Below are 114,279 nucleotides of genomic sequence, written 5' to 3'. Positions count from 1 at the left end.
TCCATCGTACCTCTGCTGAATGGCGGTGGCTTGTACGAGACCGGCGCCGGCGGTTCCGCACCCAAGCACGTTCAGCAGTTGGTTCAGGAAAACCACCTGCGCTGGGATTCGCTGGGTGAATTCCTGGCCACGGCCGTGTCTCTGGACGAGCTGGGCGAGAAGCACGACAACGCCCGTGCCCGCTTGCTGGGTCAGACCATGGACAAAGCGACCGAGCGCTTGCTGGAGAACAACCAGTCCCCATCCCGCGTAACCGGCGAGTTGGACAACCGTGGTTCTCACTTCCATTTGGCCCGTTACTGGGCAGAAGAGCTGTCCAAGCAGGACAGCGATAAAGAACTGAAGGAATTCTTCACTAAGTTGTCTAAGCAGTTGGAAGACAACAAGGACAAGATTCTGGAAGAGATGACTTTGGTTCAAGGTCACCCGGCCGATATCGGCGGGTACTACTATGCACCTGCGGAAAAGGTCTCAGAAGTGATGCGCCCGAGCGCTACCTTCAACAAGATCCTTGAGGATGCTGCTGCATCCGTTAAGTAAGGTTCGGTTCAGGCCGGGGCTAAAACCCCGGCCTGATTTCTTAGTCTTGCTGCAAAGGTGCGAAACGCGCGCCGGTCAGTTGTGCAAGATCAGCCGGTGCCAGCTCGATTTCCAGTCCTCGCTTACCCGCACTGACAAAAACAGTGTCGTACTGCTCCGCAGTCGCATCAATAAACGTCTTCAGACGCTTTTTCTGGCCCAAAGGGCTAACCCCACCTAGTACGTAGCCCGTGCTGCGCTGCACATCCTGTTTGTCTGCCATACCCGCTTTCTTAGTACCGGCCGCTTTTGCGATCAGTTTAAGACTCAGCATGCGGGTTACCGGCACCAATCCCACTACCAGTTCCTTGCCGTCTGTGGCGACCACCAAGGTTTTAAACACCCGGTTTGGGTCCACGCCCATCTTGTCAGCTGCTTCATTGCCGTAGCTTTCCGCAGACGGGTCGTGTTCGTATTCGTGCACGGTGTAGCTGATCTTTGCTTTTTTAGCGGCGAGAATTCCGGGAGTCATGGGCGGTCCTGTTGCCTGAACGGTTTGCCGGAATTAAAGCACGGACCGTTGTGGAGTTCACCCCCGGTCAAACACCGGCCAGCGTTCGCTAATCTCGCCCTTGTCGCCGTCAAAAATCGTAAGATCCCCGAATTCCAGTAATACCGCCTCGCTTTGATGGGGCCGCAGGAACACGTGATCATCCACCTTGAGCGGAACGCCTTCAGCGAGATTGAGCATTTCCTGATTGGTGGAACGGCCGTAAATGCTGTTGTTTATCAAACCAGGTGGTGAAACCGGGCTGGCCTTCCAGTAGCCGCCGTAGATAAAGGCCGTGCGGGCGTGATTGGGGTTCCACAATGACTGCAGTCTACCCAACCCGGGTGCGCCGGGGATGCGAGTGTTATCCAGCAGTTTCAGTACGGGCGTGGCAATGAACGCCGCGCGTTGGTGGTCGGCCAGTGTTGGCACGTCAAAGTCAGTGGGTAGCACTAATCCCGATCCCGCCGCCAGCTCATTGGCCGGGATGCGCCCGCCCATGCCTCGATACAGCTGATACGTGGTGGAGCCCCCGGTGTTCAGGGTCAGGTCTGAAATGCTGCGACCAAGCGTGTGCTCTGCGGTGTCCACGAACTGTTGATAACGCGCCATGGCTTTGTCGCGCAGCCAGTCGGTGGGGCCCGGCGCTTGGATAATGTGCGGCTCGTAGCCCATGAAGCCTCCGAAGGTTAACCAAGGGGACTGTTCGATGGTGGTCAGCGCACGAGCCAGTATTTCCTGACTGGTAAAGCCGCCCCTGTGCAGGCCGATATCGATTTCCAGGTTCACCCGCATGGGCTGTTTGCGCTGTGCCGCGAGCTGTTGGTATTCCGCCAGACGCGCTTCTGAATCCACCAGCCATTGAAGCTGGTGTTCGGGTTTGAACCCGCTTGGAGAGGCTTCAAACTGCTCATAGAAGCGCGCTGCGCAGGCCACCGGGAGCGGTTTGCCAAGCAGTAGGTCGGATTCAGGCAGAGCGTAGGCCACCTGATTGAGGCTCGGCTGATGGAATAGCATGAGTTTCTGGGTGCCGGTTCCTGCCATCACGTATTTGAGCAGGGGTAAGGATGGCAGAGACTTGGCGACGATCCGGTAGTGGAATTCGTCCACAATGTGGCGTTTAAGCACCGAGATATTGTGGTCCAGACGCTGGCGATCAATCACCAACGTCGGCGTCGCCAGCCCCTTTTCTTGCAGAGCTTTTTGCAGCGATAGAAAGTAACGGGAATGCCCGGCGTTTTGGGCTTCAGGTTTTAGCAAACCTGCCGCGCCCAAGCCGCTAACGGCTACGCCAGCAAGCAGCAACTTGCGTCGTTGTTTCCGGAACGCTTCGCTGTGAGCCATTTTTATCTATCCCGCCATCGTTTTCTTGGTGAATAGCCGGGCAAGGTACGGGTTCAGGAAACGCCCGGTCGGGTCCAAAGATTCCCGCACCTCACGGAACGCTTGCCACTTAGGGTAGAGTGACTGGACGTCGGTATCGGTGAGTGTATTGAGCTTACCCCAATGTGGCCGGCCACCGTATCGCCTCAGAATTGGCTCTACCGCTTCAAACAACGGTGTGTGGTCTTCCTCGAAGAACCGGTGCACGGCGATGGAGACCGAATCCCTCTGGTAGAAAGGGCTAAGCCAAGCATCATCTGCCTTTACGAACCTCACCTCAACGGGAAAGAACACCTCGGGAAATTGGCTTTCGATGGTGTTGATCACTTCTCGAAGCGCCGCCTGCCAGTTTTCTCTCGGTAGGTGGTACTCCATTTCATTGAAGCGCACGTTTCGGGCGCTGGTGTAATTCTGCCAGGACGAAGCCACCTTTACTTCGGTGCTGAGGGTGCGCATGTAACCACCGAGAATCAGCCGGCGCAGGCGCGGTGACCATGACAGGTAATCGCGGGCCTGCTGAAGGTCTCTGGCACCGTCGTTTTGGTCGATTGCCTCGGTTTCAGAGACAGGCTCATCGCTGATGTCGTGGGTGCTGGTGAAGCCCATGCCCGAGAAAGGTATATAGAAGAACTCGTAGTTCCGGTGCTCTTTCGCCTGAGTGTCGGCGTTATCGAGTATGTCATCGATCGGCAGCCATTCGGTGGTTTTCTTCAGCCTGTAAGGGCGCCGGTTCTGCAGCGTCACGTCGGTCACGAAGCCCAGGCTGCCCAACCCAACTCGCGCTGCCTGAAAAATATCTGGGTTTTGGTCTCGACTGCATTCCAGCACGTCCCCCTGCGCGGTCACCAGAGTCAATCCTTCGATATAGCCGGACAAACTCATGAGCTCTGCACCGGTGCCGTGAGTGGCTGTTGCTAGTAAGCCGCCCAGAGACTGCTGGTCAATATCCGGCATGTTGAACAGTGCTTGGTTGATGGCTTCCAGCGGCTGGCCAAGTTGGCCGAGTAAAGTGCCGGTGGCGATTCGGGCACGACACCGTTCATCATCGTGTTCGAGAATGCCGTTTAATCGGGCCAAGGAAACCAAAACGTCGTTCGTCGGCACTAAAGCCGAGAAGGAGTGCCCTGAGCCAACCGGCCGAATGCTGGCGTTTTGATGGGCCGGATCGTTCAGGATATCCAGCAGTTCGTTCAGTGAACGAGGTGCTAGCCGGTGGCTGGGTTGGGCGCTTTGGGAGCCAGACCAGTTGCGCCAGGCCATAGGGCCTGTGGTGGTCTTCTTCGGTGCGGAAGAGGTTTGAGCATGACCGACTTCAGGCCAACCTACCTGGCTGGCAATGGCGCTGCCTACCAGCAGGTTTAAAAAATGCCGTCGTTGCATCAGAAACTCCTAAGGTTTGGCCGGGGTTGCCATGAAGGTGATCAGAGCCTGAAATTCGGCAGCGTTGCAATCCATGCACAGGCCATAGGGAGGCATGCCGCCCATGCCAGAAACAACGTTGTTCAGAAGGGTATCCATGCCTTTGTCCATGCGGGGTTGCCAGGCGGTGTGGTTGCCGGTCAGCGGAGCATCCGAGGCGCCGTTGCCGTGGCAAGCCATGCAGGAGCGTTGATAGATCTCAGCCGTTTCAGGGTCATTGGGGGTGGCCGATCGGGCATACTCGACGATGTCTTCCGAAGGTCCAGCGGTGCCAGTGCAGGCGGTAGACAGGGCTGTGACCACCAATGCGAAAACGGCGGACAGGGCAGATCTTAGGGAAAAGTTTGGTAGTATCATGCTGCTAAACGTAATTGTATGTCACGTTTATTTTTGACTAAGTCGACATTAAAAGCAAGCCAGACTCGACTCTACCCCGGACACTGACTACTTTTGTAAGAAAGATAAGAGTGTTAGACAAGGCATTGTCATGAAGCGGCATCCACCAGAGCAAGGCGGTTCAAAGCCATTGCAGGCAGACCACGGCCCGATGCGTCGTGCGCTATGGGCCACCTGTGTGTATTTAGTGGTGGGCTTGGCTTGGATCGAATTCTCGGATCAGCTGGCGGAGGCTTGGTTTCAGGATGCCCGTGCATTGTCCGACGTTCAAACCTGGAAGGGATTTTTGTTCGTTGCCGTAACCGGCCTCACCTTGTTCATCGTGATGCTCCGTCAACTGAGCAAAGACCGGCTGCTTTTATTGCTGCAGGCTCGCCAGCGAAAGGTCATGCGCCAGCATGAGAGGCAGTTGACGGTGTTGTTGAATAACCTCCCGGGGATGGCGTTTCGTTTCAAAAATGATGCCCTAGGCACTTTTTTGTTCATATCCGATGGGTGTGAAGAGCTCACGGGTTATAGCGCAGAGGAGCTGATGAAGGCCGGCTCGCTCAGTCAGTCCGGGTTGATTGATAAGGCTAGTCGCCTCGAGGTGGCGAAAGCTGCTGCGCAGTCGATTCAGCAGGGCGAGCTGTTCTCAGTCGAGTTCCCCATTGCTTGCAAAGATGGTCGCGAGATTTGGGTTTGGGCCAGAGGCTGTGGCCTGACGGATGACGATGGTTCCCGTTTGCTCGAAGGCATTGTTTTGGATGTTTCGGATAGAAAGGCACTGGAGCGGGAGCTTGAGGAGCTGGCCACGAAAGATTCGCTCACCGGATTGCTAAATCGTCGGGAGCTGAGTCGTGTATTAAAAGAAGAGTTAGAGCGTGCGCAGCGTTATCACCGCTCGTTAGCCGTGTTGTGGATCGATTTTGATCATTTCAAAAAGGTGAATGACAACTATGGGCACGCGGCCGGTGATCTTGTGTTGTCTACAGCCAGTCGAGTTCTGGGTAACAGCGTTCGTGGGGTGGATTCCGTAGGGCGGTTCGGAGGCGAGGAGTTTGTGGTTGTGTTGCCAGAAATGGGGCAAACCGAAGCCCTGGAAACCGCAGAAAGGCTTCGGCAAGCAGTGCGCCATAACCCGGTTGTCCTGGAGTCCGGTGACTGTGTCTCCGTCACGATAAGTACTGGTGTTGCGGTGTACCCTGCGCACGGTACCAATGTCGAAGAGTTGTCTGCAGAGGCCGATAAGGCGATGTATCGGGCCAAAATGCAAGGCCGCGACTGTGTGGCCATAGCGCAGCCAGCACAGTCGATACATAATGAAGCGATATAAGATCGTACTTCAGGGGTAATTAGCTCCCGGAGGAAGCGAATAACCCGACAATCTGATAATAAAGGCGCTTGTTATGCATTCACTCGCCCGCCGTGCCCTGCACACCTGCAAGGTTCCCCGTGACCTTTCCTCGATTACTTTTCGCGACAGTGCGGGTGAGCACCCTGAACGTGTGAATTTATCCCAAGGTGCGGTGGAGTCGATTTGGCAGAGTGTGGAGTCTCTGTATCGTACCGGTGTTCATCCGGGCATACAGCTTTCGTTAAGATATCGTGGCGAACAGGTGTTGCATCGGTCGATTGGCCACGTTCATGGCAATGGTCCGGATGATGATGCGAGCACGCTGAAAATTCCGATGAGCACTGAAACCCCGATCTGCTATTTCTCGGCTTCAAAAGCGGTGACGGCTCTGCTTATGCACATGCTGGCCGAGCAAGGGCTGGTCAATCTCATGGATCCGGTGTCTTACTACTGCCCTGAGTTTGCTAAAAACGGAAAACGCACGATCACCGTTCACCAGATTTTGTCTCATAGGGGCGGCATTCCGGCTATCCCCAAAGATACCCCCATTGATGTGCTCTGGGACCGGGATGAAATATGGCGCCTGCTCTGCGAGGCGAAGCCAGTAGAAGTAGATGGCGCCAAGGTGGCCTATCATGCGATTACGGGTGGATTTGTGCTGCAGAGAGTGTTGGAGAAGGTCACCGGCGACACCATCGAAAACTATCTGGATAAGTATTTGCGCAAGCCCATGGGGATGAAATGGTTCACCTATGGTGTGACACAGGAGCACCTGCATGAGCTTGCGTCGAACTACGCAACCGGCCCTAGACCCCGTTTCCCGGTGTCTTGGGTGGTGAATCGGGCCTTGGGCGGTGATATTAAAACTGTTGAACGGGTGAGCAATGACCCGCGCTTCCAAGAGGCCGTCATCCCGGCGGGTAATTTGTGTGGTACCGCCGAAGAAATGAATCGCTTTTTCCAGATGATGCTGGATGGTGGTATATGGCAAGGCAAGCGTATTTGTAGCGAGCTGACTATTCGCCGAGCCATTCAGCAGTTTGGATCGATGCAATTGGACCGTACGATGTTGGTGCCCATGCGCTTCAGCGCAGGTATGATGTTGGGTGGCAATCCGGTTGGCCTTTGGGGGCCGCAAAGCCGGCATGCATTTGGTCATATCGGGCTGATTAACAAGATGTGCTGGGCGGATTCAGCAAGGAATATTTCGGTCAGCCTTCTCAACACCGGCTTCCCGATAGTGGGTCATCACATCCCGTCCCTCGCCCGATTTGTCTATACGGTAAGCAAACAGTTCCCGATATTGCCGGAGCACGAAAGAAGGCTGACATTGGCATAAAATGAAAGCTTTTTCATTTTATTGTTCTTTGTCTGACAGTTTGGCAAAATGACAGTCTGGATGAGGATGGTCAACAATCTCAATGGATGAGGTGCCGCTGTATGAACCGAACAAAAATGCCGATTCCCGATGCTTCCCGCGTTGAACTGGGTCAGTACGACAGTGTCCGCACTCACGTGCGGCAGCAAGTGAGCGATGAAGTCCAGAAGCTGGAGCGCCGAATAGAAACCCTGAGGCTGACTCAGGCCCCGCATGTCGAGATCATTATTTCTGCGTATGAGCGGATGATTGAGCGCAAGCGAGTTTTCTTGCAGAGCTGGGACATGTAATACCTACTGGCGGTGAGCCGTAGGCACCGTGTTCCAACTGATTTTTGCCTGGTCTTCGCTCTGGTTGACGCAATATTCCGGATTGGGAACAGTCGGCACATCTTCTGAATTTTCGTAATCGTCCGGATTGGCTTCCGGATCCTGTATTCTGGATGGCTCTTTATTCGAGGTGTAGATCTGCACCTTGCTCATGGCGTAGTTCAGCTCTACCCGTTGGCAGTCGGGGCTGTTGTCGTCAAGCATGACTCCGTGTTGGCGGTAATCGATGACGGGCTGTTCGCTGTTTTTAATGAACAGCGTGTCTTTCTCTTCTGCGCCGATGAATTCCTGGCGCAACTCAATGCCACCGTAATTGCGACTGACGAAGTCAGCTGTGGCCAGTTCCGGCTGGTTGTAACCCGCCGGTCTGAATTGCGGTGCGCTGAACCGTGCCCCGGCGAGCAGGCTCATCAATTCCGGTTGCTGATCTTGTTGGGCGGCATCCACACTGCGAGCCACGTATTGGATGGTTCGGTAGACCTTTTCATCCGAGCTGCTTTCATCCGCCGTTTGGGGAACGTAGCGCCAGTCGAGTGTCTGGTAGCGCCATTCCCGGTGGTTGAGTGCTTGCTGAGCATTGGTCGCTGCCTGATCTGTGAAGCGAATGCTCGCACCGGCACTGCGCGTGTTGTAGGTGCCCGCGACGCTCTGGTCGATGCGGTCGCTGATGTACTGGCGTCCGTCATCGAAGTTGCGCACACCGCCCACACTGATGATCTGATTCATCAAATCCAAAGGGTTTCGTACGCGGGTGTAGCTTTTGCCATCCTCCGCAGGCGTGGCTCCGATGAATATATCGATATGGCGACGGATTGTTTCGGCCGTTTCCCGGTTTTCGGCAGTGTCATCTTCGCCGCTGGGCTGTATGCCCGGGTAGTAGTCGCTGAATAGAGTGTATTTGAGTGTTTCCGGTGCCTGAGGCGTGTTCGCCAGATCAAAGGTTGAGAATGTGAGATCGACATTGCTGGCGGGGTTCAGTGCCGACGAGCCTGAGCTCTCTGACCCGCAGCCTGTGAGCGTAACAACGGCCATGGAAAGCGTGGCATAGAGAAAAACAGATCTCATTTCGAGTGACCTCAGGGTGCGAAAACCATTGCGAACAGCTAAAGTGATGACTGCTGACAATAAACGATAAAGTAGACAGCTGCCCGCTCGGAGATCACATTTTGCAGCAACGGTTAAGCGATACTTGGGTCCGGGTGTTCCTGATAGGTCTGTTTTTGGCCGCTTTTGCCTTACCTTCTCTGACCCTCGCACAGCCGGGCTGTCGTGATGGCGTGTTGTCGTTGGGGGATGGCAGCGAAGGTATCCGCGATCTGAACGGTTGCTTGGCATACCTGGAGGACCCTGATCAGAGCCTGACCTTTGAGGAAGTACTCAACCTGCCCCTTGGTAAATTCAATCGTCACCATGAAGGCGTTCTCAATTTTGGGTACACGGATTCGGCCTATTGGACACGGCTGGAGGTAAGCGCGCGCGATCTGCAAGGCCCTGCGGATTGGATGCTCGAGCTGGCTTTGCCGTTGGTGGACGAAGTCCGATTGTATGTTGTCCGTGATGGTCGTCTGGTGGAGCAGCGCCGCGCCGGTTATTACGATAATTGGAACGATCGGGATTTAGCGGTGCCTAACCCGACCTTTCAGCTTACCTTCGCTCCGGATGCCTCAACGACCGTTTTTTTACGGGTCACCAATATCAACACCTTTAGACTGCCCATTACCCTCTGGCCTCGTGATCGTTACATAGCCAAGGTGTCGTTTGATGAAGCGGTCCGTGGAATCTTGCTCGGCGCCATTCTCGCCATTCTTGCATACAACCTGTTTGTTGCTGTCTCGGTTCGCGAACGAAGCAATATCTACTACTTGCTCTATTTAGTGTCGGCGGTGGTATTTACTGCAGCGGAGCAAGTCCACGGGATTCAGTTGTTCGATGAGCGGCCGGCACTGCTGAACAAGGAATATCTCCACTTCCACATTATTTTTACGCTGTTTTTCGGGCTGTTGATGGCCCGTTCGCTATTGGAAACCCGCCACCGATCGCCAGACCTCGATAAAGTTCTGGTGGTGTGCCTGCATGCTGTGGTGGCAACGTTTGTCTTGGCGTTGTTTATGCCTTATTCGGTGACCATGGAATGGATTGTAGTGGCGTCCATTCTGGTGAGCAGCATTCTGATTGTCGTGAGTTACCTGTCCTGGCGTTATTACAACCCGGCGGCGCGAGCATACTTTTTTGCATGGGCGGCCGCCTTAATCGGTTTTGGGGTGTATGGGCTGATGGTGATTGGTTACCTTCCGCTCAATACTTTTACAACGTACGCGCCTCAGTTTGGCCTTACGGCCCAGGTCATTCTGTTTTCGTTTGCGTTGGCTGACCGTATCAAGCAGGTGCAGGGTGAAGCACTGGCCTGGAACAGGCGAGCCTTGGCTAACCTTCAGCGGTATCAATCCTTGTTCGATAACGTGATTGAAGGCGTGTTTCAGATGTCTCCGGAGCGGCGCTTTGTGACCGCGAACCCCGCGATGGCCGATTTGTTAGGCTTCAGAAGCCGGCACGACTTGCTACAGGCCAACCCCGATGTACTGGAAACCTGTATCGCGGATGATCAGTTGAGGCGGTTGGTTGTCGATCAGCTGGAAAGAACTGGCACGGTGAAAGGGGTGGAAGCGAAATACCTGACCCGCGGCGGTGCGGAGCGATGGGCTACGATTTCGTTGCATACCGTCTACGATGCTGAGGGTATGCCGCTGCATTTGGAAGGTACCTGTATTGATGCCACTGAAAGCCATCAGCGCCTTCAGATTGAGCGCGAGAGAGAGCAAGAGCGGTTGGAAAAAGAGCTGGCCCGGAGTTCGGCTCAGGCGAAAAGCCAGTTTTTAGCGAACATGAGTCACGAGATCCGGACACCTTTGGCGGCCATTATTGGTTACGGCGAGACTCTGCTTGATACCGACCTGAGTGAAAGCGAAAAACGCAGCAGCGCTGAAACGGTGGTGCGCAGTGGCCGGCATTTGCTTGAGTTGGTGAACGACATATTGGACCACTCTAAAATTGACGCCAACAAGCTTGATGTCGATAGAGTGCCGGTTAACCTGCCGGAGATGTTGGACGAGATACAGGCATTTTTCGAGCCGAAAGCCAATGAGAAAGGGCTCGACTTCAGCGTCATTTGTGACTACCCGCTGCCTGAAAAAATTAAAACGGACCCTACCCGCTTTCGACAAATAATCATCAACTTGTGTGGGAATTCCCTTAAATTCACAGAAACAGGCTCAATCTCCCTGATTGTGCGCTGTGATCGCGAGCGGGAAATTCTTCATGCCCGAGTGGTTGATACCGGTATCGGCATGAAGCCCGAGCAAATCGATCGGTTGTTCGACCCGTTTGCTCAGGGCAGTAGTGCGATATCGCGGCAATATGGTGGTAGTGGGTTAGGTTTAAGTATCTCCCGCCGTTTGGCGGAGTTGTTGGGTGGCAGTATTCGGGTAGCCAGTACGTATGGCGAAGGCAGTGAATTTGAGGCAACGATCAGCACCGGGCCGCTGGATGGGGCCCATTTTTTGCGGGACGCCTCAGAGTTTATCGAGCGGCGCCGGGCCATACCTTTGGTGGCGGCGCCTAAGCTGAGCGGTCGCATCTTGTGTGCCGAAGATAATGAGTTGAACCAACGACTGGTATCGTTGTTGGTGAATCGGACAGGGGCTGAACTGGTGCACGTATCCAATGGCGCCGAGGCGCTTGAGCGAGCGACAAAAGAATCGTTTGATTTGATACTGATGGATATTCAAATGCCGGTCATGAACGGGCGCGACGCCACAGTCGCCCTGCGTGAGGCAGGTGTGAACACGCCCATCATCGCCCTTACAGCCAATGTGATGACGGAAGACATCGCTGAATATCGAAAGGCAGGGTGTAACGGTTATTTGGCCAAGCCCATTGATAAGCAGCAGTTTTACCAAACCTTGGTTGAATACTTGGGTCGGAATGCTGAGCCGGTTCCTGTGCAGTTCACGGGGCGGGTACTGGTGGTGGAAGACCATGACGATAATCGACGTTTGGTTGAACGAATGCTCAAGCGTATCGGGGCCGATCCGGTCCTGGTGGCCACGGGTGACGAGGCAGTGCGCACCGCTCTGTCAGATACGGTGCATCTTGTGCTGATGGACCGGTTTTTACCCGGGATGGATGGTGTGGAGGCCACTCGGCTGTTGCGTCAGACCGGGTTCAGGCGCCCGATCATTGCCTTCACCGGAGGCGACCAATCGGAGACAGATGCTTTGTTGGCAGCCGGTTGCGATGGCGTTCTGCGCAAACCGATTGATCACACCCACCTGCAGGCATTGCTGGATCGATACTTGCGCAGAGGTTCTAACGATGCCGGTGACGAAGATATCGGTCGTTTATCGTCGCGATTTCTGGCCGGGCTGGCCGAGCGACAAAAGCGAATGAATGAGGCTTTGGCCAATAGAGATTTGACCAGTTTGCAGCTCGAAAACCATCAAATAAAAGGCACAGCCGGTGCGATGGGCTACCCGTTGCTGACGGAGCAAGCTGCGGTTATGGAGCAGCATATCAGGAGTGACGCCCCGGATTGGCAGCGTATTCACGCCGGACTGGATAAGCTCAACGACATGATCAACCGGGCCCTGACCGAGACTGGTCAGGAGCTTGGAGACGACACAGGACCCGATGTATGACCGAAAATCGCCACCGCCAGGAACAGCATTCACTGAGCATGATGTACGGCACCTATGCTGACATCCTGTTTGTACTCTTTCCATTTTTGATCATTGCCATGCAGCGGCTTTGGGACGGCAACCTCTATTCCACGCTAATGCAGCCAGACCTCAGCATCGCCGCCGCTATTCTTGCTGGGCTGGCGATGGGGAAGTTTGTTTTGGGGCTTGTAACCAATCAGGACCTGGGGCGCTATAAAGAGCGTATAGTGTTCTTTATAGCTTTGACCCTGTTTCTGGTGCTGGGGCCGGCAATCATATTGCTGTTGAGTATGACGAGTGATGCAGAAATACCGCGTTTTGTTGCCTTCGTGCAGCCGGTTCTGCTGATTATTGCTATCTCGCTCTACACCACTGCAGTGAGCATTGCCAACATTCTAACGCGCACGAGTGGCGACAGGCAGGTAGAACGGGACTTGGTGCAGCCTTATCAGGACAGCACCACGCAGCGTGGGCGGGAGGATCGACCGCCCTTGGACTTGCCGCGCCGAAAGGACCATGACGCGTTTTGAGTGAGCAGAATAATGAACGAGGTGTTGTTTAATGAGTGATCTTAGAGTGTTGGTCGTTGAGGACGAGCCGCTGATGCGAGAGCGTCTGGTTGGGATGTTGCACAAGGCGGGTGCCACAGAGGTCGAGGAGTGTGAGGATGCGGCATCAGCGCGTGCCGCGTTCGATGCCAGCGAATTTCATATCGTGTTGCTGGATCTGGGTTTGCCGGATGGCAATGGCCATGAGTTGATGACGGCGTTTAAAGCGCAGCGCAAAGAGCAGCATATTGTCCTGGTGACGGCAGACGATTCGATTGAAAGTATTCAGCGGGCCATCAGCGCAGGTGCCAACGGTTATGTTGTAAAGCCTTATTCGCAGGAGAAAATCCACGATGTGGTCAACAACTTCGCCATGGTGCATGGAGGCGATATGGCGGTTATTGAAGGACTGAACCGGCACCATTGACCGGTCCAGTCGCTCGCACAGCTATGGATTACGCGACTTGGCGGGCAATCCATGAGTTGTACCGGGTTGCCAATGCTCTGACGTAACGAGCCTCGGCGCCGTCGAGGTTGCTCAACACGCCGTTAAAAATCCAGCCTCGCTCGTATAGACCCAACACCCGCTGCTCATCGTCGAGATTGACGCGCTGATTCAGCTTCTTGCAAATGGCATCGAGTAGCGGCAGCTTCTCTGGTCGTCTGACCGGGGCATTGCGGTTGCTGATTGGCTGGTTAGCGGCCCGCTTCACTGGTTGTCTTTTCATTGTCTTCTCCTTGCCTTTTGCTGCTGCAACAACAGAAAACCCCGGAGCCTGAAGCAACCGGGGTTTGGCAGAGAAGCTGCCCCGGTCGCTGCAATGGCTCCCGGGACTTGACCGAAAGCCGTTAGATGTCTTTCACCATGGCACGCTGGGCCTGCCCTACCGGGCAACCTGCGATTGTGGAAACAATGTGTTGGAAATGCATGATGGTCATATCAGCTCTTTGAATTCGGTTCGGCTATCAGTGTATAGCCAATTACAGGGTTTGCAATAGCCTCGTCGATTCGGCAAACGCGTACAGACAGTTTTCGGTCGCAGCCCCATAATACGCAGCGTCACGTGTTTTTACGTTGTGTAATCCGCGACACCTGCCCAGGTGTCGATTGGATCTCTCCTTTCAGGCGCAGTCTTTATGACTGCGCTTTTTTTTGCGTTGAAAATGCCATCTCGGTTAGTTCGTAGCCACTAGTTCGTACAGCTTTAAGTTTTGGAATTGGCGATAATTTGCACACTGAAACATCGTCTATCTGTTACGAACGAAGAGGTTGAAACCTAAGAAAATGCCCGAAGACCCCGCACCTGCCGTTAAGAAATTTGTGTCTGACTTTATCGTGGAAATTGCACTGGTTGTTGCCGTTGCTGTTTATTTAGTTATGGCACAGGGACAATCCGTTGGTGAGAACCTGTCTTTTACCGTGGTTGGCGCAGGGCTGATGGCTCTAGCGACTTACTGGACTTTGCACACAGCGCGCAAAGGCTTGGAAGTTATCGCGCTTCGGCTTCACTTCGGCAAATAATTCGTTGCCAGGTGTGGTGCAGGATGAGGGCATCGTTGGCGGCCCGGTGTATCGGTACGCCTAGCTCTTCGATCACTTTCTTGCGAGTGCCTGCCCACTGGCGCACCTGTTCCGGATTGAGCAGCATGGAAACGGATTCCAGCTGAAAGGCGGGCGTAACGCCCGCTGCACGAAATAGGCGGTGGAGCCAAAAACTGTCGAAGGTCCACGCGTCGCAGAACACTTGTTCTGGCAGTATCTCATTAAGCTTCGCAGCGACTTGAGAGACATGAAGACCGTTGCCCTCAAGCTCCTGTCGGGTAATTCCGTGAATAGCCTCAGCGCCGGATGACCAGTCATGCCAAGTCTTGTGAGGGTCAATCAACCAGCTGTGTTGAACGCCATCCGCTAAGCACACGCCCACCTCGATCGGATAGCTTGCGATCAAGTCCAGACTGGATGCTTCGAAATCGATGAATGCCGGTCTCGCGTTAACGGTCATGAATAGGCGCTGATTGTTGTCGGTTTTCATCCGAGTTTACTCCTGATCTTTCTCCCGTGCGAACCCATGAGGTCCCGGCGCTGTTACAATGTACCTGCGCTATGTATAACCTCGATGACAATTCCTCATTTATCCCGGTGACCGCTCCATGACTGACACAGTTGTTGTTATTTATTCCGGAGGCATGGACTCCTTTACTCTGCTTCATCTTGCCCGCGCTCAAGGGCACCATGTGCATGCCCTATCCTTCAATTATGGCCAGCGCCATGTGCGTGAGCTGGACGCTGCACGGGCTGTGTGTGAAGCCGAGGGCATTCCCCATAAGGTGATCGACATTCGGGCTATGAGCGAGGTGATGTCTGGGTCTGCATTGACTTCAGATGTTGAAATACCGGAAGGCCATTACGAAGAAGCCAGCATGAAAGCGACGGTTGTCCCCAATCGCAATATGATTCTGTTGTCGCTGGCTACCGGTTATGCGGTTACGGTGAATGCGCAAGCCGTTTGGTACGGCGCCCATGGTGGCGATCACGCAATCTACCCCGATTGCCGCCCGGAGTTTGTCGAGAAAATGGATGCGGTGTGCCGGGTTGCCAACTACGAGCCGGTTGCTGTGAAAGCACCGTTCATGACCCTGGATAAGGGTGAAATTCTGGCGGAAGGCTTAAAGCTGGGGATCGACTACGGTCAAACCTGGACCTGTTACAACGGACGCGAGAAGGCTTGTGGCCAGTGTGGCTCCTGCGTTGAGCGATTGGAGGCTTTTGCAGTCCACGGCATTGAAGATCCTCTGGCTTATGAGAGTGGCGTCTGATGTACCGGGTTAAAGAAGCGTTCTACACGTTACAAGGTGAAGGTGCTCAGGCGGGCCGAGCAGCGGTGTTTTGCAGGTTCAGCAAATGCAATTTATGGAATGGCCGAGAGCGCGACCGAGCCAATGCGGTGTGCAATTTTTGCGATACCGATTTTGTCGGTACCGACGGCCAGAATGGTGGCGCCTTCGAAAGCGCAGAAGCGCTGGCGGCCCATATTCGTGCACTCTGGCCAGAGGAGTTGGGTAAGCCTTATGTGGTTTGCACCGGCGGCGAGCCGTTATTGCAATTGGACGCCCCGTTGATCGCCGCCTTCCATGACGCAGGTTTTGAGGTGGGTGTCGAAACCAATGGCACCTTGCCTGCGCCTGAGGGGATTGACTGGTTGTGTGTCAGCCCCAAGGCCGATGCGGAGGTGGTCATTACCGAGTGCGATGAGCTGAAGCTGGTGTATCCGCAGCCCTTGGCCATGCCGGAGCGGTTTATCGGGAAGATTCGAGCGGATCATTACTTCTTGTCGCCGATGGCTTCGCCCTCAACACCCGAACAGGCTGTCGATCCGGTCAAACAGAGCAATACCCGTAAAGCGACGAATTATTGCCTGGCCCATCCCCAATGGCGTTTGACCTTGCAGATGCACAAGATCATTGGCATAGACTGATGGGTGCCGGGTCAGGCCTGCTTCGCCAGATTCGAGTTCTCGATTCTGTGCTGACTGGGGCTGATGCCGGTCCAGCGTTTGAAGGCGCGAGTAAAATTCGCCGCATCGGCATAGCCCAGAGCATCTGCAATCTGTGTCAGGTTCATGGCGGTATTCTCTAGCAAGTCCTGAGCGCGTTCCAGGCGCACCTCATCGACAAGACTCTGAAAGCTCGCCCCTTCCTCTTGCAGGCGACGTTTCAGTGTTCGCTCTGACACGAACAGCGTGCTGGCCGCACGCGCAAGTTTGGGCGGAAACGGGTGGCTGGACTCAATAACCCTGCGCACTTTGCAGGCAACCCCCGCGACCTCTTCTAATTCCTGTAGTGCTTGCTCGCACTGCTCTCGTGAACGTTCAGCCAGTTGTTGATTGCTGAAACGGGTCGGTTGGTTGAGATGGCTGGTCGGAACGACCAGAGCGTCCTCGGTAGCGCCGAATTCAACGGGTACGCCAATCATGCGTCGGAAACGATGGAAGTGACTTGGTTCCGGCCCGCGCCTCATGATTCGCAGGCCTGGCACAGCGGTGCCAAGGAGCTGCGCGCCCATTGAGACGAAGCCGAACAGAACGGCATCCAGAATAAAGCTGAGAATGGAGCCGAGCTGTGTTTCGCAGTTCACCGCATACCAGACGCTTGAGCCGGACAAGTGCTTTTGAACTTTGAGGTGGGGTACCCGAAGCGTCAGATATCGTGTCATCAGCTCAAGGGCTTCTTCAAGCGTGCGACTGCTCATGACCGCCGTACCCAGTGCCCCATGCAACGGCAGCTTGAGCTTTCGTGCCAACAATATACCCAATCCCGGCTCGCCGCTTTCGACGATGGCTCTGGTCACAAATTCCGCAGCCTGGGACTCGCTGACTCTGAGGTCGGTGGATTTCAGTCGCGTTGGGTCCAGCCCTACGCGCAGAATCAAGTCCTTTTCATCCACTCCAATAGTGTGGAGCAGCTCGGCCAGTGTGTGTAGGTAGATGGCCGGCATGCCCAGATCCTGTGTCCTAGAAACTGAGGCGCCCATGAATTTCCTCGATATTAACAGTTATTGTTATGTGAGAGGTTTAGATTATGGCCCCTTCGTTGGTCCAGTCACATGACTTGGATGACGGGTCAATTAGCTGAAGAGGCCAATTCAGGGCAATGCCGGATGTAATCGTCCTAGTTTGTGTGACGTTCTACGAAGCCGGCCAGCACGGCGGCAGAGCGACCCGGGCTCTCGAGCATGGGTAGATGCCCGACTCCTCGAAACACATGCACTTCGGCCGTCGGAGTCGCTGTCTTGAACCAGTCAACACAGCGAGTTGGGGTAATCGTATCTTTATCGCCCCACTGAATTTGTAGCGGAGGAGTCTGGTTTCCAAGATAACGGGTGGGCGCTATCGGATCGGTAACCATGTCGTGAAAAATATGTTGCAGTGATTGCCGTCGCTTCATCAGATCGGGGCCTAACAGGCCGGTCATGGCAACACCGGGAAGGCTGGGTTTGCCGGTACCGACGCTGTTGAACATACGATAAACGCCTGCCCAGTCTTTCGGAATGAGCACGGAGTCAATAGTCGGGCGAACCGGCGGGTTGTTCGCAATATCGGGGGATTCCGGGATACCGGCGCTGTTAAGCAGCGTAACCGTGCGGGGAGGTATTTTCAGCTCATGGGCCAGCACGGCGGCAATCGCACCGCCCATGGAACTTCCCGCGATGTGCAGGTTATTGCTGGCGTGCTCAGCCAACCAATGATTAAGCCGCTCTGCTTGCTTCACGTAACCGTAGTCAGCATCGGGGCGGTATTGGCTTTCGCCGAGCCCCGGTAAATCGGGCACCAGCAAATGCCAGTCCGAAGGTAACTTCTGCATCCAGAAGGCCCAGTTTTCCTTCATTGAGGCAAAACCATGTAGCAGCACCAGCGTAGGGTTGTCAGGCCCGGGCTTGCCACGTTCCAGATAAACCAGGCGGTGTCCATCTACCGAGGTTTCTCGCCGCTTAGTGCGTAACAACCAGCGTTGTCCGGCACGTGCTAATGGCCAAACGTTAGGGGTTGGAATTTTCATCGAAGACTAGCCTCATCATGGTGTATTGAGCTTCAGTGTAGCGGGAGGATCCGGTGGGACTATTGCAGTGATGCCTGATTGTGCGGGCAGCAAGGCCACCTTGGGCGCAGAGTATTAGAGCTGAAGATCGGTGATCACCGGGTTGTGGTCAGAAGCACGCCAGGGCCCGCTGCGGTCCGGGGCGCTTTGGTAGTTCAGGGCCCGGGGCTCATCGGCGTTGATGTTCCAAATGCTGGTAGATGCTGCGTGGGGAATGAGGGTTCGAGTGGCGAGCGCGTAGTCCAACGAACCTTTCTCGCCCCGATAACGGTAGCTGTGATATCGGCAGTCGCCGGGCGTGCAGGGATGAGTACGGTGCACCAGGCTGGTGAAGCCCGCTTTGCGAAAGGTGTCTACCGGCGTTTCCCGTGCATAGCTGTTGAGGTCCCCGGTGATGAGGGTGCCGGCCAGATTTTTCGGTGTGGATAAATTTGAAAGCCAGCGAGTGATCGCCTGAGCTTCTCGAGTGCGGTAGGCGCTGAAACAGCCTTGACCATCTTGTTGATCGGAGTTGGCCTCGTGTGCGTTGCGGCAGGATTTGGACTTCAAATGGGGCACCACCACCCGCAAGGACTTACCGCCGGTCACGGGGCCAAATGTCTGTGCCAGCGGGGGACGGCCACGATCTGTGTAGATACCTTCATTGAGGCGCAGGGCTTTGCCTTCGGGTTTCACACGATCGTTGCGAAACAGCAAGGCAGTGCGAATGGCATCGGAGCCGTCTTGGTTCGGGGTCTTTATAAAACGCCACGAGCTTCCAAGCGCTCTTGTAAGTTGGGCCAATGAACTGCGCGGATCATAGCCATCGTTCTCAAGTTCGGTTACCGCCACTATGTCAGGGTCGGCCAACTTGATCGCGGTCACGAGGCGACGGGTTTGATGCTGGTGAGCTTTCGCATTCTTGGCACCTCGGGGTGTCGGATAACCGCCACGGCCGCCATCACCGTTGAAGTAGTTCTGAAGGTTCAGCGCCATAACCCGGATGACATCGTCGGAAGACTTGGGCAGAGGCTCTGGCCTGGGTTGGGGCCGAGAAAACTTGGGCGGTTGTTCGGGTTGAACCCGCCACTGGCCGAACCGGTAGTCCAACACCCCGCTTACGCCGGTCACTGTATCGCCAGCACGCACCGTGTGATCGTCGCCCAGTTGCAGCCAGGGTATCGGGCGAGGGTTGCGGGCACTTTTACCGTCATCCAGCAGCACCCGGTTTTCGAGATTGCTCCGCGCCTGCCGAGCGGCGTGAGCGCCGGGTTTTAGGTGCTCCGTTGGAATGATCTGATCTTCTCTTGCCAGTGTGAGCTCGCCGAACACGGCCAGATTGTGATGTTCAATCACCGTAAGCGGAGCGTCGAACGATACCCGCATGTTCTCGAGGCTTTCGGGAGATTGCGGCCAAGGCAATGAAAGTTTTATCGGCTCGGGCAGCGGTTCCCGGCCGCATACGGTCAGTTGGCTGACCTTGACCAGTTCTGTGAGGTCGTGGAACTCTTTGACCCGTCCGGTCAGTCGCAACCGCTGACCGGGGTTGGCCTTGTGGCGGGTATAAACGAACAGGGCTTCCGAGGTAGCAGCGTCGTTATCCGCTTCTGCATCCGCTTGTTGAATGTAGAAACCGTTAAAACCGTCTTTGTGGCCCGAAGCGTAGGTGACAATGCCTTCGATCGAGACGGTTTGGCCGGCCAATGGTGAATGTGAGCCTGAGCCCTGAATCTGGTGAATGGCCGTGGCAGGCGTACCGCAATTTTGTGGCGCGGGCGCTGCCGGGCGTGCTGTCGAAAAAAGCAGCCCGGCGACGGCGATGAGGAAAGTGAGGAAAGGTTTGATCACGAAGCCCGTCTGTTAGAGACCGGCCACCGCTTTAAGTGCCTGTTCACGTTTGCTTCCAAAGCCTAGCTGGTCAGGGTTGATCAGTTCGAGCTGCTGCACCAGAGGGTCGGGGTGGTTACGGTCGAAGGTAATGCCAAGCTGAGACAGTACGTAGGGGGCAAGCGCGGCTCGGGTTTCTACCTGAAGGCTGCCGTTTTTCATGCCGTAGTCTCGCGCTACGATTTGTTGCTGAGCGGCGGTCAAGCGTTGGTCTGGCGCGATATCGAGTGTCACTCGGCGCTGCCAGTCTTGATCTTGCTGGGCGGTATAGCGAGATTTCTGGCGCAGTGCTTCAGGAGTGTCCTGGAAGCGACTGAGCGCGAAGTCCCGGAACTCGCGATTGGAACCGCACCAGGCACGAACATGCCAGTTGTTTCCCGCGCACACCAATGAGTGGGGCTCGAGTACGCTTTCGGCGGCCTCGGGGCGGCTCAGAGAGACGTAGCTCGCTTTTAGCAGGCGTTTGTAACGGGTGGCGGAGACCACAGCGCGCATGGTTTCCGGCGCAACATACCGGCCTGGTCCGGTAATCACCGTGTTACCTGGCATTCCCAGTTCAAGCTCGGCTAGAGAGTCATTGAGGTTTTGCTGCTGGGCGAGCAGGTCTTGGTATTCAGAGGCTTCACCGTGGGTGACCACGGGTTTGAAGCTGCTGGATGGCACATAACCTTTGAGATGTCGGTCGTACACCAGATTGCCCGGTGCCACCTCTCTCAGGTAAGTGTTGATATCCTTGGAGGCCTGCTGACGACCAATGCCGAAACTGTGGCAGATATGGTTGGTCGTCAGGCGTCCTTCCCATAATGCAATGGTTTCGATGAGTCGATAGCGAAGCAAGAGATCCCAACGAATGGGCCAATCCGTTTTCTTCATAACCAAGCGCTCACAATCCAGTAAATAGCTTCTTACTTATCTTACCCGTTAGGGGTTTAGGGGTCTGTTACGGCCCATTAATGTAAAACAATGTCAAATCGGGCCCAGTGTAATACAAGTCTCGGCATCTCCCTAGTTTCGGCCGTCCCATAGCCTGATTAAATGCCGGTCAGTCGCCCAAGGATAATACTGCTATCCTTCTCTTGAGCATGCCCACCTTATCGATAATGCGGAGTCAGTCATGACCCGAATGGTAGCTTCCCTGTCTGCATTGCTTCTGAGCATTGTGTTTCTGGTCAGTGGTAATGCGTTTTTAATGACGCTTCTGGGTATTCGCCTGAGTATCGAAGAGGTTTCGCCAGATGTCATCGGCTGGGTACTGGTGTGTTATTCCATCGGTTTTGTGGTCGGCACCCTCTACGTTCACCACATTATCGGACGTGTTGGTCATATTCGCGCCTTCGCAGTCTTTGCTGCGATGGCCGCCGTCGCCGCCCTGTTGTACCCGATGGCCGTGTCTACCCTATTCTGGGCAGTGCTGCGAGTGTTGTCGGGCTTCAGTGTCGCCGGCGTGTTGGTGGTCATCGAAAGCTGGTTTTCCAGTCGAGCAACCAATGCCAACCGCGGCTCAATGTTCGCGGTTTATCAGATCGTGTTTTACCTATCGGCAGCGGGTGGCCAGCTTGTGGTCAATGTGGGTAACCCTTCGGATTTCCTGCCGTTTTCGTTGGCCGCCATTCTGCTGACTTTGGCGGTAATTCCGTTGTCGCTTACCCGAATGGAAGCTCCGGTCATTGAGCACACCAGTCGAATGTCTGTGTTCAAGTTGGCGCGTGAGTCGTTTTCGGGTGTTGCCGGTGCCTTGGTGAGTGGCGTGCTGATCGGTGGGTTTTACGCTTTGGGGCCGGTGTACGCCACGTTGGTGGGGTTGGATGTCGGGAAGACCTCGACATTTATGGCCACTGCGATTGTTGCTGCCATGCTGCTGGCTTGGCCATTGGGGCGTGTATGCGACCGCTTTGATCGTCGGCGCGTCATGTTCTGGGTCTCGCTGATAGCTTCATCCGCTGCCATCGGCGTAGCTGTTTTTGGGGCAGAGAGACTGTTGTTGCTGACCGTGCTGGTCGGATTGTTTACCGGTTTGTCCGCCACCTTGTACCCCATCGCCGTTGCTATTACTAACGACCGTATGGACAGCAATCGCATTGTCGCTGCCAGCGCGACACTGCTACTCAGCTACGGTATCGGAAGCGTGATAGGCCCGATCACCATGGCTAAGCTGATCAGTTTGTTCGGGCCTTCGGGACTGTTTTTTGGCAACGCTGGTTTCCTGATTTTGCTGGCCATCATCACGAGCTATCGGATTAGCCAGACCGACGATGTTCCGGTGGATGAGCAGGAGCACTTTGTGCCTGCCATGCCGGAAGCGTCCTCTGTGCTTTCCGAGCTTGATCCGCGAAACGAAGAATTTCACGAGTCACCGGAAGTCGAAGAAATGCAGGCAGAGATGCGCCAAGCCCATTGAGGGTTTTGGCGTTTTTTTGAGCTTTATTCCGCATTTCAATCTTTCCTCATTTCAACTAGTAGCTTACTATTGGTAAAATTTTAATACTGTTAGTGTCTTGCCCTTTGTTGGGGTCTAAGCGCCAAGCCTTAATAGGAGTGAATATCGTGAGAGATCAGTTTCCGTTTGCGGTTGCCCGAGTGACTCGCCGCTGGCGCAAAATGTTGGATGAACGCTTGAAAGATCTTGGGGTTACCCAGGCTCGCTGGAGCACTATGGTGTATCTGCAACAAGGCGGTGAAGGCCTGACTCAGCGGGAATTGGCCAGTTTGATGGCCATCGAGAACCCGACTCTGGTCCGGCTGCTGGACAGCCTGGAGCAGCAGGGGTTAATCGAACGTCGGGCCTGCCCGAAGGACCGTCGTGCCCGTAGGCTGCATCTGACGGAAGAGGGTGTGAACTTCATGGATGAGCTGACCGGGCGCGCAACAGAGCTCCGTGAAGAAATGCTCGATGGGATTTCCGATAAGGAAATCGAGAGCGCACTCGCGGTTTTCCATAAAATTATGGAAAACGCTGAAAAGCAGAAATAAGCCTTGGCTGATAATACTGTCGCGGGACTTGAATCCCGTTACGGTGAGCGCTGGCGGTGGTTGGCTGTTGCTACCGTTGTGCTTGGCACGATGGCGACCGTGCTCAGTGCAACCGTTGTCAACGTTGCACTCCACGACATCATGCTGGAGTTTGGCCTGCGCCAGGGAACGGTTCACTGGCTAGCGACCGGATTCATTGCCGCAATGACCACCACCATGCTGGCTTCAGCTTGGTTACTTGACCGCTTCGGTGTACGTAAAACCCTTGCGACCGCCATGGCGCTGTTTGCCGTGATCTCCGTTGCTGGTGGTTTTGCCGAAACGCCGGCCCAGTTGATCTCCGCGCGGGTGGGTCAGGGAGCCATGGCTGGCTTAATGCAGCCGATGGGTATGTACCTCGTGTTCAGGATCTTCCCTGCCGATCGGCGCGGCCAGGCAATGGGTGTGTATGGCATGGGCGTGATTCTGGCACCCGCTTTGGGGCCGGTGCTCGGCGGTTTTCTTGTTGATCAGTTCAATTGGCGTTACGTCATGTACGCCCCTGCTCCGGTTACCGTAGTTGGCGTTTTGATGGCATGGCGATTTCTGCCTGTTCCGGTATCCCGACCTGCACGCTACGCCTTTGATTGGCCGGGACTGGTGATGCTGGGCGCGATGGTTGGCTTGACACTGGATACCCTGACTCGGTTGCAGGCGATCGACGGGCATGAAATGCGGCTGGTTCTCCAGGCCGTTGTTGTATTGCTGTTGCTCACAACGTTCCTTAGACGAGAGCGGACGATCAAGCACCCGTTGGTGAATCTTGCTCTGTTACGACAACCGGTTTTCCTTAATGCCACCATCGGCGCTATGGCATTGGGGCTGGCTCTCTTTGGGTCAACCTATCTGATTCCTCTTTTTGTGCAGACCACGCTGGGGTTTTCGGCTACCGAAGCGGGCTTGCTGATGCTACCGGCCGGTGTTGTACTCGGGCTTATTTTTCCGCTCTCTGGCCGGTTGGCCGATAAGCAGAGTGCGCGCAGTCTGGTGCTGTTTGGCATTGGGATGTTTGCGCTTTCGGCGATTCTGTTTGCCTTAACGGGGCAGTATGCAGGTTTTGGTTGGCTGGCGATTTGGGCGGTTCTTGGCCGTGTCGGTATCGGCTTCATGCTGCCGGCCCTCTCCATGGGTGCCTTAAATCCGCTACCTCCGGAACTAATGGGTGCGGGTTCCAGCAGTATCAACTTTGCTCGGCAGCTTGGTGGAGCTTTGGGTGTGAATGTAGTGGCTCTGACCATTGAATTTGGTGAGCATCAGAACGGTATACCCACACTGCAGGCGTTCGAGTCCGCTTGGTGGTTGGTTGCCATTTTTGTTTCTTTGGCTGCCATTCCGATTTGGAAAATGCGCGTTTAATACGCGTTGAAGCGTTACGAAAGTGCAAGATACCCTCGGTTGTCCTCGGCCTCGTAGTGTTGGCTGCTGGCTATGCAGATATAATGGGTTGCTCTTGGTACATGAGCAAGCGGCCTGGCGATTCAAAATGAACTCTGAAGCCGAGTGCCGGTCAGTCTTACGAACCGGCCTTTAATAGACGTGGAGTGTTATGCAGTTTAAATACTTTCTAGCTTTGGTGCTGAGCTTGGCGCTGTTGGCGCCAACGCTGTATGCGGCTGACACTGGCCCTGCATCACCCGCCGGCTCCGACAAAGGCGCGAGCGATGCAAAGCCTGATCGCTCACCCCGAGTGCCCACCTTTTCCTTGAATGGTGACCTGGCAGGTGATCTTCAGGTGTTCACCACGGCCTACGAAGATACATTTGCGGGTATCGGCAACGAGCAGGCGTTGGGGTATCTGGAGCTGGTGAAGGCGAACCCTGGCATCGATCCATGGTTGCCGGGCGAAGGCACTCAGATTACTTTGCCGAGAATGTACGTTCTGCCGGATTCGGCTCGTGAAGGCATAGTGATCAATTTGGCGGAATACCGTCTCTATTACTTCACGAAGGACGGAGTGCAGGTGTACCCGGTCGGTGTCGGCACCGAGGACAACCCTTCTCCACTGACTAATGCAAAGGTCACCATGCCTCTGGAATCTCCAGCTTGGTACCCGCCGGCAAGTATTAGGGCTGAGTATGAAGCGTCAGGCGATTATCTGCCGCGCATGATTCCCCCTGGGCCGGACAACCCTCTGGGTACCCACGCCTTGATGCTGAGTGAGAAAGGCTACTTGATTCACGGCACCAACAAGAAGTTTGGTGTTGGTATGGCGGTTAGCCACGGCTGTTTCCGCATGTACAACGAAGATATTTCCCGTTTCGCCTATCAGGTTTCAAAGGGGACACCCGTTCAGGTTATTCGCGAGCCGGTGAAGGTCGGGCTATCTGGTGGTGAAATCTGGCTGGAAGTACATCGCCCTCGTGAAGATTACACGCCAGAAGATCGGGAAAAGCTATGGCGTCAGACCATGGCCAAAGTAGAGGCATTCCAGAAACAGCATCCGGAAGTTCAGGTCAAACGAATGGCTATTGAGGTTGCCGTTGATCAGGCTGATGGCATACCCAGAATGATCGGTGAAAAGCTGACGCAAGTCGCGGCGGATGAAAGCTCGGATAAATCCAAGCCCAAAGCGAAATCGGAATCCGGGCAAACCCTGTATTTCTGACATAAAAAAAGGCCGGTTATACCGGCCTTTTTCATGCTAAGCGTCAGCCTTACTTCTGGCTGGCACGCTCCAGCATGCGCTTGGCGCGCTCGTTCGCTTCGTTAGCGGACTTCTGAGCAGCGCGGGCAGCAGCCAGAGCTTCTTCAGCAGTCTGCTGAGCAGTGCGAGCAGACTTAGAAGCGCTGTTCGCAGTGTTCAGAGCGTTGTTAGCAGTTTGCTCGGCGGAGCTTGCAGTTGCATTGGCTTCGTCGATAGCAGCTTGATCAGTTGTGGCACAACCTGCAGTCAGAGCAGTGGCCAGTGCAAACCCAGCGATCGTCAGTTTACGCATTATAAATCCCCTTATTGGTCGTTTTATTTCCTATGACCCGGAAGCCAGTCGGACGACTTCCTGTCAGTCATGCCATTAGGCAATGACTACCGGAGTCATTAACCAGTGTAAAACACTCTGCTGGAAAATGTTAACTGACTATAGGGGAATTTCCATAGCTCATGACAACAACGTAATGCGTTGTTCAGCAAGCAATAGTGGCTAGAAGGAGTGTCTAAGGCAGAATCCGGATCGGTGTGCCGTCATCAACCAGTTCCCATATTTCATCAATCTCTTCGTTGGTGACTGCAATGCAGCCGTTGGTCCAGTCCAGACCGGTAAAGGCAAAAGCAAGATCGCCTGCGTCATTGGGCAGCCCGTGAATCATGATGCTGCCGCCGGGCTTTAAGCCCCAAGCTTCAGCCGCTTCTCTATCTTCCGGACTGGGATAAGAGATGTGAATAGATTTGTAGAAATCGCTGTTAGAGTTGCGCCAGTCAAGGAGGTAGCTGCCTTCGGGGGTTCGTTCATCGCCCTCATAGAGCTTGTGACCAACCGGGTTGTCGCCCAGAGAGATTCGGTAACTTTTGACTTTTTCTTTGCCGTTGAGCAGGTAAAGGCGCCGCTCACTCTTCTTGACCAGCACCTCGGTAATATCGAACGAATGGCTGGCTAGTGGCTCGGGCATGATCATCCGCTCATCTGCCCGGGCCAGCAGTTCGGTTGCTGTTACCAAGCTTGGTAGAAAGAGGAGCAGAGCTGTCAGAATTCGTCGAAAAATCATAAAGCCGCACTGTCGCTGGGAACGTTAAATTTTGTACATGGTGTTTATAACATAGCGTAGAGCGGTGGTGATAAGGGGTTTTGTTACATTTGTTGGCTTTAAGTACCCCTGCACCGTTTTCCGTCAGGATTCCATCTTCAGGCCGACTTTGGTGACACGATCGGCTTCGATCGCTCGGGCGACCAAGGATACGGGACCGATGGTCACGATATCGCCGACCACAGGGTGCCCTTTAGTGCGAAGATCAAAGCACTTGGCCAGCGTAAGCTCTGATGGCATTTCCTTGAGTTCAATGCCATACACTTGTTCGACGTCGCCGAGCAAGGCGTCTCCGTTAAGCACGAAGTCCCCGAAGAAGGTTCGTTCTGCCAAGTGTTTCGGTGCTTCCCGGGTGCTCAAGACCTTGCTGAGCTCTGTCACGCCGACCGGTGTGGCAAACAAGGCGAGTACGTCACCGGTGCTGACCTCCAGATCCGGGTGAGGCTGCAGGCACTCCCGATCTCTGAAAATGCCCGCAACGGCGGTGTGCTCCGGAAGGCGCAGGAGGCTGATCTTCTTAGGCTTGTTCCAACTTTTCCCTCGCAGCGGAAACAGCATCAATTCATGATCGCCGGTGGCGGGCACATCCAGAGGAAATCGCCGGAAAGGCGCTTCACTTGCCGGTACTTCGAGTTTCAGTTTTCTGGCCAGAGGTGCCATGGTGGTGCCCTGAACAAGCAGTGAGACCAGCACAATAAAGAAGGCCGCGTGGAACACCAGTTTGGCATCTGGTAAATCCGCCAATACCGGAAACAGTGCCAGTACGATAGGTACCGCTCCGCGCAAACCGACCCAACTGATAAATCCAATTTCTCTTCGGTTGAAACCAAATGGCCAAAGGGTGGCCATTACGGTAACCGGCCGAATGACAAAAATCAGAGCGAAAGCCAGAATCAAGCCACTTCCCAGCAGCGGCACCAATTCCGAGGGCGTGACCAGCAGGCCGAGAATCAGGAACAGACAAAGCTGCGCCAGCCAAGCCAATCCGTCATGGACCTGGAGGATCAGCGGCATCATCTTCACCTGCCGGTTACCGATGACCACACCGCTGAGGTAGATCGCCAAGAACCCACTGCCGCCGACGGCATTGGTGGCCGCGAACACAGCGAGACCAGCGGCGGCTACCAGTAGTGGATAGAGCGCGGGGGTCAGATGAATCCGATTAACCAAAGCAACAATCAGATAGCCTCCCAGCAAGCCGGCGGGAGCACCAATGCCAAATTGCTGAAGCAGCATCAGAAGCCCGGAAGCAATGGCACCGTCTTGATGTTCGCTGATGAGGGTGACCAGCATCAGTGTCAGGAAAATGGCCATCGGGTCGTTGCTGCCGGACTCGATTTCCAGGGTTGCGCTCACCCGTTCGTTCAGATGCAGGCCTCGGCCCTGGAGCAACGAAAATACGGCGGCTGCGTCGGTGGATGAGATGATGGCACCGATCAGTAATGCCATTAGCCAGTGAAGGTCGAAGACCCACCAGGCAACGATGGCCGCGCCCACGGCCGTCATGGCCACACCCACCGTGGCGAGTAGCAATGCCGGTTTCAGGCCGACCCGAAAGGTCTCGGCCCGGGTACGCATCCCGCCATCCAGCAGGATGACGGCCAAGGCCAAACTGGCGATGATGACCGCAAGCTCGACATCATCGAATTCAATGCCGCCGGGACCGTCCTCTCCCATCAGCATGCCCACGCCCAGAAACACCAGCAGCACTGGCATACCCACCCGGCTGGAGAGAGGGCTGAGAACGATGCTGAAAACCAGCATCAGGGCGCCGATGAGCGTGAACGTGGGATCCATGAGACTCCAGATCAGAAGGTATGCTCGAGCTTTGGCCCAAACAAAGTGTTGCTTGAACTGACATTATGCAGGGGGACCTACCGCATTGGTAGCGTCCCCATGTTGCTTAGTGGAGCTTAAGTCGTGGGTGCATCGCGCGGCTGATTTTGTCCATCAGCCAGATCACCCCGGTGCGCACAAAACCGTGCAAAGCGACTTGATGCATCCGGTACAGCGAGACGTAGAACAGCCGTGCCACCTTGCCCTCGATATACATGCTGCGACCGGACAGGTTGCCCATCAGGTTGCCTACGGTGGTGTAGTGGCTGAAGTTGATCAGCGAGCCGTGATCTTTGTAGACAAAAGGCATTGGGTCTTTGCCTTCGAGGCGGTTGCACAAGGTTTTGAACAGGGCATCGGCTTGCTGGTGCGCAGCCTGAGCCCGTGGGGGTACCGGTCGTTCCGAGTTGGGCTGTGGGCAGGCAGCACAGTCGCCAAAGGCGTAGATGTTGTCATCGTTGGTGGTTTTTAGCGTTTGCTCGACCACCAGCTGGTTGCCCCGGTTGGTTTCCAGCCCCTCCAACTCACTAAGAAAGGCTGGAGCTTTGATGCCGGCGGCCCAAATCGTCATGTCCGAACGGATTTCGGAGCCATCTTTCATCACCAGGCTGTCGTTTCGTACTTCGCTAACCGGTTGGCCGGTCAGAACCTTTACTTCCTGACGCTCGAGTTCCTGAGTCGCGGCTGCTGACAGGCGGCTGGGCAAGGCAGGCAAAATCCGGTCAGCGGCTTCTATCACGCTAACAGACACATCCGAGGATTTAAGATGGTTCATGCCGTAAACCGGAAGTTCACGAGAGGCCAAGCGAAGTTCTGCTGCCAGCTCTACGCCGGTGGCACCTGCACCGATAATACTGATGTTCAGGGCGTGTGGATTCCCCAGCAGCGCTTCGTGGTTTTTACGGAGGAACGCGTTCAGCAACAAATTGTGGAAACGTTGAGCCTGATGGAGGCTGTCCAGAAACAAACAATGCTCTTGAGCGCCGGGCGTACCGAAATCATTGGCGGTGCTGCCGACAGCGATAACCAGCGTGTCGTACTTGAGGCGCCGTTCGGGAACGACTTCGTTGCCTTCGCCGTCGTGAAAAGCAGCAATAACGATTTCCTTATTGCTGCGGTCGAGACCGTTCATGCGGCCGAGCTGGAACTCGTAATGGTGTTTGCGAGCGTGAGCTCGGTAATTGACTTCGTTGGTGCTGGCATCCAGCGAGCCAGAGGCTACTTCGTGCAGCAGAGGTTTCCAAACGTGTGTCAGGCCGTCGTCGACCAGGGAAATGCGGGCTCTTTTCTTTTTGCCGAGTTTGTTGCCCAGGCTGGTGACTAGCTCCAAGCCTCCGGCACCGCCGCCAACAACGACAATGTGGTGCAGACTTTCCATAACAGTGAACCTTAAAGAAGTGAAAGCCAAACACTCTTGAGCGGGTAAAAAACGCTTGGCTATCGCCTCTGGTCCCAGCTGGGCGGGGTGTGTGAGGGCATCAATACTAGCGGCAAAGTTTGCGCAAGGCAATTGGCTGCCTGTTCGTATTAAGTCTAAAGTATATATTTATCAGTGGGTTGTGGTTGTCTTGCTGGGCTTGAAACTTTTGTTAACCTGAGTGGGTATACTTGGTGGACAGCGCACGACTGTGCACCGGCACAGCTTGGGTATAAGCTAGTCTGAGACGATGAAAGGAACGATCAACAGGAGACAAGACCGTGAAATTAGAGGTTGGTGGTGTTACCGAAGGGCATCCCGTACCGGAGAAGTTCGCGTTTGGCGTGTTCAATCCCGATCATCACATGAGTTTTGGGCCTAACCGCAACCCTGAAATGAGTTGGGAAGGTGCACCGGAAGGCACCAAGAGTTTCGTGGTGATGATGTTCGACCCGGACGTACCGAGCGTTGCTGATGACGTGAACCAGGAAGGAAAAACCATATCCGCGGACTTGCCCCGGGTGGACTTTTTCCATTGGCTGCTGGTGGATGTGCCGGCGACGACCCGCCTGATTCCAGAAGGCGAAGACAGCGATGGCGTCAGCCCGAAAGGTAAGCCGTTCGGGCCGGGGCCGGTGGGTGTGCGCGGGATCAACAACTACACCCAGTTTCTGGCAGGCAACCCGGACATGGCCGGCACCTATGCCGGATACGATGGCCCATGCCCGCCCTGGAACGATGAAATTATCCACCACTACCACTTTGAAGTGCATGCGCTGGATGTCGAAAGCCTGAAATTGGACGGCGAATTTGACGGTAATGCGGTACGTGAAGCGATGGCCGGCCACGTGTTGGCCAGTGCCCGGGTAACCGGCACCTACACGCTGAACCCTGCGTTGCGTTAAGCCTTTTACCCTCTGCCTGACGGATTGTTGGGCAGAGGGGCGTAACAATTCGCCCCCGGGCGTGTCTGGTATTGGTAAACACTGCCCGGAGATGTCTTATGCCGCTAAAAGCCCTTTTTTCCTCTTGGTTAGCCCTCCTCTTGCTGATGGTGGTGATGCCGGTTCGGGCCGATGTGACTGAAGTCCTGTATGCCCCCTTTCAGAAGCTGTTGAGCCAATACGTTATCGAACAAGCGTTGCCGGGCAACGGGATGGTGTCGGCTTTCGATTATGCCGGTGCGCTTGCGGATGACAGAACAGATCGCTTGCTGCGGAGCCAGCGCCAGGCTTTGGCCAGCTTTAGCCCGGACGGCCTGAAAGGCCGGGAGGCGTCCGTCGCCTTCTGGATTAATGCCTATAACTTTTTCATGATCGATCAGATCCTGTCCGACAGACCCGATGGTCGTTTGGTGTCATCTGTGTGGGACTACGGAGGGCGAATCAATCCGTTTGTGGACTCGGTGTTTGAGCGTGAGACCTTTAACGTCGGTGGTCGAGCTCTGAGTCTGGATGGCATTCAGAAAAACATATTGCTGGGCAAAGATTATCAAGCCAAAGGCTGGAAGGACGCCCGGGTGCACTTTGCCGTGAATTGCGCGTCAACCGGCTGCCCACCGCTTCGAAGCCAGCTATACACCGAGAGTAATCTGGAAACACTGCTGACGGACAATACCCGGCGTGCATTGAATACCCAGCGGCATCTGAGAATGACGTCCGGGCAGCTGACGGTCACCGAACTGTTCAAATGGTATGAGGAGGACTTTGTTGAAGCGTCCGGCTCGGTGAAGGCCTTTATTCTCAAATGGGCAACGCCGGAACTGGCGAATCAGATTAAAAACGCCCCGAGTTACAGGTTCATCGACTATGAATGGACGCTGAACCGGCCTGAAAATTTCCCGGAATTAAGGTAGTTCCAATCCTGAATCGTCATCACCCCAGTTGAGCGCGCGGTAATCGAAATTCGTTTCAATCGTGGGTTTAACGATTCGGAAATAGGGTGATGCGTCAAAATCTCTCGGGGTGAACAGGGAGTGATGTTTGACCCGGTACAGCTCGCGGATGCAGTCATGACAGTCCGGGTCATCCGCAGGCAGAAGTTCTACTACCGGCAAAATGGGGTACCGCAACCGTTGAAAAGCCTCGGCGATAAACGTTGAGCAGATGGCTCGGGTGGGATCGCCACTTCCAAAGGCCAGCAGCTTGTGCCGGTGTCGTGCTGGCACCGGTGGCGTGGGGAGCAGGTAACGGGCCAAATCAAATACGTTCCTCATATCGTACTGGTGGCCGATGCGGCTGCGAGCGTAATTGGTCAGTGTGCCAACATCATGGTCGGATAACCCCACCGGGCGACAGATTCGGGTGTGCGCATGCCGGTAATGCGACAGCGGCAGTGGCCGAATGCCCTGTTCAAGGTCCGCTTCGATCAGTGCGTGAGTTTCGCCTTCAGCCGAGGTGCCGAGCCCGGCATCCGTCCCCAGGTACAACGCAGCGTGAGACCAGGTCGATTGGGTCAGGTACTTGATGGCCACACTGATCCTTGTCGTTCCTTCCACCAGCAGCACGTCCCCGGGTTGAATGGTGGTTACCAGAGCATCCCAGGTTGAGGTGCGAATGGAGTTGTGGGAAACCTCTTTCGACAAGTACGCAGCCAGTTGCCGCGTCAGCCAGCTCAGCAGCATGGAACCTCCTGATCACAAAGCTTTGTTTATTAGTAGCACAGACACCGGCGCAAAGCCTGTGTTACGGCTGGCGGTTGAGTAACCGGTACATAAAATAAAGTTTGTAACAACACGGTTGTCAGGGTGTCTAAACCTTAACCGCTCTTGTGAGCGGCGGCGGGCTTTGAGGGTCCGCAACGTAACTCCTGAACGGAGAGAGACATCATGACAACCACACATGCTCTAACCCACGCGATTCGTAGCTTTGGCCAACACCGTCATGCCACTTGGTGGTCGGCCGCCCTGATGACCGCCATGTTGGGGGCCGGGGGTGGTCTGGCCATTGCCGGTTGTGGCCCCTGTTCCCCGTGTAAAGGGAAGTGTAAGGCCGGGCAGTACTGCAAGGCCGGGTGCAATCCGTGTGCGGCAAAGAACCCGTGCGCCAGCAAAAATCCCTGCGCAATGAAGCACCCCTGCGCCATGAAAGATGCAATGAAAGACCCCTGTGCAGGCAAAAACCCGTGTGCGACGAAGAATCCCTGTTCGGTGAACAAGACCTGCGCACCAAAGGGCTGCAATCCGTGCGCGGCAACCGGTAAGTGCGGCGCCAAAGCGAACCCTTGTGCCGCCAAGAAGGTGACTCGGCCAGCCGGCTATCAAGCCTACATGGGTAATCCCGATACCTTGGTAGCCATGGGTAAGAAGCTGTTCAATGACCCTTCCCTCAGCAGTAACGGCTTGGCCTGTGCCAGCTGTCACAATGACGGAGCGGGTTATAACGCGACCTTTACCAACGATTATCCGCACCCGGTCGCCATGGCGAAGAACATCTTCGGTATGGATCAGGTGCATCTGGATGAGATGGTGCAGATCTGCATGGTGCAGCCAATGGCCTCTGAACCCTTTCCGTGGGACAGCCAAGAGCTGGCTGCGCTCACTGCCTACATGAGCAAGGTTCAGGCTAATCAGGCTCAATAAAATATCAGAGGGCGAACGCTGTTTTCGCTGTAGCGGGTGACAACAGCGTCCAAGGAGAAACCCGATGACCGACATTATCCGGATTCCTGAACTCACAAGCCTGAGCAATCGCCAGTTGGCGACGTGCCTTACCGCCATAGACGAGATCCGGGAATGCTATCGCGTACTGAAGAAAGGGGGGCTGAACATCGTCGGTGAAGTGCTCAAAGACCAAGGCCCGTTCTATGAAATGGACCACTACCCGAAAGACGATGTGTATGACCGGGAAACGGCCTCCCAGTACTACTACCATGCCCACCGGGAGGATCATGCGGAGCATGGCCATTTCCATTTGTTTGTGCGTGACTCAGCCCTTCCAGAAAGCGCGGAGCCTGTACTTGGGCCTGTGGGTGAGGACCGGGTGGCGCATTTGGTCGCTATTTCCATGGATGCCTGGGGTTACCCGACCGATTTGTTCGCGGTCAACCGCTGGGTTACGGATGAAAGCTGGCTACCGGCAGAATCGGTGATCGCGGCACTGGATCAGTTTGCTATTGATCATGCGCATCCAAGTTGGCCGGTGAACCGGTGGCTGACGGCTATGGTGCGTTGTTTTAGACCGCAAGTTGAAGCGTTGTTGAAGCACCGAGATGCGGTGGTTAACGATGGGCAGGGGCAAGCCTTGGAGCGGGTATTGGAAAATCGTTCCTTGGAGATAACCGGCAGTATGCCAATTAATGTAGAGAGTTGGGCGGCTAAGCTGATGGCAGAGCAGGCTAGAAGGGCGCGAAAGGGTCAGCCTTTTTTGCGGGCTTTGAGCGCTTCGGCGATGCGTTGATCAATTCGGCACATCATTTCTTCATCGGGCTCTGCATACGAATGAGCTTGTATCAGTTCGGTGCTTGCCCGTAGGTTGCCGATAAACGAGCGGCAATGTTTACACATCATCAAGTGCATTCTGACGGCCAGACTTTGAGGCTTGGTCAGCTCTCCATCAATGTAATCGCTGGCGATTTCCGCCAGATCTCTGCACATCAACATTCGCCGGACTCCTGGAAGGTTTCCACCATCAGAAAGATTTTCTGCCTTGCTCGGTGTAACAGTACTCGGAGATTAGATGCACTGACATCCAGAATGTTACAGACATCTTCCGACGTGTGCTGGTGGGCCTCATACAGCATCAACGCAGAACGCTGAGTTTCCGGCAATGCCGACAGGTGTTTGTCCAGACAGTCACTTAAGGCTCCGTTTTCCAACAAGACATCGGCAGATTCATCAAATCGCAGGCGAGGCGGTTGGTCCCACCGGCGTGAGGCATTGAATCGGTCTGCCAGTTCGGGGTCCAGAACCTCGGAGAAGTCCGTGATCACTTCACGCTTGTTGGAGCGGAGTTTATTTTTGCAGCGATTGGCCACAATCCGGTGCAGCCAGGTTTTCAAGCCAGACCGACCTTCGAACTTTTGAATGGCGTCTATCACCGTCACCCAGCAGTCCTGAACAACTTCTTCGGCGCTTGAGGTGTCCAGATAGAAGCGGGCAACGGCAAGCATGCCGGAGGAGTATGCGCGCACGGCTTTTTCGTAGGCGGAAGCGTCCCCTTGTTGGAGAGCTTCGATCAAGGCGTATTCGGAGTCTTTTTGCACCGCTGTGTCCATGAGTCTGCGTCCCGGGCGCGCTCAGCTTGTCTGTTGGTGTATTTAATAGTGTTTCGGAACGCCAAAAAGTTCCTGTAGTGTGGAACCGTTGTGCAAAAAGATTAGGGCAAAACGGGTGTAACATCCAACGGTTGAGCGTGTCAGGGTGTGTACAGCACTCTATCAATGCACCTCTAACAGGCCTACTTATGAGTCGACATAAGCTTTATCTTCTTCTGGTTATCGCAGTCATTGTGGTGGCTTTTATCGGTTTCGATCTGCATCAGTTGCTGACTCTGGAGAACCTTCAGCAGCACCGGGATGCGATTGCTGACTGGATTGACCAGAACCTGTTTGTGGCGGTGATTGGTTACGCCGCTGTTTATGTGCTGGTGACTGCTCTGTCGTTGCCCGGGGCAGCGATCATGACCCTCGCCGGCGGCGCGTTTTTTGGCAATCTGTATGGGCTGGCGGCGGTGTCTGTGGCATCGACGATCGGTGCATCACTGGCGTTTCTGGTGGCCCGCTTCCTGCTTAGGGATACCCTTCGTAATCGCTACCAAGATACCGTTGCCAAAATTGACCGAGGCATCGAAAAAGACGGGGCTTTCTATCTGGCAGCCCTGCGTTTGGTCCCCGTATTCCCGTTCTTCCTGATCAATTTGGCCATGGGTTTAACGGCCATGAAACTGCGTACCTACGCATTGGTCAGCTGGATTGCCATGTTGCCGGGTACCTTTGTGTTTGTGAATGCCGGCACCCAGTTGGGTCAGATCAAATCCACCAGCGATATCCTCTCCGGTGATTTGTTGCTGTCGTTTGCCTTGCTCGCATTGTTTCCGCTGATCGCTAAATTTGTGGTGGGCTTTATCCGTAGCCGCAAAGTGTATGCGGGCTGGGAGAAGCCTAAGCAGTTCGATTACAACCTGGTGGTCATTGGCGGTGGCGCGGCTGGGCTGGTTTCGGCGTACATTGGCGCCGCAGTTAAAGCCAAAGTGGCGCTGATTGAGAAGGATAAGATGGGTGGTGATTGCCTGAACACCGGCTGCGTTCCTTCCAAAGCGCTGATTCGCAGTGCCAAAGCGGCGGACACCCTGCGTCATGCCAACCGTTACGGCCTTGAATCCGTGCCGGTGCAGGCTTCGTTCAAACACATCATGAACAGAGTCAAAGACGTGATCGCGCAAGTAGAGCCGCATGATTCCCCGGAGCGCTACCAACAGCTCGGCGTGGATTGCATTGCCGGTGAAGCGAGCTTTGTGTCGCCCTGGGAACTGGAAGTGCGCCACAACGATGGCCGCACCGAACGCCTGACCGCCCGCAGCATCATTGTGGCCACCGGTGGTAAGCCGGCCTTGCCGCCGATTCCGGGTCTGGATGCCATGGCCCCCCTGACATCAGACAACCTTTGGGACCTGCAAGAGCAACCTGAACGTTTGTTAGTGCTCGGTGGTGGCCCTATTGGTTCGGAGCTGGCCCACGCTTTTGCCCGGCTGGGCAGCAAGGTGGTTCAGGTTGAACGCGGAGACCGCCTGTTGGCGCGAGAAGACGAAGACGTTTCGGCGGTGCTCAAGGCGCAATTCGAAGCCGATGGCATTGACGTGCGACTAGAACACTCTGCCGCCGAGTTCTGTCTGGAAAACGGTGAGAAGGTTGCTTACTGTGAGCATAACGGCGAGCGGGTTCGTATCCCGTTTGATCAAGTGCTGGTGGCTCTAGGCCGAGCGGCCAATACGAACGGACTGAATCTGGAGCGGATTGGTGTGGAAACCCTGCCCAACGGCACCGTACCGGTCGAAGACGACATGAGCCTGCGCTTCCCCAATGTCTTTGCCTGTGGTGATGTGGCCGGCCCCTATCAGTTCACCCATGCGGCAGCCCATCAAGCTTGGTATGCCGCAGTCAACGGCCTGTTCGGGGCGTTCAAACGCTTTCGGGTGGATTACCGAGTGATGCCCTGGGTGACCTTCACTTCACCGGAAGTGGCCCGGGTGGGCCTGAGTGAAGCCGAGGCCAACGCGCAAGGCGTGGCTTATGAAATAACCCGCTACGGCTTGGATGATCTGGACCGGGCCATTGCTGAAAGCGAAGCGCAGGGCTTCATCAAGGTGCTGACGGTGCCGGGTAAGGACAAGATTCTGGGTGCTGTGGTGGTAGGATCTCACGGCGCAGAAATCCTCGCGGAGTTCACGCTCGCCATGAAGTACGGATTGGGCCTGAACAAGATTCTTGGCACCATCCACCCTTACCCGACCTGGAACGAATCCGCGAAATACGCAGCCGGTGAATGGAAGCGAGCCCATGCGCCACAGAGAGTTCTGGCATTTCTGTCTAAACTGCATGCATGGCGGCTGGGAAAGCGTTGATCGTATTTGTAACAAATCACAGCAGGCCGTGTCTGTGTTCAAGATAACTCATAAAAACGAGGAGCAACTATGCCCCTGACGGAACTTCAGACGCCCCAAGGTGAACGCATTCCTGCGGTGGAAGTGCTGGCCCCCAGAGCTCGTGACAGCTGGACCCACACCCGCAGTGGCGACCCCCGTGGCTTCATCGATGCCGACAAGTTAAAAGAGCTGTGGATTCACACCGGCACCGCCTGCAATTTGGCCTGCCCGTTCTGTCTGGAAGGCTCTCACCCGGGTGATGGACGCATTCCCGGCATGAAGCTCAGCGATGTGAAGCCGTTTATCCACGAAGCCATTGGGATGGGGGTGGAGCAGTTTTCGTTTACCGGTGGCGAGCCCTTCGTCATTCGGGATTTTGTGAACATCCTGAACTACGCCAGCCAGCACCGTCCCTGTTTCGTCCTGACCAACGCCACCGAGCCGTTGCTGAAGCGCCGGCATCAGATTATGCCTTTGCTGCATAACCCCTATCCGATCCATTTCCGCGTTAGCCTGGATTTCCCCGATCCTGCCCGGCACGACAAAGACCGCGGCGAAGGCAGTTTTGATCTGGCGCTGGAAGGCATTCGCTGGCTGATCGAGCAGGGTTTCAAGGTGTCTGTTGCCCGCCAAACCGACCCGGGTGAAGTGCCGGCGGATGTCGAAGCGGCCTTCCGAGCCATCTTCCGCGAACACAAGATTCCTGAAAACCTGGCGTTCACCGCATTCCCTGATTTAGGCGCCCCGGGTTCGGAAGATGGCAGCCCTGAAATAACCGAAGGGTGTATGGAGAAGTACCCAACGCCGGAATCACGGGCTCATTTCATGTGCACCTACACTCGTATGTTAGTGAAGAAAGGTGATCAGGTTCGGGTGTATGCCTGCACGCTGGTGGATGATGACCCGCAATACGATCTGGGTGGCACGCTGGCGGAGAGCATGGATGAACGCATCATGTTGCGGCATCACCGGTGTTTTTCCTGTTATCGGTTTGGGGCTAGTTGTTCGGCGCCTGTTTGAGTTTTGTTTGGGAGTGGTCGGCCTTTCGGGCTGGGGTGGCCCTCCAAAACGAAAATCGTGGATTTTCTGATAGTTTTTGAGGGCCACCCCAGCCCGAAAGGCCTATTGGACTATCCAGATAGGTTCCTTGCAGACCGTGCCGAAGTTCGGGGGCATCAGTCGGGAGTAGGGGGTCAAAACCATCAGAAAATCCACGATTTTCGTTTTGACCCCCTACTCCCGACTGATGTCTTGCTCCAAAACCAACAAGCCAAAAAAGGGCGAATCAAACAATGAACGCGACCGAAGGCACCCTGTTCTGGGGATTTCTCATGGTATACGGCGTGGTCATGTATGCGCTGTCGCCGAAGAGCAAAAACGCCAACTCGTTTTACAAAGGCGCAGATGATCAGGGCAACCCCGTTGGTCAGTGGTCACTCACTGCGAGTATTTTTATCAGCTGGATCTTTGCCAAGTCCGTGACCAATGCGGCCAACCTGGGCGCAAGTTACGGAGTGGTAGGAGGCCTGGCCTATGCCAGTTATTGGCTGTCGATCCCGGTGGCCGGTTATGTGATCTACCTGATACGAACGCAAACCGGAGCCCGGAGCCTTCAAGAGTTCCTGACCTCACGGTTTGGCCGGCTTGCGAGTCTTGCCTTTGCAGCCGCGATTCTGATCCGGCTCTATAACGAAGTCTGGAGTAATACCGCGGTAGTGGGCGGCTACTTCGGCTTGCCCGGTGAGTGGGAATACTACGCAGCCGCGATGGTGTTTACGGCGTTTACCCTCGCCTACAGCCTCAAGGGTGGGTTGCGTTCATCGATTTTCACCGATGTGATCCAGGCCTTTGTCTTCGTATTCTTCGTTGGCGCTGTGTTGTTTCTGATCATCCCGGGTAACGAAACCAGCGCCCTTCTGAGCAATGGCGAGTTCCGGCTGGAAAGCGGAGTTGATCTGTTGCTGGTGGCTTTGCTGCAGATGTTCAGTTACCCGTTCCACGACCCCGTGCTAACCGACCGGGGCTTTGTGAACAAAGAGAAAACCATGCTCAAAAGCTTTGTGGTGGCAGGTCTGCTCGGATTTGTGGCGGTGTTTATCTTTAGTCTGGTGGGTGTGCATGCCCGGCTGAATGGTATTGAGGTTATGGGTAACGCACCTGCGGCGGTGGGCCAGTCTCTGGGCTTGGCGGCCCTGTTTTTTATGAGTGTGGTGATGATGACCTCGGCAGGCTCTACCTTGGATTCTACATTTACTTCGCTAGCGAAATCTCTTGCGGTGGATTTACCGAAGCTGGCCAGGCGTGCCGGGGGTAAGTTGCCAAGCATTCGGGCTGGAGCGGCGGTGATGGTGGTGTTCGCGTTCGTGGGGAATATCCCGATGTTTGCCGGCACCGACATTCTAACCGCCACCACCATATCCGGCACCATGGTGATGGGGCTGGCGCCGGTGTTCCTGTTCTATGGCTTCACCCGCTGGTCGCCCTGGAGTTTTCATCTGAGTTTCTGGACTGGCCTTGGGCTCGGGGTGTTGCTGACGGTGGGTTTGGTTCCCGAGAGCTGGGCCATTGGTGAGGGCAAGTACGCCATGCTGTTGGGGGTGAATGCGTGGGGAATCCTGATCTGTACGACCGGATTTTTTGTCCCGCTTCTGGTGCGCCGATTGGCCAACGTTGTCGTACCTGGGCCCAAGGGTGATTCCGGAGCGTGGTAGCGATCAGGAACTGCCGGTCCTAGCCGTAACGGTTTCAATATTTGGAGCCCTAAAGGTTTTGATTGTCGTTATTTTTTATTGGCGCGTTTTTGGAGCTTGGTCTATCTTTAAGGCTAGGAGGGGGTGCTGTGGCTAAACGCCCGTGGCGCAGTGGTTCTGGCGCTGTTTTAGGCTGAGGCAGTCCCTTAAGATCGTGCGATGGGCGCGAATCAAAGCCGGGTTTCAAGTGGGCGTCTTTGGTCGGTTTAGGTGCTCAACTTGAAATATATTTCGTGGTCTATATAATTTAGGCCTGAATTTTGACGCGAATTGACAACGTTATGACCTCAGAAGGATCGAATACCACCGCCATCACCCTGCGGAAACCTACCAAGGATGATGGCTTTAGGCTCCACCAGTTGGTGGCGGAATGCCCGCCTCTGGACCCCAACTCGATTTACTGCAACCTCCTGCAGTGCAGCCACTTTGCCGACACCGGCGTGGCCGCGGAGAAAGAAGGCGATCTAGTCGGCTTTATCTCCGGATACATTCCTCCCCAACAGCCCGAGACAGTGTTTGTCTGGCAGGTGGCCGTACACGAGAAAGGTCGTGGACAGGGTCTGGCCAAGCGAATGCTGAAAGAGATCGTGGGTCGTGACGCCTGCAAGGGTGTTACCCATTTGGAAACCACGATTACGGAAGACAATGAAGCTTCCTGGGCACTGTTCCGCTCGTTCGCCCGTGATCTAGGTGCAGAGCTCACCTACCACGAGCACTTTGAGAAAGGCACCCATTTTGGTGGCAAGCACGATTCTGAGTTCTTGCTACGCATCGGACCTTTTACAAAGCCTGTCTGAGAGCTCTGATTCACAGCTAGTGAATTATTGACTGCGATTTTATACAGCCCGGGCCGCCCGAGGTGGGCCTGTTATGTGGCTGAAATAAACGCCCGGTAGGTTTGTTGCGACCGATACGTTTTACCAGCAAACCGCCGAGCCCAACCTCGAACCTACTATGCTAAGAGGCAAGACAATGGAAATTTTTAAGTCTACAGAATCCGAAGTACGTGTTTATTCCCGCGCCTTTCCGGTGGTTTTTAATCGTGCCAAGAACGCGCACCTGTACACCGAAGATGGCAAGCAGTACCTCGACTTTTTGGCCGGTGCCGGTTCACTGAACTATGGCCACAACAACGACATCCTGAAGAAAGCGCTGCTCGAGTACATCGAAGCCGATGGCGTGAGTCAGGGTCTGGACCTGTTCACCACCGCCAAGCAGGACTTCATGGAGTCCTATAAGAAGAACATCCTTCAGCCTCGTGGCCTGAACTACAAGATGCAGTTCACTGGTCCGACTGGTACCAACTGTGTAGAAGCGGCCATGAAGCTGGCCCGTAAGGTGAAAGGTCGTACCAACATCATTTCGTTCACCAACGGTTTCCACGGTGTGACGGCCGGAGCCGTTGCGGCGACCGGTAACAAGCACCACCGTGGCGGTGTTGGTGTACCCCTGGGCAACGTTGATTTCATGTTCTATGACGGTTACCTGGGTGAGGACGTTGATTCACTGGCCATCATGGACAAGATGCTGTCTGACAGCTCTTCCGGTATTGAGCTGCCTGCCGCCGTCATTGTCGAAGCGGTTCAGGGTGAAGGTGGTCTGAACGCTGCTCGTGCGGAATGGCTGAAAGGTTTGTCTGAGCTGTGCGAGAAGCACGACATTCTGCTGATTCTGGACGATATCCAGGCCGGTAACGGTCGTACTGGCGAGTTCTTCAGCTTTGAATTTGCTGGCATCAAGCCGGACATCGTAACGGTATCCAAGTCTCTGAGTGGCTATGGCCTGCCGATGGCCTTGGTGCTGTTCAAGCCAGAGCTGGATATCTGGGAATCCGGCGAGCACAACGGTACCTTCCGTGGAAACAACATGGCATTCGTGACTGCGCGTGCAGCCATCGATACCTACTGGAAGGACGACGAGTTCGCGAACTCGGTGAAAGCCAAATCCAAGCTGTTAGGTGATGAGCTGCAGGCCATCTGTGACAAGTATCCGGGTGAGTTCAAGGTTAAGGGTCGTGGTCTGATGCGCGGCATCGAAGCGGCGAATCCGGAAGTGACCGGTCCGATCACCAAGCTGGCGTTCGAGAAAGGCTTGATCATCGAAACCAGTGGTCCGAATGATGAAGTTATCAAGTGCCTGATGCCGCTGACCACCAGCGAAGACGATTTGCGTCTTGGTGCCAAGTTGCTGGGCGAGAGTGTCGCTGAAGTCATGCAGAAGAGTGTCAGCGAGGCGTCTTAAGACGCCCGCTCCAACTGGTACCTCTTCTGCAGATGATAAAGGCAAGACTATGACTACGGCACAGCATACCGTCGAGAAAATTGGCGGTACTTCAATGAGCAACTACGAGGCCGTGCGCGACAATATTATTATTGGTCAGCGCGACAAGAACGACCTCTACCAGCGGATTTTCGTTGTGTCTGCCTATGGTGGCGTCACTAACGAATTGCTGGAGCATAAAAAAACCGGTGAGCCGGGTGTCTACGCCCTGTTTGCTGATGCGGAGTCTGATTGGGCTTGGGGTGATGATCTCACTACCCTGATCAAGCTCCTGACAGACATTAACAGTGATCTGTTTACGGACCCGATGCTGAAGCAACAGGCCGACCAGTTCATTACCGACCGCATTGAAGGGGTTCGGGGCTGTCTGATTGATCTTCAGCGCCTATGTTCCTACGGTCAATTCCAATTGGAAGAGCACCTGCTGACGGTGCGGGAAATGCTGGCGGGTATCGGCGAAGCTCACAGTGCGTTTAACACTGCGCTGAAGTTGCAGCAAGAAGGTATCAACGCCCGCTTTGTTGATCTGACTGGCTGGCGTGATAGTGAATTGATGCCTCTCGATGAGAAGCTGAAACAGGCCTTTGACAATGTCGATCTCAGCCGCGAGCTGCCCATCGTGACCGGTTACGCTCAGTGTAAAGAAGGTCTGATGCGTACCTTCGACCGTGGCTACAGTGAGATGACGTTCAGTCGCATTGCGGTCATGACCAACGCCTGCGAAGCGATTATCCACAAGGAGTATCACCTGAGTTCTGCTGACCCGAACATCGTCGGCGAAGAAAAGGTGGTGCCTTTGGGTCGTACCAACTACGACGTGGCAGACCAGCTGGCGAACCTGGGAATGGAAGCGATTCACCCCCGTGCCGGTAAAGGCTTGCGCCAGAACGAGATTCCTCTGCGGGTAATGAACACCTTTGAGCCAGAGCACACGGGAACGTTGATCACCGGCGACTACGTCAGTGAGAAGCCGCAAGTTGAGATCATTGCGGGTGCCAAGGGTGTATTTGCGATCGAAGTATTCGATCAGGACATGCAGGGTGAGCCCGGTTCCGACCGTGCATTGCTGGATATTCTGGCGCGCTACAAAGTGCGCTTTATCTCCAAGGATACCAACGCCAACACCATCACCCACTACGTGGACACAACGCTCAAGCATGTGAAGCGTGTGGTGAAAGCGATGGAAGAAGCCTTCCCGAATGCTGAACTGAGCACTCGCAAGGTGGCGCTGGTGTCTGCCATTGGAAGCGATATGAAAGTGCCGGGTATTCTGGCTCGTTCAGTGAAATCGTTGGCAGACAAAGACATCAGTGTTCTGGCGATTCACCAGTGCATGCGCCAGGTGGATATTCAGTTTGTGATTGACGAAGACCACTACGACTCCGCCATCTCTGCGTTGCACGGTGCGCTGATTGAGCCCCACAACCATGAGTATGCGATCGTCGCGGCGTCTGAGACGCCCTGAAAATTACCCGTAGGCGAACTCGGTCGCTTCGTCTGCGGGTAATGGAGGTTGTCTTGCCTCCCGATCGGCCGCCCCGGTCGGCCGCATTAGAGATGGCCGGGCGTGTCCGATCACCCTTCCCGACGCTCCTTTTCTTTCTCTCGCCGTTAATCCTGCAACGACAGTTCTCGGCATTCCTGATGCGCTTTGCAACTCACCAAGTGGTCGTTGACCATACCGGTCGCCTGCATAAACGCGTACACAATGGTGGGGCCGACAAAGTTGAAGCCAGCTTTCTTCAGGGCCTTGGACATAGCTTCTGATTCCGGTGTGGTCACCGGGACCTCGTCAACGGAGCGCCACTGGTTTTGTATCGGGCGATGTGCCACGAACTGCCACAGGAATTCGGAAAACTTTATGCCCTGCTGTTGCAGTGCCAGATAGGCTCGAGCGTTTCGAATAATTGACTGAACTTTCAGGCGATTCCGGATAATGCCGGGATCATCAAGCAGCCGAGCCTGATCCTGCTCTGTAAAGCGTGCGATTTTGTTCGGATCAAAGTCGGCGTAAGCCGCTCGGTAGGTGTCTTGTTTCCGTAGAATGGTGAGCCAGCTCAGTCCCGCTTGCTGCCCGTCCAGACACAGTTTCTCAAACAGTGCCTGATCGTCATACTCTGGCCGACCCCAGACAGTATCGTGATAATGCACGTAATGTGGATCTGTACCGCACCAGGGGCACCGCGGCTGAGTCTCAGGCATAGTCGTTCCTAACGTTTGGCTCGAATCGTCCGATGGTAAAGCGGCTCCCAGATGGTCTCCAGAGGCTCTGCCGCCGCGAGATTATAATCCTCGGGTGGTGGCTCCAGCAGGGTAACGGCCGGCCAGCTGGCTTCCCGGTCGGGATTGTTGGTTTGATACACCAGCGTCGCGAGAAATCCCTCAACGGAGCAGCAGCAGCTGTGCCACCGACGATCGGGTTGGTCACCATACAGCTCGAAGTCTTTTCGGACTTCCAGTGTCTGCAAATTGCCCGCAATGCCGCGGCGCGTAGCTTTCAGCCAGGCCTCTTTCAGGGTCCAGACCTTCAGGAAATTGTAGGGGTCGTTGGCCCTCAGTAACCATTCCTGCTCAACCGGCGAAAACCAGCGCTTGGCAACGCCCTGCCAATCCGGCTTACGTTGGCTCGGTTCGACATCGATGCCTAAGGGTGTTGGGCCGATAACCACCGCATTGAGCCCCTGAGTGTGGCTCAGTGACAGGTGCCAGCCGGCCGGAAACTGTGAGGCAACGGGCCGGCCATCGACAGGCTGGCATTGCTCCGCCGGTTCGCCACTGATATTGCTCAAACCTTGCCTGATCAGCCAGCGGCTGGACAGGTATTCGCCACGCCGCGGGCCTTCAAGCTTTGCCAGCGTGTCGCGCTCAAAAGAAGTCAGCCAGTCCGGTAAAGAATCCGGTACACGCGTTATTTGATGGCACAGCCAGATTTGAGGTGTTTCAGGGCTGTAGCCGTTCGATTGTCCAAGCATTTGCTTCTCTCACGTATTCAAATCGGTCGTGAAGTCGGCTTGGTCGTCCTTGCCAGAATTCGATCCGCTCCGGAACCACTCGGTATCCACCCCAGAAATCAGGAAGGGGAATTTCGCCGGAGCTGAACTTGCGCTTCATTTCCGCAACTTTTTGCTCGAGTAAACCACGTGATGTAATGGCTTTGCTTTGTTCGGAAACCCAGGCGCCGATTTGGCTGCCTCGGGGTCTGGAGGTGAAGTACCTGAGTGATTCTGATTTACTGACTTTCTCGACCTTGCCTTGAATCCGAACCTGACGGTTCAGGCCGATCCAAGGGAATAGCAGTGCTGCGCGGGGATTCTCATCGAGTTCGCGGGCTTTTCTGCTGCCGTAGTTGGTGTAAAAAACAAAGCCGCGTTCATCGAAGTACTTCAGCAACACCGTTCGGATATCGGGCATCTGGTCTGCGCCGCTGGTGGCCAGAGACATGGCATTAGGTTCTAGAATGCCAGCCTTGCGACTGTCCTCGAACCAATTCTGGAATTGAATTACCGGGTCGTCATTCAAATGTTCCCGGTCCAGACCCTCGCTTTCAAAGTCCCGACGCATATCGCCGATATCCATACTGCTTTCTCCGTTGGCGGTCACAGGAGTCGTAATCTGCTGAGGATATAGGGTTCGGCGGCCGCTGTCAGGTTTGGCTGACAAAGCCGGGGTGTGAACGCTATGCTTGAGAGATATGCATTGCGTGTGACCATACCGAATAAGGGAGTGATTTGTGGGCCAATCAGTGGCGGTAAGTCATTGGGTAAGAAACTTGTTGATCGGGCTGTGTGTCTTGCTGGTGCTGTATGCGCTGGCAGGGTTTCTATTACTGCCGTGGTGGCTTGAAAAAGAGCTTCCGAACCAGTTGGAGCAAAGAATGGGTTGGCAGGCTCAGGTTTCTGATATCCGCTTCAATCCCTTTGTATTCAGCCTGGAGGTCGATGCGTTTTCAGCTCAGGACTCCGATGACCGTCCGGTTGCCGCATTTGATCATTTACGAGTGAATCTGGACGTGTTGCAGCTTGCCAGAGGGGTTGTCGGGTTTGATGAAATACTTCTGATGAAGCCCGACGTGCGTTTGGATCTGCTGGAAGACTATTCCGTTAATTTTGCCCGAGACTGGAATCAAGCAAACCCGGGAGTAGAAGAGGAAGCGCCCGAGGCTGATCAAGAAGACTCCGAGCCGCCTAAACTCTATTTCCGGCATTTGGCCATTGAGGATGGCCGATTGTTGTTCAGAGATTTCACTCAGGATGACACCGTCGAATTGCAGGTTGAACCGCTGGATCTTGCGGTTGACGATCTGGCTACATGGTCGCGGGGTGAAGAGGATAGCCGCTATTCCATCATGGCCGCCATCGGTGAACAGACCCTCGAGTGGGAGGGCGAGCTGAGTATTAACCCGTTGTATTCCGAGGGTCGGGTTCGATTTTCTGAGGTGAGTTATAAAACCTTGGCGAAATATCTTGAGCCGCACCTGTCATGGCGGCTGCAGGATGGACGGGTCACGGTTGAATCGGATTACTGGCTTTCAAACGAACGTGGTTTTCAGTTGGAAACGTCCAACGGCGCGTTACAGGTTAAGAAGCTGGCGTTGGCTCTGGCAGAAGACCTCGAAGAACCTGCGTTGAGCATCGAAGGGCTGTCTGTTGATGGCATTGGTTTTGATCTGGCTGCGAAGGAAGCTCGGGTGGGCATGGTGACGATTGACCAGCCGTTTGTTGCAGCAACCCGGCGAGCGGATGGCAGTATCGACTGGCAAGCCTCGCTGCCGGCTGCCGAAACAGAGCCAGGGGCTGACGGGGAGCAGACCGCAGGGCCGGCGTTTCACTGGGAAGTGCAAGGCGCCGAGTTAAAACAGGGCCGCGTGCGCTGGCGGGATGAGGCAACTGAGCAACCCGCTGAGCTGGAGCTGGTGGATTTGGCGGTAAGCTTGGGTGCCCTGTCCCACCGAATGGATGAACCGGCATCCTATGATCTGTCGACCAAGCTGGCCAGTGGTGGCCAAATCACGGCTAAGGGGCAAATCACACCGAGCCCATTCAATTTCGAAGCGGCATTGGCTGGCTCGGGCATCGTTTTGGCGGCGGTTGAGCCGTACATTCAGCTCGGTGCCAATGTCGCGGTGAGGGACGGCAAGCTCGGCTTCGACGGCAATCTGGATCTTGATGGGCAAGACGCTCCGATGACAGGCACTTTCAGTGGCTCGGCACAGATAACCGATTTTGACCTTCGCCTTCCAAGCCAGGACGGCCAGTTGGTGACCTGGCAATTGCTGCGACTGGCTCCGGTGGAATTCAACGTTAACCCTGCCCGATTGGAGATTGGCACGGTAACGCTTGCACAGCCTTCGCTCAATGTGGTTCGGGTAGAAGGCGGTGCCCACAATGTTGAAAGCATTGTCAAAACTGGCCCGGATACTCCTGTGCCCGATAAAGCATCCGCTGAGCAAGGAGATGGCGAGCCTGAATTTGTTTTCCGGATCGGAGAGTTGCTCATTGATGATGGCTCGGTGGGTTACACCGACCGGACGCTCAAGCCGGCGTTCAGCACCACCTTTGAAGCTTTGTCAGGTTCTGTGAGCGGTATCACCAACGTGCCGCCTCAGCAGGGGCTGGTTAATTTGAAAGGTGAACTGGCGGGTGGTGCCCCGGTGACATTCGAGGGCACGCTGGGTGCTTTAGGCACGGACGAAACCAGCGACTTGAAACTCACCATGGAGGGCTTGTCGTTACCGGTACTTTCGCCCTATCTCGGCCGCTATTTGGGTTACGCGGTGGATGCCGGAAAATTGGATCTTGAGCTGGATTATGAAATTACCGGCTCGAATTTGAAGGCTTCGAATCAGGTGGTTTTGGATCGGATGCGGCTTGGCCAAGCGGTGTCCAGTAAAGACGCGGTCAAGGCGCCGGTGAAGTTGGGGTTGGCCTTACTGACCGACCAGCAGGGCATCATTAAAGTGGATTTGCCCATTGAGGGCGATATCGCAAACCCGGACTTCCGGATTGGTCAGGTGGTGATGCGTACCTTTGTGAACCTTCTGGTGAAAGCGGCGGCTTCGCCATTCAGTATGTTGGGTTCTTTGGCGGATTTTGCAGGCTTCAGCAGTGAGGAGTTGGGGCGGGTGAGCTTTGTGCCCGGTAAAATTGCTTTGGCGGACGGCGAAGCTGAAAAGATAGCTGCGCTGGCGAAGGCGCTGAACGACCGGCCGGACTTGCTGTTAAGTATTCGTGGCGCGGCGGCACCCAATGCCGATGGTCTGGTGTTATTGAAAGAGCGTATGAAGGCAGCCGGTGAAGCCGTCACGGAAGAAGCATGGACTGAAGTGCAGCAGGAATACCGCGTGGGTGAGCGCCAGCTGCCACCGGAGGCTTTGAGTCAACTGGCTGCCAGACGAGGTCAAGCTATCCATCGGCTATTGAAAGATACCCACGGCGTACCCGCTGGCCAGCTTTTCACATTGGATACCCTGCAGCAATCGGAGCTGGATGAGCACGGGAACGTGATCGTGCCTTTCACGCTGGATGTGCGCTGATCGTGAATCGAACAGGAAGCCTTGAATGAGTCTGAGAAAAACGCCCGTTAGCCATTTTTTTGCGTATGTGTCCCGGCTGCGTTGGATCAAACGCTGGGGCCTGATGCGCAATGCCATCGAAGAAAATGTGGCGACCCACTCGTGGGAAGTGGCTACCATTTCCCATGCGTTGGCGCTGATCCGAAACAATCAATTTGGCGGACAGGTAAACGCTGATCGCATTGCGACCGCCGCGCTCTATCACGATGCCACCGAAGTGATTACCGGTGACATGCCGACCCCGGTGAAGTATCACTCGAAAGTCATGCGGGAAGTGTTCGGCGACATCGAACACAAAGCGGAAGCTGAGCTGTTGGCGTTGTTGCCCGATGAGTTGCAGGATGCTTTCGCGCCCTACCTGCGGGAATCGCAATGGACGGAGGAAGAGCAAGAGCTGATCAAATCCGCGGACCGGTTGTCTGCGCTGTTGAAGTGTCGGGCCGAAATTCAGACCGGTAACAAAGAATTCGAGCCGGCAGCGGAGCAGATTCTCCGCCGCCTGCAAGAAGACGCCTCGCCGGAAGTGATGTACTTCCTTGAAGTATTCGCGCCCAGCTATGAGCGCCCGCTGGACCACCTATTGGGTTAGCGAGCGCTTCGGCGCTCTCAGTTGGTGCCGGCGGAGGCGACCATGCCGCTGCGCAAGCCTTGACGAACGACATCTTCGGGGCTGCCGGCCAACTCTCGGAACATGCCCATGGAGCCGAGCAGCGCGGTAGATTCATAGGGCACGAACACGCGCTCGCCGTCTTTGGCCATGGTCGGCAGGGCTTTGATGTAGCTCTGGCCCAGCAGGTAGCCAACAACGGTGCGTTTGTTTTCTTCATTCTCGCCGATGGCATTCAGTACCAGGCGGATGGATTCCTGTTCACCTTGAGCGCGCAGAATAGCGGATTCCTTGTCGCCCTGAGCGTTCAGGATGGCGGATTCTCGCTGGCCCTGAGCCATTGCAATGGCTGCGGCTTTTTCACCCTCAGCTTCCGTTACAGTGGCACGACGCTTACGCTCGGCTGCCATCTGCAGGCGCATGGCCTCTTCCACTTCTTCCGGCATGCTGATGTCTTGCACTTCCACACGGGTCAGTTTGACGCCCCACTTTGATGCGGCTTCTTCCATTTCTGCCTGAATGGCGCTGTTTACTTCACTGCGGGATTCAAACAGCTTGTCCAGCTCCATCTTACCGACCACGGAACGCAGAGTGGTTTTAGCGAGTACTTCCACCGCTTGGCTCATGTTGGCGACTTCGTAAACGGCACGGCGGGGGTCGATGATCTGGTAATAGAGCGCGCCGTTAATTTTCACCGTCACGTTGTCGGTGGTGACAACGGGCTGACCCGGGAAATCCATGACGGTTTCACGGCGGTCGATGCGAATTTCGTCGCTGGTCACCGGGTGGTATTCCTCACCCATGCGCATGTAACGAATCATGCTGATCGGGCGGGGTTTTTCGATAAACGGAATGATGATGTTGATGCCGCTTTCCAGTACGCGGTTAAACGAGCCCAGCCGCTCGATGACCATGACTTCAGATTGGCGAATGATCACCAGGCCCTTGGCAATAATGAAAATGCCAACAGCGACAATAATTAAGCTGATAACCAGCCCTGGAGTAATGAATGCTTCCATGATTAACCTTCCTGTTTGGGTTGCGCGAGGTGCACGATGGCAGTGGTGCCATCAAATTTGTCAAAAATCACTGCTGTGCCTTCCGGTAATTCGGGGCTGCTGCCATCGGCGAGTTTCAGGCGATAGAAGTCGCCGTTGATCTTGATGCCGGTCGCGCCATCGAAGTCACGCAACAGCGTCCGATAGGTTTTGCCGTGTTCGACACCGGTTCCGGTGGTGCCGTAGGCCACGCCTTTGGGCGAAAAACGAGGGCGTATCCAGCGGATCGCGACGGGCACCAGAATGCCGGACATCACGCCCATAGTGACCAGCTGCCATTCAAACGAAGCGCCCAGAAAAGACGCCAGCGCCGTCAGCGCGGCCGCAATCCCAAGCGCCAGCAGCAGAAGCACGCCGGAGGTGAGTTCAGCAAGGCTGAGGACCAAAGCCAGAATCAGCCATAAGTGGGTAAGACTCCATTCCATAATCAGTTCCAAGCGAAGGGCATGAATTCAGAAGAATCTTGATTGTAACCAATGAACTCGATGCCGTCTCTGACTGGCTGCACGGATTGGGCTTAAGTGGTGTGGCCGGAATGACCACGTCAAGAAACGTTTACTGCCATAGCGAGGTTTGAACTAAGCATTACAGTGTGGAGGTACTAAAGTGTGTTGGTATTGACCAACAATAATACGAAAGGTTGTCCGCATGAAAGATTTCAAAAATAAAGTGGCTGTGGTGACAGGAGCCGGTTCAGGCATTGGCCGAGGGCTCGCGAAAGTATTGGCCGCTAAGGGTTGTCGTTTGGCGCTGTCTGACGTTAACGAAGTCGGCTTGGCAGAAACAGTGGCTTCTTGTGACGGAGCAGACGTGAAATCTTACTACCTGGATGTGTCTGATCGTGACGCGATATACGCCCACGCCGAGCAAGTACGCGCAGACTTTGGGGCGGTCAATCTTGTCATCAATAACGCCGGCGTTGCGTTGTCGGCATCCGTTCGCGAGATGACGGATGAAGATTTCAAGTGGATCATGGATATCGATTTCTGGGGTGTTACCCATGGTACCCGTGCTTTTCTGCCCCACCTGATCGCGTCCGGTGATGGTCACGTGGTGAATATTTCCAGTGTGTTTGGCTTTATAGGTGTGCCTAAACAGAGTGCCTACAATGCTGCTAAATTTGCGGTGCGTGGGTTTACGGAATCGCTGCGACAAGAAATGAAACTCGAACGCCAGCCGGTTCAGGTTAGCTGCGTCCACCCAGGTGGCATTCGCACGAATATCGCCAACGCCGCTCGTATGGGTAAAACTGAAAATGCTGAAGCCCAGCGTAAGGGCTTTGATAAATTGGCCATGACCACGCCGGACAAGGCCGCCGAGATTATCGTGAAAGGGATTTTGAAGAATGAATCCCGGATTCTGGTCGGGCCTGATGCTTGGGGTATCGATGCCATAAACCGGTTGTTGGGTGCCGCATACCAACCCTTAGTTGAACGCTTCTCCCGTAAAAATCTCTATAACTGACCGTGTTCGAAACCGTTAGGGAAAAGCGGACTACGTGTTTTATAGTCAGTTAATCCGCGATAATAATTAGAAGCCTGATCTAAGGCAGAATCAGTATGGATAAGTTCAATCACCCGGATTTAGGCAAAGCACTGATGCAAAGCCGTTCCGGGCTTAGGGATAACCACCGTCGATCACTCGCCCGGTTTTTGTTTTGGGTGACAGGGTTGTCGCTCATGGTGTTTGCCGTGCTCCAGCTTTTCAGCGGTCATCCTTGGGTATCAGCCGCTGAAGTCATCGTCGGTAGCTTATCGTTTCTGGGCGTTGCCAGAATCAATCACACACTGCACTTTGAGCGGTGGGTCTATGGCTATCTGCTCACCCTGTTCTCTTTTTTCATTGCCATCATGCTGTTGCCTGACGCCTCGACGGCGGCATTCGTTTGGGTGTTGATGATGCCTGTACTTGCGTATCTATTGCTGGGTAGGCGCGAAGGCATGATGCTGAGCGTGCCATTCATGCTCTTGGGTTGCGTGGTGTACTTCTTCTATCTTGCGGGTCTTGCTGAGCTTAGCAGGGCCGACTTCGTGATTGATTTCTTGAACATGGTGCTATGCAGTAGCTTGATGCAGGTGTTCATTTATATGTACGAAGCTCGGCGAGAAGAAGCCGAACAGCGTTTAATCGAAGTTGCCCAGACGGATACGCTGACGGGGCTGGCTAATCGCGGGAACTTCCAGTCTACGCTGACCCGGACCATTGCGGAAAGTGAGCGCAGTAACACAGCGTTCGCTTTGGTGATGATGGATATTGATCACTTCAAAATCGTCAACGATACGCTTGGACATGAGGCGGGCGACTTCGTGTTGCAGGAGATCGGCAAGTGCCTGCGCGATCGATTACGAACCACCGATTTCGTCGGCCGCTTGGGCGGTGAAGAGTTTGGTTTGATTCTGAGGGATGTGTCACCAACGGCTGCTTATGAATTGATAGAGGAGCTACGACAGCGCATCGCAGTTCGGGAGTTGAGTTATGGTGGTACAGGCATAAAGGTGACGGCTTCGTTTGGCATGGCGCAATGGCCAGAGGATGGCCGACAGGCGGATAGCTTGTTCTCGGTGGCAGATCAGCACCTTTACCGGGTCAAACGGGCTGGCCGTAATCAGGTTGCCTCGTCTTTTGCTGGGTTATCCACCTAGACTGCAGGTGCATTGGCTGGAGGTGAGGGCTGAATACGGTATGCTTACGCTGACCGTCTATTTTGCTCGAGGATTCATCGAACCATGTGTGAACTGCTGGCCATGAGTGCCAACACCCCTACTGACCTATGTTTCAGCTTTACCGGTCTGACTCGCCGGGGTGGCGAAACGGGGCCTCACAAAGATGGTTGGGGCGTAGCTTTTTACGAAGGCAAAGGTATTCGCTGTTTTCACGACTCTGATGCCAGTGCCAGCTCACGCCTTGCCGAAGTGGTACAAACCCACCCGATCAAAAGCGAAGTGGCGGTCTGTCATATCCGGCAGGCAAACGTGGGCGAGATATGCTTGGCCAATACCCATCCGTTTATTCGTGAGCTCTGGGGGCGCTACTGGGTTTTTGCCCATAATGGCCAGCTATCAGACTTCAGTGCACAACAGGGGTATTACGAACCGGTTGGTGGCACTGACAGTGAAGCGTTATTTTGCGACATGCTCAATCATCTGAGAGAGCACTGCCACCGTGATGACAACCTTGAGCAGGTAGTCGAGAGGCTGGTCACCCTTTCTTCGCACTACGCTAGCCAGGGCGTATTCAACCTGCTGCTCAGTAACGGCGATTGGTTGTTTACCTACTGCACCACCAAAATGGCCAGCATCACCCGCCGTGCACCATTCGGCCCGGCCCGTTTGAAAGACACCGATGTCACCATCGACTTCGAAGCCGAAACCACCCCCAACGATATCGTCAGCGTGATTGTCACAGAGCCTCTAACCACCGATGAAACCTGGGATATCTATCAGCCCGGGGAATGGCGCCTGTGGCGCAAAGGCGAAGTAGTGATGACGGGCGGGTTGGAAAGCTAGAGTTTTGTGGAGGCGGCTGGTCTCTATTGATCATTTACCCGAAATCTAAGCCGTAATTGGCTCTCGTGAGGACGTAAACGGATATGTCAGGACTAACGAATACCCACAGCAAAATTATTGGTTACTTACTTTGGATCTTCGGGTTTCTGGGGTCGCATCGTTTTTACTACGGCAAACCCATTACCGGTACCATTTGGTTCTTCACTTTGGGCTTGTTTTTCATTGGCTGGATCATTGACTTGTTCCTGATCCCAGCCATGGATCGCGAGGCCGACAGCCGGTTCCAGCAAGGGGAAGTCGATTACAACATCGGCTGGATACTACTCACCTTCCTGGGCGTTTTTGGTGTGCACCGTATGTACATGGGCAAGTGGATTACCGGCATCATCTACCTGTTTACCGGCGGCTTGTTCTTCATTGGCGTGTTGTACGATTTCTGGACGCTAAACGACCAGATTTCGGAGCGGAACAGCGAAGTCCGCTTCGGTTAATTACAGACCGGCGGCGGCTTCCAGCTCCGCCAAACCGTCCTCCAAGTAATCCAGCATTCGCTGAAGGCTTGGCAACGTACGCCGGCATCCGATCAGACCGAACTCGATCTGATCGTTGTAGCTGGTCAGGGTCATGTTCAACGCCAGGCGATCCATGGCGATGGAGACAGGATACATACCTTCCAGCTTTGCGCCGTTCCAGTAACGGGGGGTGTTCGGCCCCGGGACGTTCGAAATGACCACGTTAAAGGTTTGCCACTTTGGGGCCATGCCGGTTAGAAAATGAAAAGCCGCGGGTGCCAGGGTCAGCGCCGTGTAGTTAATAATCTCTTCGGGCGACATCTGGCGGTAGCGCTGTTTGGCTTCCTGCATGCCGTGGTGAATTTTCGTCAGCCGATCGCTCGGGTCTGCGAGGTCGGTATGCAGGTTGGCGAGAATAACCCCGACTTGATTACCGGAAGAACTGTCATCGTGGCGAAGGGAAACCGGCACCATCGCAATCAGTGGTTTGGCAGGAAGCGCATCTTGATTGATCAGATAGGTGCGCAGAGCCGACGCCGACATGGCGGTGACAACATCGTTGACTGTGGTGTTGTATGCTTCGCAGACAGCTTTAATGCGGTTTAGGCTGTAGGATTGAGCCGCAAAGCGTCGTGACCCAGTGACTTTCTGGTTCAGCACACTTCTTGGCGCGTGGAAGATGGAGTCGTAAGCGGGATCTTTGCGGGCCCGGTTTATGGTCTTCAGCAGCTCTTTTGCTACCGCTGGAATGGTGCTGAGTTGTCGGCCGGAATTTCTCAACAAGTGCGCCACGCTGCTCCACAGGGATGTCGAGCGATCGTTTGCCCCAGACCGAGTCCGCTCTGGCATGGCCCAAATCGGTGCCATGTTGGTTTCTTGCGGGTTGTCACTGAGCATTCGAGTGGCCATTTTCATCGCGGAGACACCATCCACCAATGAGTGGTGCACCTTGGTGTAGAGCGCAAACTGCCGGTCTTGCAGTCCTTCAATCAGATGCACTTCCCACATGGGCCGCTCTCGGTCCATCAGGTGCGAATGCTCGGCCGATACAAACGACAGCAATTCCCGGATACGCCCGGGTGTTGCCAAGGCCTCGAAGCGAAAATGGTGCTCAAGGTCCAGATGCTCGTCCTCTACCCATCCCGGTTGGCCCAGCTTATAGCTTAGGCGCTGGTTGAATGGCGGGGTGATGTGCTCGTGCTTCCGCAGCTGCTCGGCCAATTGGGCAACATAGTCATCCGGGGCTCCCTCCGGAAACGAAAAAATCTGAAGGCCACCCACATGCATTGGCTGCTGGCGTTTTTCCAACCAGAGGAACAGTTGGTCTGTCGGGTTCAAAGGCTTCACGGCAGGTCTCTTATTATTGATCTTGAAACCGATACTAACGCGAGTATCGCCGAACTTGATTGGCCCAACACTCGTCGGGTACAGCTCAGGAAGTGAGTCGCCGGATAAAGCGCGTTAGGGGTGCGGGCCCCTCAACGCTTTGACGTTTTCTTCCAGTGCTTCGGCCGTTGCTGCCTCTGGATTGACAGGGTGATCGGCCAAGAGATGAATCCGTGACCAGAAGCGCTTGGGTAGATGGGTCAGCGCGGGCCCACCGCAATGACTGAAAAAACTTCCCCATAGCCCCCTGAGTGCGAGCGGCACCACCGGCACTGGCCGGCGCTGCAAGATCAGCTCAACGCCGGATTTGAACGCAGCAACTTCACCATCGGAGGTCAGCCGACCTTCGGGGAAAATACACACCACGTTTCCGGCCGCCAGTTCCTCATCGATCCGCTCAAACGCCGCTTCGTAGATCTCCGGTACCTTTGCTTTCGGGCCGATGGGGATGGTTTTGGCCATCCGGAAGAAGGTGCCCAGCACCGGCGTGGAGAAAATGTGGTGGTCCATGACAAAGCGAATCGGCCGTTTGACCGCCCCGGCGATCACCGGCGCGTCCATGTAGGACACGTGATTGCACACCAACAGCACGGGCCCCTCCTCCGGAATTCGGTCCAGGTCATGGTGCTTAACCCGGTAAATCGTGTGCGACATCATCCAGATCACGAAACGTAGCGCGAACTCCGGCACCTGCTGGTAAACAAACGCGGCGACAATCAGATTCATGATCGACAGCACCAGGAAAAACTCGGGAATGCTGAGCCCGATCACGCCGAGCACCAACATGCCCAACAGCGCACTCGCCACCATGAACAGTGCATTAAACACGTTGAGAGCCGCAATCACCCGGGCCCGGGTATCCGGTGGGGTTTCCTGTTGCACAAAGGCATACAGCGGTACGATAAACAGACCGCCCGAGATGCCAATACCGAGCAGATCAATCGCCACTCGGCGGTAGTCGCCCTCGGTGAAAATCATCCACCAGTCGGACGGCACCGGTTGTGCCGGCATGTTCAGGTAAAGGTCGATACCAAACAGACTCAGGCCAAGGGAACCCAGAGGCACGATGCCCAGCTCGACCTTGTGGCCCGACATCCGCTCACAAGCGACCGAACCCAAGGCAATGCCGACCGTGAAAATGGCCAACAAAACCGTGACCACGGTTTCATCGCCCAGCAGCTCATCTTTGGCGAAGCCGGGGAACTGCGTCAGGTACGCTGCACCCAAAAACCAGAACCAGGAAATCGCCAGCACGCTCAGCAGAACGTTGTGGTTCTCCTTGGCAATGGCCATCAACTTCCAGGTTTCTTTCAGCGGGCTGAAATTGATTTTCAGATCCGGAGCAGCAGCTTCGGCTTTGGGGATTTTAAGCGCCGAAAACAGCCCCAGTGCCGCAACCAGCAACACCGCAACGGCAATCATCGGCCCCGGCAAGGGTGCCTTCATCATCACACCGGCCACCAAGGTTCCCAGCAGAATGGCGACAAACGTCCCCATCTCCACCAGGGCGTTACCACCCACCAATTCCGAGTTATCCAGAGTTTGCGGAAGAATGGCGTACTTAACCGGACCAAAAAAAGCGGATTGAACCCCCATTAAAAACAGCAACAGCAGCAACATCTCATGCCAGCCGAACCAAAGCCCGACCGCCGCCACAGCCATGATGGCGACCTCCGCCAACTTGACCCAGCGAATAATGCCGGACTTCTCATAGCGATCCGCAATCTGGCCCGCCACGGCCGAGAACAAGAAGAAAGGAAGAATGAACAGCATGGCGGCCAGATTGACCACCACATCGGAAGACAGACCGAACAAGCCACCGGCGTTATAGGTCACCAGCAACAAAAGAGCGTTCTTGAACAGATTGTCGTTAAACGCACCGGCAAACTGGGTGACAAAAAACGGTGCAAACCGCCGTTCCGACAACAAACGAAACTGGCTGTGATCTTCCATAACCTGGGGCACTCCGAATCCGCGGGGGTTTGCCGCAGACTATACGCGGCTTACCACCCGGTCAAGCACAGCGGAATGCCAGAGTCAGGCCGCCTGAGTGTCCATCTGATCGGCCGAAACAGGCAATTCCAACAGAATTCGGTCGCCATCCAGAAGCACCGGATAGGTCCGGACCTGAATACCTTCATCCTCGAGACAGACCCCGGAACGCAAACTGAAATGCTGTTTGTACAACGGCGAAGCCACCACCGGCTCACCGCCTACATCCCCGGTAATTCCCCGTGCCAGCACGTTCGAGCCACTGAACGGATCGGTATGACTGACCGCAAACAACGCCGGCAACCGATGCGGCAGATAAAACACCGCGACCGGCCCGTCTTTCGTCCAAACCGCAATGCCTGAATCCGGAACCAAGTCTTCAACGGTACAAACCACATCCCAACGAGTACGAGCTTTCATAGATCTTCTCCAAATTTGCTTTCTAGTGTTTCACCAAGGCCTGTGAGCCGGGTGGTGTGGGGATGCTTTTCTGCAGGAAAAAAGATGCCTGAGCGAAGCGAGTTGTTTTTTCCGAAAGAAAAGCATCCCCATGCCTCCTGGCCCTGCCCCCGCTCAAAGCACTACACAGATTCCAAAACAGGCCGACGCTGCCCCCGCTCCGAAGTCCACTGCTGCACCGGATCCTTCTGCTCCGGCGCATTCACAAACTCCCGGAAACGCTTGCGCTTCTCAGGATCCTCAACCGCCGTCTTCCACTCACACTGATACGTGTCCACAATCTCCGCCATGTGCTGCTCCAGCTCCGCACCAATACCCAAACTGTCCTCCAGCACCACCTGCTTCAAGTACTCCAAACCGCCTTCAAGGTTCTCCAGCCAAACACTGGTGCGCTGCAACCGGTCGGCGGTCCGGACATAAAACATCACAATCCGGTCAATCGCCTGAATCAGCGCCTCATCGGACAAATCCGTCGCGAACAAATCCGCGTGCCGGGGCCGCATCCCGCCATTGCCGCACACGTACAAATTCCAACCCTTCTCCGTGGCAATCACCCCGAAATCCTTGCTTTGCGCCTCGGCACACTCTCGAGTGCAGCCAGATACGCCCATCTTCACCTTGTGAGGCGCTCTCAGGCCCTTGTAACGGCTCTCCAGAAGGATCGCCATGCCCACACTGTCCTGCACGCCATAGCGGCACCAGGTGCTGCCGACACAGGACTTCACCGTACGCAGCGACTTGCCATAGGCGTGACCGGTCTCGAAACCGGCCGCAATCAGTTTTTCCCAGATCGCCGGCAACTCGCTCAGGGTGGCGCCGAACAGATCGACTCGCTGGCCGCCGGTGATCTTGGTGTACAGGTTGTACTCCTTGGCCACTTCGCCCAGAACGATCAGCTTGTCCGGTGTGATCTCGCCACCGGGAATGCGCGGCACGATGGAATAGGTGCCGTTCTTCTGCATGTTGGCCATGAAGGTGTCGTTGGTGTCCTGCAGAGGCACATGGTCTGTGGCCAGGATGTGGTCGTTCCAGCAGCTGGCGAGAATGGAGCCGACCGTGGGTTTGCAGATATCGCAGCCTTGACCTTTACCGTACTGGTTGAGCAGCCCACGGAAGGAGCGAATGCCATTCACCTTCACCAGATGGAACAGCTCCTGACGGGTGTAAGGAAAGTGCTCGCACAGATCGGTGCAAACCTCCACGCCGCGCTTTTCCAGTTCGCTGTCCACCACCTTCTTCAGCAGCGCCGTACAGCCACCGCAGCCGGTACTGGCTTTGGTCTCGGCTTTCACGCCGCCAAGGTCGGTGCAACCGGCATCAATGGCGCCACAGATGTCGCCTTTTGTGACGTTGTGGCAGGAACAGATCGATGCGGTGTCGGGCAGCGCATCGGCACCCAGGGAGGGCGCTCCGCCCTCGGTTTCAGGCAGAATCAGCACTTCCGGATTGCCGGGCAAGTCCAGACCATTGAGCGTGTACTGCAGCAAAGTGTCGTAGTGGCTGTTATCGCCCACCAGAATGGCCCCCAAGAGCTTCTGGCCATCCTGGCTGACCACCATGCGCCGGTAATGGCCGGTTTGCTCGTCGTGGAAGCGGATATTGCGCGCGCCCGCTGTCTGACCGTGAGCATCGCCAATGGAGCCGACATCCACGCCCAGCAGTTTCAGCTTGGTGCTCATGTCGGCACCGGTGAACGCGGCACCATCGTCGTTATTGAGCGCCGCCGAGAGCGTCCGGGCCATGGTGTAGCCGGGGGCTACCAGTCCGAAGATCCGGTTGTTCCACAGCGCGCATTCGCCGATCGCGTGAATCCTGGGGTCGGAGGTGGTGCATTGGTTGTTGATCACGATGCCGCCGCGCTCGCCGACTTCCAGGCCGCAGTCTCGGGCAAGAGTGTCTTGCGGCCGTATGCCGGCGGAGAAAACGATCAGGTCGGTCTCGAGGTGGCTGTCATCGGAGAAGTTCATTCTCAGCCGGGCTTCACTACCGGGCACGATGGCCGTGGTGGCTTTCTCGGTGTGCACCTGAACGCCCAGCTCTTCGATCTTGTGCCGCAGCAAAGCGCCGCCTTGGTCATCCAATTGCACCGGCATCAGGCGCGGGGCAAACTCCACCACGCTGGCCTGCAACCCCAGACTCTTCAATGCGTTGGCGGCTTCCAGACCGAGCAGTCCACCGCCCACTACAACACCGGTTTTAGCCTCGTTGGCGCTGGCGCGAATGGCGTCAAGATCGTCCAGAGTCCGGTACACAAAGCAGCCGTTGTGATCGTTGCCGGCAATCGGCGGTACGAACGGGTAAGAGCCGGTGGCCAGCACCAACTGATCGTACTGATACACCCCTTTAGGCGTGCTGACGACCTGATTGTAGCGGTCGATGGCGGTGACCTGTTCATTCAAGTGCAGGTCGATGTCGTTCGTTTCATACCAGTCGGCTGTCCCCATCGCCAGATCCGCGTGGCTGGAACCCGTGAAGTATTCGGACAAGTGCACCCGGTCATAGGCGAGTTGTTTCTCTTCGCCAAAGACGAGGATCTGGAACGATTCTGCCGCCGGGGACTGGACGAACTGCTCGAGAAAGTGATGGCCGACCATGCCATTACCAATCACGATCAAGGTTTGCTTACTCATGGTGTTTTCCTCTCTCAAGGCAGCGCTCAGGCTGCTGCTTCACAATAGGGTTTGCCGAAAGCAATGGCGCTTCGGTAATCGGAAATGTCTTGGGCGCTGCGAATCAGGTCGGTGTACCAAGCGCCGTTGGCGGTGTCGCCCAGCAACATGGCGCCGACCAAGCGGTTGTGTTCAATCAACAGCCGGCCATAGCGGTGCTTGGGGCCATCGCGCCATTGAATGGTTTCGGTATCAGGGCCGGGTTCCACGCGGCCGCAGGAATAAATAGGAATGCCGCTGATCTTCAGGCGGGTGGGTATCTCAACCGTTGCAAAACCTTGGACATCCGCTTGCAGACACAGATGCTCGGCGAGGGCTTGAGCCTGATGAAAGCCGGGTTCAACCAGCCCGAAGGTCTGGCTACCAAATTGGCTGCACTCTCCAAGCGCGTAGATGGAGGGGCTAGAGGTGCGCATCTGGCTATCGACGCAGATGCCGCGGTCACAGCGCAATCCGGCGTTCACAGCCAGCTTTGTATTCGGGGTAATACCGGTGGCGATGACGACCAAATCGGTGGCGAGCACCGTATCATCGTGCAGTTGAACGGCTCTGACCTGTTTTTTGCCCAGCAAGGCTTTCGGTGAATAACCGGTCAAAACATTCAGGCCACGCTGCTCCAGCAGGGCTTTTAGTACATCGCCGGAGGTACGATCCAGTTGCCGGTTTAAAACGTGGTTGCTTCGGTGTAGTACCGTGACCGCCATGCCCCGCGCGCGCAGGCCTTCCGCCGCCTCCAAACCCAGAAAACCCCCGCCGATCACCAAGGCGCGCTGGTGGTGGCCGGCTTTTTCGATCATGGCCCGGGTGTCTGCCAGGCTACGAAACATCCGCACGCCGTCCAGATCTTCGCCCGATATGCCAAGGGCGGACGGACTGGAACCGGTTGCCAACACCAACTTGCTGTAGGGCTGAATCCGGCCATGAGCGGTGACAACCTGGCGGTGCTCGATATCAATACGGGTGACCGGTTCGTGATTACGGACCTCGATCTGATGTTGCGAGAACCATTGGGCGGGCTTGAGTTCAAGATCGGTTTCGGTGACTTCGTTGGCGAGTAGGGATGACAGCTGAATGCGGTTGTAGGCAGACACCGGCTCCCCGTTAAAAACCACAATCTTGCTGAAAGGGTGGCCATTGGCGACAAGGTTTTCGATCAGGCGCTGAGCCACCATACCGTGGCCGCAGATCACTAAGGGAGCGTTCGGGTTTGTCGTCATAATGAGCTCCGTTCCTGATTCAAAAAAAAAGCCGGGGCACCGCCCTCTCCTGAGAGAGCGCGATGAACCGGCGCCAATGCCAACAACAATGATCTTGTGGTTCAGCCATCCGTGGCCGATTAGTCGTCCTTGAATTTAGTAATGCGATCTCCGTGCCAGTTTGCAAAGTGCATATTTTTCAATTGCTTGTTGGATTTTTGTTTGGTTTTGTTCGCATGGGCTGCACATTGATGGGGCGCCATGCCCGATGATGAAGCCCGCGGGTCTGGCCTGTTAATTGCTCGGTTCATTGCTTCGTGATGTTAATAGGTGTTGGTGGTCAGATTCGGTGAGCGTTGCCGATCTCTGCCCGCCGGCGCAGCAACAGGAGCCATAACGTGAGTAATACATCCGGTTCGGCCCGTCCACAGGCTGCCACTGCGGCTGATTTTTTGATCGCTTCGCGACAATGCGAAGTTCGAAGCCTGGAATACTTTTTGTTGATGGGACGATTGGTGCAGAGCACCGGGCACCTGATCCACGAGCTGCAGCGTGAGCGAGGTGTGACGAGCCTTTATCTGGGCTCGGAAGGCCAGCGGTTCGGAGGCGAGCGGGCGGGTATTATCCTGCAGACGAGTGAACGGTTAGAGATGTTTTATCAGGCGTTGAACGATATTCAACATGAGCTGATCAGCCAGCCGGTCAGTAGTCCGTTGCTTGGCCATATTGCTAGCGCGCTTCACGGTTTGGGGCAGCTTGAAGACATCCGCCATCGAATCGAGAAACAGACGATTGAGTCGAACACAGCGGTGGACTGGTTCAGCGATACCATCTATCAGCTAATTACGGTGGTGTGTGAGGCCGCGGATACCGTTGTGGAGCCTTCCATTGCGGGCCTGCTGGTAGCCTTGGTGCAAGTGATGACAGGCAAGGAGCACTGTGGGCAGGAGCGGGCGGCTGGCTCAACCGGGTTTGCCCGAGGGCGCTTTGATCGTGCACTGTCACGACGCATGATGCACCTTGTTGAAGCGCAGGATCGGTGTTTTGAGGTGTTTGTTGCGCACGCTCCGAAGGACAGTCTTGCGCGTTGGCAGCAACTTCGTGGGCACCCTCGGGAGACGGAGATAGAAAGGCTCCGCCAGATTGCGGTGTCTATCGGCCCCTACAAACCGTTGGACCCGAAGCTGGCTGAGCGTTGGTTCACGTTAATGACGGAACGAATGGACGATCTGAAACAGATTGAGGGTTCGGTCGAAAGTGCGTTTCACCACCGTTGTGTGGAACGTTATACCGAGGCCCGGCGTTCGTTGGCGGATCAGTCAACGCTATTGGCTTCGCTGGAGCAAGGCGTGCAGGCAGGTGGGTCGATTCTGGATTTGATTCAGGAACAGAACCAACGATTGCAGCAGATGTCCGAAGAGCTGCAAAGCGCGAAAGAAGCTCTTGAGGAACGACGGGTTCAGGAAAAGGCGGTTCTGCTATTGATGGAACACCGCAATATCAATGATGACGAAGCCCACAGAGTGTTGCGCAAACTCGCGATGGATCAGGGAAAACGCCTGCCCGAGGTTGCTCGCGCGCTCATTTCCATGGCAAATGTGCTGACCTGAAGGCGAGCGCCCGGACTTTGCCTAAGCAGAGCCCGGGCGTGCATCATGCCGTGGCTTTGGCGGGAATGCTGTCGCCAGAAGCTTTCTGCTGGCTGCTTCGGCGGGTATTGATGGTTTCAAACTTCCGCTGCTTTTCGTAGAGGAACGACAGCACTTCTTGGCGGTAATGAACGTACTTGGGATTATCTGCCAGAGCGACCCGATCGCGAGGCCGGGGCAATTCGATCCGTAAGTCCTCACCGACGGTGGCCGAAGGTCCGTTGGTCATCATAATGATGCGGTCCGACAGCAACACGGCTTCGTCGACGTCGTGGGTGATCATGATCACGGTATTGTTCAATTCCTGCTGGATGTCCATCAACGAATCCTGAAGGTGGGCCCGGGTCAGTGCATCCAGTGCCCCGAACGGTTCGTCCATCAGCAGCACACTCGGTTTCATGGCCAGAGCCCTGGCGATGCCCACCCGTTGAGCCATGCCCCCGGAAATTTCACCGGGGCGTTTGCCGGCGGCGTGGGCCATATTGACCAGTTCCAGATTGTGCAAAATCCACTCTTTACGTTCCTGCCGGCTCATCGTTCTTTTGAACACTTGTCGTACCGCCAGTTCGACATTCTCGTAAACGGTCAACCAAGGCATCAGGGCGTGATTCTGAAACACGACGGCTCGCTCCGGCCCCGGTGAATTCACTTCGTGCCCGTCCAGAACGCAGCCTCCTTTGGAGGCTTGTAGTAGCCCGGCCACGATATTGAGCACGGTGGATTTGCCGCAACCGGAGTGCCCGATCAGGGAAACAAATTCGCCCTTCTGTATTTTCAGGTTCACATTATCCAGCGCAATGAACGGACCTTTTGCCGTCTCAAACGCCATTTCAACGCCCGTCAGTTCAAGATGTAATTTAGCCATGGAATTCACCTTATTCGCTTGCGGAGTGCCGAGACCGGCCTCTTCCAAAGTCAGATTCACAGAGTTGTATTCAGCGGCCTTCGTTCCAGGCGACCTTTCGTTGAATCAATTGCATCACTCGATCCAGAACAAACCCGATAAACCCGATGGCGAGCACCGCCACCATAATCCGGCTGAGTGACTGGCTACTGCCATTCTGGAATTCGTCCCAGACAAATTTGCCGAGCCCCGGACTCTGAGCCAGCATTTCGGCTGCGATCAGCACCATCCAGGCAATCCCCAAAGACACTCGCAGCCCGGTAAAGATCATCGGAATCGATGACGGCAACACCACTTTACGAACATGGCTCCAGAACGACAGGTTGAGTACCCGGGACACGTTCATAAGGTCCGGGTTGACCGCCGCTACGCCCACACTGGTGTTGATCAGTGTGGGCCACAAACTGCAGAGGGTGACGGTGATCATCGAGGTCAGGAACGACTTCTCGAACATCGGGTCGTCGCTGACGTATGTGGCGGAAACCACCATGGTGACCAGTGGCAGCCACGCGAGGGGCGATACCGGTTTGAAGATCTGAATCAGTGGATTCACGGCCGCCTGGAAGTGTCGGTTCAGCCCGAACAGGATGCCCAGCGGAACGGCGATCAGTGCCGCCACCAGAAAACCCGCAAGGACCGTGATTAGGCTGGTACCAATTTGGTCAATGAAGGTGGGGGCGCCGGGGTAGTCGCGGATGCGAACTTCGGCGTCCGGATTGTTAGCCAGAATGCGTGCGTTGCGTTCTTCTTGCATGATGATGAAACGGTCGGCTTTCGCGCGCTGATCCGAATGTTCCTGCCACAGCTGGCCGGCTTGTTCCACGACCTGTGCCGGCCCGGGAAAGGTGCCCAGAGAGGTGTTTACCTGAGGCGCAGCGAGATGCCAGAAACCCACGAACACCAAGATGCCAATGAACGGGAGGATCAATTGGCGGCCAGATGACGCCAGATTCGTGGGCGTAAAGTGCTCCAAGAGCTGTCTGAGGCTGAAGCCCATGGATTGGCCGAGCTTTCCGGTTAACGAATTCATCTGCATTCCCCCTTAAGGCGTCTGGTCAGCTTTCAGACCGATTTCGAAACGATCGATGTAAGCGTTGGGTGTTTTGGGAGTGAAGGGCACACCGTCAATTAACGTGCCCTGAAACGGACGCTCGAAGTTCTCGCCGGAGAAATCCGGGAAATCGCTGGCGGCCATCAGGCCGTCGTCAACCAGTGACTTGGCCGCCTGGGCGTAGAGATCGCCCCGGTATACTTTTGCGGCGGTTTCCATGTACCAGCCATCGGACTTAGGTTCAGGAATCTGGCCCCAGCGACGCATCTGCGACAGATACCAGATGGCATCGGATGGGTACGGGTAAGTGGCGTGATAGCGGAAGAATACGTTGAAATCAGGCACCTCCCGGACATCCCCTTTCTCGTACTCAAAGGTTCCCGTCATGGAGTTGGCGATAACCTCCGGGTCTGCGCCGACATAACTCGACTGGGAGAGAATCTTGACCGCCTCGGCCCGGTTTGCGTTGTTGTTCTGGTCTAGCCAATGGGCGGCCCGGATCAAGGCGCGAAGCAGTCGAAGGTGCGTGTTGGGGTACTTTTTAGCCCACTCCTCGGTGACCCCGAAGACTTTTTCCGGGTTGTTGGGCCAGATCTCGAAATCGGTAATCACTGGTACGCCGATGCCCTTGAACACCGCTTGTTGATTCCAGGGCTCACCTACGCAATACCCTTGAATGGTGCCGGCCTCCATGGTCGCAGGCATCTGGGGTGGGGGCGTTACCGAGAGGTGGACCTCGGCTTGCAGGGTGCCGCTGGTGTCGCCGCGCTGGGGCGCGTAGTAACCGGGGTTCAGCCCACCGGCTGCCAGCCAGTAGCGCAGCTCATAGTTGTGGGTGGAGACCGGGAACACCATGCCCATCTTGAAGCGCTCACCACGGTCCCGAAATTCTTCAATGACCGGCTTCAGGGCCGCTGCGCTGATGGGGTGTACCGGTTGACCACCCTCTTCAGATAGTTGTGGTTTCATGGCCTCCCAAACCGCATTGGAGACGGTGATGCCGTTGCCGTTGAGGTCCATGCTGAAGGCGGTAATGATGTTGGCCTGGGTGCCATACCCGATGGATGCGCCGAGGGGCTGGCCAGCCAGCATGTGCGCGCCGTCCAGTTCCGATGTGATGACGCGATCCAGCAAAACCTTCCAGTTGGCCTGAGCCTCGAGCTCAACAAACAGCCCTTCATCGAGGAAGTAGCCCTGTTCCCAGGCAATGGCCAAGGGCGCCATGTCGGTAAGCTTGATGAAGCCCAGCTTGAGATCCGGCTTTTCTGCGGGTCCGATATCGCCGTGCGCCAATGAGGCTAATCCCAGTAGCAGTGCCGTTATGCCTGACCGAAGGTGTTTCAGGGTTATTGCCATGATGTGACTCGCTCTGATCTTCAGCATCCTTCTTTAACGCAAAAGCGCCTACCCTCCGTTGCCGGAAAGCAGGCGCCTTTGCCTAAGAGGAGTGCTGTTATGTTTTGATGGTTCACAGAGACTTCAGCACAAGCTGTGCCAGCTCCTGAAAACTCCAGTGTTACCAGCCTCCGAGCGGGTTGGGAGGGGCTGTATTCATCAATATCCAGCACCGCGGCTTGGCGCTTTCTGGTGCACCAACGAGTGCTTTGCACCAGCGTGAACCTTTTATCCGGCTTGGAACCGTGTGTAACCCCGTGTTTAGGGGCTGGCCCTTAAATTGCTACAAGTAAGCCAGGCCGAACTGGCAAAGAAGCAATAGAAGAGGACACCCCGTGAGCCGTCATCAGAATGCGTCAATACCCATCGCCACCACCTGCCCATACTGCGGCGTAGGCTGCGGTGTGCTTGCCCGAGTGGATGGTGTGGCCGGCGATAGCAGCCATCCTGCGAACCAAGGCCGACTGTGCGTCAAAGGTTCGGCCCTGCATGAAACATTGGTGACCGGCGGCGAATCGTCCTTTGGCCCTAGGGTGGGCGGTAAAGAAGTCGGTTGGGAACACGCCATCGGCCGCGTGGCTTCAGCCATCACCGATGCTGTCCGGGACCATGGCCCGGGATCCGTGGCCTTTTATCTGTCCGGTCAGCTCCTGACGGAGGACTACTATGTTGCCAACAAGCTGGCGAAGGGGTTCGTAGGCACGCCTCATGTGGATACCAATTCCAGGCTCTGTATGTCGTCTGCGGTGGCAGCTCACAAACGGGCGTTCGGTGAAGATTGCGTGCCCGGCTGTTATGAAGACCTGGAGTTGGCGGACCTGCTGGTATTGGCTGGCAGCAACGCCGCGTGGGCTCACCCGGTACTGTATCAGCGCATGAAAGCGGCGCACCGGGCTGGTCGCAAGGTGGTAGTGATTGACCCACGGCAAACCGCAACGAGTGAACTCGCTGACTTGCACCTGAAACTAAGACCCGGCACCGATACCCTGCTCTTCAACGGGCTCCTCGTGTGGATGCACGAACAACAGGCGTTGGATGTGGAATACCTGACACAGCACTGCAGCGGGGTTGAGGAAACGTTAAAGGCCGCAAAGATGTCTGCACCAGACATAGACGCTGTGGCGCAGGAGTGCGATTTAGCCCGGGAAGATGTGAAAGCCTTTTATCAATGGTTTACCGAAACCGAGCGAACGGTGACGGCGTTCTCTCAAGGCATCAATCAGTCGGTCGCCGGCACCGACAAAGGTAACGCCATTATCAATTGTCATCTGGCGACGGGGCGAGTCGGTAAATCCGGTGCCGGCCCTTTCTCGTTAACCGGCCAGCCCAATGCCATGGGCGGGCGCGAGGTGGGCGGTTTGGCAAACACCCTGGCAGCGCACATGGACTATGACACGCCGGGTGCACGGCAGCTGGTGGCGGATTATTGGGAAACGGATCGGCTGGCGGACGGGCCGGGGCTCAAAGCGGTGGATCTGTTTGAAGCGGTGCATCGGGGCGATATTAAAGTGCTTTGGGTGATGGGCACCAACCCTGCTGTCAGCCTGCCAGACAGTGCACGCGTTCGTGAAGCATTGGCTCGTTGTGACACGGTGATTGTGTCGGACTGCGTCAGTACCACCGATACCACCGCGTTCGCCGATATCCTTCTGCCGGCCGCGGGCTGGGGCGAAAAGGATGGCACGATGACCAACTCCGAACGGCGAATCTCGCGGCAACGCCGGTTTCTTCCGCTGCCGGCAGGCGTAAAGCCGGACTGGCAGATTATCAGTGAGGTCGGGCGGGCGCTCGGCCACACGCAGGCGTTTGGTTATCACAAGCCTGTGGAAATCTTCCGGGAACACGCCGCCTTGTCCGGTTATCGCAACGCCGGGGAGCGAATGTTCAACATTGCGGCTCTGGAGCACCTGACGGACGACGACTATGAGCAGATGCAGCCGATCCAGTGGCCGGTTAAAGTCGGCGGGTCTGGTGGTCTGCAGCAGACGCCTCGTCTATTCAGTGATGGCCGCTTCCCGACGCCGGATGGCCGGGCCCGGCTGGTGCCGGTGCAAGCACAGCCTCCCAGCCAACAACCCAGGGAGCATTACCCGTTGGTGGTGAACTCCGGGCGCATCCGTGACCAGTGGCATACCATGACCCGCACCGGACTGGCTTCGAAGCTGTTTGCCCACCGGGATGAGCCGTTCATTGAGGTCCACCCCGATGACATGGCCGGTTCAGAGCTAGTGGAAGGTGGGCTGGCCATCTTGAACGGGCCTTCAGGCCAGTTCATCGGTCGGGTTCGGGGCACTGCGCACCAAAGGCCGGGGGAAGTGTTTGTACCGATCCATTGGAATGGCCAGTTTGCTTCGTCGGCTTTGGCTTCAGATCTGATGGCTCCGACGGTCGACCCGATATCCGGTCAGCCTGAGAGTAAGCACGGTATAGCGGCTATCAAACCACTGCTGGCGAAATGGCAGGCCCGGCTGGTGTTACCGAAGGATCAGACCGTGTTGCCCACGCCGATGGCGGCTGCTTTTGATTACTGGAGCCGCCAAGTGCTGCTCAATAGCACCGGGTGGTGGCTGGCGGGTAGACACCGAGCGGATTGGCTGGCGTTGGGCTGGCAGTGTTTTGGCCGTGAGCCGGAACTTATCATGGAGGACGAATCGAGTGGCCGGTTTCGCGCGGTCTGGTTGATGGAAGAGCGGTTGGAGGCGGTGCTTCTGGTGGAGGCAGAGGCCGGAACAATGCCTGGAGTTGAATGGCTGGATCAGTGTTTTGCGGAAACCGGAGATGGGGTCGAACAACGTTGGTCGTTGCTGGCTGCGGGACGTGCAGACGCCGAGCCGATGGGTGCTTTGGTGTGTAGCTGCTTCCAGGTTGGGGAGAACGCTATTCTGCGCGCCATCTGTGAGGGCTGTAACAGTGTGGAAGCACTGGGCGAGGCACTGAAATGCGGCAGTAACTGCGGCTCTTGCCTCCCAGAGGTACGGGCGCTGCTGGCGTCAGTGCCCGAACAAGGAACAGAGCAGGCAGACCTGTCAGCCTAGTGGGCTTAACAGTGAAAAAGGTACGCGATACAGAAGCTTGCGGGGCCTTTGGTTGACTTCGACGGTGCAGGTTTTGCGATTAACCCGGATGACGTTGCCCTGCTTCTGCTTGTTGCCTGCGCCAAAACAGACTTGATCCCCCGCTTGCCACTGGGTGCTTTGCAGGCGCGGGCTCTGTATCTCAAAGGGAGCGCTAGAAAGCTCTAACTCGGATTCGCCTGCCTGCTCGGCTAGAAAGTGGCGGGTCGCATCGGCCGCGCCGCTGGCGTGCAATTGGTCTAGTACCTCATAAAAATGACGATTATGAACCGAACCATAGTGACGTTGCCCGGCGCTGTATTGCAGCAGGTGGGCAAATTCATGGCAGCAGGTATGGGCCAGCAGGTTTAATTCGCTGACCTCCCCGCCAAAATAGCCCCGCTTGCGAATTTCCCGGGAAGACAACCAGCCTTGGGCCGTCTCCGGCTGACGCTTGGCGGCAATCATACGCGCACCGTAATTGATCAGATGCTGCTTGGTGCGTGGGTCATAGCGGTGGTAGGTGGCCTGCCCTGAACCAACCCGCAATACTAGCCCTGCCCGGCTGTTGCGCTCCTGCACCCATTCCTGTGCCGGCTGCCAGAGTATGGTTTTTGTGGCTTGGCACATGAGGGTGCCAATTTGTTTGCTTGACTGAGGTACGTTGGCCATGAGATCCCCGATAGTTAGGGGCATGTTAGTTATGAAGGCCTGTCGACTCAATCAAAAACGGCCAGCCCGAAGGCTAGCCGTTTTGGCATGACCGAACCTGAAAGATCAGGCTTCGATCGGCGAACGCCAGTCGTCTGCACCGGAGGTGCCTGCAACTGCGTGCTCCCAAGTTACCTTGCGGTAGGACAGAGACACGGTTACCAGCTGAGTGAAGTCAGCGTTGGCAGCGTCCTGGCAGTGAGGCATGTTGCAGTCGATGTCGATGATGGTGGCATCTTCCAGGATGGTAGAGAAGAAATGCTCCTGCTTACCTTCAACGGAAGTGCGGTACCACTTGAGTTCTACCTTCGGCAGCATTTCGCCGGAAGCCAGAGCGTTGTACATCAGCGGAGTGGCTTTGTTCAGAGCGGAGGTGAACTTGAACGGCTTGTGTACGCGCTGACCAGAAGGCTGACCAGACTGAGGATCAGTCGGAACGGTAACAACGTGGCTGAATTCTTGAACCAGCACTTCGTCTTCGTGACCTTCAACGTAGATGTTACCTACGGAATCAGAAGTGAATGCACCAGCGGTGATGTTGCCCTGAGTTTTACCTTCAATACTGATATAACAAGGAGTTGGCATAGTCTGCTCCATGACGTGTGAATGAATAATGGTCCGTTGGGTGATCCCTGGACGCGGTTATGGATAACAAGGACTGTGCCAGTTCTATAAATGCTTTTTAAAACAGTTGGTTGATAGTTTTCAAGACAGTGTTGGTGGCTTGCTGAGCAAACCATTGCTTAGTCGCCGGGCGAGCTATTGCTGGCTAGGCAAAAAATTGCCCGGGCGCTTTGGCGGGCGGTGTGCTTAGCGCAGCTTGAAGCTAACCGGCAGCGCGTAAGTGAAGCTGTTTCCATGCATTCCGGGCGGGACTTCGGGCAAGGGGGCAGCCTGAGACAACATTTCCAACGCGGATTCGTCCAGCAGGGTGTGGCCGGAGCTGTCGCGCAACGAGTGTTCGATGAGCGAGCCGTCCCGGCGGAATTCGAACACGACCACGGAGGTGCCTTGCTGGCCGAGGCGGCGGGCTCTTCGTGGGTAATCGTAGTAGCGGGCCAAATGTCGGCTGAGTTTGTTCAGATAGCTCTGGATTTCGGAAGCACTGCCGGCGGTTTGTAGTGGCACCGCAGCTTGCTCTTCTTGGGCTTGGCCCTCTTCGCCAGCAGATACCGAGGCCTCTGCGGTCGGGGCTTCGGCGGTTTCTGGCTGGGTTTGCTCAACCGGAGTTGGCACAGGCTCCGGTTTGGGGGCAACAATGGGCTCTGGCTCTGGCTCTGGCTTCGGTTTGGTGACCGGCTGTGGAGCAGGAGACGGTTCCGGCTCAGCGGCGGGTTCCGGAGTGTGGCGGCCAGCCAGGCTGATTTTAATAGCCGGGGCGGAATTCACCGCGCTGTCTCCGAGGGTTGCCAGCTCCAGCGGTTTGCTGGGCGCGGCCAGCACCAAGGCGACCGCTGTGGTGCAGACAGCCATCACCAAAAACAGAACCTTAGGGCCTTTGGGTAGCGTGTTCATGCGCCCGGCTCCGTTAACAACAACACTTCGGTGTAGCCGCCGTCTTCCAGTAGTCGCAACAGGTGCTCCAGATCGACCATTGTGAGGCTTTGGTCCGCCGCGAGTTTCAGGGGTTGTGAAGCACTTGGTTCTGGTAGTGCCGACAACAATGAGTCTTCAGTGAGCGTGGTTCCGCTGACCTGCCACTGGCCATCGGCTTTCACAATCAGATCTGCCTCCGGTGCCTGTTGTTGCTCAGATTGAGCGGTGCTGGGTAATTCGGGCAGGGGTTGCTCCGTCAGCTGCCCCGCCACGATAAAGAACATCAGCAGCAGAAACACCAGATTGATCAGCGGCAACAGCGCATCTTCAACCCGATCCAATAGGCCTTTGCCGGACGTGGACGGTGGTGGCACCCATGCGTTCATGGGCTTTCACGCTTCCAGTGGGCCGTAATGCCGGCGTTGTTCAGCGCACTCAGGGTGCGGGTGAAATCGGCCAGAGCGGAATCCGGTGTGGTGCTTAGATTGGCTTCGCCAATGCCTGCAGCCTTTAACGCGGGCAGTAATTCGGCCAGTAAGTACTGGTTTTCCTGCCAGCGCACGATGCCGCCGGCTGATACTTGAAGTTCCGGCAAGGGGTCGCCTGTAACGTTGCGGCGGTCTTGGGTGCTGTTGCTGAGTTCAAGGTGATCCAGCGGCGTGAGCCGGGTGGTCAGCATGAAAAACACCAGCAGAATGAACACCACATCGATCAGTGGCGTAATCCGGATCGGCATTGGCCGGCTTGGCCGGGGTTCAACCAGCTGCATGGGCAAGGCGCGTGTTGCTGCTGAAATCAGCGGATGAGCAGTTCTGCTCTTCTACAGAGGCTTCCGCGTTTCTCGCCTCGGGCTTTGCCGGTTGAGGGGCTGTAGCGAATTCGTCGGCCGGGATAACGTTAAAAACGCTCACCAGCGCACTGTTGATGGTTTTGTGAATTCGGCGCAGGCGAAATTCAATCCACGCCGCGAGCGCTGCAAAGGGGATCGCCACCACCAGACCGGCCGCCGTCGTGGCCAAAGCCTCGTAGATACCGCCGCTGAGCTGACTGGCGTTGGCCCGGCCTTCAGTGGCGGCCATCGCACTGAAAGCTTCCATCATGCCCATCACGGTGCCAAGTAGCCCAAGTAAGGGCGCGAGAGCAGCGATCACTTCAATGATTTTGAGAGGCGCTTCAAACGGTTCGAGCGAGTTTTGCGCATCCCGCACCGCGGTTTCCCGCACGGCCGCGATGTTGGTGCCGGACTGGCAGGCCGACATGGTATTAACCAGCAGATGCATCATCGGATTGGTTCGCCCGAGCAATCCGGCATTCTCCCGAGCGGCCTGCACCGGCGCATCGGCAGAAGATTGCTGCCATTGTGCGACGAGCCGCTGCAGTGGTTTGGTCAATCGGGGGGTGTAAAAAGCGCCAAACAGCATGAGATACAGAAAGGTAGCCACGCCGACAAAGGCAACAGCGATCAGAACGACCATCACTGGGCCGCCCATGCTGATGAGCTCGGCAAGTGGGCCGTGATCAGTGAGGGCGGTGATGGCGGCGTGGGATGAAAACATACTCGATGCTCGATCAATGAATAATTGATCGAAATGGTAATGATTATCAATTGAATTGCAAGTTACGATCCCGCAGAGTTTTACTCGTTATAAATCGTGGCTTGATTACCCCGTTGCTGCTTGCCACAAAAGACGCAGCGCCAGCAGCGTGAGTACCACATTGAATGCGGTGCTGAACCAGCGGTTGCTCATCGTCTTCAGGATATGGAGCCCGATCCAGGTGCCAGCGAAGCCACAAGCAATCATGGCCAGAATGAACATCAGCCAGTCGGAAAAGACAAAGCCGGTAAACCCGAAAATGAGGGCCTTGGGTGCATGTTGCAGGGTCATGGCCGTGGCGAAGGTCGACACGGTTTTGAAGCGGTCTTCATGGATCTGTTTGATAAATGCGGCTACCAAAGGGCCAGTAGCGCCAACAAACAGGCTGATGAAGCTGGTAATACCGGACGCCATGAAAATACCGGCAGGCCCGAATGAGGTTTTCGGCAGTTTCGGCCCCCAACAGAGGTACAGCACAAATACGGCAATGGAGAGTTGCCAAAGTTGGGCGGGCATATCGATCAGAAGCCAGGCGCCAATCGCTGCGCCGACGAGTACACCAGGAGTAAACGCGAGAATGACGCGCCAGTCGATGTGGTGCCAGGTTAGTACCGCTCGGCCGGAGTTGGAGCCGAGCTGAATCATGCCATGAACGGGAATAATGGCGGCTGCCGGCATCCATGACGCCATTAATACCAACAGCAATACCCCACCTCCGGCCCCCAGCATGGCGGTGAGCATTGAGGTCACGACAGAAGCCGCCAATAGGAACAGGGCAACGGCAGGGCTGAGGGCTTCGGGCAGCAGGGCAAGGTCCATGGCACTCACTTTGGTAATGACGTAAGCTCCTGAGTTTCCGGTTTATACGACAAATGTCTATAGGTCTTTGGGTAGATAACAACAACAGGGTTACCGATGAAACAGTCTGAATATCTGAGGTATGACGCCACCGCATTGGCGGATTTGATTTACCGGGGCGAAGTGACATCGCAGGAAGTGGTGGAAGCGGCGATCGAGCGTGCCAACATCGTAAACGGCAAGCTGAACGCGATTTGTCAGCCACAGTTCAATGATGCGGTGACCCAATCCTTCCCTGCTGATAGCCCGTTTACTGGTGTTCCGATGCTGTTGAAAGATCTGGCTCAGGAACAGGCAGGTCACCCGTGTACCTACGGAAGCCGGGCTTATCGCGACCACGTACCTGCCCGGGATTCTGAATTTGTTCGTCGTGCCCGTAAGGGCGGCCTGTTGTTTCTTGGCCGTACCGCCACGCCTGAGTTTGGCCTGAAAGCCGTGACAGAATCGGAGCTCTGGGGCCCCACTCGAAACCCTTGGGATCTTAGCCGAACGCCCGGTGGTTCCAGTGGCGGTTCCGGCGCGGCCGTTGCCGCTGGCATTGTGCCCATGGCGGGCGCCAATGACGGTGGCGGCTCGATTCGCATACCTGCGGCGTACAACGGTTTGTTCGGCCTGAAGCCGTCCCGAGGCCGAATTTCACCGGGGCCCAACGTGGGTGAAGCCTGGACAGGAGCCTCTGCAGATCATGTGGTGACCCGCACAGTACGAGACAGCGCGGCCATGCTGGATGTTCTGGCAGGGCCGGCCAGTGGTGATCCGTTCCGGATTCCTGAGCCGGAGACATCGTGGCTGGAGGCCATGCAACAATCGCCGGGCAAGCTGAAAATTGGCGTGTTTACGTCGTCGCCATACGACACTGAGGTTGCTCCGGAGTGCGTGGCAGCGGTAGAAGAAACGGCCCGCATGCTGGAAAGCATGGGCCACGAGGTGGAATACGCACGCCCCGAGTTTGATGGTCTGGCGTTGGCCCGCTGTTATCTTGCGCTGTACTTTGGCGAAGTGTCGGTTATGGCTCGGCGCGCCAAGGAACAGCTTGGTGCGACCGACAAAGACTTGGAGCTGGATACCCGGTTGCTGGCAATGTTGGGTAACACCATGCCCTTACCCGAGTATGTTGCGCGCCGACAGCAATGGAACGACTTCTCCCGTGCGCTGGGGGCTTACTTTGACCGCTTTGATATGTACCTGTGTCCTACGGCCGGGCAACTTCCCGCCAAGATCGGTGAGCTCGACACCCCCGGCCATCTGAAAGTGGCGGCGAAACTGATGCTGGCACTAAAAGCGGGTAAGTTGGTGCATCGCAGCGGTCAGGTAGACCAGATTGCCATGGAAAGCCTGGCTCGAACGCCTTTCACTCAGTTGGCCAACCTCACTGGCACGCCGGCGATGTCGGTGCCGATGCACTGGACCAAAAGCGGTCTGCCTGTTGGCGTACAGTTTGGCGCAACTCATGGCGATGAAGCCCGTTTACTGCAACTCGCTGCTCAGTTAGAGGAAGCCAATCCGTGGTTTGAAAACTACGAGCGATTAAACAACGCATTCTGAGTTGCCAAGTTGTATGTGGGCGCAGGGTTGAGATCTGCGCCTGAGCCCCCACGTTTATCTTTTCTACAGTGAACACGCTATGCTGTAAGTCAGGGGTCAGGTCCCCTGACCACTCTGATGGCATCGAGGAGGCAAGCATCTTATGAACCAATCGATGGCAATCGAAGATCTGGTATCCGTAGCACAGGCGGAAGCCATGGGGGAGTTAGATGCCCCGATGATGGCGATCGTTCTGTCCAGTGACCAAAGCTATGACCTACCCATCCAATCTCTGGAGACCGATGCCGACAAGGCCCGTTGGGGTTTGATACTGCGGGCTGCCCGAGAACACGTAGAGGCCGACGCGGTGGCCGTTCTTTACCCTGCCTGGACTACGGTTCGGCGTAAACCGACCGAAGATCAGGCTTTGGAAGCGGCCGTTGAAGATGAAGAAAGCCCGGAAGACGATGCCGGCCCTATCGACACCTTGTTTGTGCAACTGCATACCCGCGAGCGAATCTATTGGCGCGGGTTTGAGCAAATCAGGGATCCAAGGCACCAGCGCATCATAGGTTTTCGAAGGATCAAGGCCTTGTCCTCCGACTATGATCGGGACAGTGCGCCCAACGTTGCGGCTTGGCTGAACACCTTGTTTGAGCCGTTGCCCGATGAAGGCGAAGAAACCGATATCGACCGGGAGCTGGCAGAATTACTGGAAGAGCCGGAAGTCAGTGCAGCGCTCTACCCGAGACAGCTGCGCTCCTTGCATTGATCGGGTGGGCGCTCATCCCGCTCTGCCTCATTTCCCATCTTGGTAGCGGCCTGTAAACCGTACGGGCAACTACCCACAAACAGCCCTTGGACAGTGGTTCGGGTTTGGCCGCCGAATACGTTATAATCGGCGGCTTTCACTCTGCCCCACGACGCTTTGACGAAAGCGCTTATCCAAGGCACTGACCATGATTGTATTTGACGAGGTAAGGAAGTCGTACCAAGTAGGTGGGCGGGATATTCCCGCGTTGCGTCCTACCAGTATGACCATCGAAACCGGTGAGGTTTTTGGCATTGTTGGCCATTCCGGCGCAGGCAAGTCCACACTGATTCGACTGATCAATAAGCTCGAGCCGGTTTCCGGCGGCCGTATTCTGATTGAAGGCGAAGACATCACCGGCTATTCCGCAGCGGAACTTCGTGCTTTTCGCCGCAAAGTTGGGATGATCTTCCAGCACTTTAACTTGCTGTCTTCCAAGACGGTTGCGGACAACATTGCGTTTCCGATGAAGTTGGCAGGCATTTACAGCAAAACGGAAATCCGCGAGCGGGTGGAAGAGCTGCTGGCACGGGTGAGCTTGAGCGATCATGCCCATAAATACCCGTCCCAGTTGTCCGGCGGACAAAAACAGCGAGTGGGCATTGCACGCGCACTGGCTTGTCGTCCGACGGTGTTGTTGTGTGACGAAGCCACTAGCGCATTGGACCCTCAAACGACTCAGTCCGTGTTGAAGTTGCTGGCCGACATCAACAAAGAGCTGGGCTTGACCATCGTACTGATTACCCACGAGATGGACGTGGTGCGCCGGGTTTGTGACCGGGTAGCCGTGATGGATGCCGGGCGCGTGGTGGAAATGGGACCGGTCAGCGAAGTGTTCCTGCACCCGCAGCACCCGACTACCCGGGATTTTGTGCTGGAAAGCGAGAGCATCGACGGCGACGAGTTGCAGGAAAACTTACAGAAAGCCGAAGGCCGGATTTTGCGCCTGACTTTCAAAGGCGAGTCTACCTACAAGCCTTTATTGGGCAGTGTTGCCCGACAGTCCGGCGTTGACTTCAGCATTTTGTCCGGCCGAATTGATCACATTAAAGATACGCCCTACGGCCAGCTTACCCTTTCATTGATTGGTGGCGATGTTGATGTGGCGTTGAAAGCCCTCGAAGCCGCTGATGTACACGTGGAGGTGGTGCGTTGATGGAAGCTCTCATGGAAAGCCTTATGGGCAATGTCGACTGGGCCGAAATCGGTATAGCCAGCTGGGACACGCTGGTTATGGTGGGCATGTCGCTGCTGTTCAGTGTGCTGATTGGTTTGCCCATTGGTGTGCTGCTGTTTCTGTTTGGTAAGCGCCAGTTGCTGGAGCAGCCAGTGGCTTATGCGATTCTGTCGTTTGTGGTCAACGTGCTACGGTCCGTGCCGTTTATTATTCTGTTGATTGTAATGATTCCGTTCACGGTGATGCTGATTGGCACCTCCTTGGGTGTGGCCGGTGCGATCCCGCCTCTGGTCGCGGGCGGTGCTCCATTCTTTGCCCGGTTGGTCGAAACGTCACTCAGAGAAGTGGATCGCGGCATCATCGAAGCCACTCAGGCGATGGGCGCGAATATCCGCCAGATCGTGTTTGGTGCCTTGCTGCCTGAAGCACTTCCGGGCATCATCGCTGGTATTACCGTTACGGCGATCACACTGGTTTCTTATGCCGCTATGTCGGGTGTTATTGGCGGTGGTGGCTTGGGTGATTTGGCTATTCGCTTTGGTTACCAGCGCTTCCAAACGGACGTGATGATCATAACCGTTGCTTTGCTGGTGATCTTTGTACAGCTGCTGCAGATGGCGGGTGATCGTCTGGTACTGTATTTCAGCCGTAAGTAACTCTGAATTATTTGTCTTTTGAGCAGGAGTATTTGTTGATGAATCTGAAGAAAACACTGGTGGCTCTGGCCGCCGCAGCGACTTTCTCTTCCGCTGTTACGGCAGAAACTCTGTCTGTAGCCGCGACTCCGGTCCCTCACGCTGAGCTGCTGGAATTCGTAAAGCCGACTCTGGCAGAGCAAGGTGTCGAGCTGGATGTGAAAGTATTCACCGACTACATTCAACCCAATATTCAGGTTGATCAGAAGCGGATGGACGCGAACTTCTTCCAGCACCAGCCATACCTGGACGAATTCAACGCCGGTCGCGGTACCAGCCTGGTCACTGTGACTGGTGTGCACGTTGAGCCGTTCGGTGCCTACTCCACCAAGATCGAGTCTCTGGACGATCTGAAAGAAGGTGCGGTTGTGGCTATCCCGAACGACCCCACCAACGGTGGCCGTGCGCTGCTGCTGCTTCAGAAAGCCGGTTTGATCACCCTTAAGGACGAAAGCAAGATCACTGCGACCCCGCGTGACATTGCCGACAACCCGAAAGACCTGGATTTCAAAGAACTGGAAGCCGCCACTCTGCCGCGCATCCTGAATCAGGTAGACGTTGCCCTGATCAACACCAACTACGCGCTGGAAGCGGGCCTGAATCCTTCTGAAGACGCCCTGATTATTGAGGGGGCCGAGTCTCCGTACGTCAACATACTGGTTGCTCGTCCGGATAACAAAGACAGCGAAGCCATGCAGAAGCTGGCTAATGCGTTGAAATCGGATGCGGTCAAAGACTTCATCATGAAGAAGTACGAGGGTGCAGTTGTTCCGGCATTCTGATGGCCGGCGATTGCTAACTCACTGAAATAAAAAGGGCAGGTATTACCTGCCCTTTTTACGTTTACAACCCGTAGTGATTAATCACCGCTCCAGTTGGTTTTCGGGTCTGGAGTCATCCGCAGGTAAGATTTAACGGCCTTGTAGCCTTTCGGGAAACGTTCTTTGATTTCGTCCTCATCCTGAAGAGATGGCACGATGACGACATCACCGCCCCGCTCCCAGTTACCCGGCGTTGCCACTTTGTGGTCGTCAGTCAGCTGTAGTGAATCAATCACTCGCAGAACTTCATTGAAGTTCCGGCCGGTTGAAGCCGGATAAGTGATGATGAGCCGAACTTTTTTGGCCGGGTCGATCACAAACAGAGAGCGAACCGTCAGGCTGCTGTCTGCGTTCGGGTGAATCATGTCGTACAGCTCAGAAACCTTGCGGTCTTGGTCAGCAATGATGGGGAAGTTGACCGTGCAGCCCTGAGTCTCGTTGATGTCTTTGATCCAATCGTGGTGAGAGTCGACGGGGTCAACACTCAGCGCAATGGCTTTCACGTTGCGCTCGGCGAACTTGTCTTTCAGCTTTGCAGTCAGGCCCAACTCGGTTGTGCACACAGGGGTAAAGTCAGCAGGGTGCGAGAATAAAACGCCCCAGCTATCTCCTAACCATTCGTGGAAGCGGATGGTGCCTTCACTGGATTCCTGTTCGAAATCCGGTGCCGTATCTCCTAGGCGTAAGCTCATGCTTGGTCTCCTTTCACGCATCGTTGCAGATCTGTGGTTTTGGCTGCGCAATTGCGCAGCCAACTGGTTAGCCCAGTGTATACAAGTAAACATGGAGCCGCAGCGGGGGAAAACAAGGGGGCTTGATCTACCTCATCTGCAGCGCCCACTTCCGTGGGGGCGAGTTACTGGCTTGTATCAGTTGATTCCGGGGCTCATCTGTTTATCAAAGTAGTCCTTGGTCAGACGGAATACCACCGGGCTAAGCAACAGCAGTGCGATCAGGTTAGGCAAGGCCATCATGGCGTTCAGAGTATCGGCCAGCAGCCAGATGAAGCCCAGATTGACCGTCGCACCCACCGGAATCGCAAGGATCCATACGATCCGGTAAGGCACGATGGCTTTTACGCCAAACAAGAACTCGATGCTCCGTTCACCGTAGAAGGACCAGCCCAGAATGGTGGTGAAGGCGAAAATCGCCAGCGCAATCGCCACCAAATAGTTGCCCAAGCCCGGCAGGCCGGTTTCGAAGGCCAGGGAGGTCAGTGCTGCGCCGGTTTCACCGGAGGTCCAAACACCGGAAGTGATAATCACCAAGCCGGTAATGCTGCACACGATGATGGTATCGATAAAGGTGCCGAGCATAGCAACCATGCCTTGGCGAACCGGGTCTTTGGTTTGTGCGGCTGCGTGAGCAATAGGTGCGGAGCCGAGGCCTGCTTCGTTGGAGAAGATACCGCGCGCGACACCAAAACGAATCGCTGCCCAAACGGCCGCGCCGGCGAAGCCACCTTCGGCTGCCGCAGGGCTGAAGGCATAGCTGAATATTAGGCTGAAGGCATCGGGAATTTCATGGGCGTTAATGGCCAGAACCACCAGACCGATCAGCACATAAGAAACCGCCATGAATGGAACCAGGGCGCTGGCCACCTGACCGATGCGTTTGATACCGCCGATTAGAACCATGCCCACCAGCACCATCAGTACCAGGCCGGTTGCCCAATGCGGGATGCTGAAGTTGGCTTCGAGCACATCGGCGACTGAGTTGGCCTGCACGGTATTACCGATACCGAAAGCCGCGACCGACGCAAAAATCGCAAACAGCACGCCCAGCCAAGCCCACTTTTTACCCAAACCGTTGCGAATGTAATACATTGGGCCGCCCACGTGGGCGCCGCGCTCATCCACTTCGCGGAAGCGAACGGCAAGTACCGCCTCGGAATATTTGGTGGCCATGCCCACCAGTGCTGTCAACCACATCCAGAACAGCGCACCGGGACCACCCAAAAACACCGCGGTGGCCACACCGGCGATATTACCCGTGCCTACGGTTGCCGACAGTGCTGTCATCAGTGCCTGAAACGGCGGAATATCACCTTCGTCGTCACCACCGCGGGCCCGACCGTTCCACATCAGGCGGAAACCTGCGCCGAGTTTCATGATGGGCATGAGTTTGAGGCCGAGACTCAGGAATAAGCCGACACCCAAAATCATGACCAACATGGGTGGTCCCCAAACCAAGCCGTTGATTTCACTTACAAAGTTTGAAATTGCTTCCATGAGGACTCCCAGTGTTTGCAATGGATAGTGCGTTGGTTTTGGTGCGCGCAGACATAACTCTTTGAGTTTAGTTGATAATTTACACCTATGAAATGCTTGCCTCTCACGGTTTCCTATTTCGGCAAGGATTGCCTATGTTTAAAGAGAGGCCTATCTGCTCGACGAGAGATCATTAACCACGGATAAGGGGGTTGCCGATGCATTCACTGAAGGTTTCTGAGGTTATGTGGAACCACATTGAGCCTATTCGGTGTGGGACACCGCTGACCAGCGTGGTGAAAGCCCTGCTGAATAATCACGTGACCGGTTTGCCCGTGGTTGATGAACAGCGCCGGGTCATTGGGTTTGTGTCCGAACAAGATTGCATTCATGCACTGCTGGTGAGCAACTATCACAGTGAAGGCGAACCCAATGTGGATGACGTGATGTTCCGCAACCCGGTGACAGTATTGCCGGATATGTCGGTGGTCGATCTGGCACAGAATCTGGGCGCTGGTAAGCCGAAAGTGTATCCGGTCGTTGAAAGTGGGAAGTTGGTGGGGGTGGTGACTCGTTCAGCCATATTGTCCCAGTTGGCGAAAGCCGGGCAAACGATGGAGCGCTCCCGTTTCGAAAGTGCTGAGGACTAAAGTCCGTAGCGTTGGACTAGCTTCGGAATCCCCAGATCAGGCTGAAATCCATGGACGGCATGATTTCCGGATCACTCGGGCTGAGTGACGGAGTATGCCGTCAAGTGATACATACCGGTAGTATGATCGTATACTCGTCGCTAATACAATGTAGTCCGATTTAATGGACGCTTTATGACTACATTGTGTCTTTCAATGCATATTTGTTAAGAATCGTAGCAGCTTGGCGACCAAGGCTCGGACCTGAGCTACGCTCAGGATTCTTCGCAACTTTTGCTGGGCTCTCTGCTGCATGCTCTACCGCCTTAAAAATGATTTTCGGTTGTCTATTGTCACCTTGCTGTCGGGCAGTGCCATTCTTGGCATCACGCCGTTTGCGATCATGCGGTTTCTCGATGGCAACCTGCTTGCGGGATTCATTGATCTAGGCATTCTGGTCGTACTTTCAGGAAGTTTGATTTATGCCTGGGTAACCCACGACACCTATCGTTCTGGCATTTTTTTGGCCATAGCCAGCTGCACCGGCGCAGTGGTGGTGGGCATACTGGTGGGCGAGGTCGGTTTGTTTTGGCTCTACCCCTGTTTGGTCACCACGTTTTTTCTGGCGCCCAGTCGGGTAGCGGCTGCCCTCAATCTTGTGTCGGTCTTGGCCATGATGACGGTGGAGAATGCGTTCACTTCATCCGTGCAAATGTGGACGTTCGTGGCCAGTACCACGATCGTGAGTGCATGTTCTTACGTGTTTGCCTTACGCAATAAAGAGCAGAGAGAGCGCCTCGAGCAATTGGCGACGATTGATCCGCTGACAGGCGTCAAAAATCGCCGGTCAATGGACCAAGAGTTGGATTTGGCTGCGGCGAATGCGGAACGAACCGGGCTGTCTTATGCGCTAGTGATACTAGACATTGACCACTTCAAGAAAATTAACGATGAGTACGGCCACGGTGTTGGTGATAACGTCCTGCGTGATTTGGTCGGTTTGATTGAAGAAAATACCCGCCGTACCGATTTGCTGTTCCGGTTTGGTGGTGAAGAGTTTGTGGTGCTGTTTCCTGGTGTCGATGAAGATAACCTGAAAACCGTGGTTGCCAATTTGCAGCAAGGGTTACGAAGGTCGCTCAAAGGGCCTGGAGGCCCGGTTACGTCTTCCTTTGGTGTGGCCGTATTGCGTCACGGGGAAAGCGTGACAAGTTGGTTATCCAGAGCGGACCACGCTCTCTATCGGGCCAAGGAGTCCGGCCGTGACAGAGTCGTGTATGGCGATGATTTCTGAACAAGTTCGCTGTACGTAGCGTTTGCTTGCCGATTATTCATTTGGCTCCGCTTTGGGTTGGTAGCGGAACAGTCGCCATCCTAGAAACAAACTAGCGGAGGTTAGCCCCGCGGTAAGCCCTACCCAGAACCCCGCTGCGCCAAGTGATGGTGTGATCCAGTCTGTAAACGTCAACACGTATCCTAGTGGCAACCCCACCACCCAAAACGAAAACAGCATGATTAACATGGGCACGCGGGTGTCTTTATAACCGCGCAGGGCGCTGATGCAGGTCACCTGAATGACATCGGCGATCTGGAACATGGCAGCAAAAGAAAGCAGCCGGATGGTGATCGCTTGTACCTCTGGGTCGTTGGTGTATAGCGCAGCGATAGAATCGGAAAAGACGAGCAGCAAGGTCGCAAACACTAAGGCGACCGCTGAGGCTAGCAGCAGTGAGCTGCGAGAGATCAGCCTGGCGCTGTCTGGAGCTCTGGCCCCAATCAAGAAACTCACCCTCAAGGTGAGCGCCATGCCGATACTCAGGGGCAGCATGAACAATAAAGAAACGACGTTCAAGGCGATTTGGTGACCGGCCACGATCACTGGCCCCAAGGGTGCCAAAAACAGCGCGATCACGGAAAACATGCTGGCTTCGACGAAGATGGTGAAGCCGATTGGCACACCAAGCTTTAGAATGTAATGGATGCCCGCAATGTTGGGCTTAACCCGCTCCGCGAGCAGATGAAACTGTTTGAAGGTTTGGCTGCGGTTAAGGTAGATCAGTAGTGAGATGGCAGCAATGCCGTTCGATATTGAGGTCGCCCAGCCACAGCCAACACCGCCCATGGCGGGTAGCCCGAATTTTCCGTAGATGAAAATATAGTTCAGAGGCAGGTTGATCAGGGTACTGAGTACTGAAAACATCATGATCACCCGGGTGTGCCCCAAGCCGTCTGTCAGCCCTCGAAGCGCATTCATCAGCAGCATAGCGGGAATGCCCCAGGCAAAAGCATTCAGATAGCCTTGGGTGATGAGTGCCGTGTCGGCGTCCATCTTCAGCAAGGCGAGCACTGGGTGTACGTTGGTCAGTAGCAACGCCATGATGACCGTGCCGCCCAGCGCAATATAGATGCCCTGCCAGGTCGCCGGCATGATTTTGCTGGTGGTACGGGCACCGTTGTAGCCGGAAATGATGGGCTGAAGCGCCCCAAGCAGGCCCATGAAAAACAGGAACAGTGGCATCCACAGGCTGCTCCCGATGCCGACGGCCGCAAGATCTTCAGCGCTGGCATGGCCTGCCATGACTGTGTCGATAACCCCGTTGGCCATTTGCGCCACTTGCGCGATCAGAATCGGCCCGCCGAGCAACGCCAAAGTTTTCCATTCGGTGAGCGTGCGGCTGATTAAAGGCTGTCGAACTTCGGGTAACGGCTGGTGCGTTTCGTCCATGGTACTTAGGGCTTTGGCTGCGGGTGTGTGAGGGCTTGTGGCTTAAATAGAATCGCCAATATTACTTCATTCATGCGTGTGGCGCTTATAGGGGTTTGCACCGCATGAGCCGCTGCACGGGGCGGTTAAAACGAGTAAAGTACTGGACCGGATCTTATAAGGTATGGTGATATGGTTTTTTTGATTCTGGTGACTGTCCTGTGGGCATTCTCGTTCAGTTTGATTGGTGAGTTTCTTGCCGGACAAGTGGATAGTGACTTCGCCGTTTTGAGCCGTGTATTGCTCGCTTCGTTGGTGTTTCTACCGTTTACCCGTTGGCGCGGCGTGCCGAACGGGATGAAACTGCGCATCATGGCCACCGGTATGCTGCAGTTCGGCATTACCTATGTCTGCTTATACCGTTCCTTTGCCTACCTGTCGGTGCCCGAGGTTCTGCTGTTCACCATCTTCACGCCCTTGTATGTCACGTTAATTGACGACGCGCTGTTCCGTCGCTTTTCCCCGGTCGCTCTGTTGGCTGCGGTTGTTGCGACATTAGGCGCTGGGATCATTCGCTACGACGGGTTAAGTGAGGACTTCCTTACCGGATTTTTACTGCTGCAGGTGGCTAACATGGCGTTCGCGGCAGGCCAGGTGGGCTACAAGCATGTGATGCGCAAATATCCATTAGACCTTCCTGGCTATCGCACCTTTGGTTACTTCTTCTTCGGGGCGCTGGTGATTGCATTGCCTTCGTTCCTGATCTTTGGCAACCCCGACAAGTTGCCGGCCACCATGCTGCAATGGGGCATTCTCGCCTGGTTAGGCTTGGCGGCATCGGGCCTTGGTCTGTACCTCTGGAACCGTGGGGCCTGTGAGGTCGACGCAGGCACGCTGGCGGTGATGAACAATGTGCTGGTACCCGCCGGTTTGATGGTCAATTTATTAATCTGGAACCGGGACGCAGACCTGACTCGGCTAGCGCTTGGTGGCGCAGTAATAGCGTTTTCACTGTGGGTGAACGCAAGGTTTCACCCTCGCGCGCGGATGCAATTGGCGAACTAAGCACGGCTATGCTTTTAACCTATTCAAAACTTTTTTGGGGTGTTACGTATCATGCGAAAGAATCTCCCGGTCACCGATAAAGAAATTGAGGTGGCCGCTGGCATGCGGCTGATCAGTACCACCAATTTGCGGGGGGTGATCACCTACTGCAACGATGATTTTGAGGCCATTAGCGGGTACGGGCGAGATGAACTGATTGGCCAACCGCATAATCTGATTCGTCATCCCGATATGCCGGAAGCGACCTTTGCCAACATGTGGAGTTACCTGAAAGCAGGTAAAGCCTGGATGGGCGTTGTGAAAAATCGCACCAAATGCGGCGGTTACTATTGGGTCAGTGCATACGTTACGCCGATCTGGGAGGCGGGCGAAAAGGTCGGCTACGAGTCGGTGCGTGTAGCTACCACCCGCGATCAGGTCGAGCGAACTCAAAAACTGTATGCGCGGCTTTCCGCTGGTCAGGTGCCGTCGGCACGTATCAGTCGTGTGCTTTCGACCTTGCGCTCCGGATCTCCGTTCATTGTATCGCTGGTACTCACACTCGTGGCCTTGCAGCTGACCTCGCCGGTATGGGCTGTGGTTGTTGCCACTCTGGGGCATGGGTTGGCCGCCTGGTGGGTGTACGGGTCGTTAACCAAACGTCTGAAACGTATTCTGGGGCTTCGCCTAGACGCTTTTCAGGACCCTTTGATTGCTCGAACCTACTCGGATGAGCAAGGGCTGTTCTCAAGGTTGGCGTTGGTCTTGGTGAGCGAGGAAGCGCGTTTGCGGACGGCGCTGGCCAGAATTGATGATCAGGCTGAGTACTTGAATGCCCAAGCTAAGGCTTCACACGCCTTCATTGCTGAGGGCGCGGAAGCCATTGCCCGTCAGCGCGCCGAAACGGACCAGACCGCCTCAGCGATCAATGAAATGACCGCTTCCATACAGGAAGTCGCCTCAGCGGTCGCCGATAATGCGCGGGAAGCAGAGCAAGCTCATCGTTTGGCGCACGATGGTAGTGCGCGCAGCACCGAAGCTCTGGTTGCAATAGAACAGCTGGTGGATCGGGTCAGCAGTATTGGTGCATCCGTTAGTCGCTTGGGCGAGTCCACCCAAACCATTGGTGAAGCCGCGAATCTGATTTCCGACATCGCTGACCAAACCAACCTGCTGGCGCTGAATGCGGCGATTGAAGCGGCCCGAGCTGGTGAGCAGGGTCGTGGATTTGCGGTGGTTGCGGATGAAGTGCGTTCTTTGGCGCAGCGCACCCGAGAGTCTACGGTGAAGATTCAAGAGGTGATCGAAAGCTTCCGGGCTCAAGTTGAAGAAACCAACGAAGCCGTGCGGGCCGGTGAAGCCATAGCCGGTGATGGGCTGAGTAAGGTGCAAGGAGCCGTTGGGGCTTTGAACGCGATTGTCAGTTCGGTGGATGCCATTTCCGACAGCTTTATCACTATGTCGGCCGCTTTTGAGGAGCAGAGTCAGGTTTCGGATGAAATCAATCAACAGATCGTGAACATCGCCGGGCTGGCCGATCAAAGTGATGAGCAGGCCGAAGCTGCCCGAGGCAGTAGTGATAAGCTCAGCACCATGGCTCACGGTTTGAAGGATTTGGTCGCTCGATTTGTTGATAAAAATCGTTAAATAACGAGAAGTTGGGGTGGGATAAACCCGCGTCTTTTTGTGTTTGCAAAAATGCCGGTACTGGCATCATGTCGTCAGTGCTGGCAGAATCCTGCACCAACTGCGCCTGAGCTATACGCAGGCGCGCACAAATCGTAGTTTCCTCAGCCAAAAGCACAGGAAGAAAAACACATGACACAGTCTAACTCCGCATCTGCCAGTGCATCCGGAGCACGCGGGCTTTGGTCGTCCAGGCTCGCGTTTATTCTGGCGGCTACCGGGTCAGCAGTCGGCCTGGGTAACGTCTGGAAGTTCCCGTATGTAACCGGTGAAAATGGTGGCGGTGCCTTCGTACTGGTATACCTTCTTTGTATTTTCATCATCGGCATCCCCATTATGATGGCGGAAGTGTTTATCGGGCGGAATGGTCGTCATAACCCGATCGCCAGCTTCCGTTTAGTGGCAGAGCGCAACCTGGCATCGCCAGCCTGGCGCCTAGCCGCCATTGTCGGCATGTTGGCCGCTTTTATAATCTTGTCGTTCTATTCGGTAATCGGCGGTTGGGCCGCGTCCTACATTGGCCACTCGGCCATGGGCGATTTCACCGGAGGCACGGCTGACAGTGTTGGCAAGTTGTTTGGCGACCTTCTGGCCAGCCCGATGCAGCTATTGGCCTGGCACACCTTGTTTATGGCACTGGTAGTGCTGGTGGTTTCCCGCGGTTTGAAAGGTGGTCTGGAACGTGCTGTCACCATTTTGATGCCCGCTTTGTTTGTGTTGTTGCTGGTTGTGGTTGGTTATGCGACCACAACCGGGCACTTTGGAGAGGCGGCCAGCTTCCTGTTTACGCCGAATTTTGAGGCGTTGACTGTCAAAGGCGTGCTGGTTGCACTTGGCCATGCCTTCTTCACCCTAAGTTTGGGTATGGCCATTATGATGGCCTATGGCTCTTATCTGAGCCGCGATGTGCCGATTGGCCGCACCGCCGTGAGTGTTGCTTTGATGGATACCGTTGTTGCCCTGTTGGCCGGATTGGCCATCTTCCCTGTTGTGTTTGCCAACGGCTTGGAAGCGGGAGCTGGTCCTGGTTTGATTTTCCAGACGCTGCCGCTGGCTTTCGGAAACATGCCGATGGGTAGCCTGTTTGGCACGTTGTTCTTTGTGCTGCTGCTGTTTGCTGCCTGGACGTCCGGTATTTCGCTGCTGGAGCCGGTGGTTGAGTGGGTTGAAGAAAAGACAGATATGGGTCGTACCGGTAGCGCCATTCTGGCGGGTGGCGCTTGTTGGGCGCTGGGCATTGTGTCCATCCTGTCCTTGAACGTTTGGTCAGACATCACGCCGCTGGGCATGTTTGCTGCGTTCGAAGGCAAAACCATGTTTGATCTGCTGGATTACTTCACAGCGAACATCATGCTGCCGTTGTCTGGCTTGCTGACGGCCCTGTTTGTGGGCTGGTTTGTGGCCAAAGAAACGCTGCAGTCTGATTTGGTGATGGAGGGCGGTGCCTTTACGCTTTGGCACATCCTGATTCGCTACGTCACTCCGGTGGCCGTTGTGATTGTGTTTGTTTACAACCTGATTGGTTGATAAGCACAAGCCAGATAGACGAAAACCCGGCGCTGCCATCAGCGCCGGGTTTTTTGTGTTTATTCACAGGCTTTTATCGGTATAACTGCCCTGACGCTAGACCTTCCCGCCGAGTAAAATCCTTACGGCCGTGCAAGCATCCTCAAGCTCATCTTCTCTGGGCTCCCGACCGCCAATGATATCGCTGTATAGGCAGGATTCAGCAATGCGAACCATGAAATAAGACAGGCTCTGGATGTTCATGGGTGGGCTCAGGTGGCCGGTGCGAATTTCATCCTTCAGTAAGCGGGTGTTCACTTCTACTGTGCGGGCGTGCAGCGTCGAGTGCGAGGATGTGAGCATCTTCAATGCGTACTCCGGGTCCTGATGCAGAAACTTTCGCAGTGGCGAGAAGTGCAGAATGGTGGTGTTGATGTGGCGGAAAACACCCACGACGTAATCAACGCCGTGGCCGGGCGTGATCTCGCGAGCTTCTTTGTACAGGGGTTCATAGAGCGACCACAGGATTTCACCAATCAGCAGATCACGATTGCCAACCCAGCGAAACAGGGTGGCTCGGCCAATGCCTAAGTCGTCGGCAAGGGCGGCAAGACTGATCTTCTCCCCTTTTAACCACATTCTTCGCGCGCGTTTAAAGGCGTCGATCGGGGTTGTTTTGATGGTTGATTCGGTCACTTTTGGCTCTTTGGTAAGTTTGCCTTCATTCTAGCGGTTGCTGAGGGCTTGGGCTATGGTGGCCTATACCCACAGGTCGCCGATGGGCGTGTCCGGGCTGAAGTGGTGAGCAATTTGCGCCTGCAATAATTCGGCCGTGGCAATGGCGTCGATCAGGGCGTTGTGACCGGCATAGTGGGGTAAGCCATATCGGGTGCGACTGTCCGGCAGGCGGATCGATATAGGCTTCTTGCCCACGAGCTGCTGCCAGCGCGAGGGTCGTCGCTTAGGGTGCAGGTAGGCTTCGATGGCCATGGTGTCGATGACCGGGAACCGAAGCTGTTCGTTCAATCGCCACTGCAGGGCGGTGTTGAGGAATGGCCGTTCGATGTTGCGGTAGTGCACCACAGGAATACGGCCCGTCAGATGCGCGAACAGCGGGTCGAGGACCTCTTCCAGATCGGGAGCATCGTGGATTTCAGCGTGGGTGATACCGTGAATGGTGACCGACTCCTGGTGCAGCGGCAGTTTGGGGCGCACGATCTGGTGCCACGCTTTACCAAGCTGGACGCCGGCCAAGGTGAACGGTACCAGACCGATGCTCACGATCGAGTGTTGGGAAGCGTCCAGCCCGGTGGTTTCGAAATCCAGCGCTAGAAGCGGAACGTCCCGGATCGGGGTGTCGGGGTTGGGGCAACCGACCTCGTAAAAGGCGCGGATTCTGGGGTCTAGCGCCTTCATTGCTTGCGTACGGTAGTTCTCCGTCCAGTTTTGTTTGCTGTTCCGGCTCTTAATGTTGTTAGGCATTCCTGACCATCCCTGCGTTGTAACGGAATCTCAGGAATCTCTGAGCGTTGCTGACGATCTGAAAAGCGTCTTTCAGGTGGCTACGCTCGAACGGCGACAGGTCTTCGGGGCGCACGTTGTTGTCAGGCTCACGGCCTTCCTCGATGGCCAGAGCCTGATGACGAACTCGGACAATGGATATGAATTCCAACGCGTCCCGCAAGTTGCCGGCATCGTCATCGACCAGCAGCTTGGTGTTAGCAATGTCTTTCAAGCGTTCAAACGAGTTCTGGGAGCGCGAGCCGCAGGCCAGAGCATGCACGCGGATCAGATCGGACAGAGGCGCGGTGCCCCGGCGCTTCAGGTTGAACGTTTTTTGATGCTTGCCGTCTTCTTCGAGCACGAAGGTTCGGAAGAAACCCAGCGGCGGTGTGCGGTTTAGCGCGTTACGGGCCATCAACGTCAGGAACCGTTGGCTGCTGGACGCTTTATCGGCGACCAGAGTTTTCAGCTGTTCGGCAAAATCGGTTTCGCCGTGGATGCCATCCAGATCGAAGAAAATGTTGCTGTTGAGCAACGTCTGACCGTTGGGGTTCTCAATCCAGTCGGTGAAGTATTTCTTCCACACCTTCAGCGGTTGGCGCCATTTTGGATTGGTGGCCATGATGTCGCCGGTGCAATAGGTGTAGCCGCACTCGGCCAGCCCGTCTGAGACGAACTTGGCCATCGCTAGAAAGTACTCGTCATGTTCTTCCGGAATGAAACTGTCGTCCAGAATCAGGGCGTTATCCTGGTCGGTCACCACCAGTTGTTCATCCCGCGCCATGGAGCCCAGCGCCATATAACAGTAGGGGACGGGTGGAGGGCCGAGTTTCTCCTCCGCTAACTCCAGAAGGCGTTGGCTGAAGCTTCGGCCAATACCGGCCATGGCACTGCCCACCATGTGGGAGTTGGCGTCTTCGTTGACCATGCGGACGAAACTGTCCCGCACGTCCAGACTGATTTTTTTCAGGCCTTTTACGTCATGTTTATGGAAGATGTTACTGACCAGATACAGACTGCTTTGGCTTTCGTATTTAACGATATCAGCCAGTGCGATGATGCCCCGCACTTCATCGCCGTCCATCACCGGCAGGTGGTGCACGTTGTTGTGCAGCATCTTTAGCATGGCTTCGAAAATAAACGCTCGGGTGCTGATGGTGATCAGCCCTTCCGTCATGATTTCACTGACCGGGGTCTCGGACGCCAGAGCGTGGTTGACGGCACGAGTACGCAGATCGCGGTCGGTAATAATGCCCACGAGCTTGGGGGTGTCACCGCTTTCATCCATCAAGGGTAATGATGAGACGCCATTGTCCGTCATGATGCGGGCGGCTTCCTGCAGCCTGACAGTGGTTGGTGCACAAACCAGCGCACGGGAGATCAAGCGGGTGACTCGGGCTGTCATCAACTGGTTCGACTTTTCCCGCCGAGAAACCGCTGAACGCAGGCGGCTGCGGTCTTCGATTTCGACAAAGTCGGCGAAGTTGTCGTCATGCTCCCAAAGATAGTGGAAGACATGCTCCGGAATCTTGTAGATGAGGCTGTCTTCAATCGCTTTGACCGGGAAGCGCACCTTCTTGTTCATCATCAAACCGAACTGGCCGAAGATCTCGCCTTCACCGACCCGACTGTAAAGTTCGCCCGAGCGCCGGTAGATTTCGACGGCACCGCTGCGAAGGTAATGCAGGCACTGTGCTTGTTGACCAAGCTCGACAATCTGAGTGCCGGCACGAACGTAGACCACCTCGATGTTGGTGACGATTTTGTCCAGTAAGTCGTCGGACATTTCATCAAAAGGGGCGTGTTGGGTAATGTGATTTTGAATGTCCAGCAGTTCGGCCTGCATGCTCTCTCCAGCTAGTGCGTGTTCTGGCCAAACTATAGCAGTTGTGCATTTTTTTGGTGTACCTTTGCGCTCTTACTTATGGGCCTTCAGGAGGCTTGGCATGGCTAACAAGTTGCTGGTGATCGGTGGTATTCGTTCCGGCAAAACCGCGATGGCAGAGCAGCGAGCGCAAGCGGCGGGAGAGCCGGTGGTGTATGTCGCAACCGCCACCGCGGGTGATGACGAGATGGCGCAGCGGATTACCCGGCACCAGGAGCAACGACCAGCCAGCTGGGGGCTGGCGGAAGAACCGTTGCAGTTGGCCAAGGTGCTTAAGGATGTTCAGGCCGAAACGGCTAACCCGCCTCTGTTGCTCATTGATTGTATGAGCTTGTGGGTGAGTAATTTGCTGTTTGCTGGCGACGAGGTGTTTGCTCGGGAACGGGAGGCGTTTCTTGATGCGGTAGAGCACTATTCCGGCTCGGTGGTGGTGGTCACCAACGAGGTCGGGCTGGGCACCATCGGTATGGACCCGCTCACCCGGCGCTTTGCGGATGAGCTGGGCTGGCTGAATCAGGCGCTGGCCCAGCGCTGTGACGAAGTGGTTATGTCAGTCGCGGGCCTGCCTTTAGTGCTCAAGGGTGCTTGATAACGTTTAAGGTTGGTGGCTGATCACGCTGCGAAACAGACCAAATTCAGACTGGTCGATCTGAATACGGCTGCGGCAGGCGTAAGGCACGGCAAAGCCGGTGAACGATTTTTCCAGCGGTATGCCCAATACATCTGCCAGTATCATGCGAATCACACCGCCATGGCAGACCACCAGCACCTTTTGCCCAGACAGCTTTTCCTGCCAGTGATTGATGCTGTGGATAACTCGGTCGTAAAAGTCGGGGACCGGTTCACCGCCGGGCGGAATGAAGTTGATTGGATCTTGCCAGAAGCGATTCAGACGATCACCGTAACCTTCCTCGACTTGTTCAGCCGTCAGCCCTTCCCACTCGCCAAAGCCGATTTCCCGCAGCTCGTGTTCGATATGCAGCGGAATGTTCCGTTGCTCGGAAAGCTTTTCAGCAAACCGTTGGCAGCGCGCCATGGGGGAGCTGACGATGGCATCCCAATGGTCGGTGCTGGCGATGGCGGCTTGCATTTGCTGCCAGCCTTGCTCGCTTAACGGGTCATCCTTGCTGCCCCGGAACATGGGGCCGCCTTCGGGTTCACCGTGGCGGATCAGGTCGAGAATGGTGGTCATGATGTTTTACTCTTCCGATTTCCCGCTGATGTTGGCATCTGCAAAGCTTGCCATAAGATTGTGCAAAGCACAGGCTGAACGAAGCAAAGGCACCGCTACGGCCGCGCCGCTGCCCTCGCCCAAACGCATGCCGAGATCCAGCAAGGGTGAGGCTTCCAGAGCTTCCAGCACTGCGTTGTGGCCGGGTTCCGCTGAGCGGTGGGCGAACAACAGCCAGTCTCGAACGCGCGGTTGCTGGTGAACAGCGATCAGCGCGGCGGCTGAGACGATAAAGCCATCCACAAGAACCGGAATTTCCCGGGCGGCACTGCCCAGAATGGCTCCAACTAAACCAGCAATTTCGAATCCACCCAATGAAGCCAGCACGGTCAACGCTTCTTTGTTGTCACCGTGGCGGACCAGAGCTTTTTCGACGACGGCTGCCTTACGAGTAACCCCTTCTGCGTTCAGGCCTGTTCCGGGGCCCACCAACTGCTGTGGGCTGTGGCCCAAGAGGGCACAGGCAATGGCCGAGGCGCTGGTGGTGTTGCCAATGCCCATGTCGCCACCGATAAACAGCCTGCAGCCAGCCGCTTTTGCTCTTTCGGCGGCGTTATCTCCGCTGGTCAGCGCCGCTTCCACCTGTTCGCGGGTCATGGCGAAGGTTTGCGCCATATTGGCCGTGGAGGGTGCGATGACTTGGTCAATGACACCTGGTAGCTCGGGTACTTCCCCGACAGTGCCCAAATTCACCACTTCCAGACTGGCGTCAAGCTCTTTCGCCATGACGCTGATGGCTGCGCCGCCATGGGCGAAGTTGGCAATCATTTGCGCGGTGACAGCCTGTGGAAAAGCGGATACGCCTTCGGCACAGACGCCGTGATCACCGGCGAAAATAACCATACGAACCGGATCAACGGCCGGCGTTTCACTGCCCGACAGGCCAGCGAGTGTAACGGCAACCTGTTCCAGTTTTCCCAACGAGCCGGGCGGCTTGGTGAGTACCTGCTGACGAGCCAAGGCAAGCTCTGAATGCGCTTGGGAAGGTGTGGGGGGCTGCTGAAGCCAGCTTTGGGGCAGAGGCATGGAGTGTTCCTTGTGAACAGAAAGTGGGGATGGTCTATCTGTGGCGGAATAGTGTCAAGGAGAGGCTTCGGTCGGGTAGACTTGCCGCCATTCTTTGTGAGGGTTTGGTTTTGGAAGCGTTTTCGATCTCGGTCGCCGTATGCTGTGTCGCGGTTCTGTTGGATGCTTTGGTTGGGGAGCCACGCCGTTGGCACCCGTTGGTAGGGTTCGGCTGTGTGGTTGCTTTGATTGAGCAGCAATTTAATCGTCTGCCGCAACAAGCTGACCGTAGCGTGATTTCAGGTGGACTGGCAGCTGTGTTGTTGATGGTACCAGTGGTTGCCGTGGCGGTGGCTTTGCAAGCACTGTTGAGTGGCTGGGCTGCGTTGTTGGTGCAAGTGATTGTGCTTTGGCTGGCCATTGCGCTGCGGGGCTTGACCGAGCATGGTAAGGCGGTATCGGACGCTTTGCTGCAGGGTAATGGTGAGCAAGCCCGTGAAGCGGTGGGGCGCATCGTTAGCCGGGATGCCGAGTCGCTTTCTGACAGCGGGGTGGCCGCTGCTGCTGCCGAGTCCATGTTGGAGAACGGTGCGGATGCGGTCTTTGCCAGCCTGTTCTGGTTCTTAATGGCGGGCTTGCCGGGGGTGGTTTTGCACCGCATGGTGAATACCTTGGATGCCATGTGGGGCTACCGCAATGAGCGCTACCTGTATTTCGGGCGCTTTGCTGCTCGGCTGGATGACCTGATGAACTGGGTGCCCGCCCGATTGACGGCGCTGACCTACGCTCTGCTGGGCAACACCCGGCTGGCCATGAGGTGTTGGTTTAGTCAGGCAAAAACATGGGACAGCCCCAATGCAGGCCCGGTAATGGCGGCAGGGGCCGGAGCGCTGGCTGTTTCGCTAGGTGGCCCAGCGCCCTACGCCAGCGGGATTAAACAACGGTCCCGGTTGGGCTGCGGCCCTGAAGCAACGGCCCAGACGGTGGAAGGCGCCATTGCTTTGGTACAGCGGGGCGTCGGCCTGTGGTTGATCGTCTTGGCGGTGTTCGCGCTCGGTTTCTGGGCCGGAGGTGCCGGATGATTCCGTTCCGTTCTCCTGAGAGCCCAGAACACGGCGGCAGGCTGGAAGTCGCGGTGCGGAAATGGGGGATACCCCGAGAGCAGTGGCTTGATCTTTCTACGGGTATTAACCCCGTGCCCTACCCGGTTCCTGTGATCCCAATGGAGGTATGGCAACGCCTGCCCGAGCCGGATGACGGGTTGGAAGACATCATCCGTAACTGGGCTGGCGCACCGGCCGATGCGGCCTGTCTGCCCGTTGCTGGCAGCCAGCAAGCCATTATGGCTTTGCCGGCAGTTCGTACGCGCCTGCATGGCCTTGGCCAAGTGGCGGTACCCATGCCGGGTTACCGGGAACACGGTCATGCCTGGCACCGGGCCGGTTTTGACGTGGTGGGTATTTCCGCTGAACAGGCGCTGGCGGATGATCTGGACTGGCTGGATTCGGTGGATGTGGTGGTTTGGATTAATCCGAATAATCCTACCGGCCAAGTGCTGTTGCCTGAACGATTGTTGGCTTGGCGGGAGAGGCTGCAGCGGAATGGTGGTTGGTTGGTTGTGGATGAGGCTTTCATTGATGGCTATCCAGATCATGCTCTCGACCCATGGGCTGGTGCCTCGAATCTCATCATATTACGGTCACTGGGCAAGTTTTTCGGGTTGGCCGGCATCCGTGCGGGAGCCGTGTTGGCTGAGGAAGCGCTGGCAACGCAGTTAATTCATGAGCTGGGGCCTTGGTCCGTTAGTGGGCCGACCTGTTACCTTATGAAGCAGGCTTTGGCGGATGTGGCTTGGCAAACACAGACCTTAAAAGAGCTGCAAGAAGCATCATCGCGAATGTCCGATCTGCTTGAAAAACATGGCTTGTTGGCCCGCTCTGGCACGCTGCTGTTTCAAACAGTGCGACACCCGCGTGCAGCGGAGATCGCAGACAGTCTCGCCCGATGTGGAATTCTGGTGAGGTGCTTTGATTCGCCCCCGGCTCTGCGCTTTGGCTTGCCGGCTGATGAGCTCGACTGGCAGTGCTTGGCTGAAGCTCTGTCGGGAATTCATATATGTCATTGACCACCCCCACCCCGGTTGGTAGTCTTGCCCGCGATTTCAGGTGCTCTGCATTTTCATTCCAGACTGGCGATAGTCGGATGAATACATAGAGTGAAACGGGAAGCTGGTGAGAGTCCAGTACTGCCCCCGCAACGGTAATCAGGTTAATAGCAATCCGTAACGCCACTGTGCCAAAGGCATGGGAAGGTGATTGCTCCGGAGCACAGGCTCCCCCTGAAAGTCCGGAGACCGGCCTGAAAGACGGAGCTTCTGAGCTCCGAGCACCAGACGTTGCGGAGGGCGACGGCGGTGGGTGATTCGGCTCTTCAACACCACACGCCCTCCACCCCCGTCCGAATACCCTATTGTCCTTCGCAGTAACTAAGACCGACCGCGCGGGTGCGTGCGGTGAACTGTGAGCGATGATATGACCCCTTCGAAGGCCCTTCCTGCCTTAATCTTGCTGCCCCTGGCATTTCCGGTCACTGCGGCTGGCGGACAAACTGAAAGCTCTACTCTTGAACCAATCGTCGTAACCGCGACCCTTGGTCCGCTGACTGCCGGCGAAAGCCTGTCTTCAGTAACCGTGATCGATGAAGAATCCATTCGACAGAAAAATCCGTCTGATTTTTCCGAACTCCTGCGTGGGCAGCCTGGCATTAACGTGACGGGCAATGGGTCGTTTGGCAAAACCACCAGTGTGTACACGCGTGGCACAGCAAATGATTCAACGCTGTTTCTAGTGGATGGCGTACGTTTGCGTTCAGCCACTTCCGGTGGACCGTCGTGGCAGTACTTCCCGGCTGAGCTCGTTGAAAGAGTGGAAATTGTTCGTGGGGCGAAAAGCTCGCTCTACGGTTCTGATGCTGTGGGTGGTGTGATTCAGGCCTTTACGCTTGATCCAGAAGAGACACCAGCGGGATGGGTAGAAGTCGGCGCGGGTAACTTCAACACGCAAAAAGGCAGTGCCGGTGTTGCTGCCAGCGCTGGAAATACACGGTTTAGTTTAAGTGGCCTGCATAAGGAAACAGACGGTACAGCGGTTATCACCGATGGTGAAGACCGAGGTTTCCGAAATTCTGCGGGAATTGGCCGGATTGTCCATGAGTTGGATTCTGGCGGTGAAGCCAGCTTGGTAGTGGTGCAGAGTGAAGGCAATACAGAATATGAAGGCGGTGACATTGACTTCATGCTTCGGACCATTGGCTTTGGGCTTGAAACTCCAGTAAGCGAATACTGGCGCCAGTCGTTGCAGTTTTCCGAGTCCCGCGATGAGACCGATAATACCACCCCTACCTATAGCAGCACCTTCGATACAAGGTCTCGTGCTGCTCGTTGGGACAACACGTTTACCTGGAATGTACACGAGCTTGTTGTGGGTACCGAACTGATGAACGATGAAGTGGGTGGTACCACAGACTATGCTGAGACCAGTCGCACGAATCTGGCTTTGTACAGCCAGCTGCGATTGAACTTTGGGCCAACAGATTTGATGCTGAGCATACGAGGCGATGACAACGAGGCATACGGGAAGAACGAGACCGGTAGCATTGCACTAGGGCATGCTTTTGACCGCTCACACCGTGTCCGGGTGAGCTATGGCACAGCCTTCCGTGCCCCAACATTTAACGACTTGTATTTCCCAGGGGCTAACCCTGATCTTAAAGCTGAGGAATCTGAGACGGTAGAAGTCGGTTTCAGTGGCCATTACCAGCACTGGTTCTGGGACACTGCGGTGTTTCAGCTTGATGTCGACAACCTGATTGCATGGGCTCCAATGCCCAGCGGCCTGTGGACACCAATGAACGTTAACGAAGCTCGGATTCGTGGTGTGGAGCTCAGCGCTGGCTTCGAGCGCGACGGATGGCGCGGTGATGCAGCCTTGACCTTGCTTGACCCTGAAAATCGTGAAACCGGTAACCGCCTTCAGCGTCGTAGTGGAAAAACCTTGCGACTCGACCTGAGTAAGCAAGTGGGTGCCTGGGACTTTGGCGGAACGGTGGTTGCGGAAGGGTATCGTTACAACGATGCCAGTAACAATGACCGGTTGTCAGGCTTTGCCACGTTGGATTTGCGAGCTGGCTGGCGCTTTGCCCAGGACTGGTCAACGCGTTTGACGGTGGCCAACGTGTTGGATAAAGAATACAGCACCGCTCGATACTCCAGGTCACAAGGTCTGGACTATATTGCTGCGGGCCGCACCGCCATGCTGACCGTCCGCTACGATTTTCAGTAACGTGTATTGATACTGCCGGGAGGCGCCAGTGATAAAGCTGAAAGGTTTGGCTGTGATGTTGGGCTGGATGCTACTGGCACCTCCGGGGCTGGCCGCCCCTATTTGTGTAACGGATGACCTAGAGGTTGAGGTTTGCCTGGACCAAGCGGCCAAACGTATAGCCACGTTGTCCCCCGGCGCCACGGAACTGGCGTTTGCTGCTGGAGCGGGCGATAAGGTGGTCGCTGTGGTGAACTACAGCGATTACCCCGAAGCAGCACTCAAGTTACCCTTGGTAGGTAGTCACACCCGAATAGACCTGGAAGCGTTGTTGGCGCTTAAGCCAGACTTGGTGATTACGTGGCGAACAGGCAACCCACCCGCGCAAATGGAGATGCTGCGAGCACTGGGCTTGCCCATGTTTGCCATCGAGCCGCGCACCTTCGATGGCGTTTCCAAAGTGATTGAACAGCTCTCGATTCTGGCGGGAACGGAACAGGAAGGCTTTGCTGAAGCTGAGCGTTTCCGTAAAGGTATAGCCGTGATTGCGGAGCAGTACCGGGATGCTGAGCCCATACCGGTCTTCTATCAAGTCTGGGAGACGCCGCTGATGACGATCAACAATGATCATCTGATCGGCAAAGTGGTTCAGCTATGCGGTGGGGTGAATGTTTTTGGCGACATGCCACGGCTGGTGCCAAGAATCAGTCCAGAAGTGGTGCTGGAGGCCGACCCTCACGCAATTGTCACCGGAAGCGTTGATGGCATCAAAGATAATCAGCTCGATCATTGGAAGAGTTACTCGGGAATGAGCGCTGTGGCAAAAAATAACTTGTTCTTTGTCCCGGCATCACCGATATCAAGACCGACTCCAAGGCTCCTCGAGGCGAGTCGAGATATTTGCCAAAGACTGGATGTTGCCCGTGAACGCGAGTAAGGCCTGTAAACACCCGCGTAAACAGGTGACGGTACGATGACTCGTTCTTTGCTGGTGCTCATTACGATTTCTCTGGCAGCTCTGATATTGGCCTTGGCCATAGGCAGCGTAAATATTGCCCCTTCCGAACTTTGGAAAGTCATTCAGGGCGAAGGCAGCAGACTGCATCAGACCCTACTGCTGGATTTGCGCCTGCCGCGTACCCTTGCGGCCTTTGCGACCGGCGGCCTGTTAGCTGTGGCGGGTGCCCTGATGCAGGTGCTGCTACGCAATCCGCTGGCTGACCCATACGTGCTGGGGTTGTCCGGTGGCGCCGCTGTTGGCGCGCTATTGGCTATGCTGACCGGAATGGGGGCGCTGGTGATCTCGGGGTCAGCTTTTGCCGGTGCCATGCTGGCAATGGTGTTGGTGTTTGGCCTCGCCCACGGCACGGGCAGCTGGACGGCCTCGCGCCTGCTGCTGACAGGTGTTGTAGTGGCTGCTGGCTGGGGGGCAGTGATTACGCTCATGCTGGCGGTCACCCCCTCCTACAAACTTCCTGGCATGTTGTATTGGCTGATGGGTGATGTTTCCTACGCGCGCACGCCTTGGCCCGCGTTGGTCGTTCTGATTCTAGCGATCGCGGTGATTTTACCGCTTGCTCGTAATCTGAACGTGCTGGCACGTGGCCCCATGCAGGCAGCGGCACTCGGTGTGTCGGTGCGACCGCTTGAGTGGACCATCTATGTACTCGCCAGCCTATTGACTGCAACTGCCGTGACGACGGCAGGCAGTATCGGATTTGTTGGCCTGATTGTGCCCCATATGCTCCGACTGGTATTGGGCAACGATCAGCGCATTATTTTGCCTGCCAGTGCCTTGGCCGGCGGCACTCTGCTTGTGCTCGCGGATACCCTCGCCCGCACAGTGATAGCGCCTGAGCAGCTTCCCGTGGGCGTAATTACTGCGTTACTGGGCGTACCGACCTTCCTGTATCTACTGCACCGGAGCCGTTAATGAGCACGCTGCACACCCGCGACCTGATCATAAACGTGCCTGGTAGATCAGACGGTTTTCCTCTGAACATGAGCGTTGAGCCCGGTCAGACATGGGGCGTGTTGGGCCCTAATGGGGCCGGAAAAACCACTCTGCTGCATACCCTCGCTGGCTTGTTACCTGCACGCAGTGGCCGAGTTGTATTGAACGACTCGCCGCTAATAGAGCTAAAGCGCCGTGATATTGCGCGGCATCTGGGTTTGGTGTTCCAAGAGCGGCAAGACAGTTTTCCCGCAACGGTCATGGAAACCGCATTGATTGGGCGTCACCCGTGGTTGTCGCCTTGGGAAAGTGAGCAAGCTGATGATCAGACCCGTGCGCAACAGGCTTTGGCGGCGATGGATGTCGATCATTTGTCTGACCGATTGCTGAGTACCTTGTCGGGCGGTGAGCGTCAGCGGGTCGCGATCGCAACGCTCATGACCCAGGACCCTGATATCTGGTTGCTTGATGAGCCGACTAACCACCTGGACTTACATCACCAAGTCAAAGTAATGAGCTTACTTAGAGAGCAGTCGGTTGCAGGCAAAACTGTGTTCATGTGCCTGCACGACCTGAACCTGGCCGCACGGTGGTGTAGCCATGTTTTGCTGCTTTACCCCAACGGTGATGCCTGTTGGGGCCCCGTCGACAGCATGTTGAAACCATCCGCACTTGAGCAATTGTATAACCAAAAGCTGATGACCGTAGAGGTCGATGGCGCACCGGTGTTTGTCCCCGTGAGCCCCAGTTAATAACGATGACAGTGGTGAACTTATGAACAAATCCGTACCGGCAGTAATGATTACCGGCCCGGCCTCTGGACAGGGGAAATCCATGGTGACAGCGGCATTGGCTCGTCTGCACCGGAATGCCGGGCGTAAGGTGCGAGTGTTTAAGCACGGGCCGGATTATCTCGACCCGATGGTGCTGGAGGTCGCATCCGGCCACCCCGTCTATCAGTTACACCCTTGGATGACGGGAGAAGATGAGTGCCGTTGGCGGTTGGCTGAGGCAGCACAAGACGCGGACCTCATTCTGATCGAAGGTGCGATGGGGTTGTTCGACGGCGATCCATCCAGTGCTGATCTGGCAAAGCTTATGGGTATTCCCGCACTGCCCGTTATCGATGCCGGCGGCATGGCTCAGACCTTTGGTGCCCTCGTGTTGGGGCTTGCCCGCTTTGATCCAGACCTGTCTGTTTATGACGTGATTGCGAACAAAATTGGTAGCCCACGCCATGGTGAAATGCTGAAAGAGCGACTACCTGAAGGGATTCGTCTGTTAGGGGCTATCCCCAGAAACGACGCCATGAACATACCTGAGCGACACCTAGGATTGATGCAGCCGGCAGAGCTGGGCAACCTCGACCAGAAGCTGGATGACGCTGCCCAAGTGCTGAAAGAGGCGGGGCTCGACGAATTGCCGAAAGCGGTGGAGATTCCTGCCGTTGAACCGGCAACTAAGCCTAAAACACGATTGGCCGGCGTTTGTATTGCGATCGCTCGTGACGCCGCCTTCAGCTTTATCTATCGCGCCAACACCGAGCTGTTGCAGGCCATGGGCGCTGAACTGCACTATTTCTCCCCGCTGGAAGATTCGGAACTGCCGCCCGCGGATGCCCTTTGGCTTCCCGGTGGTTACCCGGAGCTGCATGGCAATGCGCTGGCAGAAAATACCGCGATGGCGAATTCAATTCGTGCCTTTCATAACGCGGGTAAGCCGATATTGGCAGAGTGTGGCGGCCTGATGGCCTGCGCGGAAGAGTTGTCGGATAAAGAAGGCGTTGTACATTCGCTGTATGGCCTCATACCGGGGCGCGCAGCTATGGCCAAGCGCTTACAGGGCCTTGGTATGCACAGCCTGACGGCGGAACAAGGCGAGTTGCGGGGCCACACTTTTCACCGGTCCACGCTTGATACCACTTGGCAACCTGCTGCCCAAACTCAAAAACAGGCGGGCACGGGCAGTGAAGCCGTTTTTTGTCAGAACGCTCTCGTGGCCAGCTATTTCCACGGCTATTTCCCCTCAGCACCCGAACTTGTGGCGGCGATTTTCCGCGGTGAGGCGCTGATATTTCCCGGCAACTCCGAGAAAGATCATTCGTAATCGACCATAACTCGTGAAAGGGCTTCCACGGATGCGATATCTGAAGGTTTTTCTGACGGCCATGACGGTAATGCTTTGGGCGCCTTCAGTGATGGCGGCTAGCGTCGTGGGCATTATTTCTGAGCGTTCAGCTGCAGAAATGGCCGCTGGTGCTCATCGCTTTTTAGTCCATAACCCAGACCACCGCGTGTTGCTGCGAACCCCTGATCAACTGGCCACTCAGAGCGACCAACAAGTGCTCGAGTTGCTCAAGAATGCCGATGCGCTCGTGCTGGCTGCGGTCTTTGGTGACCAGGTGGAGCGCCTTGCCGGGTTGATAAAAGACGTGGCAGCGGATGACAGCACCGGGCAGATGCCGGTGCTAGGTATCAACAGTGACTGGCGTATTTCACGGCTGTCTCAGATCAATGGTGAAAAACCATTGGCGGAGCTGGATGCCGCTGGGCTCAAGGCCTTGGTCGCCGCGCCGGCGGCCGGAGTTGATGCTGCTGAGGATTTGGCAAATCGGCAGGCACTGTTTCCCAGCCAGGCTGACTGGTTGGAAGGCCGTGCTTTCTATCAAGGCCGGACGCCGAAACATCTGGATGGCCTGATACGGTGGCTGTTGGCTAAAGCGGGACACGACATGGATTACGAAAAGCCCGAGCCCCGTGCCAGTATCCGTTATTACCAGAATGGTGAAGCTAGCACTGAGGCTTCAGCACTGACGCTGACCGACGCCCCCGTAGTCGTGGTTCTTGATCTGGACAGCGGAGACCGACCGGGAGATCGGGACTTACTGGACGATACCTGTGCGGCTTTGAAAGCTCGGGAGCTTCAGTGTTTTGCGATCCTATCCCGATGGGGTGGTGCCAGCCTTGATGCCTTGCGCACTCTCGAAGAAGCGATTCAACCCGCAACATTGGCGGGTATTGTCAGCCTACAGGACTTTACCATCGGTGGAGGTGAGGGTCGCCGGGAGGTGACGGAAGAGTTGATCCGCCTCAACGTGCCTGTCATCAAAGGTCTTAGGCTGGCTTCCCGAACTCGTAATCAATGGCAGCTTTCCGTCGATGGTATTCCCACCGATCAGGTGCATTACAACCTGGCCATGCCGGAGCTTCAGGGTGTAAGCCAGCCCATGGTATTGGCAACGGCGGAGCCTCAAGAGATTGATCCCCAAACCGGCGTTGCGCTGACGCTGACGCAACCGGTTCCAAACCGTGTGGCTGCATTGGCTGAACGCCTTGAGCGTTGGCAAGTGCTGCAAACCAAGGATAACACCGACAAACGGGTGGCCATTGTTTATTACAACCATCCCCCCGGGCGCCAGAATATAGGTGCGGACAACCTGGATGTTCCAGCTTCACTGTTCCAAATGCTGACCTGGCTAAAAGCCGAGGGGTACAGCACCGGCCCCCTACCTGACAGCCCGGAAGCCTTGCTCGACCTGATTCAACAGCGCGGGGTTAGTCTGCCGGATGACCCGCGCTCGATGAAGGAAATGGCCAGTGAGGTACCTTCGATGAGCGCGGAAATCTACCAGCGTTATCTTCAATCTGTACCAGACGTTGTACAGCAAGAAATAGCGCATGGCCCTCTGGGGTATTTGCATGAACGCTTGGAGCAGGCCCATCAATTAGGAGAGCAGGACTTGGCTCTGGGCATTTTGGATCGAGGCGTTAAGGATCTACGGAATTTAATCGAGCATGTACAACACCCGAAACGGCCCACAGCCCTCACCCAGCTTGATGAATACGAAACACTGTGGAGCCAGCGCCTGAAAGAAGGCGGGCACAAAAGCGAATTGAACGAACAGCGAGCTCTATTGGCTGATACGGGCATACCGGGGCTGAAAGGCTGGGGTGAAGCGCCGGGGCTGTCGATGGTGGTGGATGACCGCTTGATCTTCCCCGGCCTGCGATTCGGAAATATTTTCATTGGGCCCCAGCCACCAAGAGGCTGGGAGGTGGATGAAGAGCTGCTGCACGCGAATACCACTTTCCCACCAACTCACCAATATGTGGGCTTCTACCATTGGTTGAGAGACCACTATAAGGCCGATGCGCTGGTATACGTGGGGCGGCATTCCACCCGTGAATTCCTGCCACGGCGTCGCGCTGGCCTGACTGAGGATGATTACCCTGATTTGCTGGGGGGTAACCTGCCACTGATCTACCCCTACATCGTCGACGGAGTTGGTGAAGGCATTCAGGCCAAACGGCGTGCGCTGGGCGTGATGATCAGTCATCTGACACCGCCCCTAGCGGTTACTGAGCTATACGACGACCTGCTTGAAATAAGGCAGTTGGTGGAAACCTGGGAGTCGGCGACCGATCCTGATAGCCCAACCCGTGAGCGGGCGCTGCAAATGCTGCGAGAAAAAATCTTGCTGCTGGACATCGACGACGATATCGAGCAGGAAATTGCCAATGAAATGGGGCTTTCTGCGGATGAGGTTTCGATAGAAGAGCTGTCGCCGGAGCTCCTGGTTCACGAAGCTGGGCACTATGTGACGGACATTCAGGAGCATTTCATGCCTCTCGGGTTGCATGTGTTTGGGCAGGACTGGACCGACGAGATGCTGGACACGATGCTGACCTCAATGGCGAGCAAGTCAGGTAAGCCAGAACCGAGCTGGCGACAGAGGTTGGCGATGTCACCAGCGGCTGAACGGAAGAGCTGGCTGCACGCGCTTAATGGTCGTTTTGTAGCGCCCGGGCATGGCAACGACCCGTTGCGGACCCCGGAAGTTTTGCCAACGGGGCGAAATTTTCATGCGTTGTCTGACGACCTGATTCCGACGCGAGTGGCTTGGTCACTGGCCGAGGACTTAGTCGCAAAAGCAGAAAAAACCGGTACCCGACAAAGTAACGAAAGTGATGCGCTGGTTCTCTGGGCGTCGGACACGGTGCGTGACGAAGGCGTGATGATTGCCTTCGGTCTGAAGCTTATGGGTATTCGCCCGGTGTGGAACAGCCGAGGCATTGTTAACGGCCTGGAGCGACTACCCGCAGGGCCGGGTACGGATAACCCGGTTCGTCGTAACGTGCTCTTTACAACATCTGGGCTTTTCCGGGATCTATACGGAAGCAAGCTGGCGTGGCTGGATCTGGCTTCTCGTTACGCGCTGGCGGGCGCCGCAAAAACCATAGCGACTGAGCACCCGGATTTGGTGCCCGCACTCGATCAGGCTTTGTCGGTCTTACCGGTAGCCCTGCAAGAACGCGGTAGCGAATCGCTCGAAATCAATGGTGTGGCCGCACGCTGGGTGGGCGATACCCGGGTTCTCCTGGCCGCCGGACAGTCGGCACAGGATGCAGGTAATCAGGCGGCCTACCGAGTGTTTGGCACAGCGCCGGGTGCTTATGGGGCTGGGGTGAACAGGCTGGCTACCCGCACTGGCGCATGGCAGGGGCGGCAGCAGCTGGGCGATGCCTATCGCCGTCGAATGGGGCATGTTTACGGTAAAGAAAGCCTAGGTGAACCGGCGCACGAGGCCTTTGATCGCCAGCTGCTTTCTGTAGACAAAACCTATCTGGGACGATCCAGCCATTTGTATGGCCTGCTTGATAATGATGACGGCTTTGACTTCCAAGGCGGGCTGTCCAATGCGGTGGAGCATTTGCGGGGTGAGCCGCCGGAGAATATGGTTTTACAGTACAAGGATCCGAAGAACCCAACGGTGGACTCGCTTCAGCGGGCACTGCAGGTTGAGCTTCGCGCCCGAAATTTGAACCCCCAATGGCTAGCACCCTTGATGGAGCATGGTTATGCCGGTGCGCGCACCATGGGCAGTGATTTTCTGGATAATCTCTGGGGCTGGCAGATTACCAGTCCACAGGTGCTCCGCTCGAGCGTCTGGGATGAAATTAATGAGGTGTATTTTCAGGATCGCCACGGGCTGGGCCTGAGTGACTTCTTGGCAGAGGAGTACAATGTTCACGTAAAGACCCATATGCAGGCCATTGCCCTACTGGCAGCCAAGCGTGGTTTCTGGGAAGTGAATGTGTTCACCCTGAAGTCCCTCGTGCGTGATTTCGCCGGCAATATCATTGACCATGGCTTGCCCGGAAGCGGCCACACCCGCCCGGATCATCCGTTGATGGACTGGGTTGCGGATCAGTTGGAACCGCAACAGCGGGAGGCTTTCGATTCGGCCCGCAAGGGAGGGTCTACGACTTATCCGTTCGTGCACGGCGCGAGCAATGACTGTCAGAAACAGGGGACGCTGGTGTCCTCATGTTGAAACCATATTTGTTGCCTTTCGTTGGCCTCTCCGTGCAGGAGCGGCTGGCAACGATTGTTCGCAGCCTAGGGCTGACATTCCATAATGACACGGAGAATACTCATGCGTGAACGAGCAAAAGACCCAGAACGCCACGCCAAGCGTATGGCAGCCAAGCAAAAAATCATGCAGGAGCGCATAGCTAAAGCCCAGAAAGAGCAAGGCATATTGCTGGTGCTAACTGGCCCGGGTAAAGGTAAGAGTAGCTCTGGCTTCGGCATGGTGGCCCGCGCACTAGGTCACGGCATGAAAGTGGGCATTGTCCAGTTCATCAAAGGAGCGTTCAGCACCGGTGAAGAAGCTTTCTTCCGGGGTCTGCCGAATGTCACCTACCACGTTATGGGCCAAGGCTATACCTGGGATACCCAGAACCGGGAGCAGGATGTTAAGAGCGCTAACGAGGCTTGGGACATCACGGCGGCCATGTTGAAAGACGACAGTTATGACTTGATCCTGTTGGATGAGCTGAACATTGCACTCAAGTACGACTACATCGACCTTGATCGGGTGCTAGACGACCTGCAGGCCCGCCCGGAAATGCAGCACGTCGTAGTAACCGGCCGCGGTGCTCCACAAGAGCTGGTTGATTTGGCCGATACGGTTACAGAAATGGGCGTAGTGAAGCACGCGTTCAAAGACCAAGGCATCAAAGCCCAGAAGGGTGTGGAACTGTAAATGCCCACCTTGATGGTTCAGGGCACAACGTCGGATGCAGGAAAGACCACGGTTGTAGCTGCTTTATGTCGATGGCTGGCCCGCCAAGGTGTATCCGTAGCGCCGTTCAAACCACAAAACATGGCTTTGAACAGCGCGGTTACGGTGGATGGCGGCGAAATCGGCCGGTCCACCGCGTTGCAGGCCTTGGCGTGTGGCCTTGAACCCCACAGCGATATGAACCCGGTCTTGCTCAAGCCTCAAAGTGACTGTGGCGCCCAGGTGATCTTGCGAGGCAAAGTCCACGGCAATATGGATGCCTTGGACTACCACGCCTACAAGGCTGAAGCTATGGCGTCAGTGATGGCCAGTTGGCGCGTGCTGAGCGAACGCTACGATGTGATCATTGCTGAAGGTGCTGGCAGCCCAGCGGAGATTAACCTGCGGGCCAACGACATCGCCAATATGGGCTTTGCTGAAGCTGCCGACTGTCCTGTGCTGTTGGTGGGCGATATCGATAAAGGCGGTGTCTTCGCGCAGTTGGTCGGCACCCTGGAGTTGTTGTCTGAAACCGAGCGGGCGCGAACAGCGGGTTACATCATCAACCGCTTTCGAGGCGATATTGCACTGCTGGAGCCAGGGCTCGATTGGCTTGAAACCCGCACGAGCAAACCAGTGTTCGGCGTACTGCCGTACCTTCACGGGCTGGTGGTGGATTCCGAAGACAGTGTCAGCACCGAAGGGAATAGCGAAGCCGGCGCCTTGAACGTGGTGGTGCCGGTACTACCACGCATCAGCAACCACAACGACTTTGATCCGTTGCGGCTGCATCCGGGGGTAAACCTCACCTTTGTCGGCCCAGATCAACCCATACCGCCCGCTGATTTGATTATCCTGCCGGGCAGCAAAAGCACCCGTCACGACATGCAGTGGTTGAAACAGCAGGACTGGCCGGATGCCCTGCGCAAACACCTGCGCTATGGCGGCAAGGTGTTGGGGATTTGTGGTGGTTTCCAGATGCTGGGGCAATGGGTGGAAGATCCTGACGGCCTTGAGGGCGAAGTTGGCCGCACCGAAGGCTTGGGCCTGCTGGAGATGAACACGCGCATGGTGGCCGGCAAGCAGTTGAAGCAAGTGTCCGGCACCCTCACGTCTAACGTGGTCGGGGCGGCTACAAGCGTGACGATGCACGGCTATGAAATGCACAATGGCGTTACCGAAGGCCCTGCACTGGCTCGCCCTTTTGCGGAGCTGGAAGGCCGGCCCGACGGTGCGGTCAGTCACGATGACCAAATAGCTGGCACTTATGTGCATGGATTGTTTGATGCGCCCGAAGCATGCGATGCCATTCTGGCGTGGGCAGGGTTGAATCAGGCAGCTGCGCAAGCGGTAGATTACCAGAGCCACCGGTTACAGCAGTTGGATCGCTTGGCTGACCAAGTGGAGGCGTTTTTGGATACTGATCGGCTAAGGAGCCTGTTGCAGTTATGAGCAACCACAACGAACCGTTTACCGAAGCCCAGAGAGAAGGGCTGTACCGGGCTATTTTTGAGCGCCGTGACGTGCGCTCACAGTTTTTGCCCGACCGCATTCCGGATGATGTTTTAGCCCGCATTCTAAAGGCCGCTCATCACGCGCCGTCGGTTGGCTTTATGCAGCCGTGGGACTTCATTGTGATCGACAGTATGTCGGTGCGAGAGCGGGTGCTGGCCAGCTTCAATGAAGAGAACGCGAAAGCCGCTGAAAACTATACCGGTGAGCGCAAGGAAACCTATCGTAGCTTAAAGCTCCAAGGCATTATCGAAAGCCCGATCAACCTGTGCATCACCTGTGACCGTTCCCGGGGTGGTCCTCATGTTTTGGGCAGAAACTCCATCATGGAGATGGACCTTTTCAGCACCTGCCTGGCGGTACAAAACCTTTGGCTATCGGCGCGGGCGGAAGGCATTGGTGTGGGTTGGGTCAGTATTTTGGATCAGGATCGGTTGTCGGATATTCTGCAGTTGCCGGAACAGGTGTACCCCTTGGCGTATCTTTGCCTGGGCTATGTCAGCGAGTTTCTGGATCAACCAGAACTGCAGGCGAAAGGCTGGCGATCTCGCCTTCCCCTGGAAGAACTAGTGCACGGAAATGGCTGGGGTAAACCGATAGATCAGATTGGCTTGTCTGAGCAATTGAAGAAGCATTGAACATGCCTTGGGTCGCTTTAAAGGTCTCAAATTGGGTACGTTAGTCCCCTAGATGGGGCTTTATTCGGGAGGGATATGGAATTTTCCGTTTTCTATCAACAGGCCCTTGCCCGAAAAGGTGGCGAGGAAGCGATGAAGACACTTCTGCCGACGTTGCCGGAGCGCGGGCGACTGATGGATGTGAGCGATGACCGTTACCTATCCGAAATCACCCGCTGTATTTTCAAGGCCGGGTTTGTCTGGCGGGTGATTGAGAACAAATGGTCAGATTTTGAAGCGGCCTTTGAAGGTTTTGTACCCGCCTACTGGCAACAGGTTCCGCCAGAAGTTCTGGAAAGACTGGCCGAAGATACGCGGGTTGTTCGGAATATGCAGAAGATCCGCACGGTGCCTGAAAACGCCCGGATGATCATGGAAGTGGCGCAAGACCACGGCAGCTTCGGGCAGTTTTTGGCGGAATGGCCCAGTGAGGATCAGGTTGGCCTGCTGATGTATTTGAAGCGTAACGGCGCTCGGCTGGGCGGAAATACGGCCCAGTATTTTCTGCGCCGGGTGGGTTGGGACGGATTCATCCTGTCCCGAGATGTGGTGACCGCATTGACCCGGGCCGATATTCTGGATGCCTCACCCACCAGTAAAAAGGGGCTGACTCAGGCCCAAAATGCCTTCAATCAGTGGCACCAGGAAACCGGCCTGCCCATTAGCCACTTATCCCGAATCGTCTCGTTTACTGTGGATAACGACTAGGCCGGCCACACCTCACAAGAACATCAGCAGCACCAGCTCGCTGAACACCACGCTTGCTCCTAGAGCATCCCCTGTGTAGCCGCCGAGTTGGCTGCGCAGGTATGCGCCCCAGCACAGCGCCACCAGTAGAACAGCAGGCAACATGCCGATGATCAGCAGGGGGTGCCAGAATGACAACAAGATGCATAGCGCCAGCACGAAGGTAGCAGCGATTGCTAAACGAACGTTGGAGAACCCATCAGCAACCGGTTTGGATTTGCTTTTGTCCGGGTCGGTGACATACGGCAGCGTTGCCATTAGCAGCAACGGAGTCAGCCGGGAAACTGCAGGCGCAACCAGCAATGCCAGCCAGATATAGCGAGCTTCCGTCAGCAGCGCGACCTTCAGCAGCAAGGCCATCACCAAGGCCACGGTCCCGTAAGTGCCAATCCGACTGTCCTTCATGATCTCCAGTCGTTTTTTAACGGTATAACCGCCGCCGAAAGCATCCACGCTGTCCGCCAAACCGTCTTCATGAAAAGCGCCGGTGATAAACAAGTGCCCAATGGTGACCAGAATGATGGCAACTAATGGGCTGGCAACCATCGAAAACAGCGAGAACGCCACGGCGTAAATAACGCCCAGCAGCAGGCCGACGAGAGGAAAGTACAGGCTGCTTTGGTTCATCAATCGCTGGGAATAGTCGATCTTGGCCAGCATCGGAATGCGGGTCAGAAAACCAACAGCCAGCCAGAAGGCCTGCCATTCATTGTTCGGGGAAGGTTTGGTCGCCATGAAAACTCCGCTATGTCGTAAGCGAGGCATTGTACCCGTTGGCGTAAGGGGATTCCTGCCGGATATCACCCTCGAGGTGAGTTAATGCCCTGTTGCTATGCTAGATATTGATAAGCACTACTTCACTGTATATCTCCAAATGGTATATGCTTATTCGAAATTTATCAGTTAAGCCAGAGGGTAGTGCAATGAGTCAGCCCATCGTCCAACATTTTTTCGACGAACCCACAAACACGTTCAGCTATGTGGTGCGAGATCCGGACAGTCAGGCTTGCGCCATCCTCGATTCGGTTCTGGACTTTGATTACGCCGCAGGCCGAACGGATGTTCGTTCCGCCGATGCCATTATCCAGTACGTCCGCGACAACAATTTAACGGTTGAATGGGTTCTGGAAACCCACGTGCATGCCGATCATTTGTCCGCGGCACCGTATCTGCACGAACAGCTTGGCGGCAAAACTGGTATCGGCGCCCGTATTACCGATGTGCAGGAAATCTTTGGTAAGGCCTTTAACGCAGGCACCGAGTTCGCCCGGGACGGCAGTCAGTTTGATCGGCTGTTCAAAGAAGGCGATACCTTCACCATTGGTGGTCTGGAAGGTCGCGTGCTCCACACTCCCGGTCATACCCCGGCCTGCCTTACCTACGTCATCGGCGATGCCGCCTTCGTAGGCGACACCCTGTTCATGCCGGATTACGGCACGGCTCGCTGTGATTTCCCGGGTGGGGATGCCCGCACCTTATTCCAGTCTATTCAAAAGGTGTTGGCCCTACCGGAGCAGACGAGGATTTTCCTTTGCCACGACTATAAAGCGCCGGGCCGGGAAGAGTTTCATTGTATGACCACGGTGGCCGAGCAGCGCAAAGCCAACGTACATGTGCACGAAGGGGTTTCCGAAGACGAGTTTGTGAAGATGCGCACCGAGCGTGATGCCACGCTGGGGATGCCTCGCCTGATCTTGCCTTCGGTACAAGTGAATATGCGGGCCGGAGAGATGCCGCCGGCAGACGATAACGGGCAGGTCTACCTGAAAGTCCCTGTAAATCTGTTCTGAGCCGGGTATGAAGCTGAAACGTTATTTGCCAATCCTGCAGTGGGCGCCGGGCTACAGTCGTGGGGACGCCACCAGCGATTTGATCGCGGCGGCGATTGTGACGGTGATGCTCATCCCCCAGTCGCTGGCTTATGCGCTGCTGGCGGGCTTGCCGGCTCAGGTCGGTTTGTACGCCAGTATTTTGCCGTTGGTGGCTTATGCCGTGTTCGGCACCAGTCGCACCCTTTCTGTCGGGCCGGTGGCGGTGGTGTCTTTGATGACGGCAGCCGCTTTGGCACCGTTAGCGGAACTGGGCTCAACCGAATACATTGCGGGCGCGGTGTTGATAGCGGTCATGTCAGGCCTGATGCTGACTGTGATGGGCATCCTGAAACTGGGTTTTCTGGCGAATTTTCTGAGCCATCCGGTGATCTCCGGGTTTATTTCAGCAT

104 protein-coding genes and 1 riboswitch (2 of these 105 running past the window's edge) are annotated in these 114,279 nt (G+C 55.7%); of the genes, 57 read left to right on the top strand and 47 right to left on the bottom strand.

Features of this window, described 5'->3' with window-relative positions:
* Positions 1-540 carry the final stretch of an NADP-dependent isocitrate dehydrogenase gene (locus tag ACNQ6O_RS13400; protein ID WP_418053730.1) on the top strand. Its footprint begins 1,704 nt before the window's first position, so only the last 540 of its 2,244 coding nucleotides appear in the window; its start codon lies beyond the left edge, outside the window; its stop codon occupies positions 538-540.
* Between the two features lie 40 nt (positions 541-580).
* Here the strand turns inward: ACNQ6O_RS13400 and ybaK are convergent, their stop codons facing one another.
* Genes ybaK through ACNQ6O_RS13380 form a run of 4 tightly spaced genes read right to left on the bottom strand, consistent with a single transcriptional unit; the run spans position 581 to position 4,228 of the window.
* A complete protein-coding gene (ybaK, locus tag ACNQ6O_RS13395) occupies positions 581-1,051 on the bottom strand; it encodes a Cys-tRNA(Pro) deacylase (RefSeq protein ID WP_418053729.1) in 471 nt (156 codons plus the stop codon).
* A gap of 57 nt (positions 1,052-1,108) precedes the next feature.
* Positions 1,109-2,413, bottom strand: a complete 1,305-nt coding sequence (locus ACNQ6O_RS13390; protein ID WP_418053728.1) for a DSD1 family PLP-dependent enzyme — start codon at positions 2,411-2,413, stop codon at positions 1,109-1,111.
* 6 nt (positions 2,414-2,419) lie between these two features.
* The gene (locus ACNQ6O_RS13385) at positions 2,420-3,832 is read right to left on the bottom strand and encodes a D-arabinono-1,4-lactone oxidase (protein WP_418053727.1); all 1,413 of its coding nucleotides are present in this window, start codon (positions 3,830-3,832) and stop codon (positions 2,420-2,422) included.
* Between the two features lie 9 nt (positions 3,833-3,841).
* Positions 3,842-4,228, bottom strand: coding sequence for a c-type cytochrome (locus ACNQ6O_RS13380; RefSeq protein ID WP_418053726.1), 387 nt, complete (start codon positions 4,226-4,228; stop codon positions 3,842-3,844).
* 130 nt (positions 4,229-4,358) lie between these two features.
* Here ACNQ6O_RS13380 and ACNQ6O_RS13375 point away from each other — a divergent pair, with 130 nt between their 5' ends.
* From ACNQ6O_RS13375 to ACNQ6O_RS13365, 3 genes are all read left to right on the top strand, one after another.
* Positions 4,359-5,582 carry a diguanylate cyclase gene (locus ACNQ6O_RS13375; protein WP_418053725.1) on the top strand — a complete coding sequence of 408 codons (1,224 nt, stop codon included), beginning with the start codon at positions 4,359-4,361 and terminating at the stop codon, positions 5,580-5,582.
* A 73-nt stretch (positions 5,583-5,655) separates the two neighbouring features.
* Positions 5,656-6,942 (top strand): serine hydrolase domain-containing protein, encoded by a 1,287-nt coding sequence (locus ACNQ6O_RS13370; protein ID WP_418053724.1) that lies wholly within the window; start codon positions 5,656-5,658, stop codon positions 6,940-6,942.
* 101 nt (positions 6,943-7,043) lie between these two features.
* Positions 7,044-7,271 (top strand): hypothetical protein, encoded by a 228-nt coding sequence (locus ACNQ6O_RS13365; RefSeq protein WP_418053723.1) that lies wholly within the window; start codon positions 7,044-7,046, stop codon positions 7,269-7,271.
* Between the two features lie 3 nt (positions 7,272-7,274).
* On the opposite strand, the gene ACNQ6O_RS13360 is transcribed toward ACNQ6O_RS13365, so the two are convergent.
* Positions 7,275-8,375, bottom strand: coding sequence for a hypothetical protein (locus tag ACNQ6O_RS13360; RefSeq protein ID WP_418053722.1), 1,101 nt, complete (start codon positions 8,373-8,375; stop codon positions 7,275-7,277).
* Between the two features lie 101 nt (positions 8,376-8,476).
* On the opposite strand from ACNQ6O_RS13360, the gene ACNQ6O_RS13355 reads away from it, so the two are divergent.
* Genes ACNQ6O_RS13355 through ACNQ6O_RS13345 form a run of 3 tightly spaced genes read left to right on the top strand, consistent with a single transcriptional unit; the run spans position 8,477 to position 13,000 of the window.
* A complete protein-coding gene (locus ACNQ6O_RS13355) occupies positions 8,477-12,004 on the top strand; it encodes a response regulator (RefSeq protein ID WP_418053721.1) in 3,528 nt (1,175 codons plus the stop codon).
* Positions 12,001-12,555: a hypothetical protein gene (locus ACNQ6O_RS13350; protein WP_418053720.1), complete on the top strand. Its 555-nt coding sequence runs from the start codon at positions 12,001-12,003 to the stop codon at positions 12,553-12,555. The genes ACNQ6O_RS13355 and ACNQ6O_RS13350 overlap by 4 nt, the downstream gene beginning before the upstream one ends.
* Positions 12,556-12,586: 31 nt before the next feature.
* Positions 12,587-13,000, top strand: a complete 414-nt coding sequence (locus ACNQ6O_RS13345; RefSeq protein ID WP_418053719.1) for a response regulator — start codon at positions 12,587-12,589, stop codon at positions 12,998-13,000.
* Positions 13,001-13,028: 28 nt separating this feature from the next.
* Here the strand turns inward: ACNQ6O_RS13345 and ACNQ6O_RS13340 are convergent, their stop codons facing one another.
* Complete coding sequence (locus ACNQ6O_RS13340) at positions 13,029-13,301, bottom strand: hypothetical protein (RefSeq protein WP_418053718.1); 273 nt, start codon at positions 13,299-13,301, stop codon at positions 13,029-13,031.
* 542 nt (positions 13,302-13,843) lie between these two features.
* Here ACNQ6O_RS13340 and ACNQ6O_RS13335 point away from each other — a divergent pair.
* Positions 13,844-14,095 (top strand): hypothetical protein, encoded by a 252-nt coding sequence (locus tag ACNQ6O_RS13335; RefSeq protein ID WP_418053717.1) that lies wholly within the window; start codon positions 13,844-13,846, stop codon positions 14,093-14,095.
* On the opposite strand, the gene ACNQ6O_RS13330 is transcribed toward ACNQ6O_RS13335, so the two are convergent.
* The gene (locus tag ACNQ6O_RS13330; RefSeq protein WP_418053716.1) at positions 14,064-14,606 is read right to left on the bottom strand and encodes a hypothetical protein; all 543 of its coding nucleotides are present in this window, start codon (positions 14,604-14,606) and stop codon (positions 14,064-14,066) included. The genes ACNQ6O_RS13335 and ACNQ6O_RS13330 overlap by 32 nt on opposite strands.
* 118 nt (positions 14,607-14,724) lie before the next feature.
* Between ACNQ6O_RS13330 and queC the strand changes: the two genes are divergently transcribed.
* Both queC and queE read left to right on the top strand, forming a co-directional pair.
* Complete coding sequence (queC, locus tag ACNQ6O_RS13325; RefSeq protein ID WP_418053715.1) at positions 14,725-15,390, top strand: 7-cyano-7-deazaguanine synthase QueC; 666 nt, start codon at positions 14,725-14,727, stop codon at positions 15,388-15,390.
* Positions 15,390-16,049: a 7-carboxy-7-deazaguanine synthase gene (queE, locus tag ACNQ6O_RS13320; protein WP_418053714.1), complete on the top strand. Its 660-nt coding sequence runs from the start codon at positions 15,390-15,392 to the stop codon at positions 16,047-16,049. The genes queC and queE overlap by 1 nt, the downstream gene beginning before the upstream one ends.
* A gap of 11 nt (positions 16,050-16,060) precedes the next feature.
* Here queE and ACNQ6O_RS13315 read toward each other — a convergent pair whose 3' ends face one another.
* From ACNQ6O_RS13315 to ACNQ6O_RS13300, 4 genes are all read right to left on the bottom strand, one after another.
* A complete protein-coding gene (locus ACNQ6O_RS13315) occupies positions 16,061-17,068 on the bottom strand; it encodes an AraC family transcriptional regulator (RefSeq protein ID WP_418053713.1) in 1,008 nt (335 codons plus the stop codon).
* 173 nt (positions 17,069-17,241) lie between these two features.
* Positions 17,242-18,129, bottom strand: a complete 888-nt coding sequence (locus tag ACNQ6O_RS13310) for an alpha/beta fold hydrolase (protein WP_418053712.1) — start codon at positions 18,127-18,129, stop codon at positions 17,242-17,244.
* 114 nt (positions 18,130-18,243) lie between these two features.
* Positions 18,244-19,995, bottom strand: coding sequence for an ExeM/NucH family extracellular endonuclease (locus ACNQ6O_RS13305; protein ID WP_418053711.1), 1,752 nt, complete (start codon positions 19,993-19,995; stop codon positions 18,244-18,246).
* A 12-nt stretch (positions 19,996-20,007) separates the two neighbouring features.
* Positions 20,008-20,907, bottom strand: a complete 900-nt coding sequence (locus ACNQ6O_RS13300; RefSeq protein WP_418053710.1) for a helix-turn-helix transcriptional regulator — start codon at positions 20,905-20,907, stop codon at positions 20,008-20,010.
* A gap of 241 nt (positions 20,908-21,148) precedes the next feature.
* On the opposite strand from ACNQ6O_RS13300, the gene ACNQ6O_RS13295 reads away from it, so the two are divergent.
* The 4 genes from ACNQ6O_RS13295 (at position 21,149) to ACNQ6O_RS13280 (ending at position 25,648) form a co-directional block, all read left to right on the top strand.
* Positions 21,149-22,432, top strand: a complete 1,284-nt coding sequence (locus ACNQ6O_RS13295; protein WP_418053709.1) for an MFS transporter — start codon at positions 21,149-21,151, stop codon at positions 22,430-22,432.
* A 146-nt stretch (positions 22,433-22,578) separates the two neighbouring features.
* Positions 22,579-23,004 carry a MarR family transcriptional regulator gene (locus ACNQ6O_RS13290; RefSeq protein ID WP_418053708.1) on the top strand — a complete coding sequence of 142 codons (426 nt, stop codon included), beginning with the start codon at positions 22,579-22,581 and terminating at the stop codon, positions 23,002-23,004.
* Positions 23,005-23,007: 3 nt separating this feature from the next.
* On the top strand, positions 23,008-24,399 hold the full coding sequence (locus tag ACNQ6O_RS13285; RefSeq protein ID WP_418053707.1) for an MDR family MFS transporter: 1,392 nt from the start codon (positions 23,008-23,010) through the stop codon (positions 24,397-24,399).
* A 190-nt stretch (positions 24,400-24,589) separates the two neighbouring features.
* Positions 24,590-25,648, top strand: coding sequence for a L,D-transpeptidase family protein (locus ACNQ6O_RS13280; protein WP_418053706.1), 1,059 nt, complete (start codon positions 24,590-24,592; stop codon positions 25,646-25,648).
* A 49-nt stretch (positions 25,649-25,697) separates the two neighbouring features.
* Here the strand turns inward: ACNQ6O_RS13280 and ACNQ6O_RS13275 are convergent, their stop codons facing one another.
* The 4 genes from ACNQ6O_RS13275 to ACNQ6O_RS13260 all read right to left on the bottom strand — a co-directional run bounded on the left by ACNQ6O_RS13275 (position 25,698) and on the right by ACNQ6O_RS13260 (position 29,995).
* On the bottom strand, positions 25,698-25,979 hold the full coding sequence (locus ACNQ6O_RS13275) for an Lpp/OprI family alanine-zipper lipoprotein (protein ID WP_418053705.1): 282 nt from the start codon (positions 25,977-25,979) through the stop codon (positions 25,698-25,700).
* Between the two features lie 214 nt (positions 25,980-26,193).
* A complete protein-coding gene (locus tag ACNQ6O_RS13270) occupies positions 26,194-26,742 on the bottom strand; it encodes a L,D-transpeptidase family protein (protein ID WP_418053704.1) in 549 nt (182 codons plus the stop codon).
* A 123-nt stretch (positions 26,743-26,865) separates the two neighbouring features.
* On the bottom strand, positions 26,866-28,578 hold the full coding sequence (locus tag ACNQ6O_RS13265; protein WP_418053703.1) for a potassium/proton antiporter: 1,713 nt from the start codon (positions 28,576-28,578) through the stop codon (positions 26,866-26,868).
* Between the two features lie 106 nt (positions 28,579-28,684).
* Positions 28,685-29,995, bottom strand: a complete 1,311-nt coding sequence (locus ACNQ6O_RS13260; protein ID WP_418053702.1) for an NAD(P)/FAD-dependent oxidoreductase — start codon at positions 29,993-29,995, stop codon at positions 28,685-28,687.
* 320 nt (positions 29,996-30,315) lie between these two features.
* On the opposite strand from ACNQ6O_RS13260, the gene ACNQ6O_RS13255 reads away from it, so the two are divergent.
* Positions 30,316-30,939: a YbhB/YbcL family Raf kinase inhibitor-like protein gene (locus ACNQ6O_RS13255; RefSeq protein WP_418053701.1), complete on the top strand. Its 624-nt coding sequence runs from the start codon at positions 30,316-30,318 to the stop codon at positions 30,937-30,939.
* A gap of 98 nt (positions 30,940-31,037) precedes the next feature.
* Positions 31,038-31,889, top strand: coding sequence for a DUF547 domain-containing protein (locus tag ACNQ6O_RS13250; RefSeq protein WP_418053700.1), 852 nt, complete (start codon positions 31,038-31,040; stop codon positions 31,887-31,889).
* Here ACNQ6O_RS13250 and ACNQ6O_RS13245 read toward each other — a convergent pair.
* Complete coding sequence (locus tag ACNQ6O_RS13245; RefSeq protein WP_418053699.1) at positions 31,881-32,657, bottom strand: YiiX/YebB-like N1pC/P60 family cysteine hydrolase; 777 nt, start codon at positions 32,655-32,657, stop codon at positions 31,881-31,883. The genes ACNQ6O_RS13250 and ACNQ6O_RS13245 overlap by 9 nt on opposite strands.
* A gap of 204 nt (positions 32,658-32,861) precedes the next feature.
* Here ACNQ6O_RS13245 and ACNQ6O_RS13240 point away from each other — a divergent pair, with 204 nt between their 5' ends.
* Complete coding sequence (locus tag ACNQ6O_RS13240) at positions 32,862-33,614, top strand: cytochrome c peroxidase (RefSeq protein ID WP_418053698.1); 753 nt, start codon at positions 32,862-32,864, stop codon at positions 33,612-33,614.
* Between the two features lie 64 nt (positions 33,615-33,678).
* A complete protein-coding gene (locus ACNQ6O_RS13235; RefSeq protein ID WP_418053697.1) occupies positions 33,679-34,431 on the top strand; it encodes a DUF6969 family protein in 753 nt (250 codons plus the stop codon).
* On the opposite strand, the gene ACNQ6O_RS13230 is transcribed toward ACNQ6O_RS13235, so the two are convergent.
* Positions 34,389-34,634: an anti-sigma factor family protein gene (locus ACNQ6O_RS13230; RefSeq protein ID WP_418053696.1), complete on the bottom strand. Its 246-nt coding sequence runs from the start codon at positions 34,632-34,634 to the stop codon at positions 34,389-34,391. The two genes, ACNQ6O_RS13235 and ACNQ6O_RS13230, sit on opposite strands and share 43 nt — an antisense overlap.
* Complete coding sequence (locus ACNQ6O_RS13225) at positions 34,628-35,248, bottom strand: RNA polymerase sigma factor (RefSeq protein ID WP_418053695.1); 621 nt, start codon at positions 35,246-35,248, stop codon at positions 34,628-34,630. The genes ACNQ6O_RS13230 and ACNQ6O_RS13225 overlap by 7 nt, the downstream gene beginning before the upstream one ends.
* Before the next feature lie 188 nt (positions 35,249-35,436).
* Here ACNQ6O_RS13225 and ACNQ6O_RS13220 point away from each other — a divergent pair, with 188 nt between their 5' ends.
* From ACNQ6O_RS13220 to ACNQ6O_RS13195, 6 genes are all read left to right on the top strand, one after another.
* Entirely contained in the window at positions 35,437-37,593 is a 2,157-nt protein-coding gene (locus ACNQ6O_RS13220; protein WP_418053694.1) for an FAD-dependent oxidoreductase, read from the top strand.
* A gap of 69 nt (positions 37,594-37,662) precedes the next feature.
* Complete coding sequence (locus ACNQ6O_RS13215) at positions 37,663-38,634, top strand: radical SAM protein (RefSeq protein WP_418053693.1); 972 nt, start codon at positions 37,663-37,665, stop codon at positions 38,632-38,634.
* A gap of 272 nt (positions 38,635-38,906) precedes the next feature.
* The gene (locus ACNQ6O_RS13210) at positions 38,907-40,325 is read left to right on the top strand and encodes a sodium:solute symporter family transporter (protein WP_418053692.1); all 1,419 of its coding nucleotides are present in this window, start codon (positions 38,907-38,909) and stop codon (positions 40,323-40,325) included.
* 320 nt (positions 40,326-40,645) lie between these two features.
* A complete protein-coding gene (ectA, locus tag ACNQ6O_RS13205; RefSeq protein WP_418053691.1) occupies positions 40,646-41,161 on the top strand; it encodes a diaminobutyrate acetyltransferase in 516 nt (171 codons plus the stop codon).
* Positions 41,162-41,336: 175 nt separating this feature from the next.
* The gene (gene ectB, locus ACNQ6O_RS13200; protein ID WP_418053690.1) at positions 41,337-42,605 is read left to right on the top strand and encodes a diaminobutyrate--2-oxoglutarate transaminase; all 1,269 of its coding nucleotides are present in this window, start codon (positions 41,337-41,339) and stop codon (positions 42,603-42,605) included.
* 49 nt (positions 42,606-42,654) lie between these two features.
* Positions 42,655-44,109 (top strand): aspartate kinase, encoded by a 1,455-nt coding sequence (locus tag ACNQ6O_RS13195; protein ID WP_418053689.1) that lies wholly within the window; start codon positions 42,655-42,657, stop codon positions 44,107-44,109.
* Between the two features lie 146 nt (positions 44,110-44,255).
* Here the strand turns inward: ACNQ6O_RS13195 and ACNQ6O_RS13190 are convergent, their stop codons facing one another.
* Genes ACNQ6O_RS13190 through pdxH form a run of 3 tightly spaced genes read right to left on the bottom strand, consistent with a single transcriptional unit; the run spans position 44,256 to position 46,220 of the window.
* Positions 44,256-44,846, bottom strand: coding sequence for a DNA-3-methyladenine glycosylase I (locus ACNQ6O_RS13190; protein WP_418053688.1), 591 nt, complete (start codon positions 44,844-44,846; stop codon positions 44,256-44,258).
* Between the two features lie 8 nt (positions 44,847-44,854).
* The gene (locus ACNQ6O_RS13185) at positions 44,855-45,616 is read right to left on the bottom strand and encodes a 4'-phosphopantetheinyl transferase family protein (RefSeq protein ID WP_418053687.1); all 762 of its coding nucleotides are present in this window, start codon (positions 45,614-45,616) and stop codon (positions 44,855-44,857) included.
* A complete protein-coding gene (gene pdxH, locus ACNQ6O_RS13180) occupies positions 45,585-46,220 on the bottom strand; it encodes a pyridoxamine 5'-phosphate oxidase (RefSeq protein WP_418053686.1) in 636 nt (211 codons plus the stop codon). Before pdxH ends, ACNQ6O_RS13185 begins: the two co-directional genes overlap by 32 nt.
* Before the next feature lie 154 nt (positions 46,221-46,374).
* Here pdxH and ACNQ6O_RS13175 point away from each other — a divergent pair, with 154 nt between their 5' ends.
* Positions 46,375-49,176, top strand: coding sequence for a DUF748 domain-containing protein (locus ACNQ6O_RS13175; protein WP_418053685.1), 2,802 nt, complete (start codon positions 46,375-46,377; stop codon positions 49,174-49,176).
* 25 nt (positions 49,177-49,201) lie between these two features.
* Positions 49,202-49,804, top strand: a complete 603-nt coding sequence (yfbR, locus tag ACNQ6O_RS13170; protein ID WP_418053684.1) for a 5'-deoxynucleotidase — start codon at positions 49,202-49,204, stop codon at positions 49,802-49,804.
* Positions 49,805-49,821: 17 nt separating this feature from the next.
* Here yfbR and ACNQ6O_RS13165 read toward each other — a convergent pair whose 3' ends face one another.
* The gene (locus ACNQ6O_RS13165; RefSeq protein ID WP_418053683.1) at positions 49,822-50,841 is read right to left on the bottom strand and encodes an SPFH domain-containing protein; all 1,020 of its coding nucleotides are present in this window, start codon (positions 50,839-50,841) and stop codon (positions 49,822-49,824) included.
* 2 nt (positions 50,842-50,843) lie between these two features.
* Positions 50,844-51,305, bottom strand: a complete 462-nt coding sequence (locus tag ACNQ6O_RS13160) for an NfeD family protein (RefSeq protein ID WP_418053682.1) — start codon at positions 51,303-51,305, stop codon at positions 50,844-50,846.
* Positions 51,306-51,528: 223 nt separating this feature from the next.
* Between ACNQ6O_RS13160 and ACNQ6O_RS13155 the strand changes: the two genes are divergently transcribed.
* From ACNQ6O_RS13155 to ACNQ6O_RS13140, 4 genes are all read left to right on the top strand, one after another.
* On the top strand, positions 51,529-52,344 hold the full coding sequence (locus tag ACNQ6O_RS13155; RefSeq protein ID WP_418053681.1) for an SDR family NAD(P)-dependent oxidoreductase: 816 nt from the start codon (positions 51,529-51,531) through the stop codon (positions 52,342-52,344).
* Positions 52,345-52,439: 95 nt separating this feature from the next.
* Positions 52,440-53,522 carry a GGDEF domain-containing protein gene (locus tag ACNQ6O_RS13150; RefSeq protein ID WP_418053680.1) on the top strand — a complete coding sequence of 361 codons (1,083 nt, stop codon included), beginning with the start codon at positions 52,440-52,442 and terminating at the stop codon, positions 53,520-53,522.
* 84 nt (positions 53,523-53,606) lie between these two features.
* Positions 53,607-54,386, top strand: a complete 780-nt coding sequence (locus ACNQ6O_RS13145; RefSeq protein ID WP_418053679.1) for a class II glutamine amidotransferase — start codon at positions 53,607-53,609, stop codon at positions 54,384-54,386.
* An 83-nt stretch (positions 54,387-54,469) separates the two neighbouring features.
* Positions 54,470-54,877 carry an NINE protein gene (locus ACNQ6O_RS13140; protein ID WP_418053678.1) on the top strand — a complete coding sequence of 136 codons (408 nt, stop codon included), beginning with the start codon at positions 54,470-54,472 and terminating at the stop codon, positions 54,875-54,877.
* On the opposite strand, the gene ACNQ6O_RS13135 is transcribed toward ACNQ6O_RS13140, so the two are convergent.
* The 5 genes from ACNQ6O_RS13135 to ACNQ6O_RS13115 form a co-directional block, all read right to left on the bottom strand.
* Positions 54,878-56,245, bottom strand: a complete 1,368-nt coding sequence (locus ACNQ6O_RS13135) for a WS/DGAT/MGAT family O-acyltransferase (RefSeq protein ID WP_418053677.1) — start codon at positions 56,243-56,245, stop codon at positions 54,878-54,880.
* Positions 56,246-56,359: 114 nt separating this feature from the next.
* Positions 56,360-58,237: an MFS transporter gene (locus ACNQ6O_RS13130; RefSeq protein WP_418053676.1), complete on the bottom strand. Its 1,878-nt coding sequence runs from the start codon at positions 58,235-58,237 to the stop codon at positions 56,360-56,362.
* An 84-nt stretch (positions 58,238-58,321) separates the two neighbouring features.
* A complete protein-coding gene (nirD, locus tag ACNQ6O_RS13125; RefSeq protein WP_418053675.1) occupies positions 58,322-58,696 on the bottom strand; it encodes a nitrite reductase small subunit NirD in 375 nt (124 codons plus the stop codon).
* A gap of 161 nt (positions 58,697-58,857) precedes the next feature.
* Positions 58,858-61,365 (bottom strand): nitrite reductase large subunit NirB, encoded by a 2,508-nt coding sequence (gene nirB, locus ACNQ6O_RS13120; RefSeq protein ID WP_418053674.1) that lies wholly within the window; start codon positions 61,363-61,365, stop codon positions 58,858-58,860.
* Positions 61,366-61,391: 26 nt separating this feature from the next.
* On the bottom strand, positions 61,392-62,621 hold the full coding sequence (locus tag ACNQ6O_RS13115; RefSeq protein ID WP_418053673.1) for an NAD(P)/FAD-dependent oxidoreductase: 1,230 nt from the start codon (positions 62,619-62,621) through the stop codon (positions 61,392-61,394).
* A 377-nt stretch (positions 62,622-62,998) separates the two neighbouring features.
* On the opposite strand from ACNQ6O_RS13115, the gene ACNQ6O_RS13110 reads away from it, so the two are divergent.
* The gene (locus ACNQ6O_RS13110) at positions 62,999-64,210 is read left to right on the top strand and encodes a nitrate- and nitrite sensing domain-containing protein (RefSeq protein ID WP_418053672.1); all 1,212 of its coding nucleotides are present in this window, start codon (positions 62,999-63,001) and stop codon (positions 64,208-64,210) included.
* Positions 64,211-64,253: 43 nt separating this feature from the next.
* On the opposite strand, the gene ACNQ6O_RS13105 is transcribed toward ACNQ6O_RS13110, so the two are convergent.
* The 3 genes from ACNQ6O_RS13105 to ACNQ6O_RS13095 form a co-directional block, all read right to left on the bottom strand.
* A complete protein-coding gene (locus ACNQ6O_RS13105) occupies positions 64,254-65,114 on the bottom strand; it encodes an ABC transporter ATP-binding protein (RefSeq protein ID WP_418053671.1) in 861 nt (286 codons plus the stop codon).
* Between the two features lie 70 nt (positions 65,115-65,184).
* Positions 65,185-66,189 (bottom strand): ABC transporter permease, encoded by a 1,005-nt coding sequence (locus ACNQ6O_RS13100; protein WP_418053670.1) that lies wholly within the window; start codon positions 66,187-66,189, stop codon positions 65,185-65,187.
* Between the two features lie 6 nt (positions 66,190-66,195).
* Positions 66,196-67,560 (bottom strand): CmpA/NrtA family ABC transporter substrate-binding protein, encoded by a 1,365-nt coding sequence (locus ACNQ6O_RS13095; RefSeq protein ID WP_418053669.1) that lies wholly within the window; start codon positions 67,558-67,560, stop codon positions 66,196-66,198.
* A gap of 374 nt (positions 67,561-67,934) precedes the next feature.
* On the opposite strand from ACNQ6O_RS13095, the gene ACNQ6O_RS13090 reads away from it, so the two are divergent.
* The gene (locus tag ACNQ6O_RS13090) at positions 67,935-70,634 is read left to right on the top strand and encodes a molybdopterin-dependent oxidoreductase (RefSeq protein WP_418053668.1); all 2,700 of its coding nucleotides are present in this window, start codon (positions 67,935-67,937) and stop codon (positions 70,632-70,634) included.
* Here the strand turns inward: ACNQ6O_RS13090 and ACNQ6O_RS13085 are convergent.
* The 7 genes from ACNQ6O_RS13085 to ACNQ6O_RS13055 all read right to left on the bottom strand — a co-directional run bounded on the left by ACNQ6O_RS13085 (position 70,626) and on the right by ACNQ6O_RS13055 (position 75,313).
* Positions 70,626-71,324, bottom strand: coding sequence for a hypothetical protein (locus ACNQ6O_RS13085; protein ID WP_418053667.1), 699 nt, complete (start codon positions 71,322-71,324; stop codon positions 70,626-70,628). The two genes, ACNQ6O_RS13090 and ACNQ6O_RS13085, sit on opposite strands and share 9 nt — an antisense overlap.
* Positions 71,325-71,429: 105 nt before the next feature.
* Complete coding sequence (locus tag ACNQ6O_RS13080) at positions 71,430-71,948, bottom strand: Hcp family type VI secretion system effector (RefSeq protein ID WP_022990530.1); 519 nt, start codon at positions 71,946-71,948, stop codon at positions 71,430-71,432.
* A 225-nt stretch (positions 71,949-72,173) separates the two neighbouring features.
* Positions 72,174-72,878: a TonB family protein gene (locus tag ACNQ6O_RS13075; protein WP_418053666.1), complete on the bottom strand. Its 705-nt coding sequence runs from the start codon at positions 72,876-72,878 to the stop codon at positions 72,174-72,176.
* Positions 72,875-73,285 (bottom strand): ExbD/TolR family protein, encoded by a 411-nt coding sequence (locus ACNQ6O_RS13070; RefSeq protein WP_418053665.1) that lies wholly within the window; start codon positions 73,283-73,285, stop codon positions 72,875-72,877. The genes ACNQ6O_RS13075 and ACNQ6O_RS13070 overlap by 4 nt, the downstream gene beginning before the upstream one ends.
* Positions 73,282-73,668 carry an ExbD/TolR family protein gene (locus ACNQ6O_RS13065; RefSeq protein WP_418053664.1) on the bottom strand — a complete coding sequence of 129 codons (387 nt, stop codon included), beginning with the start codon at positions 73,666-73,668 and terminating at the stop codon, positions 73,282-73,284. Before ACNQ6O_RS13065 ends, ACNQ6O_RS13070 begins: the two co-directional genes overlap by 4 nt.
* Positions 73,655-74,455, bottom strand: coding sequence for a MotA/TolQ/ExbB proton channel family protein (locus tag ACNQ6O_RS13060; protein ID WP_418053663.1), 801 nt, complete (start codon positions 74,453-74,455; stop codon positions 73,655-73,657). The genes ACNQ6O_RS13065 and ACNQ6O_RS13060 overlap by 14 nt, the downstream gene beginning before the upstream one ends.
* Positions 74,456-74,560: 105 nt before the next feature.
* A complete protein-coding gene (locus tag ACNQ6O_RS13055) occupies positions 74,561-75,313 on the bottom strand; it encodes a sulfite exporter TauE/SafE family protein (RefSeq protein WP_418053662.1) in 753 nt (250 codons plus the stop codon).
* A gap of 96 nt (positions 75,314-75,409) precedes the next feature.
* Here ACNQ6O_RS13055 and ACNQ6O_RS13050 point away from each other — a divergent pair, with 96 nt between their 5' ends.
* The 5 genes from ACNQ6O_RS13050 (at position 75,410) to ACNQ6O_RS13030 (ending at position 80,341) form a co-directional block, all read left to right on the top strand.
* Positions 75,410-76,897, top strand: coding sequence for an amidase (locus ACNQ6O_RS13050; protein ID WP_418053661.1), 1,488 nt, complete (start codon positions 75,410-75,412; stop codon positions 76,895-76,897).
* Positions 76,898-77,039: 142 nt separating this feature from the next.
* Positions 77,040-77,648, top strand: a complete 609-nt coding sequence (locus ACNQ6O_RS13045; RefSeq protein ID WP_418053660.1) for a hypothetical protein — start codon at positions 77,040-77,042, stop codon at positions 77,646-77,648.
* Positions 77,649-77,835: 187 nt separating this feature from the next.
* Entirely contained in the window at positions 77,836-78,843 is a 1,008-nt protein-coding gene (locus ACNQ6O_RS13040) for a methionine ABC transporter ATP-binding protein (RefSeq protein WP_418053659.1), read from the top strand.
* Positions 78,843-79,520 carry a methionine ABC transporter permease gene (locus ACNQ6O_RS13035; RefSeq protein ID WP_418053658.1) on the top strand — a complete coding sequence of 226 codons (678 nt, stop codon included), beginning with the start codon at positions 78,843-78,845 and terminating at the stop codon, positions 79,518-79,520. Before ACNQ6O_RS13040 ends, ACNQ6O_RS13035 begins: the two co-directional genes overlap by 1 nt.
* Before the next feature lie 38 nt (positions 79,521-79,558).
* Positions 79,559-80,341, top strand: a complete 783-nt coding sequence (locus tag ACNQ6O_RS13030; RefSeq protein WP_418053657.1) for a MetQ/NlpA family ABC transporter substrate-binding protein — start codon at positions 79,559-79,561, stop codon at positions 80,339-80,341.
* A gap of 77 nt (positions 80,342-80,418) precedes the next feature.
* Here ACNQ6O_RS13030 and ACNQ6O_RS13025 read toward each other — a convergent pair whose 3' ends face one another.
* Positions 80,419-81,072 (bottom strand): peroxiredoxin, encoded by a 654-nt coding sequence (locus ACNQ6O_RS13025; RefSeq protein ID WP_418053656.1) that lies wholly within the window; start codon positions 81,070-81,072, stop codon positions 80,419-80,421.
* Positions 81,073-81,249: 177 nt separating this feature from the next.
* On the bottom strand, positions 81,250-82,611 hold the full coding sequence (locus ACNQ6O_RS13020; RefSeq protein WP_418053655.1) for an alanine/glycine:cation symporter family protein: 1,362 nt from the start codon (positions 82,609-82,611) through the stop codon (positions 81,250-81,252).
* A 197-nt stretch (positions 82,612-82,808) separates the two neighbouring features.
* Between ACNQ6O_RS13020 and ACNQ6O_RS13015 the strand changes: the two genes are divergently transcribed.
* Together ACNQ6O_RS13015 and ACNQ6O_RS13010 are read left to right on the top strand one after the other, a co-directional pair.
* Entirely contained in the window at positions 82,809-83,240 is a 432-nt protein-coding gene (locus ACNQ6O_RS13015; RefSeq protein WP_418053654.1) for a CBS domain-containing protein, read from the top strand.
* Between the two features lie 292 nt (positions 83,241-83,532).
* Positions 83,533-84,513: a GGDEF domain-containing protein gene (locus ACNQ6O_RS13010; protein ID WP_418053653.1), complete on the top strand. Its 981-nt coding sequence runs from the start codon at positions 83,533-83,535 to the stop codon at positions 84,511-84,513.
* A 33-nt stretch (positions 84,514-84,546) separates the two neighbouring features.
* Here the strand turns inward: ACNQ6O_RS13010 and ACNQ6O_RS13005 are convergent, their stop codons facing one another.
* Positions 84,547-85,944, bottom strand: a complete 1,398-nt coding sequence (locus ACNQ6O_RS13005; protein WP_418053652.1) for an MATE family efflux transporter — start codon at positions 85,942-85,944, stop codon at positions 84,547-84,549.
* Between the two features lie 171 nt (positions 85,945-86,115).
* Between ACNQ6O_RS13005 and ACNQ6O_RS13000 the strand changes: the two genes are divergently transcribed.
* The 3 genes from ACNQ6O_RS13000 (at position 86,116) to ACNQ6O_RS12990 (ending at position 90,180) form a co-directional block, all read left to right on the top strand.
* Entirely contained in the window at positions 86,116-86,988 is an 873-nt protein-coding gene (locus tag ACNQ6O_RS13000) for a carboxylate/amino acid/amine transporter (RefSeq protein WP_418053651.1), read from the top strand.
* Positions 86,989-87,039: 51 nt separating this feature from the next.
* Positions 87,040-88,614: a methyl-accepting chemotaxis protein gene (locus ACNQ6O_RS12995; protein ID WP_418053650.1), complete on the top strand. Its 1,575-nt coding sequence runs from the start codon at positions 87,040-87,042 to the stop codon at positions 88,612-88,614.
* Positions 88,615-88,785: 171 nt separating this feature from the next.
* Positions 88,786-90,180, top strand: coding sequence for a sodium-dependent transporter (locus ACNQ6O_RS12990; RefSeq protein ID WP_418053649.1), 1,395 nt, complete (start codon positions 88,786-88,788; stop codon positions 90,178-90,180).
* Positions 90,181-90,276: 96 nt separating this feature from the next.
* Here the strand turns inward: ACNQ6O_RS12990 and ACNQ6O_RS12985 are convergent, their stop codons facing one another.
* The 3 genes from ACNQ6O_RS12985 to ACNQ6O_RS12975 form a co-directional block, all read right to left on the bottom strand.
* Positions 90,277-90,855 (bottom strand): QsdR family transcriptional regulator, encoded by a 579-nt coding sequence (locus tag ACNQ6O_RS12985; RefSeq protein WP_418053648.1) that lies wholly within the window; start codon positions 90,853-90,855, stop codon positions 90,277-90,279.
* A gap of 63 nt (positions 90,856-90,918) precedes the next feature.
* Entirely contained in the window at positions 90,919-91,641 is a 723-nt protein-coding gene (locus tag ACNQ6O_RS12980) for a 3'-5' exonuclease (protein WP_418053647.1), read from the bottom strand.
* Positions 91,634-93,508, bottom strand: a complete 1,875-nt coding sequence (locus ACNQ6O_RS12975; RefSeq protein ID WP_418053646.1) for a putative nucleotidyltransferase substrate binding domain-containing protein — start codon at positions 93,506-93,508, stop codon at positions 91,634-91,636. The genes ACNQ6O_RS12980 and ACNQ6O_RS12975 overlap by 8 nt, the downstream gene beginning before the upstream one ends.
* A 100-nt stretch (positions 93,509-93,608) precedes the next feature.
* Between ACNQ6O_RS12975 and cobU the strand changes: the two genes are divergently transcribed.
* Positions 93,609-94,136, top strand: a complete 528-nt coding sequence (cobU, locus tag ACNQ6O_RS12970; protein WP_418053645.1) for a bifunctional adenosylcobinamide kinase/adenosylcobinamide-phosphate guanylyltransferase — start codon at positions 93,609-93,611, stop codon at positions 94,134-94,136.
* 6 nt (positions 94,137-94,142) lie between these two features.
* On the opposite strand, the gene ACNQ6O_RS12965 is transcribed toward cobU, so the two are convergent.
* On the bottom strand, positions 94,143-94,739 hold the full coding sequence (locus ACNQ6O_RS12965) for a histidine phosphatase family protein (protein WP_418053644.1): 597 nt from the start codon (positions 94,737-94,739) through the stop codon (positions 94,143-94,145).
* A 6-nt stretch (positions 94,740-94,745) separates the two neighbouring features.
* Positions 94,746-95,798, bottom strand: a complete 1,053-nt coding sequence (cobT, locus tag ACNQ6O_RS12960; protein ID WP_418053849.1) for a nicotinate-nucleotide--dimethylbenzimidazole phosphoribosyltransferase — start codon at positions 95,796-95,798, stop codon at positions 94,746-94,748.
* A gap of 116 nt (positions 95,799-95,914) precedes the next feature.
* Here cobT and cbiB point away from each other — a divergent pair, with 116 nt between their 5' ends.
* From cbiB to ACNQ6O_RS12900, 12 genes are all read left to right on the top strand, one after another.
* The gene (gene cbiB / locus ACNQ6O_RS12955; RefSeq protein WP_418053643.1) at positions 95,915-96,865 is read left to right on the top strand and encodes an adenosylcobinamide-phosphate synthase CbiB; all 951 of its coding nucleotides are present in this window, start codon (positions 95,915-95,917) and stop codon (positions 96,863-96,865) included.
* On the top strand, positions 96,862-97,908 hold the full coding sequence (gene cobD / locus ACNQ6O_RS12950; RefSeq protein ID WP_418053642.1) for a threonine-phosphate decarboxylase CobD: 1,047 nt from the start codon (positions 96,862-96,864) through the stop codon (positions 97,906-97,908). Before cbiB ends, cobD begins: the two co-directional genes overlap by 4 nt.
* Before the next feature lie 47 nt (positions 97,909-97,955).
* A riboswitch (cobalamin riboswitch) is annotated at positions 97,956-98,160 on the top strand.
* Positions 98,161-98,314: 154 nt separating this feature from the next.
* A complete protein-coding gene (locus ACNQ6O_RS12945; protein WP_418053641.1) occupies positions 98,315-100,123 on the top strand; it encodes a TonB-dependent receptor domain-containing protein in 1,809 nt (602 codons plus the stop codon).
* 28 nt (positions 100,124-100,151) lie between these two features.
* A complete protein-coding gene (locus ACNQ6O_RS12940; protein ID WP_418053640.1) occupies positions 100,152-101,039 on the top strand; it encodes a cobalamin-binding protein in 888 nt (295 codons plus the stop codon).
* Between the two features lie 36 nt (positions 101,040-101,075).
* On the top strand, positions 101,076-102,035 hold the full coding sequence (locus ACNQ6O_RS12935; protein ID WP_418053639.1) for a FecCD family ABC transporter permease: 960 nt from the start codon (positions 101,076-101,078) through the stop codon (positions 102,033-102,035).
* The gene (locus tag ACNQ6O_RS12930; protein WP_418053638.1) at positions 102,035-102,808 is read left to right on the top strand and encodes an ABC transporter ATP-binding protein; all 774 of its coding nucleotides are present in this window, start codon (positions 102,035-102,037) and stop codon (positions 102,806-102,808) included. The genes ACNQ6O_RS12935 and ACNQ6O_RS12930 overlap by 1 nt, the downstream gene beginning before the upstream one ends.
* Positions 102,809-102,830: 22 nt before the next feature.
* A complete protein-coding gene (locus ACNQ6O_RS12925) occupies positions 102,831-104,162 on the top strand; it encodes a cobyrinate a,c-diamide synthase (RefSeq protein ID WP_418053637.1) in 1,332 nt (443 codons plus the stop codon).
* Between the two features lie 31 nt (positions 104,163-104,193).
* Positions 104,194-108,390 (top strand): cobaltochelatase subunit CobN, encoded by a 4,197-nt coding sequence (locus ACNQ6O_RS12920; RefSeq protein WP_418053636.1) that lies wholly within the window; start codon positions 104,194-104,196, stop codon positions 108,388-108,390.
* Positions 108,391-108,492: 102 nt separating this feature from the next.
* Positions 108,493-109,104, top strand: coding sequence for a cob(I)yrinic acid a,c-diamide adenosyltransferase (gene cobO / locus ACNQ6O_RS12915; protein ID WP_418053635.1), 612 nt, complete (start codon positions 108,493-108,495; stop codon positions 109,102-109,104).
* Entirely contained in the window at positions 109,105-110,574 is a 1,470-nt protein-coding gene (locus ACNQ6O_RS12910; protein WP_418053634.1) for a cobyric acid synthase, read from the top strand.
* On the top strand, positions 110,571-111,272 hold the full coding sequence (gene bluB / locus ACNQ6O_RS12905; RefSeq protein WP_418053633.1) for a 5,6-dimethylbenzimidazole synthase: 702 nt from the start codon (positions 110,571-110,573) through the stop codon (positions 111,270-111,272). The genes ACNQ6O_RS12910 and bluB overlap by 4 nt, the downstream gene beginning before the upstream one ends.
* Before the next feature lie 75 nt (positions 111,273-111,347).
* On the top strand, positions 111,348-112,019 hold the full coding sequence (locus ACNQ6O_RS12900; RefSeq protein WP_418053632.1) for a DNA-3-methyladenine glycosylase I: 672 nt from the start codon (positions 111,348-111,350) through the stop codon (positions 112,017-112,019).
* A gap of 12 nt (positions 112,020-112,031) precedes the next feature.
* Here ACNQ6O_RS12900 and cobS read toward each other — a convergent pair whose 3' ends face one another.
* Positions 112,032-112,793, bottom strand: coding sequence for an adenosylcobinamide-GDP ribazoletransferase (gene cobS / locus ACNQ6O_RS12895; protein WP_418053631.1), 762 nt, complete (start codon positions 112,791-112,793; stop codon positions 112,032-112,034).
* Positions 112,794-112,981: 188 nt separating this feature from the next.
* On the opposite strand from cobS, the gene ACNQ6O_RS12890 reads away from it, so the two are divergent.
* Positions 112,982-113,848 carry an MBL fold metallo-hydrolase gene (locus ACNQ6O_RS12890; protein WP_418053630.1) on the top strand — a complete coding sequence of 289 codons (867 nt, stop codon included), beginning with the start codon at positions 112,982-112,984 and terminating at the stop codon, positions 113,846-113,848.
* Between the two features lie 7 nt (positions 113,849-113,855).
* Positions 113,856-114,279: the 5' portion of a SulP family inorganic anion transporter gene (locus ACNQ6O_RS12885; protein ID WP_418053629.1), read on the top strand. The gene runs 1,313 nt beyond the window's last position; the window shows 424 of its 1,737 coding nt (coding positions 1-424); the start codon lies at positions 113,856-113,858; its stop codon lies off the right edge, out of view.

The organism is Marinobacter sp. SBS5 (genome assembly GCF_048285575.1).
Classification (GTDB): domain Bacteria; phylum Pseudomonadota; class Gammaproteobacteria; order Pseudomonadales; family Oleiphilaceae; genus Marinobacter.
This window is presented reverse-complemented; position numbering and strand designations above follow the sequence as displayed.

Coding starts and splice junctions, on each gene's coding strand:
- ACNQ6O_RS13365 (WP_418053723.1), top strand. CDS start 7,044: ATGAACCGAACAAAAATGCCGATTCCCGATGCTTCCCGCGTTGAACTG.
- ACNQ6O_RS13035 (WP_418053658.1), top strand. CDS start 78,843: ATGGAAGCTCTCATGGAAAGCCTTATGGGCAATGTCGACTGGGCCGAA.
- ACNQ6O_RS13100 (WP_418053670.1), bottom strand. CDS start 66,189: ATGCAGATGAATTCGTTAACCGGAAAGCTCGGCCAATCCATGGGCTTC.
- ACNQ6O_RS13030 (WP_418053657.1), top strand. CDS start 79,559: ATGAATCTGAAGAAAACACTGGTGGCTCTGGCCGCCGCAGCGACTTTC.
- ACNQ6O_RS13390 (WP_418053728.1), bottom strand. CDS start 2,413: ATGGCTCACAGCGAAGCGTTCCGGAAACAACGACGCAAGTTGCTGCTT.
- ACNQ6O_RS13055 (WP_418053662.1), bottom strand. CDS start 75,313: ATGGACCTTGCCCTGCTGCCCGAAGCCCTCAGCCCTGCCGTTGCCCTG.
- cobO (WP_418053635.1), top strand. CDS start 108,493: ATGCGTGAACGAGCAAAAGACCCAGAACGCCACGCCAAGCGTATGGCA.
- ACNQ6O_RS13005 (WP_418053652.1), bottom strand. CDS start 85,944: ATGGACGAAACGCACCAGCCGTTACCCGAAGTTCGACAGCCTTTAATC.
- ACNQ6O_RS13115 (WP_418053673.1), bottom strand. CDS start 62,621: ATGACGACAAACCCGAACGCTCCCTTAGTGATCTGCGGCCACGGTATG.
- ACNQ6O_RS12980 (WP_418053647.1), bottom strand. CDS start 91,641: ATGCCTAACAACATTAAGAGCCGGAACAGCAAACAAAACTGGACGGAG.
- cobU (WP_418053645.1), top strand. CDS start 93,609: ATGGCTAACAAGTTGCTGGTGATCGGTGGTATTCGTTCCGGCAAAACC.
- ACNQ6O_RS13015 (WP_418053654.1), top strand. CDS start 82,809: ATGCATTCACTGAAGGTTTCTGAGGTTATGTGGAACCACATTGAGCCT.
- ACNQ6O_RS13145 (WP_418053679.1), top strand. CDS start 53,607: ATGTGTGAACTGCTGGCCATGAGTGCCAACACCCCTACTGACCTATGT.
- ACNQ6O_RS13130 (WP_418053676.1), bottom strand. CDS start 58,237: ATGGAAGATCACAGCCAGTTTCGTTTGTTGTCGGAACGGCGGTTTGCA.
- ACNQ6O_RS13360 (WP_418053722.1), bottom strand. CDS start 8,375: ATGAGATCTGTTTTTCTCTATGCCACGCTTTCCATGGCCGTTGTTACG.
- cobD (WP_418053642.1), top strand. CDS start 96,862: ATGATTCCGTTCCGTTCTCCTGAGAGCCCAGAACACGGCGGCAGGCTG.
- ACNQ6O_RS13295 (WP_418053709.1), top strand. CDS start 21,149: ATGACCCGAATGGTAGCTTCCCTGTCTGCATTGCTTCTGAGCATTGTG.
- ACNQ6O_RS13230 (WP_418053696.1), bottom strand. CDS start 34,634: ATGTTGATGTGCAGAGATCTGGCGGAAATCGCCAGCGATTACATTGAT.
- ACNQ6O_RS12900 (WP_418053632.1), top strand. CDS start 111,348: ATGGAATTTTCCGTTTTCTATCAACAGGCCCTTGCCCGAAAAGGTGGC.
- ACNQ6O_RS13155 (WP_418053681.1), top strand. CDS start 51,529: ATGAAAGATTTCAAAAATAAAGTGGCTGTGGTGACAGGAGCCGGTTCA.
- ACNQ6O_RS13160 (WP_418053682.1), bottom strand. CDS start 51,305: ATGGAATGGAGTCTTACCCACTTATGGCTGATTCTGGCTTTGGTCCTC.
- ectA (WP_418053691.1), top strand. CDS start 40,646: ATGACCTCAGAAGGATCGAATACCACCGCCATCACCCTGCGGAAACCT.
- ACNQ6O_RS12965 (WP_418053644.1), bottom strand. CDS start 94,739: ATGACCACCATTCTCGACCTGATCCGCCACGGTGAACCCGAAGGCGGC.
- nirD (WP_418053675.1), bottom strand. CDS start 58,696: ATGAAAGCTCGTACTCGTTGGGATGTGGTTTGTACCGTTGAAGACTTG.
- ACNQ6O_RS13315 (WP_418053713.1), bottom strand. CDS start 17,068: ATGCCGGCCATCTACCTACACACACTGGCCGAGCTGCTCCACACTATT.
- ACNQ6O_RS13040 (WP_418053659.1), top strand. CDS start 77,836: ATGATTGTATTTGACGAGGTAAGGAAGTCGTACCAAGTAGGTGGGCGG.
- ACNQ6O_RS13195 (WP_418053689.1), top strand. CDS start 42,655: ATGACTACGGCACAGCATACCGTCGAGAAAATTGGCGGTACTTCAATG.
- ACNQ6O_RS12925 (WP_418053637.1), top strand. CDS start 102,831: ATGAACAAATCCGTACCGGCAGTAATGATTACCGGCCCGGCCTCTGGA.
- ACNQ6O_RS13350 (WP_418053720.1), top strand. CDS start 12,001: ATGACCGAAAATCGCCACCGCCAGGAACAGCATTCACTGAGCATGATG.
- ACNQ6O_RS13010 (WP_418053653.1), top strand. CDS start 83,533: ATGCTCTACCGCCTTAAAAATGATTTTCGGTTGTCTATTGTCACCTTG.
- ACNQ6O_RS13300 (WP_418053710.1), bottom strand. CDS start 20,907: ATGAAGAAAACGGATTGGCCCATTCGTTGGGATCTCTTGCTTCGCTAT.
- ACNQ6O_RS13280 (WP_418053706.1), top strand. CDS start 24,590: ATGCAGTTTAAATACTTTCTAGCTTTGGTGCTGAGCTTGGCGCTGTTG.
- ACNQ6O_RS13025 (WP_418053656.1), bottom strand. CDS start 81,072: ATGAGCTTACGCCTAGGAGATACGGCACCGGATTTCGAACAGGAATCC.
- ACNQ6O_RS13105 (WP_418053671.1), bottom strand. CDS start 65,114: ATGGCTAAATTACATCTTGAACTGACGGGCGTTGAAATGGCGTTTGAG.
- ACNQ6O_RS13260 (WP_418053702.1), bottom strand. CDS start 29,995: ATGGAAAGTCTGCACCACATTGTCGTTGTTGGCGGCGGTGCCGGAGGC.
- ACNQ6O_RS13140 (WP_418053678.1), top strand. CDS start 54,470: ATGTCAGGACTAACGAATACCCACAGCAAAATTATTGGTTACTTACTT.
- ACNQ6O_RS12910 (WP_418053634.1), top strand. CDS start 109,105: ATGCCCACCTTGATGGTTCAGGGCACAACGTCGGATGCAGGAAAGACC.
- ybaK (WP_418053729.1), bottom strand. CDS start 1,051: ATGACTCCCGGAATTCTCGCCGCTAAAAAAGCAAAGATCAGCTACACC.
- yfbR (WP_418053684.1), top strand. CDS start 49,202: ATGAGTCTGAGAAAAACGCCCGTTAGCCATTTTTTTGCGTATGTGTCC.
- ACNQ6O_RS13215 (WP_418053693.1), top strand. CDS start 37,663: ATGCCCCTGACGGAACTTCAGACGCCCCAAGGTGAACGCATTCCTGCG.
- ACNQ6O_RS13250 (WP_418053700.1), top strand. CDS start 31,038: ATGCCGCTAAAAGCCCTTTTTTCCTCTTGGTTAGCCCTCCTCTTGCTG.
- pdxH (WP_418053686.1), bottom strand. CDS start 46,220: ATGGATATCGGCGATATGCGTCGGGACTTTGAAAGCGAGGGTCTGGAC.
- ACNQ6O_RS12995 (WP_418053650.1), top strand. CDS start 87,040: ATGCGAAAGAATCTCCCGGTCACCGATAAAGAAATTGAGGTGGCCGCT.
- ACNQ6O_RS13075 (WP_418053666.1), bottom strand. CDS start 72,878: ATGAACACGCTACCCAAAGGCCCTAAGGTTCTGTTTTTGGTGATGGCT.
- cobS (WP_418053631.1), bottom strand. CDS start 112,793: ATGGCGACCAAACCTTCCCCGAACAATGAATGGCAGGCCTTCTGGCTG.
- ACNQ6O_RS13050 (WP_418053661.1), top strand. CDS start 75,410: ATGAAACAGTCTGAATATCTGAGGTATGACGCCACCGCATTGGCGGAT.
- ACNQ6O_RS13020 (WP_418053655.1), bottom strand. CDS start 82,611: ATGGAAGCAATTTCAAACTTTGTAAGTGAAATCAACGGCTTGGTTTGG.
- ACNQ6O_RS12945 (WP_418053641.1), top strand. CDS start 98,315: ATGACCCCTTCGAAGGCCCTTCCTGCCTTAATCTTGCTGCCCCTGGCA.
- ACNQ6O_RS13270 (WP_418053704.1), bottom strand. CDS start 26,742: ATGATTTTTCGACGAATTCTGACAGCTCTGCTCCTCTTTCTACCAAGC.
- queC (WP_418053715.1), top strand. CDS start 14,725: ATGACTGACACAGTTGTTGTTATTTATTCCGGAGGCATGGACTCCTTT.
- queE (WP_418053714.1), top strand. CDS start 15,390: ATGTACCGGGTTAAAGAAGCGTTCTACACGTTACAAGGTGAAGGTGCT.
- ACNQ6O_RS13340 (WP_418053718.1), bottom strand. CDS start 13,301: ATGAAAAGACAACCAGTGAAGCGGGCCGCTAACCAGCCAATCAGCAAC.
- ACNQ6O_RS13375 (WP_418053725.1), top strand. CDS start 4,359: ATGAAGCGGCATCCACCAGAGCAAGGCGGTTCAAAGCCATTGCAGGCA.
- ACNQ6O_RS12975 (WP_418053646.1), bottom strand. CDS start 93,508: ATGCAGGCCGAACTGCTGGACATTCAAAATCACATTACCCAACACGCC.
- ACNQ6O_RS12920 (WP_418053636.1), top strand. CDS start 104,194: ATGCGATATCTGAAGGTTTTTCTGACGGCCATGACGGTAATGCTTTGG.
- ACNQ6O_RS13275 (WP_418053705.1), bottom strand. CDS start 25,979: ATGCGTAAACTGACGATCGCTGGGTTTGCACTGGCCACTGCTCTGACT.
- bluB (WP_418053633.1), top strand. CDS start 110,571: ATGAGCAACCACAACGAACCGTTTACCGAAGCCCAGAGAGAAGGGCTG.
- ACNQ6O_RS13060 (WP_418053663.1), bottom strand. CDS start 74,455: ATGTTTTCATCCCACGCCGCCATCACCGCCCTCACTGATCACGGCCCA.
- ACNQ6O_RS13095 (WP_418053669.1), bottom strand. CDS start 67,560: ATGGCAATAACCCTGAAACACCTTCGGTCAGGCATAACGGCACTGCTA.
- ACNQ6O_RS12890 (WP_418053630.1), top strand. CDS start 112,982: ATGAGTCAGCCCATCGTCCAACATTTTTTCGACGAACCCACAAACACG.
- ACNQ6O_RS13150 (WP_418053680.1), top strand. CDS start 52,440: ATGGATAAGTTCAATCACCCGGATTTAGGCAAAGCACTGATGCAAAGC.
- ACNQ6O_RS13380 (WP_418053726.1), bottom strand. CDS start 4,228: ATGATACTACCAAACTTTTCCCTAAGATCTGCCCTGTCCGCCGTTTTC.
- ACNQ6O_RS13310 (WP_418053712.1), bottom strand. CDS start 18,129: ATGAAAATTCCAACCCCTAACGTTTGGCCATTAGCACGTGCCGGACAA.
- ACNQ6O_RS13385 (WP_418053727.1), bottom strand. CDS start 3,832: ATGCAACGACGGCATTTTTTAAACCTGCTGGTAGGCAGCGCCATTGCC.
- ACNQ6O_RS13235 (WP_418053697.1), top strand. CDS start 33,679: ATGACCGACATTATCCGGATTCCTGAACTCACAAGCCTGAGCAATCGC.
- ACNQ6O_RS13225 (WP_418053695.1), bottom strand. CDS start 35,248: ATGGACACAGCGGTGCAAAAAGACTCCGAATACGCCTTGATCGAAGCT.
- ACNQ6O_RS13370 (WP_418053724.1), top strand. CDS start 5,656: ATGCATTCACTCGCCCGCCGTGCCCTGCACACCTGCAAGGTTCCCCGT.
- ACNQ6O_RS13240 (WP_418053698.1), top strand. CDS start 32,862: ATGACAACCACACATGCTCTAACCCACGCGATTCGTAGCTTTGGCCAA.
- ACNQ6O_RS13245 (WP_418053699.1), bottom strand. CDS start 32,657: ATGCTGCTGAGCTGGCTGACGCGGCAACTGGCTGCGTACTTGTCGAAA.
- ACNQ6O_RS13070 (WP_418053665.1), bottom strand. CDS start 73,285: ATGAACGCATGGGTGCCACCACCGTCCACGTCCGGCAAAGGCCTATTG.
- ACNQ6O_RS12990 (WP_418053649.1), top strand. CDS start 88,786: ATGACACAGTCTAACTCCGCATCTGCCAGTGCATCCGGAGCACGCGGG.
- nirB (WP_418053674.1), bottom strand. CDS start 61,365: ATGAGTAAGCAAACCTTGATCGTGATTGGTAATGGCATGGTCGGCCAT.
- ACNQ6O_RS13220 (WP_418053694.1), top strand. CDS start 35,437: ATGAGTCGACATAAGCTTTATCTTCTTCTGGTTATCGCAGTCATTGTG.
- ACNQ6O_RS13065 (WP_418053664.1), bottom strand. CDS start 73,668: ATGCAGCTGGTTGAACCCCGGCCAAGCCGGCCAATGCCGATCCGGATT.
- ACNQ6O_RS13345 (WP_418053719.1), top strand. CDS start 12,587: ATGAGTGATCTTAGAGTGTTGGTCGTTGAGGACGAGCCGCTGATGCGA.
- ectB (WP_418053690.1), top strand. CDS start 41,337: ATGGAAATTTTTAAGTCTACAGAATCCGAAGTACGTGTTTATTCCCGC.
- ACNQ6O_RS13045 (WP_418053660.1), top strand. CDS start 77,040: ATGAACCAATCGATGGCAATCGAAGATCTGGTATCCGTAGCACAGGCG.
- ACNQ6O_RS13330 (WP_418053716.1), bottom strand. CDS start 14,606: ATGAAAACCGACAACAATCAGCGCCTATTCATGACCGTTAACGCGAGA.
- ACNQ6O_RS13210 (WP_418053692.1), top strand. CDS start 38,907: ATGAACGCGACCGAAGGCACCCTGTTCTGGGGATTTCTCATGGTATAC.
- ACNQ6O_RS13085 (WP_418053667.1), bottom strand. CDS start 71,324: ATGGCCAACGTACCTCAGTCAAGCAAACAAATTGGCACCCTCATGTGC.
- ACNQ6O_RS13165 (WP_418053683.1), bottom strand. CDS start 50,841: ATGGAAGCATTCATTACTCCAGGGCTGGTTATCAGCTTAATTATTGTC.
- ACNQ6O_RS12935 (WP_418053639.1), top strand. CDS start 101,076: ATGACTCGTTCTTTGCTGGTGCTCATTACGATTTCTCTGGCAGCTCTG.
- ACNQ6O_RS13080 (WP_022990530.1), bottom strand. CDS start 71,948: ATGCCAACTCCTTGTTATATCAGTATTGAAGGTAAAACTCAGGGCAAC.
- ACNQ6O_RS13265 (WP_418053703.1), bottom strand. CDS start 28,578: ATGGATCCCACGTTCACGCTCATCGGCGCCCTGATGCTGGTTTTCAGC.
- ACNQ6O_RS13190 (WP_418053688.1), bottom strand. CDS start 44,846: ATGCCTGAGACTCAGCCGCGGTGCCCCTGGTGCGGTACAGATCCACAT.
- ACNQ6O_RS12930 (WP_418053638.1), top strand. CDS start 102,035: ATGAGCACGCTGCACACCCGCGACCTGATCATAAACGTGCCTGGTAGA.
- ACNQ6O_RS13000 (WP_418053651.1), top strand. CDS start 86,116: ATGGTTTTTTTGATTCTGGTGACTGTCCTGTGGGCATTCTCGTTCAGT.
- ACNQ6O_RS13185 (WP_418053687.1), bottom strand. CDS start 45,616: ATGCTTGGACAATCGAACGGCTACAGCCCTGAAACACCTCAAATCTGG.